Source organism: Clostridioides sp. ES-S-0108-01 (genome assembly GCF_020662285.1).
Lineage (GTDB): Bacteria > Bacillota > Clostridia > Peptostreptococcales > Peptostreptococcaceae > Clostridioides.
The window spans coordinates 1-115,343 of the sequence record NZ_JADGMN010000007.1; the positions used below are offsets into that span (position 1 = coordinate 1).

The 115,343-nt window shown below is 28.6% G+C and carries 95 protein-coding genes and 3 pseudogenes (1 of these 98 running past the window's edge); 18 read left to right on the forward strand and 80 right to left on the reverse strand.

Going from position 1 to position 115,343, the window contains the following annotated elements:
- Positions 1 to 157 precede the first annotated feature (157 nt).
- The 7 genes from IR152_RS08365 to IR152_RS08395 form a co-directional block, all read right to left on the reverse strand.
- Positions 158 to 625 carry a hypothetical protein gene (locus IR152_RS08365; protein WP_227451336.1) on the reverse strand — a complete coding sequence of 156 codons (468 nt, stop codon included), beginning with the start codon at positions 623 to 625 and terminating at the stop codon, positions 158 to 160.
- A gap of 53 nt (positions 626 to 678) precedes the next feature.
- The gene (locus tag IR152_RS08370) at positions 679 to 1,743 is read right to left on the reverse strand and encodes an aminopeptidase P family protein (protein WP_227451337.1); all 1,065 of its coding nucleotides are present in this window, start codon (positions 1,741 to 1,743) and stop codon (positions 679 to 681) included.
- A gap of 104 nt (positions 1,744 to 1,847) precedes the next feature.
- Positions 1,848 to 3,080, reverse strand: coding sequence for a PTS fructose transporter subunit IIC (locus tag IR152_RS08375; protein WP_227451338.1), 1,233 nt, complete (start codon positions 3,078 to 3,080; stop codon positions 1,848 to 1,850).
- 24 nt (positions 3,081 to 3,104) lie between these two features.
- Complete coding sequence (locus IR152_RS08380; RefSeq protein ID WP_003416512.1) at positions 3,105 to 3,422, reverse strand: PTS fructose transporter subunit IIB; 318 nt, start codon at positions 3,420 to 3,422, stop codon at positions 3,105 to 3,107.
- Between the two features lie 59 nt (positions 3,423 to 3,481).
- Positions 3,482 to 3,937: a PTS sugar transporter subunit IIA gene (locus IR152_RS08385; RefSeq protein ID WP_227451339.1), complete on the reverse strand. Its 456-nt coding sequence runs from the start codon at positions 3,935 to 3,937 to the stop codon at positions 3,482 to 3,484.
- A 14-nt stretch (positions 3,938 to 3,951) separates the two neighbouring features.
- Positions 3,952 to 5,841 carry a BglG family transcription antiterminator gene (locus IR152_RS08390; RefSeq protein WP_227451340.1) on the reverse strand — a complete coding sequence of 630 codons (1,890 nt, stop codon included), beginning with the start codon at positions 5,839 to 5,841 and terminating at the stop codon, positions 3,952 to 3,954.
- An 87-nt stretch (positions 5,842 to 5,928) separates the two neighbouring features.
- Positions 5,929 to 7,290, reverse strand: coding sequence for a Sapep family Mn(2+)-dependent dipeptidase (locus IR152_RS08395; protein WP_227451341.1), 1,362 nt, complete (start codon positions 7,288 to 7,290; stop codon positions 5,929 to 5,931).
- Positions 7,291 to 7,461: 171 nt separating this feature from the next.
- On the opposite strand from IR152_RS08395, the gene manA reads away from it, so the two are divergent.
- Positions 7,462 to 8,406, forward strand: a complete 945-nt coding sequence (manA, locus tag IR152_RS08400; RefSeq protein ID WP_227451342.1) for a mannose-6-phosphate isomerase, class I — start codon at positions 7,462 to 7,464, stop codon at positions 8,404 to 8,406.
- Positions 8,407 to 8,525: 119 nt separating this feature from the next.
- On the opposite strand, the gene IR152_RS08405 is transcribed toward manA, so the two are convergent.
- From IR152_RS08405 to IR152_RS08425, 5 genes are all read right to left on the reverse strand, one after another.
- Complete coding sequence (locus IR152_RS08405) at positions 8,526 to 11,264, reverse strand: PAS domain-containing sensor histidine kinase (RefSeq protein ID WP_227451343.1); 2,739 nt, start codon at positions 11,262 to 11,264, stop codon at positions 8,526 to 8,528.
- A gap of 104 nt (positions 11,265 to 11,368) precedes the next feature.
- Complete coding sequence (gene selB, locus IR152_RS08410; RefSeq protein ID WP_227451344.1) at positions 11,369 to 13,252, reverse strand: selenocysteine-specific translation elongation factor; 1,884 nt, start codon at positions 13,250 to 13,252, stop codon at positions 11,369 to 11,371.
- Positions 13,253 to 13,366: 114 nt separating this feature from the next.
- A complete protein-coding gene (gene selA, locus IR152_RS08415) occupies positions 13,367 to 14,746 on the reverse strand; it encodes an L-seryl-tRNA(Sec) selenium transferase (protein WP_227451537.1) in 1,380 nt (459 codons plus the stop codon).
- A gap of 50 nt (positions 14,747 to 14,796) precedes the next feature.
- On the reverse strand, positions 14,797 to 15,843 hold the full coding sequence (gene selD / locus IR152_RS08420) for a selenide, water dikinase SelD (RefSeq protein ID WP_227451345.1): 1,047 nt from the start codon (positions 15,841 to 15,843) through the stop codon (positions 14,797 to 14,799).
- Between the two features lie 81 nt (positions 15,844 to 15,924).
- The gene (locus IR152_RS08425; protein ID WP_227451347.1) at positions 15,925 to 16,629 is read right to left on the reverse strand and encodes a helix-hairpin-helix domain-containing protein; all 705 of its coding nucleotides are present in this window, start codon (positions 16,627 to 16,629) and stop codon (positions 15,925 to 15,927) included.
- A 79-nt stretch (positions 16,630 to 16,708) separates the two neighbouring features.
- Here IR152_RS08425 and IR152_RS08430 point away from each other — a divergent pair, with 79 nt between their 5' ends.
- On the forward strand, positions 16,709 to 17,998 hold the full coding sequence (locus tag IR152_RS08430) for a D-alanyl-D-alanine carboxypeptidase family protein (protein WP_227451348.1): 1,290 nt from the start codon (positions 16,709 to 16,711) through the stop codon (positions 17,996 to 17,998).
- A 192-nt stretch (positions 17,999 to 18,190) separates the two neighbouring features.
- Here the strand turns inward: IR152_RS08430 and IR152_RS08435 are convergent, their stop codons facing one another.
- The 10 genes from IR152_RS08435 to IR152_RS08480 form a co-directional block, all read right to left on the reverse strand.
- Positions 18,191 to 18,523 (reverse strand): DUF2325 domain-containing protein, encoded by a 333-nt coding sequence (locus IR152_RS08435; protein WP_227451349.1) that lies wholly within the window; start codon positions 18,521 to 18,523, stop codon positions 18,191 to 18,193.
- Positions 18,524 to 18,926: 403 nt separating this feature from the next.
- On the reverse strand, positions 18,927 to 19,874 hold the full coding sequence (locus tag IR152_RS08440; protein ID WP_227451350.1) for an MTP-1 family protein: 948 nt from the start codon (positions 19,872 to 19,874) through the stop codon (positions 18,927 to 18,929).
- A gap of 32 nt (positions 19,875 to 19,906) precedes the next feature.
- Positions 19,907 to 21,490 carry an alpha-glucosidase gene (locus IR152_RS08445; RefSeq protein ID WP_227451351.1) on the reverse strand — a complete coding sequence of 528 codons (1,584 nt, stop codon included), beginning with the start codon at positions 21,488 to 21,490 and terminating at the stop codon, positions 19,907 to 19,909.
- Between the two features lie 23 nt (positions 21,491 to 21,513).
- Positions 21,514 to 22,530, reverse strand: coding sequence for a LacI family DNA-binding transcriptional regulator (locus IR152_RS08450; protein ID WP_227451352.1), 1,017 nt, complete (start codon positions 22,528 to 22,530; stop codon positions 21,514 to 21,516).
- 70 nt (positions 22,531 to 22,600) lie between these two features.
- Entirely contained in the window at positions 22,601 to 23,686 is a 1,086-nt protein-coding gene (locus IR152_RS08455; RefSeq protein ID WP_227451353.1) for a glycoside hydrolase family 130 protein, read from the reverse strand.
- A 14-nt stretch (positions 23,687 to 23,700) separates the two neighbouring features.
- Complete coding sequence (locus tag IR152_RS08460; RefSeq protein WP_227451354.1) at positions 23,701 to 24,528, reverse strand: carbohydrate ABC transporter permease; 828 nt, start codon at positions 24,526 to 24,528, stop codon at positions 23,701 to 23,703.
- Positions 24,529 to 24,549: 21 nt separating this feature from the next.
- Positions 24,550 to 25,446, reverse strand: coding sequence for a carbohydrate ABC transporter permease (locus IR152_RS08465; RefSeq protein ID WP_227451355.1), 897 nt, complete (start codon positions 25,444 to 25,446; stop codon positions 24,550 to 24,552).
- A gap of 65 nt (positions 25,447 to 25,511) precedes the next feature.
- Positions 25,512 to 26,885, reverse strand: coding sequence for an ABC transporter substrate-binding protein (locus IR152_RS08470; protein ID WP_227451356.1), 1,374 nt, complete (start codon positions 26,883 to 26,885; stop codon positions 25,512 to 25,514).
- Positions 26,886 to 27,320: 435 nt separating this feature from the next.
- The gene (gene argH, locus IR152_RS08475; RefSeq protein ID WP_227451357.1) at positions 27,321 to 28,637 is read right to left on the reverse strand and encodes an argininosuccinate lyase; all 1,317 of its coding nucleotides are present in this window, start codon (positions 28,635 to 28,637) and stop codon (positions 27,321 to 27,323) included.
- Between the two features lie 255 nt (positions 28,638 to 28,892).
- Positions 28,893 to 29,714, reverse strand: a complete 822-nt coding sequence (locus IR152_RS08480) for a Cof-type HAD-IIB family hydrolase (RefSeq protein WP_227451359.1) — start codon at positions 29,712 to 29,714, stop codon at positions 28,893 to 28,895.
- Between the two features lie 360 nt (positions 29,715 to 30,074).
- Here IR152_RS08480 and IR152_RS08485 point away from each other — a divergent pair, with 360 nt between their 5' ends.
- Positions 30,075 to 31,178, forward strand: coding sequence for a pyridoxal phosphate-dependent aminotransferase (locus tag IR152_RS08485; protein ID WP_227451360.1), 1,104 nt, complete (start codon positions 30,075 to 30,077; stop codon positions 31,176 to 31,178).
- 58 nt (positions 31,179 to 31,236) lie between these two features.
- On the opposite strand, the gene IR152_RS08490 is transcribed toward IR152_RS08485, so the two are convergent.
- Both IR152_RS08490 and IR152_RS08495 read right to left on the reverse strand, forming a co-directional pair.
- Positions 31,237 to 33,876 (reverse strand): cation-translocating P-type ATPase, encoded by a 2,640-nt coding sequence (locus IR152_RS08490; RefSeq protein WP_227451361.1) that lies wholly within the window; start codon positions 33,874 to 33,876, stop codon positions 31,237 to 31,239.
- Between the two features lie 324 nt (positions 33,877 to 34,200).
- Positions 34,201 to 34,848 (reverse strand): D-alanyl-D-alanine carboxypeptidase family protein, encoded by a 648-nt coding sequence (locus tag IR152_RS08495; protein ID WP_227451362.1) that lies wholly within the window; start codon positions 34,846 to 34,848, stop codon positions 34,201 to 34,203.
- Positions 34,849 to 35,108: 260 nt separating this feature from the next.
- Between IR152_RS08495 and IR152_RS08500 the strand changes: the two genes are divergently transcribed.
- Both IR152_RS08500 and IR152_RS08505 read left to right on the forward strand, forming a co-directional pair.
- On the forward strand, positions 35,109 to 36,017 hold the full coding sequence (locus tag IR152_RS08500) for a TetR/AcrR family transcriptional regulator (RefSeq protein ID WP_227451363.1): 909 nt from the start codon (positions 35,109 to 35,111) through the stop codon (positions 36,015 to 36,017).
- A gap of 3 nt (positions 36,018 to 36,020) precedes the next feature.
- Entirely contained in the window at positions 36,021 to 37,421 is a 1,401-nt protein-coding gene (locus IR152_RS08505) for an MDR family MFS transporter (protein ID WP_227451365.1), read from the forward strand.
- Between the two features lie 242 nt (positions 37,422 to 37,663).
- Here IR152_RS08505 and IR152_RS08510 read toward each other — a convergent pair whose 3' ends face one another.
- The 6 genes from IR152_RS08510 to ilvA form a co-directional block, all read right to left on the reverse strand.
- Positions 37,664 to 39,016, reverse strand: coding sequence for a 6-phospho-alpha-glucosidase (locus IR152_RS08510; RefSeq protein ID WP_227451366.1), 1,353 nt, complete (start codon positions 39,014 to 39,016; stop codon positions 37,664 to 37,666).
- 46 nt (positions 39,017 to 39,062) lie between these two features.
- Positions 39,063 to 40,613 carry a PTS transporter subunit EIIC gene (locus IR152_RS08515; RefSeq protein ID WP_227451367.1) on the reverse strand — a complete coding sequence of 517 codons (1,551 nt, stop codon included), beginning with the start codon at positions 40,611 to 40,613 and terminating at the stop codon, positions 39,063 to 39,065.
- Between the two features lie 52 nt (positions 40,614 to 40,665).
- Complete coding sequence (locus IR152_RS08520) at positions 40,666 to 41,481, reverse strand: PRD domain-containing protein (RefSeq protein ID WP_227451368.1); 816 nt, start codon at positions 41,479 to 41,481, stop codon at positions 40,666 to 40,668.
- A 20-nt stretch (positions 41,482 to 41,501) separates the two neighbouring features.
- On the reverse strand, positions 41,502 to 41,984 hold the full coding sequence (locus tag IR152_RS08525) for a PTS glucose transporter subunit IIA (RefSeq protein WP_227451369.1): 483 nt from the start codon (positions 41,982 to 41,984) through the stop codon (positions 41,502 to 41,504).
- Between the two features lie 290 nt (positions 41,985 to 42,274).
- The gene (locus IR152_RS08530) at positions 42,275 to 42,655 is read right to left on the reverse strand and encodes a RidA family protein (protein ID WP_003416451.1); all 381 of its coding nucleotides are present in this window, start codon (positions 42,653 to 42,655) and stop codon (positions 42,275 to 42,277) included.
- Positions 42,656 to 42,749: 94 nt separating this feature from the next.
- Positions 42,750 to 43,967: a threonine ammonia-lyase gene (ilvA, locus tag IR152_RS08535; RefSeq protein ID WP_227451370.1), complete on the reverse strand. Its 1,218-nt coding sequence runs from the start codon at positions 43,965 to 43,967 to the stop codon at positions 42,750 to 42,752.
- A 657-nt stretch (positions 43,968 to 44,624) separates the two neighbouring features.
- Between ilvA and aspD the strand changes: the two genes are divergently transcribed.
- The gene (gene aspD, locus IR152_RS08540; protein WP_227451371.1) at positions 44,625 to 46,253 is read left to right on the forward strand and encodes an aspartate 4-decarboxylase; all 1,629 of its coding nucleotides are present in this window, start codon (positions 44,625 to 44,627) and stop codon (positions 46,251 to 46,253) included.
- A gap of 120 nt (positions 46,254 to 46,373) precedes the next feature.
- Positions 46,374 to 47,369 carry an asparaginase gene (locus IR152_RS08545; protein WP_227451373.1) on the forward strand — a complete coding sequence of 332 codons (996 nt, stop codon included), beginning with the start codon at positions 46,374 to 46,376 and terminating at the stop codon, positions 47,367 to 47,369.
- Positions 47,370 to 47,571: 202 nt separating this feature from the next.
- On the opposite strand, the pseudogene IR152_RS08550 reads toward IR152_RS08545, so the two are convergent.
- From IR152_RS08550 to nadD, 6 genes and pseudogenes are all read right to left on the reverse strand, one after another.
- A pseudogene (locus IR152_RS08550) lies at positions 47,572 to 47,652 on the reverse strand (VOC family protein); the annotation flags it as partial.
- 39 nt (positions 47,653 to 47,691) lie between these two features.
- The gene (locus IR152_RS08555; protein ID WP_227451374.1) at positions 47,692 to 48,360 is read right to left on the reverse strand and encodes a VanZ family protein; all 669 of its coding nucleotides are present in this window, start codon (positions 48,358 to 48,360) and stop codon (positions 47,692 to 47,694) included.
- A gap of 878 nt (positions 48,361 to 49,238) precedes the next feature.
- On the reverse strand, positions 49,239 to 51,659 hold the full coding sequence (leuS, locus tag IR152_RS08560) for a leucine--tRNA ligase (RefSeq protein ID WP_227451375.1): 2,421 nt from the start codon (positions 51,657 to 51,659) through the stop codon (positions 49,239 to 49,241).
- A 352-nt stretch (positions 51,660 to 52,011) separates the two neighbouring features.
- Positions 52,012 to 52,362, reverse strand: coding sequence for a ribosome silencing factor (gene rsfS, locus IR152_RS08565; protein WP_227451376.1), 351 nt, complete (start codon positions 52,360 to 52,362; stop codon positions 52,012 to 52,014).
- Positions 52,363 to 52,478: 116 nt separating this feature from the next.
- Positions 52,479 to 53,051 (reverse strand): bis(5'-nucleosyl)-tetraphosphatase (symmetrical) YqeK, encoded by a 573-nt coding sequence (gene yqeK, locus IR152_RS08570; RefSeq protein WP_227451378.1) that lies wholly within the window; start codon positions 53,049 to 53,051, stop codon positions 52,479 to 52,481.
- The gene (nadD, locus tag IR152_RS08575; RefSeq protein ID WP_003416411.1) at positions 53,052 to 53,741 is read right to left on the reverse strand and encodes a nicotinate-nucleotide adenylyltransferase; all 690 of its coding nucleotides are present in this window, start codon (positions 53,739 to 53,741) and stop codon (positions 53,052 to 53,054) included.
- Positions 53,742 to 54,016: 275 nt separating this feature from the next.
- Between nadD and recX the strand changes: the two genes are divergently transcribed.
- The gene (gene recX / locus IR152_RS08580; protein ID WP_227451380.1) at positions 54,017 to 54,655 is read left to right on the forward strand and encodes a recombination regulator RecX; all 639 of its coding nucleotides are present in this window, start codon (positions 54,017 to 54,019) and stop codon (positions 54,653 to 54,655) included.
- A 151-nt stretch (positions 54,656 to 54,806) separates the two neighbouring features.
- Positions 54,807 to 56,810, forward strand: coding sequence for an alpha-amylase family glycosyl hydrolase (locus IR152_RS08585; protein WP_227451381.1), 2,004 nt, complete (start codon positions 54,807 to 54,809; stop codon positions 56,808 to 56,810).
- A 302-nt stretch (positions 56,811 to 57,112) separates the two neighbouring features.
- Here the strand turns inward: IR152_RS08585 and IR152_RS08590 are convergent, their stop codons facing one another.
- From IR152_RS08590 to IR152_RS08605, 4 genes are all read right to left on the reverse strand, one after another.
- Entirely contained in the window at positions 57,113 to 57,424 is a 312-nt protein-coding gene (locus IR152_RS08590) for an antibiotic biosynthesis monooxygenase (protein ID WP_021408553.1), read from the reverse strand.
- Between the two features lie 77 nt (positions 57,425 to 57,501).
- Entirely contained in the window at positions 57,502 to 57,861 is a 360-nt protein-coding gene (locus IR152_RS20420; protein ID WP_413927483.1) for an ECF transporter S component, read from the reverse strand.
- An 18-nt stretch (positions 57,862 to 57,879) separates the two neighbouring features.
- Positions 57,880 to 59,022, reverse strand: a complete 1,143-nt coding sequence (locus tag IR152_RS08600; protein WP_227451382.1) for a pyridoxal-phosphate-dependent aminotransferase family protein — start codon at positions 59,020 to 59,022, stop codon at positions 57,880 to 57,882.
- A 355-nt stretch (positions 59,023 to 59,377) separates the two neighbouring features.
- Entirely contained in the window at positions 59,378 to 61,219 is a 1,842-nt protein-coding gene (locus IR152_RS08605) for a bifunctional metallophosphatase/5'-nucleotidase (RefSeq protein WP_227451385.1), read from the reverse strand.
- 405 nt (positions 61,220 to 61,624) lie between these two features.
- On the opposite strand from IR152_RS08605, the gene IR152_RS08610 reads away from it, so the two are divergent.
- Positions 61,625 to 62,542 (forward strand): ribonuclease Z, encoded by a 918-nt coding sequence (locus IR152_RS08610; RefSeq protein ID WP_227451386.1) that lies wholly within the window; start codon positions 61,625 to 61,627, stop codon positions 62,540 to 62,542.
- Positions 62,543 to 62,664: 122 nt separating this feature from the next.
- Here IR152_RS08610 and IR152_RS08615 read toward each other — a convergent pair whose 3' ends face one another.
- Positions 62,665 to 63,999 (reverse strand): CoA-disulfide reductase, encoded by a 1,335-nt coding sequence (locus IR152_RS08615; RefSeq protein WP_227451389.1) that lies wholly within the window; start codon positions 63,997 to 63,999, stop codon positions 62,665 to 62,667.
- A gap of 339 nt (positions 64,000 to 64,338) precedes the next feature.
- Between IR152_RS08615 and IR152_RS08620 the strand changes: the two genes are divergently transcribed.
- Positions 64,339 to 65,727, forward strand: coding sequence for a cation:dicarboxylate symporter family transporter (locus tag IR152_RS08620; RefSeq protein WP_227451391.1), 1,389 nt, complete (start codon positions 64,339 to 64,341; stop codon positions 65,725 to 65,727).
- Between the two features lie 80 nt (positions 65,728 to 65,807).
- Here IR152_RS08620 and IR152_RS08625 read toward each other — a convergent pair whose 3' ends face one another.
- From IR152_RS08625 to IR152_RS08720, 20 genes are all read right to left on the reverse strand, one after another.
- Positions 65,808 to 67,016, reverse strand: coding sequence for an alginate O-acetyltransferase AlgX-related protein (locus tag IR152_RS08625; RefSeq protein ID WP_227451392.1), 1,209 nt, complete (start codon positions 67,014 to 67,016; stop codon positions 65,808 to 65,810).
- 15 nt (positions 67,017 to 67,031) lie between these two features.
- Positions 67,032 to 68,450 (reverse strand): MBOAT family O-acyltransferase, encoded by a 1,419-nt coding sequence (locus IR152_RS08630; protein ID WP_227451394.1) that lies wholly within the window; start codon positions 68,448 to 68,450, stop codon positions 67,032 to 67,034.
- Positions 68,451 to 68,467: 17 nt separating this feature from the next.
- Complete coding sequence (locus tag IR152_RS08635; protein WP_227451396.1) at positions 68,468 to 69,544, reverse strand: hypothetical protein; 1,077 nt, start codon at positions 69,542 to 69,544, stop codon at positions 68,468 to 68,470.
- A 10-nt stretch (positions 69,545 to 69,554) separates the two neighbouring features.
- Complete coding sequence (locus IR152_RS08640) at positions 69,555 to 71,861, reverse strand: glycosyltransferase (protein WP_227451397.1); 2,307 nt, start codon at positions 71,859 to 71,861, stop codon at positions 69,555 to 69,557.
- 4 nt (positions 71,862 to 71,865) lie between these two features.
- Positions 71,866 to 72,846 (reverse strand): glycoside hydrolase family 5 protein, encoded by a 981-nt coding sequence (locus IR152_RS08645; protein WP_227451399.1) that lies wholly within the window; start codon positions 72,844 to 72,846, stop codon positions 71,866 to 71,868.
- Between the two features lie 304 nt (positions 72,847 to 73,150).
- Positions 73,151 to 74,899: a DUF4091 domain-containing protein gene (locus IR152_RS08650; protein ID WP_227451402.1), complete on the reverse strand. Its 1,749-nt coding sequence runs from the start codon at positions 74,897 to 74,899 to the stop codon at positions 73,151 to 73,153.
- A gap of 56 nt (positions 74,900 to 74,955) precedes the next feature.
- On the reverse strand, positions 74,956 to 75,765 hold the full coding sequence (locus IR152_RS08655; protein ID WP_227451403.1) for a carbohydrate ABC transporter permease: 810 nt from the start codon (positions 75,763 to 75,765) through the stop codon (positions 74,956 to 74,958).
- 15 nt (positions 75,766 to 75,780) lie between these two features.
- On the reverse strand, positions 75,781 to 76,698 hold the full coding sequence (locus IR152_RS08660; RefSeq protein WP_227451404.1) for a carbohydrate ABC transporter permease: 918 nt from the start codon (positions 76,696 to 76,698) through the stop codon (positions 75,781 to 75,783).
- 97 nt (positions 76,699 to 76,795) lie between these two features.
- A complete protein-coding gene (locus tag IR152_RS08665) occupies positions 76,796 to 78,106 on the reverse strand; it encodes an ABC transporter substrate-binding protein (RefSeq protein WP_236124703.1) in 1,311 nt (436 codons plus the stop codon).
- Between the two features lie 289 nt (positions 78,107 to 78,395).
- On the reverse strand, positions 78,396 to 79,136 hold the full coding sequence (locus IR152_RS08670) for an SIS domain-containing protein (protein ID WP_227451406.1): 741 nt from the start codon (positions 79,134 to 79,136) through the stop codon (positions 78,396 to 78,398).
- Positions 79,137 to 79,138: 2 nt separating this feature from the next.
- A complete protein-coding gene (locus IR152_RS08675) occupies positions 79,139 to 80,386 on the reverse strand; it encodes a PTS ascorbate transporter subunit IIC (RefSeq protein ID WP_032511173.1) in 1,248 nt (415 codons plus the stop codon).
- Positions 80,387 to 80,506: 120 nt separating this feature from the next.
- The gene (tnpB, locus tag IR152_RS08680; RefSeq protein ID WP_227451407.1) at positions 80,507 to 81,625 is read right to left on the reverse strand and encodes an IS200/IS605 family element RNA-guided endonuclease TnpB; all 1,119 of its coding nucleotides are present in this window, start codon (positions 81,623 to 81,625) and stop codon (positions 80,507 to 80,509) included.
- 789 nt (positions 81,626 to 82,414) lie between these two features.
- Positions 82,415 to 82,702, reverse strand: a complete 288-nt coding sequence (locus IR152_RS08685) for a PTS sugar transporter subunit IIB (RefSeq protein WP_004454867.1) — start codon at positions 82,700 to 82,702, stop codon at positions 82,415 to 82,417.
- 12 nt (positions 82,703 to 82,714) lie between these two features.
- Positions 82,715 to 84,634 carry a BglG family transcription antiterminator gene (locus IR152_RS08690; RefSeq protein ID WP_227451409.1) on the reverse strand — a complete coding sequence of 640 codons (1,920 nt, stop codon included), beginning with the start codon at positions 84,632 to 84,634 and terminating at the stop codon, positions 82,715 to 82,717.
- 349 nt (positions 84,635 to 84,983) lie between these two features.
- Positions 84,984 to 85,508 carry a hypothetical protein gene (locus tag IR152_RS08695; protein WP_227451410.1) on the reverse strand — a complete coding sequence of 175 codons (525 nt, stop codon included), beginning with the start codon at positions 85,506 to 85,508 and terminating at the stop codon, positions 84,984 to 84,986.
- 3 nt (positions 85,509 to 85,511) lie between these two features.
- Positions 85,512 to 86,009 carry a pantetheine-phosphate adenylyltransferase gene (gene coaD, locus IR152_RS08700; RefSeq protein WP_227451412.1) on the reverse strand — a complete coding sequence of 166 codons (498 nt, stop codon included), beginning with the start codon at positions 86,007 to 86,009 and terminating at the stop codon, positions 85,512 to 85,514.
- Between the two features lies 1 nt (position 86,010).
- Positions 86,011 to 86,565 carry a 16S rRNA (guanine(966)-N(2))-methyltransferase RsmD gene (rsmD, locus tag IR152_RS08705; RefSeq protein ID WP_227451414.1) on the reverse strand — a complete coding sequence of 185 codons (555 nt, stop codon included), beginning with the start codon at positions 86,563 to 86,565 and terminating at the stop codon, positions 86,011 to 86,013.
- A 58-nt stretch (positions 86,566 to 86,623) separates the two neighbouring features.
- Positions 86,624 to 88,681, reverse strand: coding sequence for an ATP-dependent DNA helicase RecG (gene recG, locus IR152_RS08710; protein WP_227451415.1), 2,058 nt, complete (start codon positions 88,679 to 88,681; stop codon positions 86,624 to 86,626).
- An 80-nt stretch (positions 88,682 to 88,761) separates the two neighbouring features.
- A complete protein-coding gene (locus IR152_RS08715; protein WP_227451417.1) occupies positions 88,762 to 90,405 on the reverse strand; it encodes a DAK2 domain-containing protein in 1,644 nt (547 codons plus the stop codon).
- Positions 90,406 to 90,423: 18 nt separating this feature from the next.
- Positions 90,424 to 90,774, reverse strand: coding sequence for an Asp23/Gls24 family envelope stress response protein (locus tag IR152_RS08720; protein ID WP_003416299.1), 351 nt, complete (start codon positions 90,772 to 90,774; stop codon positions 90,424 to 90,426).
- A gap of 360 nt (positions 90,775 to 91,134) precedes the next feature.
- On the opposite strand from IR152_RS08720, the gene rpmB reads away from it, so the two are divergent.
- Positions 91,135 to 91,323 carry a 50S ribosomal protein L28 gene (rpmB, locus tag IR152_RS08725; RefSeq protein WP_003416297.1) on the forward strand — a complete coding sequence of 63 codons (189 nt, stop codon included), beginning with the start codon at positions 91,135 to 91,137 and terminating at the stop codon, positions 91,321 to 91,323.
- A 159-nt stretch (positions 91,324 to 91,482) separates the two neighbouring features.
- Here the strand turns inward: rpmB and IR152_RS08730 are convergent, their stop codons facing one another.
- On the reverse strand, positions 91,483 to 91,635 hold the full coding sequence (locus IR152_RS08730) for a hypothetical protein (RefSeq protein WP_009893656.1): 153 nt from the start codon (positions 91,633 to 91,635) through the stop codon (positions 91,483 to 91,485).
- Between the two features lie 97 nt (positions 91,636 to 91,732).
- A complete protein-coding gene (locus IR152_RS08735; RefSeq protein WP_227451419.1) occupies positions 91,733 to 92,209 on the reverse strand; it encodes an Rpn family recombination-promoting nuclease/putative transposase in 477 nt (158 codons plus the stop codon).
- Positions 92,210 to 92,427: 218 nt separating this feature from the next.
- Here IR152_RS08735 and IR152_RS08740 point away from each other — a divergent pair.
- Positions 92,428 to 93,024 (forward strand): annotated as a pseudogene (locus IR152_RS08740) (MerR family transcriptional regulator).
- A 174-nt stretch (positions 93,025 to 93,198) separates the two neighbouring features.
- Here the strand turns inward: IR152_RS08740 and IR152_RS08745 are convergent.
- The 4 genes and pseudogenes from IR152_RS08745 to IR152_RS08760 form a co-directional block, all read right to left on the reverse strand.
- Positions 93,199 to 94,596 carry a PTS sugar transporter subunit IIA gene (locus IR152_RS08745; RefSeq protein ID WP_311315437.1) on the reverse strand — a complete coding sequence of 466 codons (1,398 nt, stop codon included), beginning with the start codon at positions 94,594 to 94,596 and terminating at the stop codon, positions 93,199 to 93,201.
- 129 nt (positions 94,597 to 94,725) lie between these two features.
- A pseudogene (locus IR152_RS08750) lies at positions 94,726 to 94,908 on the reverse strand (IS200/IS605 family element RNA-guided endonuclease TnpB); the annotation flags it as partial.
- A complete protein-coding gene (locus IR152_RS20425) occupies positions 94,889 to 94,978 on the reverse strand; it encodes a transposase (protein ID WP_227451540.1) in 90 nt (29 codons plus the stop codon). The pseudogene IR152_RS08750 and the gene IR152_RS20425, both read right to left, overlap by 20 nt.
- A 606-nt stretch (positions 94,979 to 95,584) precedes the next feature.
- The gene (locus IR152_RS08760; protein WP_227451421.1) at positions 95,585 to 96,112 is read right to left on the reverse strand and encodes an HTH domain-containing protein; all 528 of its coding nucleotides are present in this window, start codon (positions 96,110 to 96,112) and stop codon (positions 95,585 to 95,587) included.
- Between the two features lie 235 nt (positions 96,113 to 96,347).
- On the opposite strand from IR152_RS08760, the gene IR152_RS08765 reads away from it, so the two are divergent.
- The 5 genes from IR152_RS08765 to IR152_RS08785 all read left to right on the forward strand — a co-directional run bounded on the left by IR152_RS08765 (position 96,348) and on the right by IR152_RS08785 (position 101,810).
- The gene (locus IR152_RS08765) at positions 96,348 to 96,800 is read left to right on the forward strand and encodes a PTS sugar transporter subunit IIA (RefSeq protein WP_227451422.1); all 453 of its coding nucleotides are present in this window, start codon (positions 96,348 to 96,350) and stop codon (positions 96,798 to 96,800) included.
- Between the two features lie 2 nt (positions 96,801 to 96,802).
- Positions 96,803 to 97,111 (forward strand): PTS fructose transporter subunit IIB, encoded by a 309-nt coding sequence (locus tag IR152_RS08770; protein ID WP_227451423.1) that lies wholly within the window; start codon positions 96,803 to 96,805, stop codon positions 97,109 to 97,111.
- A gap of 112 nt (positions 97,112 to 97,223) precedes the next feature.
- Entirely contained in the window at positions 97,224 to 98,330 is a 1,107-nt protein-coding gene (locus IR152_RS08775; protein WP_227451424.1) for a PTS fructose transporter subunit IIC, read from the forward strand.
- Positions 98,331 to 98,403: 73 nt separating this feature from the next.
- Entirely contained in the window at positions 98,404 to 101,082 is a 2,679-nt protein-coding gene (mngB, locus tag IR152_RS08780) for a mannosylglycerate hydrolase (protein ID WP_227451425.1), read from the forward strand.
- 110 nt (positions 101,083 to 101,192) lie between these two features.
- Positions 101,193 to 101,810 (forward strand): ROK family protein, encoded by a 618-nt coding sequence (locus tag IR152_RS08785; RefSeq protein ID WP_227451427.1) that lies wholly within the window; start codon positions 101,193 to 101,195, stop codon positions 101,808 to 101,810.
- 166 nt (positions 101,811 to 101,976) lie between these two features.
- Here the strand turns inward: IR152_RS08785 and IR152_RS08790 are convergent, their stop codons facing one another.
- The 13 genes from IR152_RS08790 to IR152_RS08850 all read right to left on the reverse strand — a co-directional run.
- Positions 101,977 to 104,313 (reverse strand): sensor histidine kinase, encoded by a 2,337-nt coding sequence (locus IR152_RS08790; protein ID WP_227451428.1) that lies wholly within the window; start codon positions 104,311 to 104,313, stop codon positions 101,977 to 101,979.
- Positions 104,285 to 105,001, reverse strand: a complete 717-nt coding sequence (locus tag IR152_RS08795; RefSeq protein WP_227451430.1) for a response regulator transcription factor — start codon at positions 104,999 to 105,001, stop codon at positions 104,285 to 104,287. The genes IR152_RS08790 and IR152_RS08795 overlap by 29 nt, the downstream gene beginning before the upstream one ends.
- 388 nt (positions 105,002 to 105,389) lie before the next feature.
- The gene (locus tag IR152_RS08800) at positions 105,390 to 106,046 is read right to left on the reverse strand and encodes a nitroreductase family protein (RefSeq protein WP_227451431.1); all 657 of its coding nucleotides are present in this window, start codon (positions 106,044 to 106,046) and stop codon (positions 105,390 to 105,392) included.
- Between the two features lie 54 nt (positions 106,047 to 106,100).
- On the reverse strand, positions 106,101 to 106,730 hold the full coding sequence (locus IR152_RS08805) for an HAD family hydrolase (RefSeq protein WP_227451433.1): 630 nt from the start codon (positions 106,728 to 106,730) through the stop codon (positions 106,101 to 106,103).
- A gap of 130 nt (positions 106,731 to 106,860) precedes the next feature.
- Complete coding sequence (locus tag IR152_RS08810) at positions 106,861 to 107,502, reverse strand: thiamine diphosphokinase (protein ID WP_227451434.1); 642 nt, start codon at positions 107,500 to 107,502, stop codon at positions 106,861 to 106,863.
- Positions 107,503 to 107,504: 2 nt separating this feature from the next.
- Positions 107,505 to 108,176, reverse strand: coding sequence for a ribulose-phosphate 3-epimerase (gene rpe, locus IR152_RS08815; RefSeq protein ID WP_227451435.1), 672 nt, complete (start codon positions 108,174 to 108,176; stop codon positions 107,505 to 107,507).
- 4 nt (positions 108,177 to 108,180) lie between these two features.
- The gene (gene rsgA / locus IR152_RS08820) at positions 108,181 to 109,065 is read right to left on the reverse strand and encodes a ribosome small subunit-dependent GTPase A (protein ID WP_227451436.1); all 885 of its coding nucleotides are present in this window, start codon (positions 109,063 to 109,065) and stop codon (positions 108,181 to 108,183) included.
- Between the two features lie 97 nt (positions 109,066 to 109,162).
- On the reverse strand, positions 109,163 to 109,900 hold the full coding sequence (gene ymfI / locus IR152_RS08825) for an elongation factor P 5-aminopentanone reductase (protein WP_227451437.1): 738 nt from the start codon (positions 109,898 to 109,900) through the stop codon (positions 109,163 to 109,165).
- Positions 109,901 to 110,007: 107 nt separating this feature from the next.
- Positions 110,008 to 112,032, reverse strand: a complete 2,025-nt coding sequence (prkC, locus tag IR152_RS08830; protein ID WP_227451439.1) for a PASTA domain-containing Ser/Thr kinase PrkC — start codon at positions 112,030 to 112,032, stop codon at positions 110,008 to 110,010.
- A gap of 16 nt (positions 112,033 to 112,048) precedes the next feature.
- A complete protein-coding gene (locus IR152_RS08835) occupies positions 112,049 to 112,801 on the reverse strand; it encodes a Stp1/IreP family PP2C-type Ser/Thr phosphatase (protein WP_227451441.1) in 753 nt (250 codons plus the stop codon).
- A gap of 19 nt (positions 112,802 to 112,820) precedes the next feature.
- Positions 112,821 to 113,852 carry a 23S rRNA (adenine(2503)-C(2))-methyltransferase RlmN gene (rlmN, locus tag IR152_RS08840; protein WP_227451442.1) on the reverse strand — a complete coding sequence of 344 codons (1,032 nt, stop codon included), beginning with the start codon at positions 113,850 to 113,852 and terminating at the stop codon, positions 112,821 to 112,823.
- Between the two features lie 7 nt (positions 113,853 to 113,859).
- The gene (rsmB, locus tag IR152_RS08845; RefSeq protein WP_227451443.1) at positions 113,860 to 115,185 is read right to left on the reverse strand and encodes a 16S rRNA (cytosine(967)-C(5))-methyltransferase RsmB; all 1,326 of its coding nucleotides are present in this window, start codon (positions 115,183 to 115,185) and stop codon (positions 113,860 to 113,862) included.
- 62 nt (positions 115,186 to 115,247) lie between these two features.
- Positions 115,248 to 115,343 carry the final stretch of a zinc metallopeptidase gene (locus IR152_RS08850; protein WP_227451444.1) on the reverse strand. Its footprint extends 606 nt past the window's final position, so the window shows 96 of its 702 coding nt (coding positions 607-702); the start codon falls outside the window, past its right edge — the gene reads right to left on this strand; its stop codon occupies positions 115,248 to 115,250.

Below are 115,343 nucleotides of genomic sequence, written 5' to 3' on the forward strand. Positions count from 1 at the left end.
TCATCCTTATGTTTTAGTTTGATTAGCTTTAGGGTTTTCCAGCAATTCAAGTAGTATTGGATAGGTTCTATCCTATCTCTACATATAAGTTTCCCTATATGCTGACTATTTTAGCTACTAACTCATGACTAAAGTCACGAGTGTGCGTAGCTATTTTTTAATCAAAATTTATATAATATCTATCATTTATAACATCTAGTGTATTACAAACTACATTTACACCCTGTTTTTTTGCTGATGATTCAAAAGGGTCATAAACTGGTGTATTTAATATTATACTATCACCTTTTTTACAAAAAGCTTGTACTACGTAGTGAAGTGTTGATACAGTTCCATAAGTTAATGTAATCCATTCTTTTTCTACATTTACCTGATGCATATTTTTTTGCCACCCAATAACTGAATCATAAAACTCATCATAACAGTATGTATATCCAAACACACCTCTTTTTACAACTTCAATAAATTTGTTTTCTATTTCTGTTGGTATTTTAAAGTCCATATCAGCAATCCACATTGGTACAAAATCTTCTCTAATATCACCAAATTTATCTCTTATAATGTTTAAATCCCACTTTCTACACTTTTCACTTACTCTATCTGGTCTGTCATCAAAATTATACATTTAAATTTACCTCTTCTTTTCTTATTTTTATGAAATATTTATCTAGTTTATTTTTAACTTACAACTATTAAATCCTTAGTAGATGTAGTCAACCTCATGCATCCACCTTGTGTTATAAGTACATCATCTTCTATTCTTACACCTCCGAGACTTGGAATATATATACCCGGCTCTATAGTTACAATCATACCTTCTTTTAATATTTCATTTGATTCAGGAGCTAATGCAGGATATTCATGAACCATGATGCCTACACCATGACCTAGATTATGACCAAAATTATCAGCATATCCATATGAGCCAATTATATCTCTTGCAACTTTATCTATCTCTCCAGTAGTCATTCCTGGTCTTAAAACCTTTATACACTCTTCATTTGCTTCTCTTACTATATTATATATTTCTTCTAACTCTTTATTTATAGTACCCATACAAATGGTTCTAGTAATATCTGAACAATAATTATTATACTTAGCACCAAAATCAAAAGTAACAAAATCTCCATACTCTATAACTTTTTCACTTGCTTTTCCATGAGGCAATGCTCCTCTAATCCCAGATGCAACTATTGTGTCAAAAGATTCTTTTTGACCACCTAAATCTTTTATAACCCTAACAATTTCATTTTCAACTTGCTTTTCAGTCATACCAACTTTTATAAAATCAATTATATGATAAAATGTAGCATCGACTATTTCACAAGCCTTTTTTATATATTTTATTTCGTCTTCATTTTTTGTTTCCCTTAATGTAGATAAGTCAACTGATTTTAAGGTTGCAATTAACTTATTACTCATACTTTTATATGAATCAAAGGATACTTCATTTCCTTCAAATCCTATTTTTCTTATATTCTGCTCTCTACAAATATCATTAATTATATCGAAATGAGTTCTATTTTTGTCCATTAATACTACATCAAATAAACTCGATTTTCTTTTAATTTCTTCAAAATATCTAAAATCTACTATTATATATTGTGCTTCTTTTGTTATAAAAACATAACCTGAAGAACTAAATAGATTTCCGACATAAAACTTATTTGTAGGACTATTGATAAGAAATCCTTCAATATCATATTCTCTAAGATACTCTCTTACTTTTTCTAGCTTATCCATACCTTATCTCCACCGCCTTTAATTAATCATATAGGTAAGGCTGGTAATATTGATTAAAACCATATTACCAGCCAAGGTTATTTATAGATAGTAAAAATTAAATACTAGTCGATATAATCTACAACAAGTTTACCATCTTTTATTAATTTATTTCTATAGAATATATTTCCTACTGCTATGAATATAGCACCAACTGCTATACCTATTACATATCCAAATAAGTTATCTACTAGAGGCCATGCCCATACAGCTGACTCTGGGAACCATTGAATTGCTCCTAGAACTATACCTGTAATAGCTCCTATTACACTTCCTACTATATTTAAAGGTATAACAAAACCTGGTCTCTCAAGTGCAAATGGTATTGCTCCTTCAGATATACCCATAAATGATAAGAATATAGAAGTTTTTCCTGCTTGATAGAATTGTCTATCGTATACTCTTCTTCCTACTAGTCTTTTATCTAATAATGTTGTTAATCCTAATCCAATTGGAGGAACAACTATGGCTATTGTTCTTGCTGTTATTGGCAGTACATTCTCTGTAGTTAAACCAAGTGCAACAAATCCTGCTGCTTTATTTATTGGTCCTCCTAAGTCAAATGCTGTAGCTGCTGCTAAAGCTGTTGCATATACATATTCTCCTGCTGCTCCTGCTGCTGTTAAGAAGTTTTTCATACTTTCATTAATTAATCCACCAAATGGAGTTATTATAAATATCATCAATACCATACAAGCTAATGATGCTATTAATGGTATTAAAAATGTTGTTTTAAAAGCTAACCAGTTATGAGAAACTTTTATAGATTTATTTAACCATTTTACAAAATATCCTATTATGAATGCTATTAATATTGCACCTAAAAATCCTGATGCAACTGGAACAACTTCAGTCCATTGTCCATCCACAAATTGTGGAACACCTACAGGTTTATTGGCTATATATCCTCCTATAAATCCTGCAATTAAAGCTGTTTTTCCACCTATAGAGTTTGCACAAAATGCTGCAAATAGTGGTATTGCAAATCCAAATAAAGTAAATCCGAAATTTGACATTAATTGTGCCATATTTAAAAGACTAAGCTTGAATCCTGTAAATTCACCTGAGTTCATAGCATCAACTATACCTACAGATGGGTCAAGCCCTAATATAGCATATGGTATTAATTGAGATAAAGCTCCTATAAGTCCACCCATTACTAAAACTGGTATCATATATGATATACCCGTCATTATATGTTTACTTATTTCTTTCCATTTTCCATTTCCCTTTGATTGAGTTGGACTAGATGGAGTAGAAGCACCTGAACTATTTATAACCTTTTTCTTAATTGCCATTCTATTTCCTCCACAATAAATTTATTATATTCCTAAATCTTCTTCTATTTCTTTTATAACACCCTCTGCATTTTTTATAGCTTCTTGTAATTCAACTTCATAAACTTCACAACCATCGAATCTTTCCATACCTTCTGGTGTTATTGCCACTGCATGTATTATCATAGTTGCTCCTAATATATCATCTCTTGTCAACTCATTTTGTACACCATCTGCACCTTGAGTTTCAACTTTTGCTTCATAACCTAATGCCTTTGCTGCTTGCTCTATTGCTTCTGCTGCCATGAAAGTATGAGCTAATCCCATTGGACAAGCACATAATGCTACTAATTTTTTATTCATTTTAAATTCCTCCTATTTTTTTAATTGATTATTTGTTTTATTTTAACCTTAGTGTTTAATTATAAACCTAAAGCTTCATTTATTAAGTTAGATATTTCCTCAGCATTATCACTCTTTAAAAGAGAATCTTTAAAGTCTTTATTTATTAATTTTCTTGAAAGAGATGACAATAATTTAAGATGAATATTTTCTTTACTTTTTCCTGGCATAAGTAAGCTTATCGCCAATTTAACCTTATCTTCACCTTCATTCCAAATAACATCTTCATCAAACTTCAACACTACTACTGCTGGATTTTCAATTGCATCATTTTTAGTATGAGGTATTGCTATAGATTCTCCTAAATTTGTAGTAAATTGTTCTTCTCTAGCCATTAAACCTTCATATACTAAACTTTCATCTTCTGTTAAGTTTAATTCTTTAGCTTTTTTTGCTATAAATTTTAAAACCTCAATCTTTGATTTAGCATCAACATTTAAAAATACATATTCTTTGTTAAATATGTTTGTTCCCATTATTAATTTCCTCCTTAATTACCTATCAGTGCCATTAATTTATTAAAATCACATATTTTAATAATTCCTCTTACTCCACCTTCGTCTTTTATAAAATTATAAAGGTATTTAAATATCGAGAAATTATGTTTTTCTTTAGTATTAAAAAATACCATAAATACTAGTTGAACCTCCTGCTTATCCCAAATTATGGGATTTTCAAGTATTCCAACTCCTATTATAGATTTTTTATCTCCCTTCACTATTGTGTGAGGTATTGCTACTAGATTTCCTATTTCAGTTGATGAAATATTTTCTCTATCTATTATGCTTTTTATAGAACTTTCTTCTATAAAGCCTCTTTCTTTTAGTTTATTTGAAAGTGAAAGTATAACCTCTTCTTTAGTGCTAGCCTTTATGCTAAAAAAAGCTTTTTCATCAAACATGTTACTTATTATCTTTCTTCTTTCTTCCTTTTCATAAAAGGCTTTGTTTACGTTTTCAATTAAGCTATCATCAAATATGTTTTCTATATATAAGACAGGTTTTTCATATCCTTTTAATTCAACAGTAGACACTATTAAATCAACATCTTGACTTATAGCCATATCGAGATATCTAACTGGATAAACACCTACTACATTTAAATCACTTATATTCTGCTTTAACTTTTCAGATATAAGTTGTCCTGTTCCTATACCATAATGACAAACTATGCAAATTTTTTTACTAGTATTTTTTTTCATTCTTTCATTTGAAGCAGCAAAATGAATAGCTATATATCCAAGTTCATCCTCATCAAGTTTTAAATTAAATTCAGTTTCTAGTTTATTTGATAAAAACACAGCTAGATTAAAAGCTATTGGAAACTTCTCTTTTATTTGATGAAGTAAGGGATTATTTGATTTTATATTAGCTTTAGCTCTATTTAAAAATCTCTTTATATGGTCAGATATTGATACCATAAACTCCTCGTCTTTTGTATAATCACTACCTGAAATAAGTAATATATCCTGAAGTGCACTACTTATAACACTACTTATTCGCTCCTCTACTTCACTTGTGCTTTTTCTTCCTTGTGTACCTTTATATGCTATTACACCAGAATAATTTGAAATATAAATTACTTCATCTTCAACAAGTTTAAATCCAATCGTTTCAGAGATTTCTTTCATTAAGCTTTCTATAAAGTAATAATTATGAAACCTATAACTTGTATCCATTAAGTTTATGTGTTTGCTATGACCTCTCTTACTCCTAAATACAGAAACTATTATCTTTGAAATCAAAAGATTAAAATCTTTGTCTGAAATTATTGTATCGTTCTCTCTTAAATGTTTTTCTAAAATACTTTCTATACAGTATATATCGTTTTCACTGATATCATCTAAAAACACCTTGACTCTACTTTTTTCATCCAATTTTATTGCATAGTCAGTAATCAATTGTCTTATATTAATTTCTTCACCATGTATATAGCTTCCATAGTAAGGTTTAGATTTTATAACTAAGTCATACTTTTCAAGTTTTCTTTTAAGCTTACTAGACAATTTATTTATAGCGGCTATACTTAGATTTAATTCTTCTGCCATTGCTTCTATACTCATATAATTTCTATTAATAAGCATACATATTATATTTGACATTCTTGATTCTTCAGAGTCATCTAAAAAACCATCAATATATTTATTTGCTTCTTTAACAGCTCTTGCTATACTGCTTTTAGAGCCACTTAACTTATATCCTATACCTCTAGAAGAAGCTATTACCAAATCATACTTGCTTAAAATACTATTTAAATCTGCTATATATCTTTTAATAGTTTTAGTGGACACATCCAATTTGATAGCTAGTTCACTTGATGTCATATATCCGTCTTTATTGCTTAAACTTTTTACTATTAATGCATGTTTCTTAGTTATCATTGTATCACCTTCTCTTTGATTTCAATTATATATCAAGTAAAATTTTAATTGTATATATAATATGTCTGTATAAGGGACATTTTGTATTTATATTTTGTTACATAATGCAATTATTGCATCTGCATATATGGCTATTGCATTTATAAATCTATCTAAGCTAGCAAATTCATTAGCACTATGGACATTTCCAAAACTTCCATCAGGAAATTCACAACCAAATATTACTGAATTATTCATTTCAGAAGCATAACTTCCTGCACTAGTTACTCTAACATCATTTTTTAAATCACCAGAATACTTTATATATATATCGTGCAAACTTTTTACAAGTTTTGAATTTCTATCTATATAATTTGCTTGCTTTAAATTTTCCCCAATAATCCTAAATTTATTAATGTTATTTCTCTTCATATACAAATCAAATTTTTTTATTATATCTTCAATTGTTAATACTTCTGGATATCTAACACTTAAAACTATTTCTAGCTTTCCATCTACTATATTTATTATTGTTGGAACCATTGATAAAATTCCACATTTTCCTTCAATATTTAAATTAAATAATTTTCCATCTATATTATCTTCGTTTATTAATTTATACAAGTCTTTTGCCCACTCTTCATCAATAATCTCTGACATAAGTTTAATTGTACCTAATATAGGATTATTTGATTTTTCAGGTTTAGATGAATGTCCACCTTTTCCATGCACAATATAACTGCCATTATCAGAACTTATTGATTTATTGTTAACATCACAACAGATATTATCTTTACCCAATTTTTCTATATTATTTATATACACTTTATCTGGTATTGTATTAAACTCTATTCCACCACTTACGTATAAAGATTTATCATCTATATTTGAAACTAATTTTATTATTGCTCCACCTTTTTCTCCATTTAACACAGGAAATTTAGCATCTGGAGTAAATCCACATACACCATATGGTTCTTTGCTATAATAATGCTTTATACATTTAAATCCACTCTCTTCATTTCCTCCAACTATTAATCTAACCTTTCTTTTTAAATCAATCTCTAAATCCCTTATCATTTTTAGTGCTAAAAAATTCACTATCATAGGTCCTTTATTATCAGATACTCCTCTAGCAACTAATTTATCACCTATAATATTTAATTTAAATGGCTCACTGTCCCATCCTTCTCCTGGATTTACGACATCACAATGTCCAAATATATCTACATACTCTTTACCATGTCCATATTCAATTTGAACAGCATGATTATCTATATTTTTTACTTTAAAATTGTTTTTTCTACCTAAATTTTCAAACCAATTCAATGCATCATATACACCTTTTCCAAAAGGCATATCTTTAGATACAGTTTTTTTATCATAAAATGAAGGTATGCTTATCCACTCTTCCAACAATTTCAAAAATTCTTCTTCATATTTTTTGCTTTCTTCCTTAAATAATGCCATAATTATCACTCCAATTTAGAACTTTATATTATAATCATAGTTTATCTTATTTAATAACTCCTTATACTTTATGTCATTTCAAGGGACAAAACTTTTTTACTCTTGATTTTATAATCTATTTATATATAATTATTTGTAGGATAAATTTAATATTATAGGAGGAATAAGATTATGGAACCACTATTTTTAAAACCTATTTTTATGGATAGAATATGGGGCGGTACTGCACTTAAAGATAAATTTAATTATGAAATAGATTCACCAACAACTGGTGAATGTTGGGCTATAAGTTCTCATAAAAATGGAGATTGCTTAATAGAAAATGGAGAATATAAAGGTAAAAAACTGTCTGAATTATGGGATAAAAATAGAGAATTATTTGGAAATACACCTGGAGATAAATTTCCTTTGCTTACAAAAATATTGGATGCAAATGATAATTTATCAGTTCAAGTTCATCCAGATGATGAATATGCTAAGAAAAATGAAAATGGAGAGTTAGGTAAGACGGAGTGTTGGTATGTAATAGATTGTTCTGATGATGCAGAAATTATAATAGGTCATAATGCAAAATCTCGTAAAGAATTTGTAGATATGATAAATAATAATGAATGGGACAAACTACTTAGAAAAGTTAACATAAAAAAGGGAGATTTTTTCTATGTTCCAAGTGGAACTATACATGCTATATGTAAAGGAACATTAATTTTAGAAACTCAGCAAAATTCAGATACTACTTATAGAGTTTATGATTATGATAGAACTGACAATTCAGGTAATAAACGTGAACTTCATGTTCAAAAGTCAATAGATGTTACGAATGTTCCTCATATAAATTTTGATACTGATTATAAAACCGTATCAACACCACAATTTAAATGCACAACATTTGTATCAAATGAATTTTTTAGCGTTTATAAACTAGATGTTTTTGGAAAATGTAATTTTACACATAATACACCTTTTTCATTATATAGTGTACTAGATGGAAATGGAAAATTAATACACAATTCTGTTGAATATGATTTAAAAAAGGGAATGCACTTCATATTACCAAATAACTTTGGAGATTTTAGCTTTGAAGGTAGTTTAGAGATTATATGTTCTCATATATAGATATAAAATCAAACTAAAAATAGGCTATCATAATAATCACTTTATGATAGCCTATTTTTTATAAAAGATTTGACTATAAACATATAGTATTTTAATTTCATTTTAGTTTGTAATAACCTCTAATAATATATATCGGAAAATTCTATTTTTATTTTTTCTTGAATATTATATATTCTCTTATCTTCTGTATAATGTTCACTATTAAAACTTTTTATTGGAAGTGAAATCAAGAATTCCGTACCTTTATTCACTTCACTTACTACTTCTATATCTCCACCATGAAGATTTACTAAATTCTTAACTATAGCAAGTCCTATTCCACTTCCTTCAGTATTTCTAGATAGAGTCTTATCAACTTGTGAAAATTCTTCAAAAATCAATTCTAACTTATCTTTAGGTATTCCAACTCCAGTATCTTTTACACTTATGATTATCCTATCTATTTTATGATAGATATTTACGTATATCCATCCGCCATTATCAGTAAACTTAATGCAGTTTGACAATAGATTCAACATAATCCTCTCAATTTCAACTTTGTCTATATAAACATTAATTTCTTCAAGTTCTGTATCAAATAGAATTTTTATATCCTTTCTACTTGTATACTCTTCTATATTCATAAATAAGTCTTCTATTACAGATACAATATTGTATTTTGCAAGCTTTAGTGTATAAAACCCAGACTCCATCTTTGTTAAATCTATAATATTATTTATTAATCTTTGAAGCCTATAAGAACTTTGTCTTACTAAATCTACATGAGACTTAATATTATTATTGTAGTCTTTTATCTTTTCACTCCTATAGAAAGAATCTACTAGTTGATTTGAACTTGATATAACATTTAGTGGAGTTTTTAACTCGTGAGACATATTTGCAAAAAACTCAGTTTTGATTTTATCTGTTTTAAATCTTTCAAGCAGTTCTTTTTCTGCTTGTTCAGAATATTTCTTATGTACTAAATCTTTTATAATAAGCATTATGTATCTAGTGTTATATATAGCAAAAGGTAATGCACTTAATTCTACTTCTACTATATCATCATAACTATTTATCAACTCATACTCTAGTAAAAGTATACTTCTATTTTCATTTAGAACTTTAGCCATATTATCAGTAAATTTCATTTTTTCTTCAGTATTTGCATTCATTAATATCCTAATATTAGAGTCTTTTATATTATCTATATTTGTAAAAGATAGCATATCTAAAAACGATTTATTTGCATAGTTTATACTTAAATCTTCTTTTAGTAAGCATATGCCATCAGGTAATATATCTATAAATCTTGAATAGGATGATTGACTTTCCTCAAGTTTTATTTGAGATATTTTTCGAGACGTTGTATCACGTATCACAATAATAGTTTTATCAGTCCCAGCATTAGTATACTGAGAAAAACTCATCTCTACGTACTTTACTTCACCATCTATTACATATCTTTTTTCTATACTTTCTTCACTTTTACATACTGCTGAAAAATCAATACTTTCTAATTTATTTTTAAAAATTTCTCTACATGCATTATTAACGTATATTTTGTTATTACCTTCAAGTACTACTATGCCATCTCCAATACTTTCTAAAAAATCTCTGCTTCTCTTATTTGCTTCAATAAGTTTGCGTTCATATTCCTTTTTCTTGGTCTTATCTTCTAGTACACATAATACCCCTTCTGTTTGTAAAGCAATAATTAAAGGAGCAAATATAGCTTGATAAACTTTATTATTACTTGTATTAATAAGTTTTTCTACATTCTTCTCATGTACAAACACATAATGAATGCTTTCTATTAAATCGTTGAAGTTTTTTATTTTATCAGTCAATTTATCTTGTTCTTTATAATCTCCAAAAGTATTTCTAAAACTCTTATTTGCGTATGTAATATCTCCATCTTTGCTAAATACAACTATGCTATTTACTGCTACATCTAATGTAGATTGTAGTCTAGATTCTCTTCTTATAAGTATTCCCTTAAGTTCCTCTATCTTTTCTGTCTCATAGATTAATTTTTTGTTCTTTTCTTTTAAACTTTCCGTTTTTATTGTCAATTCTTCATTTGTATCATGTAATTCTAGCGCTGTTTTATTAATATTCTTAGATACTATGTAATTATATAAATAATATAAGGCTACATTTATTATTATCTGTGATAATATCCTCTCTACACTCCTATCAGCAATAACTATATGCAATAGATTTGGAGCCCTTGATAATATTATTATTACTATTATTCTGTTAAAAATCTTTTTTTCATTATATTCCCATTTACTTTCATTTAAACTTGAGTTTAATTCAATTACACTAATAATAGAAATAATTATTGTGAATATAGATATTATAACTCCTAAAGTATATTGTGATGTACCATTTCCTAGATAGTCACAAATTCCAGATATTATGAATAAAGATATTATTGTTAATGTAACAGTTGCTATAAATAAAATTATACTTGAATAAATTTGTTTATTATCCTTAACAAATTTAAAACTTAAGTATACACCCAGTATAGGAAATAAATCTGTTATTGCTGATATCGTGCTATTAATCTCCATTACAGACTTCGTTCTAATTCCTAAGGAATTAAATAAATATATACACTCAAATGCTCCAGTAGCTATAAAAATTAATCCTAAAAATGTAGAAAATGAATCCACTTTAAATTTTGTAGTATTAAATATAATTATTCCTGTGGCTACTAAGAATATAGTATATATGGCATGTAATAGAGTTTCATATTTATCTGTATCTTTTATAATAAATAATAAAAGTACTGAGCCCATTATTATAAATAAAAGGCTCATGTCTTCTCTTTCTTTTATATCTGGTTTTACATCAGGTATTATATTCTTCAATACTTTACACTTCCTCTTAATTAATATTTTATACTAATTAATTATACGATACTCGACATTATAACTCCTTCTTTATACCTTAAAGCAAAAACAGACATTTTCTGCTAAAACAAAATTCTTTTGTTTTCTACTCTTTTAGTTATTTTGTTTCTATCGAAGTTTTCCAATATAATCATGCAATTTTTTCTACTAGAATCAATCAAATCTCTGTATTCTCCTAATGTTATTTCTTTATTTTCTTTTATATAATTTATCAAAGTATTCTTTGCATTTTCATAAATACCTTTGTCCATTATATACAAATCATCTAATTTCTCTACTTTATTACCTATCATTGACTCCAATACTTCAGCATAGTTATGATTTCCTTCAGAAACTTCATCTATTGTCAGTATAGAAGAAACTCCACATGATTTTAATCTTTTTTCTATTTTTTTTGCTATTTCTTTTTGTTTCTCATTTAAAATAACCTCAAAATCTAATAGAGATACTATATTATTTTCTATTTTTATGGCGTTTTCTGTAGATAATTTTTCTAATAAAATATCCATCTCCCTAGTTTTGAAATTGCTCTCTATCTTAGACCTTACTTCTTCTTTTAATATTCCTTTTCTAAGTCTATATTTCTTATGATAATCACTTAAAAGCTTTATTGTATTTTCCTTTAATTTATTGTATTGATTTATATGCATATACATATTTCCTATAATAAATACTTTATCTTCTGATATAAGTGTTTCAAGTGCTCTTTTTACATCTTCTTCATGAGCACCACTATAGCTCATTATTTCTTTTATATTTGGATAATTTTTTAGATTCCTTTTTAAATACTCTTCTATTATATCTTTAAGTTCGCCTTTTTCTTTTATTTTTAATGCTTCTATAACTTTTTCATCAAATTTCTTATGTTTTTTAGGTGATGGGTCAATTATTACACCTCCACCGATAGTTTCCATTGGAGAATAACGTCTAACTACAAATGTATCGCCTTTTTTAGATACTATACTTTCTTCAAGTCTTAACTGAACATAGCCACTTTCTCCACTTTCAATCAATTCTTTATCTAGTGGAACTGCTCTACAAAGTATCTCTCTAGTTCCATGATACAACCTTAATCTGTCCCAATGTTTCAATCCTTTGTCTAAATGATTTACCAATGATAATTTTACATCTAACATCATTGATTCCTCTAATGAGTTTGGTGCAGCTAAAACATCTCCTCTTTTTATATCATCCACTTTTACATTTGATATATTGATTGCTGTTCTTTGTCCTGCATAAGCTGTATCTTTATTTTCTCCATGAACTTGTATACTTCTTATTTTTGTTTTTAATACTTGTGGATATATAACCAAATCATCTTCTATACTTATCTTTCCTTCTATTAAAGTACCTGTTATCACAGTACCAAACCCTTTTATTGAAAATACTCTGTCTATATTAAGTCTGGCTGGAGAGTTTTCATTTTTATCTTCTATATCATCACTCATTTTATCTATTTTTTCAATAAGGGTGTCTATACCTTTTTTAGATATAGAATCAACTTCAATTATTTCAGCATTTTCAAGAAAAGTTCCTTTTATTTTTTCACAAATATCTTCTTTTACTAGCTCTCTAAATTCATCATCTACAGTATCAGACTTAGTTAGAACCACTATTCCATTTTTGATATTTAAAAAGCTTAGAATATCTAAATGCTCAACTGTCTGTGGCATAACCCCTTCATCTGCTGCTACAACAAGTAAAACTATATCAATCCCGGATGCTCCAGCTAACATGTTTTTTATAAACTTTTCGTGTCCCGGTACATCTACAATTCCAGCTCTTCTATTGTTTGGTAAATCAAAATAAGTAAATCCTAAGTTTATTGAAATACCTCTCTTTTTTTCTTCATCTAATGTATCAGTTTCTCTTCCAGTCAATGCTTTTATAAGAGTAGTTTTCCCGTGGTCAATATGACCTGCTGTTCCAATTACTACATTTTTCATTTTTTGCCCCCTCTGAACCTCCCATGACTAAAGTCACAAGTGTGCGTAGCTATTTTTTAATCAAAAATTTAATACTTATACTTCTAAATTTAATATTTATTAAGTCAAATTTATTTAATTAAATGCTTTTCTCAATTCCTCAACTATTACATCAAATTCATCATCAAATATAGTTCTTACATCTAGTACATATTTATTATCATACACTCTAGCTATTATATGTGCTTCACTAAGTCTTAGTTTCTTTTCTAAAGATGAAACATTCATATGTTCAGGAGTTATTGTTATTACCTTTGTGCTTATAGTTTCAAGAGGCATAGACCCTCCTCCCACTTGAGAAAATCCATCTTCTATATTTATATTGGCATTTAAGTTCAAAGCAGTTATTTTTTCAAATAGTTTATTTGCTTTTACTTCTAATTCTTCAATTTTATACGTCAACATTTTTAAAGTAGGTATATTTTCTATAGCCTTTGTCTCATCCAAATACATTCTCAATGTTGCTTCAAGAGCGCATATTGTGAGTTTATCGACTCTAAGTGCTCTAGTAAGTTGATTTTTCTTCATTTTTTCTATATACTCTTTTTTCCCAACTATAATACCTGCTTGTGGACCTCCAAGCATCTTATCTCCACTAAAAGTTACTACATCTGCGCCTTGTCGAATAGAATCCAATACAGTTGGTTCATAAGATAAACCATATTTTGATAAATCTATAAAAACTCCACTTCCTAAGTCTTCTATTACAGGCAGTTTATATTTTTTACCTAAATTAACTAATTCTTCTATAGAAACACTCTCTGTGAATCCCATAATTCTATAGTTACTTGTATGAACCTTCATCAATACATTTGTATCTTCTGTAATGGCCTCCTTGTAATCTTTCAAATGAGTTTTATTAGTTGAACCAACTTCAACTAATTCTGCACCACTAAGAGCCATTATACTTGGAATCCTAAATGAACCACCTACTTCAACTAATTCTCCACGAGATACAATTGCTTCTCCTCCTTTAGCCATTGTGCTAAGTACAAGAAGTACTGCCGCTGCATTATTATTTACAACTAGTACATCTTCTGCTCCAGTAAGTCTTTTTATTGTACTAGTTAAATGAGAGTATCTTGAACCTCTTTCTCCATTATCCAAATCGTATTCTAAGTTTGAATACCTTGAAGCAGCACACCATAATTCATCTTTTATATCTTCACTAAGCAAAGACCTCCCCAAATTTGTATGAATAACTGTACCAGTTGCATTTATAACCTTTTTTAAGGATAATGAGTAATTTAACTTAACTCTCTCTATTGCAGATTCTATTATTTCACCAAACTCTATTGTTACAGAATTTGATACATCTTCTTTTAATCTTAATATAAATTGTCTTTTTAAATCTATTACTTCTCTCACAGATTCTAAAACTAAACTTCTAGGATATTCATTTATTATTTCTACAATTCTATTATCACTTAATACTTCATCAACTGAAGGCAACATTGCAAACAATTCTCTTTTGCTCAAAACAATCACTCTTTCTCTATAATATTTTATAAAACTGTAATATATTTTTCCCCTTTTGGAACTACAGAACCTATAATTTTAGCTTCTATTGCTCCATTTAATTTCATATCTTTTACAAGTTCCTCTGCAAGTTCTTCTTTTACTGAAATTAACAACCCTCCTGATGTTTGTGGGTCGTATAAAATATCTTGAACTGCAACTTCCACATCTCCTACAACTTCTACATCTTTAGATACATAATTCATATTTTTATACATACCAGAAGGTATAATTCCCATTTGTGCCATCTCTATTGCGCCTTCAATAATTGGTACATGTTTTGATTCAATTTCAATACTTACTTCAGAAGCTTTAGCCATTTCTAAAGTATGACCAAGTAAACCAAAACCAGTTATATCTGTAACTGAATTTACATCAAACTTATCAAAGCTCATTGCTGCATATTTATTTAAATGTATCATTATTTCTATTACTTTATCTGCTATATGTTGTTCTACCATACCTTCTTTCATGGCAGTATTTAATACACCCACTCCAATTGGTTTTGTTATAATTAATTTATCACCAGTCTTTGCAGTAGCATTTGACAAAACTTTATTTGGACTTACAATCCCAGAAACTGAAAGACCATATTTAGGCTCTTTATCATCTACAGTATGTCCTCCAACTAAAAGTGCTCCGCTTTCTTTCACTTTATCAAACCCACCTTTTAATATTTCTGCAAGCACATCCATATTATGACATGATGGAAAACAAACAATATTCATTGCAACCAAAGGTTTACCTCCCATAGCATATACATCTGATAGTGAATTTGATGCAGCAATTTGTCCAAATACATATGGGTCATCTACCATTGGTGTAAAGAAGTCTAATGTTTGAATAAGTGCCATATCATCATTTAATTTATAAACTGCAGCATCATCTGCTGTATCTAGTCCTACTAATAAATTTTCTATATTATCATTTTTAGGCAATTGAGATAAAACTGATGCCAGAACCTCTGGCCCTATTTTAGCGGCTCAACCACCTGCTGTTGTCATCTCTGTAAGTTTTTTTTGTTCTTTTTTCATAAAAGTGCCTCCTTTACTAAATTTCCACATATATACACATATTTATAATACCATATCTATAAGTAAGTTTTGTATTATATTTTAGTCTACACAAATTAAATCTTTTATATTTTCATATTTCTTATCTCCAATACCATTTACATTTTTTATCTCCTCAATTGAATTAAACTGTCCATTTTCTTCTCTGTGTTGTAAAATTTTATTGGCTGTAGCTTCTCCAACCCCAGGTAGAGAATCCAATTCTTCTATCGTTGCTACATTTATATTTACTTTTGATTCATTAGATATATTTTTATTATCTTTATTTTTAGACTCACTTCTTGACTCGTTTTTTTGATTTAATTTATTGGAATCATCATTGCTTGTCACAGATGTTGCTTCACCCATTTTAGGTATTATGTAATGTTGTTCGTCTTCTAACCTCACTGATAAATTGACTCCATTTAAATCAGCTTCTTTTGTTGTTCCTCCTAGTAATTCTACGGCATCATAAAGTCTCTTATCTGACTCTATAGTTACAATCCCTGGTCTATTTACCGCTCCACTTATGTATATAGTTATTTTATTATTTTGAAAATTTTTATCTATGTCTTTAACTACTTTATTTTGACTATTATCTTCATTTTTAATTTCTTTCTCTACAGCATGTGTTTTTTCATTAGGTGAATTTTTTTTACTTACGACATAAATATCATCTTTAAAAATATGTGATTTATAAATGATTACTGATGATATTATTAAAATAAATAAAACAAAAAACGAAATAAATTTTACCTTTTTTTTCATATATTAATCACTCCTTTCTTTTAATTATTGACAAATATGTGCTATACTAAAAGATGAATTTAAAATTTGGAGGCTCACAATGAAAAGAAATTTATCACTTTTATTAATCTGTTTATTGATATTTACTTCATTTTTAGGAAGCTCTAATATCTCTTTTGCAGATGATGAACCAGCTATAGTTGCGAAACATGCAGTTTTAATGGACTATGAATCTGGCAAAATACTATATAATAAAGATGGAAATTCTAAGCTTTATCCAGCTTCAACAACTAAAGCATGGACAGCTTGTCTAGTTCTAAAGGAGGTTAAAGATTTAAATCAAGTAATAGAAATTAAAAACTTACCTCAAATAGATGGTTCTAGTATGTATCTAAAAGAAGGAGAATCTTTTACTGTAAAGCAGTTACTAAATGCTCTTTTAGTTCATTCCGCTAATGATGCTGCTTTTGTATTAGCTAGATATGTTGGTGGTGGAGATGTACAAAAATTTATTGACCTTATGAACTCTGAAGCAAAGAAAATTGGAGCTAATAATACTCATTTTAATAATCCTCATGGATTACCAGACCCAAATCACTACACAACAGCTCATGATATGGCTCTTATAGCTAGAGAAGCTATGAATAATGATACTTTTAGACAAATTGTAAAAACTAAGTCACTTAAATTTGAAGCTACAAAAGCATATCCTTATGAGAGATACTTTATAAACACTAATAAGTTTTTAACATCACATGATAAGATTACATATAAAGGTCAACTTATAAATATAAAATATGATATAGTTGATGGTATAAAAACTGGATATACTGATGCTGCTGGTAAGTGTCTTTTATCTAGTGCTGTAAAAGATGGAAGAAGGGTTATCGCTGCTGTATTTAATTCAACTAATGCTGATTTATATTTAGACTCACGTATTTTGATTGATTATGGATTTGATAACTTTAAGTGTGCTACTATTGTTGATAAAGAAAAATATACTGATACTAAAAAAGTATTATTTACAAAACAGCATGAATTGATTTATGGACCCAAAAATAGTTATAAAATATTCTTAGAAAAAAACGAATCTCAAGGAAACTATGATACTAAAACAGAGCTAAATAAAATTGATTTACCTATAAAAAAAGGTGCTAAGATTGGTACTTTAAATATATATAATGATGGTAAACTAGAAAATAGTATAGATTTGATTGCAAAAAATAATCTTGATAGCAGTCTTCCATTTTTAACTGGAAATAACACTTTAACGACTTTTGTTAAGATTGTTGCAGGTATTTTAATCCTTTTAATTTTATTTATAATAGCTTCAAATATTAAGAAGAAAAGTAGAAAAAAGATTAGAAGTAAAAGAAATATGAAAAAGTAGCAATTATAATAAAAACTTTATAATATACTCATTCTTATAAATTTAGAGGTGTCTTAAAATGAACTTTTTAGTTCATGAGGCACTCTTTTTTGTATGAAATCAAATATATCTTCATCATTTCAGCAATGAAAAAGAAGCTTATCTCTATTTTGAGACAGCCCCTTTAATTTTATGTTTATGTATTTTTTATACTTATATATTTTTTTGTTTATCCTTAAGCTTACATTTTGAACAGTTTCCTAGACATTCATCGACCATGTCTAGACATTCATTAAATGCTACCTTACTACTATTTTTATGTCTTACGATTAATATATCTTGTTTTTTAGCTTGAGACTCAACCGTTCTAGACATCTTATGTGAAACTGTTGATGTAAGTATGACAACTGCATCTGGTCTTCCTATAGAATTATTTAATTTAGATGACATGGTAGTATATACCTTTGTCTTATAACCTTTTTTCTTGGCCATAACCATATAATCTTTTTCCATTCTTTCATGACCACCAATCACTAATAAGTTCATTAGATTTCCTCCCATTTATTTGATATTGATTTTCATTATTATTTATATTATATATAATAGTATCTAAAAATAATTTTGTCAATACTTATTGATATTAATCATCATTTTAATAATAATTTTTTTATTTATATATATTTTAAACATTACTCCTTTTAAATTTCTTGCTTTTATATAATAAATTTTTACACAAAAAATAAATCCCAAATTCAAAAGAACCTGGGATTCTTGTATAATAATTGTATGCACTAATCTGCTATCTACAGCATTTTGAGCGTTTTTCATTATAGCAGTTCCAGAAGATATTCTTTCTGAACAAAAACTCTGCCAACGTAGCAACATTTGCATCATTATTTAAGTAACTATCTTGAGTTCATCGCTTAAATACTTTCCAATATTAAAGTTTTCAAATGGAAGGTTTAGTGTCTATATATCCATTAAAAGGGTCTACAATTGTTATCAGTTGAGCATCAGCATCACTTATTCCAGCATATAAAGTTGCCGTTTTATCATTGTGCCTTACTAATCCTCCACTAAATACCACATCAACTAAGTCTGGTCTTTTTGAAGGTCCTTCTAAAAAATCTTTTCTAGTTGCTATTAATTGTATATCAGTAGTTTCATTAGTTACTGGGTTTAATATGAATACCATTGGATAATAATGTCTACCCCCATTGTCATCAAAGCAAGCAATATGTCCTAACACTCCAATTCTTCCATCTTTTAATAAATGTGCTTCATTCGCTCCACCCCACTCTAAATCAGTAAATTGATTTTCTAGTAACGGTGCATCTTCTATAACATCTACAGTCAAATCTTCTATTTTATTAACTATTGTAAATCCTATTTTACCTCTACCACCTTTGCTTCCTTGTGGTCTAGTCAAAACTCCTATTTTTTTATCCTTTAACTCGACGAGTCTTAAATCTTTCATTCCATCAGGACCCTTGAAACATTCTTCTAAAGAGTTTATATCTTTACCTTTATAAAATACGGTTCTCCATCCTAATGAATTTTCTATAGTTGGATGTGGGAATATTTCCACTCCACCTAATATCAATTCTCCATTTATAAAAGTAAAAAATGGGTCTTGTAAAGTAAATTTTTTAGTATTTTCTCTTTGTATCCATTTTCCATTTCTTTTAACAAAAAAGTGAATTTCTGAATGTTCACTATCTCTAAACTCTACTCTTCCTGCTATTACTAATTCATTTTCATCCATAAAGGGTGCACTTATATTATATACATCTTTTTCACCAACATTTTCGAATACTATTTTTTCTTTGACATAGAATTTTATATCTTTTGCATTATATTCATTTAATAATTGTTCGATTGTTTTTAAAGTAGACATACCTTACCTCTTAATCATTAGTTTATTATTTTTTATAATTTACTTATATATATTGAGAAATCATATGGCTTTAATATATTGTCTTCTGATGTGTTTAAAAGTTCTATTTTATCTATCTTGAGAGTATAGTCCTCATTGCTAAAGTTAATTACAACGTCTACAACTATATCATTATATTTTCTTTTAAAGCTTAATACACCATTTTCTAAGTTCAAATCCTCATAATCCCCATATAATAGTGCTGTTGTATTACATCTTATTTTTATTAATTCTTTGTATAAGTTTAATAAACTCTTATCGTCATTTATAGCTTTTTCAACTGTTGTTTTATCTTTCTTGTCTTCTATATTAATCCAAGATTTGGTTTTACTAAAACCATAATTACTATCACTATTCCACTGCATAGGGCTTCTGGACTTATCTCTAGAGCTTTTATTTGCTGATTTTAACGCTTCATATTCTGACTTACCTTTTGCTATTTCTAATTTATATTTAGTTATTCCTTGTATATCATTCATTTTATTAATATCATAACAAACCAAGTCTTCCATACCTATTTCTTCACCAAAATAAATAAATGGAACACCTTTAGTTGTCAAAAGTAAAACTGCAATAGCTTTTTCAATACCATTACAATTCCCCTTCGGATTAAATCTTGTTATACTTCTTCCCATATCATGACTATTAAAAAATATTGTAGGTATCTGATTTTCATCATATTCTTCATTCATACATCGTATTTCTTTATATACTTTCTCTATAGAAAATTCATCTATACTACCTAGGTTAAAGTTAAACACAACATCTAATAAATTTTCACCACAATATGGTTTTAATTCATTAAAATATTCTGAACCTACTTCTCCCACAAGAAAAGCATCTTCCTTAATGTTTCTAACATCTTTTACTAATCTCTTTATTATGTCTAATACACCATCTTGATCCTTATCATATTTATGTATTTGTTCACCATTTTCATCAAACGGATTATCAACCTTTAAATCATCTTGTATTGTTAAGAAATTTATAACATCAAACCTAAATCCATCAACTCCAAAGTTTAGCCAGTACTTCAATACATCTTTCATAGCTTCATAAATCTTTGGATTTGACCAATTCAAGTCTACTTGCTCTTTTGCAAATGCATGATAATAATACTCTTTTGTATTTTCATCATATTCCCATGCTTCTCCACCAAAAAAAGATTCCCAATTATTTGGAATACACTTTCTCCAAATATAAAAATCTCTCTTCTTACTATCTATCGATGATTTTGACTCTTTAAACCAGGGGTGTTCATTAGACGTGTGATTAAGAACTATGTCTATTATGACTTTTATATCTAAGTTATGAGCCCTGTTTAAAAATTCCTTAAAATCTTCTAAGGTTCCATAATCTTTATCTACATTATAATAATCCGATATATCATACCCATTATCTACTTTAGGAGATGGATAAAATGGTGTCAGCCAAATCCCCTTTATTCCTAAATCTTTTAAATAATCTAGTTTTGATGTTATTCCTTTGAAATCCCCTATACCATCACCATTTCCATCCTTAAAACTAGGCATATATATCTCATAAAATACAGATTTTCTCCACCATTTATTTTGCATATATTCTCCTTCCAAATTTCATTTTAACAGCTAGCTCGTTCTATCACATCGACACCCATAACTAAATTTTCGGTCATCTCTTTTTTATTGTTTAATCTCCAAAGTAATCGTTTAACAGCTTTTATTCCCATAAGTTCTTTATTTACTCTTACTGTAGTTAATTTTGGAACTAATAGTGAATTCATAGCTATATCATCAAATCCGACTACTGCGATATCTTTTGGAACGTTATATCCTAAATCTGTCAATGAAGTAATTAACATAATAGCTGCATTATCATTAGAGCATACAAATGCATCTGGTAATGCACTTACATTTTTTATAATTTCTTGAATTTTTTTATGTTCTCCATTTAATATATACTCTTCTATATCGCTTAAAATTGAATATTTATGTATAGTTTCTTTTACATTACTTTCTGTAGGTGCAAATTTTTTAATAACCTCTTTATATCCAAAATATCTTTCCTTAACACTCAAAGAGTATTCTAAGTCTCCAAAAAATCCTATTTTTTCATATCCTTTATCAAAAAGTAATTTCGTTATTTTAAAACTACCCATTTTATTATCAGTCAGTATGCTATCAGTATTATAAAGCAATGATGTATGGTCAACTAATACTACTGGAATATTGTATTGTTTTAGTTTGAATAAGTAATCATCATCTATAGTTCCTATTACTACTACCCCACAGACCTTCTTTGTTTCTACACAACTAGGAATATTTTTTGAATCATCTTTTATACAGGTTATAATATCATAGTTGTTTTTACTAGCTTCATCACTTATTCCTTTCATTACTTTAGAATAAAACGTATTATCTTCAAAGTAAATTTTTTTAATAATCACGCATATATTTTTTTGTGCATATGATTTTACAAATTTAGGAGATTTCTCTAAATATCCTAGTTCTTCCGCTACATTTAATACCATTTTTCTGGTCTCTTCACTCACACCCACCTTGTTGTTTAAAGCTAAAGATACTGCATTTATAGATATATCTAGTTTATTTGATATATCCTTCATTGTTACTCTTCTCATAAATTAACGCTCCAAATTCTATATAATTTAAGACACTGGTCAACAAATTAACCAACAACCTTAGATTTCATTAAACCTCTAACATTGCAAATATTTCTTCAATCCTTATATCCGCTCTACAAACCTTATCATCTGATGCACCATAATATATCTTTACAATTCCATCTTCAAATACACATCCACATGTAAATACTACGTTTGCAAAGAATCCTTCTCTTTCATAATCTGCATCAGGCTCTAATATAGGCTTATTTGTCTTCGCTAATATTTTACATGGTTCATTTTTATCAAGTAGAAATGCTCCTAAGCAATATCTATTATTCTTATCTGTCGCATGGTAAATTTTAACCCATCCTTTTTCTGTTAAAAATGGCACTGCTCCACCACCAACTCTTCCATTTTCCCAAGAGTCTTCATTTGTTACACCATAAAAGTATCTTTGCTTACCCCAGTGCATTAAATCTGGAGATTCTGCTATCCACATGTCAGGACCACCTATTGCACAAGGCACAGGTCTATTGTATGCTATATATTTTCCATTTATTTTTTCAGGGAAAATAGTTACATCTTTATTTTCAGGTGCAAATATTATACCATGTCTTTCATAACTAATAAAATCTTTAGTAGATACTAATGACGTTGCTGCTCCATTTCTTGTTACTGATGTATAGTTTATGTAGTAAATTCCATCTATTTCAGTTATTCTTGGATCTTCAATTCCCCACTCTTCTTCTGACGCTATTGGTTTTATAAATGGCTCATCATCTATTATAAAGTTTTCTCCATCTTTTGACCTTGCTACTCTAATGTGTGATAATGATGTTAAGTACGCTATTTTTTTAGCTCCTCTATTATCTATTGTCCATAAAGAACGTGAATCTGAATAGTCATATTGTGTATCTACATCTTTATTAAAAGATATTACTTCTATAACATCTTCTCCATCCTTATTAACTACTATAGGAATTTTTACTTCCTTATCTGAATCAACTTTAACTGATTCTGCTATTCTACAAAGTAATATATACTCATTGTTGTATTTACAAACCCCACAATTAAACACACCATCCACTTTAAAATCTTCCCTACTTGGTCTTACATCACTTGGTTTTATTAATGGATTATTTTTACTTCTTATTACATTTATATTATTCATTACTTTTCCCCCTACTATTTAAGCATAAAGTTTATTCCTTCTTTAAAGTGTTTAGAGAAACACAAAAACATAATTATTATCGGTAATGTTAATATTACTGAAGCTGCATACATTGTACCTGGTAAATTTCCCATTGGTTTAAATTGAGTAGATATTAAAACATTTAATGTTTGCATATCTACCTTTGGTGAAATTAACATATCCCACATAAGTTCTCCCCATCTACTCATAAATGTAGATAAGAATACTATTGTTGTAACTGATTTTGTTACAGGAAATGCAATGCTACCTAGTATTCTTAATTCTGAAGCACCGTCTATTCTAGCTGCTTCAAATACATCATTTGGCAAAGATTTAAAATAATTTATGTACATGAATATTCCCCAAATAGATACTGATAAAGGTATTATCATTCCTATATAAGTATTTGTTAATGGTTTTGTTAGCATGTATCTTGGCACTAATAGTATTATTACTGGGAAGAACATTTGAAATAAAAGTGTGTTCATTATAAATTTTTCACCTTTAAATCTTTTCATTTTAGATATAGAATATCCAACAAGTAATCCTACTACTACTGACATTATTGCCGTAGGCAAAGAGACTATAAATGAATTAACTAATGCTTTTATCCACATACTTACAGTTGCTCCACCAGCTCCACCTAGCAAGTATTTATAACTACTTAAATCAAAACTAGTTGGTATTATAACTTTATCAACTTGATTCCATGAAGCAAATGATTGAATTATCATATAGTAATATGGGAATAAAGACATCGCTAATATTATCAAGGTTGCTATTATAACTAAAATCTTAGTTACTTTCTTTTTATTACTCATATTTTTAACCTCCCCTTATTTTTATGCTCCATACTTAGCATTAATTTTATCCATAACTACATTTAATATCTTAATAGTTATAAATATATGAACCGCATTGGCTATTGCTATAGCAGCACCATATCCTGATTGGAAATTAGTGAATGATGTATTGTATATTTCTAGTTGCCAAGTTGTAGTTGCTAAGTTAGGGCCACCTCCAGTTAATAAATATGGCTCAGTAAATATCCCAAACGCTAAACCTGATGCTAAAACTAAAACTGTTGTTAAAGTAGGTAGTATCATTGGTAATATTACACATGTAAACTTTTTAAATCCATAAACTCCATCTATTTTACATGCATCATATACATCGTCTGGTATAGATTCTAATGCTGACAATATAAATAGTGCATAATAACCCGACATTTTCCAAACAATTATTCCTATAATTATGGCAAAAGCCCATCCAGAATCTCTAAACCAATCGATATTAATTCCATTATCCCTCAAAAATATACTTAAAGCGGAATTGTAACTAAAGAAATATCTTACCACTACTGATACTGCTACCCCTGAAGTTAAATACGGTATAAAAAATAATACTGCTGTAAAACCCTTTATCTTATCTGGTAAGTTATAAACTAATAATGCAATAATCATTGCAACAATAAATGATAATACAACAATTGGTACTAAATATTTAAATGAATTAAAAAAAACTGCCTTTATTTTTGAATCACTAAACAATCTAATAAAATTATCTATTCCTACAAAGTTTTTATTGATAGACATTAAATTCCAATCTGTAGCTGATAACCAAATAGCCCATCCTAGTGGGATTAAGAAATATATTAAAGAGTAAACCAAGTAAGGTATATTGAAAAGCCACCCCAAAACTCCACCTTTATTACTTAAACCTTGTATTTTTTCTTTCATCCATCATCCCTCCTTTATGATAAAGCGAAAATAAACTATTTTATTTTCGCTTTACCTTTTTGACTTTACTCTAATCCACCAGCTTGCTTCATAGCATCAAATGCTTTATCAACATATTTAGTTGCATCAGTAGGTTTTAAACTAGTTGACCCTAATGTGATTTCAATATATTCTGCTAAAGGTCCACCTAAGGCTTCTTGAATCTCAGCCATTTTTCCATGTGGCATACATGGAACTGCATTTGGTACTTCTTGTGCTAATACTTTTAATTCAACATTTTCATCTAAGTAAGTTTTGAATGTATCATTTTCTACTAAATCTCCTCTAACAGGTAACATCGTTGTTGCTTGAACCCACTCTAAATCAGTTTTTGAAGAATTTTCTTCACTGTATAACCACTTAACAAATTCCACTGCACCTTGATGTATTTCATCTGTAATATTTGCATCTTTGTATAAGACTAAGCCTTTTGAATCAGCGAAATTGTATGCTGTGTCACCTTCATTTTTCACTATCATTGGACCAAATACATAATCCTCACCATATATCTTACCGCCTTCTCTAAGAGCATTTATTTCCCATGGTGCTGCTATAGAACACAATGCTTGAGGTTTTTCTTCTGCCCATAAATTAGGTATTTCTTGAGTTAATAAAGTATCTCCCATTGTTCCAAAGAATTCGAATACTTCTTTTGTTACTTCTTTGTCTAGAACTAATTTATTACCTTCAACCCATGGTTTTCCTCCACTAAATGATAAGTAAATGTTTTGGAAATCATTCCATCTATCCCACCAGAAATCTGGTCTTATAAGTTGATTTCTATACATAACACTACTTACACCAACTTCTTTCATCTTGTCTTTATTTGCTCTAAATGTTGTTATTAATTCCTCAAATTCTGCTTTTGTTGTTGGAGGATTGTCATATCCTAATGCTTTTAATCCTTTTGAATTCCATTGTAATACCATTGGGTTAACATATTGAGGAATAACATATTGTTTTCCTTCTATTTGCCAACCTTCTATAACATCTTCGATATCTTTATTTTTTACTACATCTTTAAACCATTCTTCTTCATCTAAATTGTATATCGCATCAGAATCTGCTAATGTTGCTGCAAAACCTCTATTTACATTTTCTGATATTGCTGGAACAGTATCTGTTGCTAGAGCATTTTGTATTCCCGCTTCTGAGGATGGTGTCTCAGGCATTTGTTGTACTTCTACCTTTACAACCTTATCATTAATTCTTAATTCTTTACTATTAAATTCTTTTGCCTTACCTTCCCAAAAATCATATTGAACCTTTTGTGGAGATGACCAAAAACTTACTGTAATCTCATCTGATGAACTTGCATCATTTTTAGTGCAACCACTCAATGTTCCAATCATAATACTTGATAACGCTAATAAAGCAATTCCCTTTTTTACTTTTTTCATCATATAATCCTCCCTATTATAAATACCTACCTAGTGATATCTCACTTTAAAATCACTTTAATTTAAACTTTAAAACAGTACTTCTTGCAAACCTTTTCATATTTATTTTAAATCTAATTCACTTTAATTTCCATTTATTTTTACTTTAATTTTTATTTATTTTACACTTTAATTTAAACTTTATAAAATATTTTAAATTTTATATAACTGATTAAACATAAATGATTATATTTTAGATTATTTTGTAATTTGTATATATAGTAACAATAAGTAAGCTATAGGCGTTTAACTAAAGGCTCATATAATAATGTAAATATAAAAGGGGCTGCCACACTAGAAAATAGTGATACGTCCTTTTTTGTACAAAAAAATAAGAAGCTATCGCATGAGCAAATTAAATTTGTTCTGAGATAGCTCCTTTAGAAATCCAATATATTATTTTAAATTCTTTTTTATTCCTTTATTTAATATACTCTCATAATCAATAAAATCATAAATATCTTCCTTAAAGGCATCTGAGAACTTATGTAATTCTTCTAATGTTAAATCTTCTATTGCCTTTTTATTGTCTTCACAATATATAACAATACTTCCCACTATACCGTGTGCATCTCTAAAGGCAACATTATTTTTAACTAAATAATCAGCAACTTCTGTTGCATTTAAAAAACCATTTTTTACTGCTTGTTTCATTTTATCCTCATTTACCTTTAATGTAGCTATCATTCTATCCATTATTTGTATGCACATTTCAAGAGTATGTACACTATCAAAGAAACCTTCTTTATCTTCTTGCATGTCCTTATTATATGCTAATGGTATTCCTTTCATTACTGTAAAAAGACCAAATAAGTTTCCATATACTCTGCCAGTCTTACCTCTTATAAGTTCTGCACCATCAGGATTTTTCTTCTGAGGCATTATACTACTTCCAGTTGTATATAAATCATCTATCTCAACAAATCCAAATTCTTGGGAACTCCAAAGTATCAACTCTTCACTTAATCTACTTAAGTGCATCATTATAATTGAAAAGTCACTCATTAACTCTAATAAATAATCTCTATCACTTACTCCATCCATAAAGTTATCTACTACTTTTTTAAATCCTAATTGTTCACAAGTTATATTTCTATCTATATCATGCGTAGTTCCTGCTAAAGCCCCACAACCTAAAGGTGATTCATCCAATATTTCTATAGCATTTTTTATTCTTTTCTCATCTCTATCAAACATACTGTAATATGCCATTAAGTGATGCTTAAATGTCACTACTTGTGCTCTTTGAAGATGAGTATAACCTGGCATCATCACCGGGTTTTTGTCAGCAACATCTTTTATAGTAGCTTTAAACTCAGATATTAAATCCACCAAATCATTTGCCTTTTCTTTGGCATACAGTCTCATATCAACTGCAACTTGGTCATTTCTACTACGTGCTGTATGAAGCTTCTTGCCAACATCTCCAATTCTTTGAATTAAATTTATCTCAGTAAAACTATGTATATCTTCATACTCTCCATCCAATGCCAACTTTCCATTTTTTACATCTTCAAGTATCCCTTTTAATCCTTCAGTTATAGCCTTTCCTTCTTCCTCTGTTAAAAGACCACATTTTACCTGCATATGAACATGTGCTATACTTCCTTCAATATCTTTTTTGTACAGTACACAGTCATAACCAAAAGATTTATTAAATTCTTCCATAAGTTGATTTTCCGCTTTTCTAAAGCGTCCGCCCCATAATTTCATACCTTTCACCTCATACTTTAAATTTTTGTATTTTAATTATAATATTTATACTTTAACTAAAAAATCTCCTGGTCAAAAAGACCAAGAGACGAAATATTCCGTGTTATCATTAGGCTCACACCATTCCTAACTCGCTGAGATTTTCTTTATATCTACTCTCTTCTTCACTGAATCTAAGTTTTTATGTTTTATCTATTTGTATTATAATTACTATAGACAAAATAGTCAACCTATTTTTTCCTGTATATACCGTTCTTAAGAACTAAGGGATTCTTTTAACTCTAAGAATTTATAAATTGCCTTTGCAACTCCACTATCTTGATTGGTAGCTGTAACATAATCAGCTTCTTGTTTAATTAATTCTTCTGCATTTCCCATAGCTACTCCAAGACCAGCAAACTTTATCATTTCTATATCGTTATAATTATCTCCAAATGCAATTATATCTTCTCTATCTATGTTCAGTTTTTCAGCTAAAATTTTAACTGCATTACCTTTATCAACACCTTCATTCATAACTTCAATATTATTTGGCCATGAAGAAGTTATCTTTATTCCTTGAACTTTTCTTAATTCTTTTCTTATTTCATCCAAAGTAGATGGGTTTTTTTCTTCTATAATTACAAATTTTAGTATATCTTTTTTAAAGATTTCTTCTCTCAAATCATCTTTTACAATTACTTCTGTCTCAGAGCCTAAAAATACACTTAATCTCTCTTCAATTCCTTCTATTTTTTTTGAAAGCATAGAATCTATACTATTACATTGATAGTAAATATCGTATTTATCTAATACATCTAAGATATTTAAACATGTTGTTGTATCAATCTTATTTGAATATATTATATTTCCATTTTGCTCTCTTATTAATGAACCATTACAAGCTATTATTGGCATGTCTTCTTTAAGAAAATCTACATTGAATTTAGCTGAATCGAAGGCTCTTCCTGTTGCTAAAGTTACATTAACACCACTTTTTATAACTTTTTGTAGTGCAGTTTTATTTTCATCTGTAACTTTATGATTATTGCCTAATAAAGTTCCATCCATATCTGTTACAATTAATTTATATCCCATAATCCAACTCCATAACTTTTTATTGTATATTTATATTTCCTTAATATAATCTAAAGAATTACCCTTATTAGATTATATCATAACTTTATACTTAAACCATTTCAATTTACAAAATTAATAACATTCGTTTAACTTATTTTAAAAGCAAAATAAATCGTTTCTTGTAGTATTTTTCTGAATATTTTCAATTTATAGTCTTATAATGCTAGAAATTTTACAATATATGATATATAATCATATTAAATAAAGTGAGCTATTATAATATTTATATTCATTTTTTACTATTATATATTTTCATAATATTTTAAATCTAGCGACTTTTATAACATTTATTATTGACTAAATAGGGAGTGATGAAGTATGAAATTAAAAATTAACAAAGCCATTGAAATGCAGTTGAAAAAAAGTTATGCAATAGAATCCGGACATTCAGAAGATGTATTTGAGATAGACTGTGGAGAAGGTATAAATACAGTGTCTTACTCAAAAAAAGCTGTAGAAGCTTTTAATGCTTTAAAATTTGATATGATAAGAGGATATCCTCATTCAATTACTTTAAAAGACAATATAGTTGATTATTGGAAAGATTTCATAACATTAGATACGGATAGAATTTGTTTGGCAGATGGTTCTATACATGTTATTTACCTTTTAAATAGACTGTTTATTGAAAAAGGAGACAAGGTTTTAGGATATTCACCACAATTCTCAGAATATGAAACAGACATAAAGATGCACGGTGCTACTTATGATTATGTTCTTTTAAAGAAAGAAGATAATTTTAAATTTAATGAAAAAGAATTCATTGAAAAAATAAATCCAGAATATAAAGTAATTTACATTGATAATCCAAACAATCCTACAGGACAAATTATACCTTTATCATCAATTGAAAATATAGTAAAGGAAGCAGATAAATATGATATAGCAGTTATAGTAGATGAAGCTTATGGTGAATACATGCCAAAAGAAAATTCAGCTGTCAAGCTTCTAAATAATTATGATAATGTAATTGTTTTAAAAACATTTTCAAAAGGTTTTGGTTTAGCAGGACTAAGAGCAGGATATGCAGTTCTTCCAGAACAACTTGTTAGTCCTATTAAAAAGATTTCTACTCCTTATGAAGTGTCTGAAATATCTCGTAGTATTGCATCCAATTTATTGGATGATGTTCAATTTATAGAAGAATTAAAGGAAAAAACAAAAGATATAAAAAATCAATTATTAATTCCATGGAAAAACCTTAATATAGCTAAAACTAGTGATACTGTATCAATAATGACAGTTGAACATAAGAACAAGGAAATAGATTTACAACAAGAATTTGCAAAATTAAAAATAAGAGTTATATCTGGAAGTGATTTCACTGGACTTGATAAAAATTTCATAAGATTTAGAATGCCTGAAGAAAAAGAACTACCTGAAGTTATAAAAGCATTCCAAATAATTGATAATATAGAGTAAATTAGATTATCTATAAGGGACATATTATTAAAACTAATATGTCCCTTTAATTTTTTAATTATTTTATTTCACTTCTATTTATTAATTTGTTAAGTTCCATTAATATTGATGAAATCAACGCTAGACCTAAACAAATTCCCAATTGGTATAATCCAAATGTTGTTGGTATAGAGAATATTCCTCTTAATACTGGTATTAGTGTTAAAGAGTAAAGTCCAAGACAGACTAGAACTGCTCCTATAACGTATTTATTACTGAAAAAGCCTAATTTTATTACTGTTTGATTATTAGAACGTGCAGGCAATGTTTGCATTATTCTAGCTAATATCAATGTTGAAAATGCCATTGCTACTCCAAGTTCTGGAGATACTTGTAAACCTACATACTGTGCAATTATTGTAACTATACCTATTATACAACCTCTTATAACAACTGCCTTCATTGTTCCTCCTGCTAATATACTTTCATCTGGATGTCTAGGAGGTTTATTCATTATATTTTTTTCTGACTTTTCAAACCCTAGTGCAATTGCTGGTAAAGAGTCATTTACTAAGTTTATAAATAAAAGTTGTAAAGCTGTAAATGGATTTGACCAACCTGCAAATACTGCAAATAATATGGCCACTATAGCTCCTAAGTTTCCTGCAAATAGATACGTAATTGATTTTATTATATTACTGTATACTGTTCTACCAACTTCAACAGCCTTTACTATACTTGCAAAGTTATCATCAACCAATACCATAGAAGAAGCATCTTTTGCTACATCAGTACCACTTCCCATACCGATTCCTATGTCTGCTTGTTTCAAGGCAGGTGCATCATTAACGCCATCACCAGTCATTGCCGTTATATTATTTTTATGTTGCCATGCCTTTACTATACGAATTTTATTTTCTGGTGAGACTCTGGCATATACACTTATATTTTCTAATTTTTCATATAGTTCCTCTTCACTCAAAGCATCAAGCTCTTTTCCAGTAAGAGCTAAGTCTCCATCTTCCATTATACCAATATCTTTTGCAATTGCTGCTGCTGTTGTTTTGTGGTCACCAGTTATCATAACAGTTTTTATACCAGCACTCTTTGCCTCTTTTACAGCATCCATTACTTCTTCTCTTGGTGGGTCTATCATTGCCATTATTCCAACCAATATCATATCATGTTCATCATCAATTGAAGGTATAAAATCTTCTTCTGGGACATCTTTTATTGCAAAAGCTAATACTCTAAGTGCTCTGTTTGAAAACTCTTCATTTTTATGTTTATATTCTTCTATTATCTCATCTGTTATATCTACTTTTGAACCATTTTTCAAAGCATATTTACATCTGCTAAATACAATATCTGGAGCACCTTTTGTAAACATTATATAATCTCCATATATACTATTTACAGTAGACATAAGCTTTCTATCTGAGTCAAATGGTATTTCATTTATTCTGATATACTTACTTCTTAATTTATCATAATCTAAATCATTTTTACTTGAATAATTTATTAAAGCTACTTCTGTCGGGTCACCAACTTCTTTGCCGTCACTAGTTATATGAGAATCATTACACAGCGTAGAAACCATAGTCAATAATTTAGCATGATAAGAATAGTTTACCTTTTCTTTATTTAACTCATCATTATTAGTTCCATACATATAATAATCAACAACTGTCATTTTATTTTGTGTAAGAGTACCTGTTTTATCAGTACATATCACACTTGTTGAGCCTAAAGTTTCTACTGCTGGTAATTTTCTTATTATAGCTTGTTTTTTTGCCATACTATTTGTTCCAACAGCCAATACTATAGTAACTATTGATGATAAAGCTTCTGGTATAGCTGCCACTGCTACTGCTACAGAGAACATGAATGAATCTAAAATAATTTGTGTCATTTCTCCATTTCCAGCTATAAAATAATTTCTTGCTACTTGAATTATAAATATTAAAATAGCAAGTACTACAATACCTACACCAAGCTTTTTACTAAAATCCTCTATCTTTTGTTGTAACGGTGTAAGTTTATTTTCAGCACTTTCTAAAAGTCCAGCTATTTTACCCATTTCAGTATTCATACCTGTTCCAGTTACTACAAAAGAACCTCTACCATAAACAACTACAGCGCCACTAAATACCATATTTTTCTGGTCGCCTAAACTTACATCTTCACTTATTTTTTCTGTATGCTTTAAAACTGGTTCTGATTCTCCAGTCAACATACCTTCTACAACCTTGAGAGATTGTGCTTCTATAAGTCTTCCATCTGCTGGTATGTAATCGCCAGCTTCTAAGAATACAATATCTCCAACTACTAAATTTTTTGCTGGAATTGTCATTTTTTTATTGTCTCTTATTACCTTTGCGTTTGGTGCAGATAAATTTTTCAAACTTTCTAATGAACTTTCTGCTTTTTTTGTTTGTACAACACCTAGAACAGAGTTTATAATAATAACTGCAAAAATTATTATAGACTCCACGGTTTCACCTAAAAATATTTGTACTAAGGCAGCTATCAATAGAATTATTACTAATGGGTCTTTAAAACTTTCTAAGAAAAGCTTATAAGTAGGAATTTTATCTGCTTCTTTTAATTCATTAGCTCCATTTTTTTCTAACAGCTCTTCTGCTCTTTCTTTACTCAAACCAGATAAGCTTGAGTCTAAATTTTTAATTACTTCTTTATAAGTACTTTTGTAAGACATTTGTTGCCCTCCTCTTTAATAAATTTATTTTATGTTTGGGGACTCTTATGTATACTTGAAATTTAAATTTTTTTAAATAAAAATTCCTTGAATAAAAAAAGACCCCAAAACAAACATACCTAATGCTTATTTTGAAGGTCTTGCTATCAAGGAATTCCTCGCTAATTAACCGAGTATTTCTACTGTCTTGACGATTAATTACCACTTTCGTGTAAGCTACTCCCCTTCGAGTAGTTATCTTAAATTGTATTTACATTATATCACTTTACACAATTAATAGTCTAGTTTATTTTTTATTTTAACCTAATTTTAACAAACCATCTCTTAATTTATATGTAAGTATTCTTCTAAAGTCAAGTTATTCATTGCAAAGTTTTTGCTATGTTCAGTTCCAACATATCTATAGTGCCAAGATTCATACATATATCCTGTTATATGCTCTTTACCTTCTGGATATCTAAGTATAAAACCATATTTATATGCATTTTCATACAACCACTTAGCTTCTTTTGTATTGTTGAACTTTTTATTTGCCCAACAGGACTGGTCATCTCCTCCAATATCAAAAGCAAGTCCAGTTTGATGCTCACTCTCTCCAGGTTTAGCTGAAAATCTATTTGCTTCTTTTTCTCCATGTTCTTTTACATATGATTTAAATAATTTATTTTGATATTCATAACTTCTATATGTACTAAAAGCTTTTAAATTTAATCCTGATTTTTGAGCATTTTTATTCATTCTATAAAAAGCATCTTTCGCTTCACTATTTTCCTGAGGAGAATAGTTTTCAGGTAAACTGTATTTTTTATTTGCTACTATAATATTATTTATTGATAATACATTTACGCCTCTTCTGTATTTACTTAATTCATATGCCATAATTTTCATTCCTTCACTAGAACTATCAATAAACATTTTTACAAAAACTATAAATAGAGCAAAAATTATGGCTACACAAATTTTCTTTTTCATATACTACACCTCCATAATTGGAATTTTATACAGAAAAATTCTAAGACACTTTTTCTCACATTATAATCATACCACTAATTTATTGCAATTTCTTTAAACAATTCTTAAGAAACTCTTAAGTTTCTTCTTTATACGATTAAAAATAACAACAAATTTTTCAAAAATTTCATATTATAGTGCATATATTGATTTTTTTTCCAAATGATGTATAATATATCTATAGAAACTTATAGGTACTATATAGTACTTAATGTTTTTGTATGAAAGGAGATAATAAAGTGACAGACAAACAAAGACTTATTATAACTATTGCACAAAGAATTTTTGACCAAAAAGGTTTTCAAAATACTTCAATACTAGATATTGTAAAAGAGTGTAAAATGTCTAAAGCTACTTTTTATAAGCATTTTGAAACTAAGGAAAGTTTTATCTGCGAAATAATCAATTATTATGATGAAAAGTTTTTAGAAATTATACATTCTATCAATGAAAATAATGACATTCCATCATCTGAGAAGTTAAATAGAAAGATAATCGCTGTATGGGAAAATATTTTTTCTAGAACTACCATAAATACCTATATAAGAGAAAATTTTTCTGAAGTGCAACGTAAGGCTACAAGTAAACTGCAAAAAAAATCCCGAGCTAACTTATTGAATGAATACAAGCTCAGCTTATTCGATAACTATGGGGATAAAATAGAAAACATCATATTTGATTTAGTTTTCTTATTAGATGCTCTAATTCACCAGTTTATATACATTATTCATGTACAAAAAAGAGAAATAAATGTATACTTTATTGCTAAATTTACTATACAAATTCTAGATTTAGTTGTAGAAAATATGGATAATCTAAACCCTTTAATTAAAAAATCAATGTTTTTACATGAACAAGAAGATGAAGCTTACTTTTCCATTCATAATAAATCGCTATTTTTTAAAACGATACAAGATATAGAAGAGCTAATCAAGACGGACACTTATCTCCTTGAAAACCCTAAGTTACTACAAGCAACAAAAAAATTATATATCGAGGGCAAAAATCAGCAATATGATTCTTTAATTATGGATGCAATGATTACATACTTAGAAAAAGAAGACATTTTGAGACCAAAGGTACTTTTATTGAACAGCATTAAAAATCAATTAAAAAAGGAGACGTTATAAATTATGGAAACCCAAAGTAACAATAAAAAAGGAAATTTAATAATAGCAATCGTAATGACTGGTGCTTTTATAAGTTCTCTTAGTCAAACACTATTATCAACAGCATTACCTAATATAATGTCAGATTTTAAAATTACTGCTGATGTCGGTCAGTGGTTAACAACAATTTATCTACTTATTGCAGGTATTATTGTACCCACAACAGCTTATTTAATAAATAGATTTAGTACTAGAAAATTATTCATTACATCAATGACTATATTTTCTCTAGGATGTGTCATTGCACTTTTTTCTAATAGCTTTTCAACTATGCTAGTTGCTCGTGTATTACAAGCAGTAGGTTCTGGTTCTTTAATGCCACTGTTACAGGTCATTATACTCTATTTATGCCCTGTAGAAAAACGTGGTTCAGCTATGAGTTTAGTCGGTATTACAGTAGGATTTGCTCCAGCTATAGGACCAACTTTATCTGGATGGTTGGTAGATTCATTTGGTTGGCATAGTTTATTTTTACTTCTTTCACCTATTGCTATATTAGATGTTATACTTTCATTTATTCTACTAAAAAATGTTGGAGAAGCTCAAAAACTAAAATTAGATATACCTTCAATAATACTATCTTCTCTAGGTTTTGGTGGTTTGTTGATTGGATTTACTAATCAAGGTAATTATGGATGGACTAATATTGCCACATATTTACCAATAATTATAGGAATTATATCATTAATTTTATTTACATTACGTCAATTAAAATCTAAAGAACCATTTTTAGAACTGAGGGTTTTTAAAAACAAACCATTCCTAATTTCTACAGTATTAATTATGATTGTATATGCTTCAATGATGTCTGCTACATTAATGATTCCTCTATACGTTCAATCTGTAAGGGGATTTTCTGCATTATCTTCAGGTTCATTAATGTTACCTGGTGCTATATTGATGGTTGCATTAAATCCAGTTGCAGGTCGTCACTTAGATAAATACGGACCTCAAGCTTTATCAATATTAGGAACTGGCTGTTTATTTTTAGGAACTTTATCTTTTGCTTTTTTAGGTCAAGATACATCTTTAATTCATGTATCACTGATGTATTGTATACGTATGATTGGTATTTCACTAGTTCTAATGCCATTAACTACATGGGGACTTAAAACCCTAGACAGAGAGCTTATTTCTCATGCTACAGCAATCAATAGTACACTCAGACAAATATCCGGCGCTATAGGTTCTGCTGTACTTATTACTATAATGACTGCTGCCACTAAAAAAGCTCATATGAGTTCAGCTATTCTGTCTAACATACACGGAATGGATGTTGCATTTTCAACAGCTGCTACACTTGCATTTATTGGTTTAATTATCTCTATATGTTTTATAAAAGAACATCAAATGGTTAGAAACTAATATAAAAAAGGAGTTGTCATACGAACAATCTAAGTTTGCTCTGTGATAACTCCTTTTCACTTATTTTAACCAGTACATTTTTAATTATTCTATATTTTTCCTATATAGCACCTATATTAAACACTCATTTATCTTTACCATTCCAATCAATAGATATATTGTCATATGTTTGTGAATATATTTTGATAAAAGACTCGCAAAACATACCCAAATATTAAGTAAAAACCTTCTCTTCTACCCTTCTACCTTAGTTCTGGCCAATATTCCTTATTAACTTCTATCATTTCATCCAAAATTTCTTTAGCGACATTCATACTTGGAACAGTTTTATTTAATGTGAATGCTTGTAAAGCTTTTTCATAACTATTTTCAATATAAGCTTCTACTATCAATTTTTCACTGTTGAGTTGTTGCATCATTAATCCTTGTTGGAATAGAGGTATTGGACCTCGAGCAATAACTTCTGGACCATCTTTACCAATGTATGCTGGAATTTCTACCATTGCATCATATGGCATGTTTGGGATAGCTCCACGATTTTCAGTTATAACTAAAAAACGACTACGTGTATCATTTTTAATTGAAACTGCCAAATCACTAATCCAATCTCCATGTGAGCCTGCATAAAATGCTTTTTCAGAAATTTCTCCAGTTTCTAAGTAATGTCTCACACCTTCAAATAAATCTTTTTCACGGCTCTCCATAACTTCATTTGCACGAGTACGATTTATATTTGAATGTTCCACTGTTTCTTTACTTAAAAGATAGTATGTTAAATAAGTGTTTGGCAAATATTTTGGGAAACTTTCTAACATTGTATAAACAGATTCCCAAACATGTATCCAGCTACTTACAGCATGGCGATTTCCTGTACTACGACTTTTATTTAAGTTTTCTATATAAGATTTTGGTAGTAATATTTTATTTTCTTTTATGTATTCCTTAATCTCTTCCATTAAGTCTCTATGTTTATAATCTATTGAAGTAAACCATCCAAAATGATTTAGACCAAAATAATCATAGCGTATATTATGAACGTCATTGATATTTAATGACCCAGCTATCATATCTATAATAGCTATTGGCATATCACAGATATTTATAATCCTTGCCTTTGGTCTTAACTTACGACAAGCTTCAGAAACGATTGCAGCAGGATTAGAGTAATTTAATATCCAGTAATCTTTTTTAGCATATTTTTCTACATCGTCAATAACCTTTATCATTGGTTGTATTGTACGAAGTCCGTATGCCATCCCCCCACAACCACAAGTTTCTTGACCTACACAACCATATTTCAATGGAATTTTTTCATCCTGCTCACGCATTTCGTATTTACCAACACGCATTTGTGCAAATATAAATGTAGCATCTGTATAAGCTTCTTTTTCACAATTAGTTACAGTTAGTTTAATATCTGTTTTAACATCTTCTTTTAATATCCAGTCGACAACTACAGCTACTTTATCTTGACGTTCTTTATCAATATCAAATAAGCGAATTTCATCAAGCTCTAACTCTTTTTCTCTTAATGCAATCGACTTAACAATACCTGGAGTAAATGTACTTCCTCCACCAACAATAGTAATAATCATAATAATTATTCCTCCTCTATAAACTCTATATAAATTATATATATCTTTAATAAGCTTCTAAAAAATCTTCTACTGCACGTCTTACTTCATGCACATGAAGCCCAAAAATTATTTGTATATCTTTTCCTTTCCTTACAATTCCACTGTTTGGTGTTAAGTTAATTATATCTTCATTAATCTTACTTTCATCTTTTACATTAACACGTAATCTAGTGATACAATTTTCTACTGTATTAACATTTTCTTTTCCACCTAACCCATCAATTATATTTTCTATATCTGTATCTAAATTAAGTGGTTTTGATTGTTCTTTGTCTGTAGCTGTACTCTCATCTTCACGACCTGGTGTTTTGTAATTAAATTTCTTAATTAAGAAACTAAATACTACAAAGTATACAATAATTTGTACAAGCCCTAATATCATCATTACTGGCCAGTGTGTTTTTTCTATACCTACTGTAGTATTCATTATAATTGACACTAATAAGTTACCTCCACATAATGCAGTAACATCAAATATTTTTAATAAAGCTATAAAAAGCCCAGCTATAACTGCATGTACAAAGAATAAAAGTGGTGCACAGAATACAAACATAAAATCTAATGGTTCTGTTACAGAGGCTAATACTGCTGTAATTATTAGTGGAATAATCGTTGCCTTGACCTTCTTTTTATTTTGCTTATATGCAGTATAAATAAATGCAGCTCCTATACCTATATAGCCAAACATCTTTGTAAATCCAGTTGCCATGTAGTATATACTATCTGAAAAGCGTTCAACTGGTAAATTCATTTCTGTCATAACTATAGCATAAGCTCCTGAAACTGTATCTGCACCAACTTTAAGTACTCCTCCTAAATCAGAGAATTGAAACGGTGTATAGATTAAATGGTGAAGCCCAGTTGGTACTAATATTCTCTCTAAAAAGCCATATAAGAATAAACCAAATGTACCTGTATCTTTGATGACATTTGCAAGAGAGGCTATTCCTTGTTGGGCTAATGGCCATATGAAGTTACTCACAACGCCAATTAAAATAGATACAAAGAACATACATATAAAACTAAAATTTGCTCCAGAGTATATCTGTAAAGCTCCTTTAAATGTTTTGCTACTTGTACGATTAAATACATATCCAGCTATACACCCTAAAATAATTCCACCAAATACACTTGTGTCTACAACTTGAATACCTAAAATAGTAGCTTGTCCAGTCCCTATCAATCCAAGCATTTTGCTTTCTTTCGCTAGTTGACCTAGTGAGGTCAACATAGTATTAGAAGCTGTAAGGTATATTATATAGCTCATAAACCCTATTAATGCTGCTTTGTGCTTCTCTTTTTTTGCTAGTGCGGCTGGAATACCTATAGCAAATATAACAGCAAGATTATTAATAATAGCCATTATACAGTTATAAATTAAGTTTCCAAATATTTGAATTGGTTCCCATTTAAAAAACGGAAGTACTCCTAATAGCATATCGTTTGTAAGTAGTACCCCTACGACCATTAATATCCCTGCACTTGATAAATACATTAATGGTTGAACCATTGCTTTTGCAAATGTTTCCAATCCTCCAAGTAGTTTCTCTTTCAATCTTATACCCCCCTAAAATCATATATATCTCTATTATTAATTCATTTCATTCCTATAATATTTTTGTTAGGTGTAGTAGTAAATAAATTTTTTCAGGTTTATCTAATTTATATCTAAATTCTTTTTCAATATATACATTTAACTTTTCTAAATATTCTTTATTTTTAGGATGATTGTTAATTAAATAATCATACATCTCAAGCATTTTATCATCCTGACAAATTTCATTCTTAAAAATTCTTTGGGCAAGAAATTTAAGATGAGTTCTAAAACGTAATGTACTTAAACTAGATTCATCTAATTCTAATCCATAACATTCTTTAATCAAATCCACACTACCTTTTACAAATTTTAAAGTATCATATGCCAAATTATCATTTGATTGTAAATTAACAAAATGTAAAGCTATGTAACCTGCTTCATCTTCAGGCAAATGGATATGACATACTTTGTATATAATGTCTAAAGCTTTTACTCCCAATTCAAATTCTTTTGAATACATCATCTTTATATCCAAAAGCATTAAATTAGGTAAAAAAACATTGTTTTTCATCCTATCTATTGCAAAACTAATATGTTCTACTAAAGATAATATTCCTTTATTATTAAACTTCCCCTCATTTCCTGGTATAAGACTTATAATTTGTTGCGAAGCATCCATCACTTCTGGACTAACATTTTTTAACAATTCTAAGAATTTCGTCTGCATATGGTCTTGAACATAATAAATCTTTTCTATTTTATCTTCATTAACTTTATCTCCTGGACGTTTATTAAAACCTATACCAAGACCTAGTAAAATAGCATCTTTTCCGTCGTTAGTTACCGTAGATAGTGCATTATTATTAAAGATTTTTACTACTCTCATATTGAATTAATCCCTTCCTATTATTTCATAATTTCAATAACAGTATCTTGCCCAGCAACAACCTCATTCTCTACTATGCAATTTATTTTCGAGAATTCACTATGGTTTAACACAACCATTATTATTGTACAATCAATTCCCTTAGAATTTATTTTTTCTCTTTCAAAACTTATTATTGGATTACCTTTTTTAACAATATCTCCTTGAGACACTTCATTTTTAAATCCTTCACCCTGTAAATTAACTGTATCAATTCCTATATGGACTAATATTTCAACTCCCTCATCTGAAACCATACCAAATGCATGCTTTGACTCTGTAAGCACAGTTACTTTACCATCACAAGGAGCTACAACAACATCACTATTAGGAATAATTGCAATTCCATCTCCCATTAACTTTTTTGAAAACACGGAATCGTTTACTTTCTCAATATTAATGCTATTACCACTCACTACTGCATGTACTTTATAGTCTTTATTTTTCTTGAAAAAATTTAACACAGTATTTCCTCCTTATTAAATAAATTTTTTAACTTTCAATACAAAAAAGGCATGAATCCTAAAGATAAAAATATCCAAGAACTCATGCCTAATTTAATAGTTACACGTTTCAAATTATATATTCATTATAAAACCTTCTCAAAAATATTGCAATATTTATTTTAATTTTATTTTTTAACTCGACAATATTCATCATAGCTTTTTAAGCTTATGATTTATTTTTTATATAAAAAAAGCTGAATCACTAGAAGATAGTGCTTCAGCCTTTTTAAATTAAAAGTATTGTATTCTTATAATACAGCTATTACTTCTATTTCAACTTTAACGTCTTTTGGTAATCTAGCAACTTCTACACAAGCTCTTGCTGGTTTATTTTCTCCAAAATATTCAGCATAAACTTCGTTTATAGCTCCAAATTCATTCATATCTTTTATAAACACTGTAGTCTTAACTACATTTGAAAAATCAGCTCCGCTTTCAGCTAATATAGCTTTAAGATTTTTTAAAGATTGAGCAGTTTGAGCTTGTACATCTCCTTCAACTACTTCCATAGTCTCTGGTACAAGAGGAACTTGTCCAGATACAAATAATAAATTTCCAGCTTTTATAGCTTGAGAATATGGTCCTAAAGCTGCTGGTGCATCATTAGTATGTATTACTTCATGTTTCATTTTAAAATCCTCCTAATTCGTTAATCTAATACATATAAAATGTATCTTCATACACTATTATACTATTTTTCTTATATATTATATACACTTTTCATTATAATTCTATAATTTTAAAACCTTTTTCTTCTATAGCTTTCTTTATTCTAGCTATATGGTCATAATCTATTGTCTCTAATATAAATTCCGCACTTTGTTTTCCTAGAGCTTCCCCTGCTGATAATTTACCTTGATTAGCACTTAAAATGTTTCCACCATTCTCACTTATTATTCTAGTTAATTCAGCAAAGTTTCCTGGTTTATCTTCCATAATTGTACTAAATGAATATCTTCTTCCTTCTTTAGCTAAAGCAACACCTATTATTCTATATAATGTATTTATGTCTATATTACCACCAGATATTATACAAACTACATTTTCATCTTTTGCTGGTACATACTTACCACTTAATATAGCAGCCGTACATACAGCTCCAGCACCTTCTGAAACTATCTTTTGACTTTCCATCATAAATAATATTGATTCTGCAATTTCTGTCTCTTCAACCACTACTATTTCATCAACTAATTCATTTATTATCTCAAAAGTTAAATCTCCTGGAGTTTTAACAGCTATACCATCAGCTATTGTAGTATCATTAAATGCTGTTGTTACTTTTCCATTTTTTATTGACTCTTTCATTGAAGGTATATTTGCAGTTTGAACACCAACTATTTTTACATTAGGATTTAGAGCTTTTGCTGCAACAGCAACACCAGAGATGATACCTCCTCCACCAACTGGACATAATATAGTATCAACTTTATTGTCTAATTGTTCAAAAATCTCAAGAGATATAGTTCCTTGTCCTGCTATAACATACTTATCATTGAATGGATGTAAGAAAGTTGCTCCTGTTTCTTTTTGTATTTCAACAGCTTTTGCATATGCATCATCATAAACCGTACCATTTAAAACTACTTCTGCTCCATAACCTTTAGTTGCACTAACTTTTGCTAAAGGTGCAGTTGCTGGCATTACTATTGTAGATTTTATACCAGTCATTTTTGCCCCTAATGCAACACCTTGAGCATGATTTCCTGCACTTGAAGCTATAACTCCATTTGCCTTTTCTTCATCTGTTAAACTTGCTATTTTGTTGCAAGCTCCTCTTAATTTAAAAGAACCTGTTTTTTGAAGGTTTTCACATTTATAGAACACCTTCGCACCTGTTTTTTCGCTAAGTTTAACACTTTCAAGTAAATCAGTTTTTTTAACTATGTCTTTAATGGTCTCTCTAGCTTTTTTTACATCTGTTAAGGTAACATTTATCATTTTATTCCACTCCCGTAAATCCAATTTTTGTTTATTACTTTCTATATAATTCTATATCTTTTTTTTTGAAAAATCAACATGTAAACGATTTTTATAATTTTTTAATTAATCACAAAAAACCTAAAAATACAACAATTGAATACAATAAATATGTATCTTCAATTAATTTAAATTACATTAAATGATAATATAAAAATATTTTTTACATTTTTATCAAAATAACAATATATACTTTATTATTTTTATTAAAATTTGCATTTTATATTATTTTATTTATTCAAAATCTATTTTTTTAACTTTATTTAACATTATTAAGGTTAACAAAATAATAAAATATACGTCTTACTAAACAACTTCAATATAAAAGAAAGTTTTACTTTATTTTTATTCAAAATTAAAAAACTATACATATATAATAAAATACAATAAAAAACTAAGATGCTAATTAAATTGAAGATTTATTTTATATAGCAATCATTTTTTATTAAAAAGTATTTTTTATTTTAATACATATTTAATAAGGTTAAATACAGCTATTATTTTAATTTCATACTTTACTTTTTCTATAAACCTATTATAATTAAAGTATAATCATTTTGCCAACTTGTTTATTTTATTATAAAAATGTGAAACTTATTACATAAGGAGGAATTTAAAATGAAAAATCATACTTATAAAGAAATCAAAAACATATATGGAAAAATAAGCCCTTTTGAATTTAAGGACAAATTAATAGATATCGCAAAATACACCGCAAAAGAAAATAACAGGGAATTACTTGATGCAGGTCGTGGAAATCCAAACTGGACTTGTTCAACTGCTAGAGAAGCATTTTTTACTTTTGGTCACTTTGCCATTACTGAAACTCGTTCTAATTGGGATTTAGGTCACTTGGCTGGAATGCCTCAAAAAAAGGGTATTAAAGAAAGATTTTTTAAATTTATAAATGAAAATATAGATATGCCAGGAGCATATTTAGCTAGAGATATTATAAACTTTGGTATAAACGAACTTGGATTTGATGGAGATGAATTTGTTCATGAACTAGCTGATGGAATTATTGGTGATAATTATCCACTTCCAGATAGAATGTTACCTCATATGGAAAAAATAGTACACGATTACCTAGTTCAAGAAATGAAATACGATATATCAGGTAAATATGGTGATGTAGAGATTTTTGCTGTTGAAGGTGCTACAGCTGCTATGTGTTATATATTTGATTCATTAATGGCAAATGAACTTTTAAAAAAGGGTGATACCATAGCCTTAATGACTCCAATATTTACACCTTATCTTGAAATACCTAATCTTCCTCGTTATGACTTTAAAGTTGTAAATATAAATGCTAATGAAGTTGACGAAAAAGGTGCTCATACATGGCAGTATACTAAAAAAGAATTAGAGAAACTTCGTGACAAATCTATTAAAGCTTTATTCGTTGTTAACCCTAATAACCCTGCATCTATAGCTATGGATGAGACATCTTGTAATAATCTAATAGATGTAATTGAAAATTATAATAAGGATTTAATGATAATATCGGATGATGTCTATGGAACTTTTGTAGAAGATTTTTCATCATTGATGTCAAAACTACCTTACAACACTGTTGGAGTTTATTCTTATTCAAAATATTTTGGAGTTACAGGATGGAGACTTGGTACATTTGCACTTCATAAGAAAAATGTTTTTGATAAGAAAATAAATGATTTAACTGGAGAGCTAAAAAAATCTGTTGATAAGCGTTACAGTGATATGAGTCTTAATCCTTCTAGTCTTTCATTTATGGAAAGAGTTGTTGCTGATAGTAGACTTGTTGCTCTTAACCATACTGCTGGTCTTTCTACTCCACAGCAAGTACAAATGGCATTTTTCTCTGCCTTTGCATTGATTGACAAAGTTGATGCTTACAAAAAACTCAATATGAGTATCTGCCATAGACGTCAAAAACTATTATTTGAAGCTTTAGAACTTCCAATTAATGAAAATAAAAATAATGCTGCATATTATACTCAGTTTGATATTGAAGAATGGGCTAAATTAAACTACGGAGAAGATTTATTTAAATTTATAAGTAAGAATGCATCTCCTGTAGATGTCCTTTATAAATTAGCTAATGACTATTCAGTAGTTTTACTAAGTGGAAATGGATTCTATGGCCCTGAATGGTCAATTAGAATATCTCTAGCAAATTTATATGATGAAGCTTACACTAAGATAGGAAAAGCCATAAGAAAAATACTAAATGGTTATATTGTTGAATGGCAAAAAATTAAGAAATAATTATATTACACTGAAATATCTAAATTATATGAATAAAAGAGTTTAGGTAGACCTTAACTACTTTTTTTGATATAATCCTATCGGAATTATAAATTTTATTTATGAAAGGCAGAGAATAGTATGAGTATTAAGAAAAAAGTTGCCATAGTTTTTACTGGTGGAACTATATCTATGACAGTAGATGATAAAGTCGGAGCTGCTATACCAACTTTATCAGGTGAACAAATATTATCAATGGTTACCAACATTGATAAAGTTGCAGATGTTGAAGTTTTTAACTTTGATGAAATTCCAGGACCTCATATAACACCTTATAGAATGATGGAATTAAAAAATTATGTAAATGATTTATTAGCAAGAGAAGATATTACAGGAGTTGTAATAACACATGGTACAGATAGTTTAGAAGAAACAGCTTATTTTCTAGACCTTACAATTGACAATATCAAACCTGTAATAGTGACAGGTGCTATGAGAAGTAGCTCTGAACTTGGATATGATGGTTCAAGTAATTTATCTGCATCAGTTTGTACTGCAGTATCCAAAGATGCTATGGGCAAAGGTGTCCTTGTAGTTTTAAATAATGAAGTATTGTTAGCTTCTGAAGCTACTAAAACAAATACTCTTTCTCTAAATACATTTAAATCTCTAACTAGTGGCCCATTGGGAATAATTGACTGCAATGAACTTGTCCTTACAAGAGATATTGTAAATAGAACAATTATAGATACTGATAAGGTAGAATCTAAAGTTGCTTTATTTAAAGCATATGTAGGAGAAAATGCTGACTTTATAAGATTTGCTGTTGATAGTGGATATAAGGGTATAGTTATTGAGGCAATGGGTAGAGGTAATGTTCCTCCTCAAATGCTTTCTGGAGTTGAATATGCTAGAGAAAAAGGACTTCCTGTTGTTATCGTTTCTAGATGCCATTCAGGTAGAGTGTTCGATAGTTATGGTTACTTTGGTTCTGGTAGAGATTTAAAAAATCTTGGATGTATATTTGGTGGAGACCTTCCAGGTCAAAAAGCTAGAATAAAACTTATCTTAGCACTTGGAAAAACTGATAACCTTGATGAAATCAAAGACTTCTTTGAAAAAGGAATCTATTGTTAAACAAAATAGCTTCTATTTAATTATTTAGTTCAGTTTACAAGAAACTACACACAAACCATAAAATGGGATGTTGACAACATAACAGACAGTATGCTCCTGTAAAAGGTAACATACTGTCTGTTATATTGTCTGGATTTCTAAATGGTCACCCTTTGACACACGACTTTGCTATCTCCTTGGTAAACTGGAAGTTTGTAATCTAAAATCCTAATCCATCTCTATAAAATTTAATTGACTTCTCCATACTTTTTACGCCTAAATATATAAAAGTAATTTTATTCACTTAATGACCTCCATAATTCCCAAATTAGCTATTTGGAACTTAACTAAAAAATCCCAATATAAGGGCAACTATTATAATGGCAATCGGAATACATACTGTGTAATCCTGTTCCATAGAGTCATCATCTGAATGTAGTTTTACAATTCGCAATTTAGCAATCAGTTTGAAGCAGAAATAGCCTATTATTGTTCCAATTACATTCGTGAGTAAGTCGTCTATATCGGTTGCTCTGTGTAACGTAAAAAGCTGAATAGTTTCGATAAAGAGAGATAATCCAAAACCAATCAAGAATGTATTTCTCAAACGTTCAAAAGTTTTGCTGATAAGCGGACATAAAAAACCTAATGGGACAAAAAGTAAAATATTCAAAATAAAGCTCAAACTAAATCCATCACTAAAAGGAATAAGATTTATGTTTGGATTAAAGAACGTTTCTCCTAACTGTGAAAGTCTTATACATTCACTGAGTGTAGGGATACCAACAATATGCGATAGTGCTACACATAAGTAATAATACATTGCCAGTGATAAAATAGATGTTTTGACCTTTGGAATATCACTATTTTTCTTGAATATTACAACTAAGGAAATACCAATCAAGATAGTTCCCAACAAGAAAATAGGATTAATTAACAATAAATCTTTGATAGCTTCAAACAGACTGAGTTGAATTTCTACACCTGATTGATTATTTGATACAATCTCCATTTGTACATACCTCCTCATAACATTTCAATTATTTCTAAAAAACAAAATAGCAGATAAATCTTAAAATCATTCTATCAAAATTTTTAAAATTACCTTTAGCATTTTATACCATCAGTTAATTCCTGTCTTACTTCTGTATGGTATTCTGGGGATTCTTTCATCAAATTAGAAAAAAATGGTCACCATATCAATAAACTGGTTACGCTCCATATCTCCCAAAGCAACCATATTCTGAGAATAAATCCGTATCAGATTTATCAGGCGTTGGAAGTTTTTATGCTCCATAAGACGGTTGAGAATCTCCACATCTACTGCACCTATCACAAGTTCTTTGATAACATTCTCAGACAATCCCAACTTGGATATATCAAGACACCCATTAGAATAACGCTGCTGACCATCCTTGTTTTCCTGCTGATAATTTTAATCAACTGGGAAGTGGAAACGCCTATCTTTTTTGCAAGTTCCTTTTTAGAAATATGGTAGCTATTATATGAATCTGAATTTCGTTGTCTGGGTGTTTCAGATAAAGCCATAGATACGCACCTTTTTTGTCTATTTTTATTATATAAAAAAACTTTCAAAAATACAATAATTATATTTTTTCGTCTAAACTTAGAGTAGTTCCTCTATGAACAACACTTTAGAAACTGAATGATTTACATACCACTTAATACATTAACGCGATTTAATATTAATTATAATAATGTTTAAAACAACAATTAAGGTGTATAAGAATGAACTTTTTAGTTCTTTAATCATTTTTTGTATAAAATCAAATCTATTTTCATGATTTCAACAATGAAAAAAAGGCTTATCTCTATTTTGAGACAGCCTCATTTATTTTATAAATTTATATTTTTGTTTATATTTTTGAGTTATTTAACAACTACATTTACTAATTTTTTAGGTACAGCTATAACTTTAACTATAGTTTTACCTTCAACTAATCCTTTTATTTTTTCATCTTCTAAAGCTACTTTTTCCATCTCTTCTTTAGATATATTTGAGTTAACAGTTAATTTTCCTCTAACTTTTCCATTGACTTGTACAACAACCTCTATTTCATCTTTTACTAAAGCTTTTTCATCATATTTAGGCCAGTCTATATCAAATACACTTCCCTCTTTACCTATCATAGTCCATAATTCTTCACCTAAATGAGGTGCAAATGGTGCAATTATAGTTACTATAGTTTGTACACCTTCTTTTATAACTGCTTCGTTTATATTATCCAACTCTTTATATTTATACATATCATTTATTAATTCCATAAGAGCTGATATAGCAGTATTAAATCCGAATTTTTCACTCAAATCAGCAGTAACTTTTTTAAGTGTAGAATGTATAGTATATCTCATATCTTTATCTTGAGAATTTAATTCTCCAAACTCTACATCCTTTTTAACCACATCTGCTAACTCATCAACCAATCTATAAACTCTATTTAAGAATCTAAAACATCCATCGACACCTTGCTCTGACCAGTCTAAATCTCTTTCTGGTGGTGCTGCAAATAATACGAAAAGTCTTGCAGTATCTGCTCCATACTCATCTATTATATCTATAGGAGATACTGTGTTACCTTTAGACTTACTCATTTTAGAACCATCCATAAGAACCATTCCTTGAGTAAGTAAGTTTTTAAATGGCTCATCGAAGTCTACCATACCCATGCTCTTAAATGCTTTTACAAACCATCTTGCATAAAGTAAGTGCATTATAGCATGTTCTACTCCACCTATATACTGGTCTACTGGATGCCATCTATTAACTAATTCTTTACTAAATGGTTCATTTTCATTATTACTATCCACATATCTTAAGAAATACCAAGAAGAATCAACAAATGTATCCATAGTATCAACTTCTCTTCTAGCTGGTTTTCCACAATGAGGACAAGTTGTTGACATAAATTTTTTTGAAGTAGTAAGTGGAGATTCTCCTTTTCCAGTAAATTCAACATCTGTTGGTAAAAGAACTGGTAAATCTTCCTTCTTAACTGGAACTATTCCACATTCATCACAATAAACTACAGGTATAGGACAACCCCAGTATCTTTGTCTTGAAACTAACCAGTCTCTTAATCTATAATTAATTGTTCTCTTTCCTCTACCTTCTTTTTCTAACTTATTTATTATTCCTTCAAATCCTTCTGAAGCATCTAATCCATTAAACTCTTCTGAGTTTATCATTTTGTTATCTTCTGTTATTACATCAATTATGTCTAAGTTGTATTTTTCAGCAAAATCTCTATCTCTTTCATCATGTGCAGGAACTGCCATTATAGCACCTGTTCCATACTCAACTAATACATAGTTAGCTATCCATAAAGGAACTTTCTTTCCATTTAAAGGATTTATAACATATCTACCTATAAACATTCCTTCTTTTTCTACATCAGCTGCTGTTCTTTCTATTTCTGTCATAGTGTGCATTTTTTGAACAAAAGCTTCAACATCTGCTTCATATTCAGTACCTGAAACCAATTCTTTAACTAGTTCATGCTCTGGAGCAAGTACCATATAAGTAACTCCATAAGTTGTATCTGGTCTAGTTGTAAATACTGTCATAGATTTATCAGTTCCATCTATATCAAAAACTAAATCTGCTCCTGTACTTTTACCTATCCAATTTTTTTGCATTATTTTAACTTTTTCTGGCCATCCATCTAATGTATCTAAATCATTAAGTAATTCTTCTGCAAATTCAGTAGTCTTAAAATACCATTGTTCTAAGTCTTTCTTTAGTACTGTTGCTTTACATCTTTCACATGCTCCTTGAACAACTTGCTCATTTGCAAGAACAGTTTCACAAGAAGGACACCAGTTAACATAAGATTTCTTCTTGTATGCAAGTCCATGCTCTAAAAACTTCAAAAATATTTCTTGAGTGAATCTATAGTACTCTGGAGTTGAAGTTGCAACTTCCTTATCCCAATCATAACTAAGCCCTAATAAATTTAATTGCTCTTTCATTTCTTCTATATTTTCCATTGTCCATTTATGTGGATGTATTCCATGTTTTATAGCTGCATTTTCAGCTGGTAAACCAAAAGAATCCCATCCCATTGGATGAAGTACATTATACCCTTCCATTTTTTTGAATCTTGCAACAACATCACCTATAGAATAATTTCTAACATGTCCCATATGTATCTTTCCAGATGGATAAGGGAACATTTCTAGTGTATAATAATTAGGTTTTTCAGTTTGTGCAGTATCCATTTTATATTGGTTATTGTCTTTCCAAATTTTTTGCCATTTCGACTCTACTTCTTTAAAATTATATACGCTCATATTTTACCTCCTATTTTTAGTTGTGTATAATTACCTTATTTAGTATTATTTACTTATAATTTCCAAATAATTCTTTGAAAATAAAAAATCCTCGTCACTAAACTTGCGTTTAGGGACGAGGATAAATCTTCGCGGTACCACCCTAATTAGCCTACATTAATATAGACCCTCTTAGATAGCTTTTAATCCAGCTATGGAGAATAGATTTTAATCTAGTAAGTTCAAAGTTATATAATATTAGTTCTCACCTACCACTAACTCTCTGAAAAAATATAATCTTTTACTGCTCTAGTCTATTCAATTTAATATAATTTTTTAAATTTTCTAATTATAATAACATATATTATCATGTTTATGCTAATGTGTCAACATCTATATAAGGAGCATCTTTCCATAATTTTTCTAAATTATAAAACCCTCTATTTTCCTCATTAAATACATGAACCATTATGTCTCCATAATCAAGAAGCACCCAAGTTTGAGTTCCATGTCCTTCTTTGCCTCTTGGCTCTAATCCTAGTTTTGCTAATTCATCTTCCACATTATCAGCAATAGCTTTTACCTGTCTCTGAGAAGATGCTGTAGTAATAATAAAATAATCACACAAACTAGAAACTTTTCCTATATTTATTATAACTGTATCTTGACCCAATTTATCTTCTATGGCATCATATGCTATTTTTGTCATTTGTTCCACTGTCATATAAAAATTCCTCACTTTCCTAATTAAAGTACACTTAGTTATTGTAACATATTAATACGATTTTGTAACATAGTCAACTTTAAATTTATTAATATGTTTACCTTTATATAGGTTTTTTATAATAACTTTTCTTTAAGTAGATAGTTTCTTGCCATAACTGTTCTTGGATGTATCTCTTCTTTTTTATTGATGACAAATATTAAAGTATTATTAAAAGAAGTTAAAAGTGCTTCATCAAGCTTACCTCCATATGCTAATTCTCTTAATGTATCTACAACCGGGAATTTTCTCCCTTCTTCAATTAAATCAGCTATGTAAATTATTTTTTCTAAAAGAGACATATCCTCTCTTCCTGTTGTATGATATTTGATTGCATTTATAATATCTTCATCTTCTACTTCAAACTCATACTCGCATATGTACGCCCCAATTACACTATGAGACAATGAACGGTTTCCATCCTCTATTGGGTCTAAATATATTTCATACTTATTGACATAATCCTCTATTTCCTTGTCACTTAAATACTTTGCACAATCATGAATCATTCCTGCTAAGTAAGCTTTTTCTTTGTCACATCCATAAATCTCACATAATTTTTCAGCACATTTTGCAACATTTTTTGAGTGGCTAAGCCTCCCCATTGGTAGCATTTGATTTAGTCTCTGGTTAATGTTCTCTAAGTTCATTTAATCATCTCCATATTGATATAGTTTATTTTCATATAAATAATTTTCTACATTTTCGGGTACTAAGTAACGTATTGACTTGCCTTCATTTAGCTGTTCCCTTATATATGTGGACGATATATCCAGTGATGGAACATAAACTGTTATAATGTCAGCATTATACTTTTTAGTTAGTTTTTCTATAGTCTCTTGTGACCTTAACAAACTAATTCCTGGTCTAGTTGCAGCTATAAAAGTAGCTAACTCAAAGTTTTTCTTTACATCTTTCCACTCTTCAACACTACAAATCGCATCTGCGCCTGTTATAAAATAAATGTCTGCATTTTTGTATTTCTTCTTTAAGTATTTTAATGTATCTATTGTATAAGTCCTTTTTTTTCTTTCGATTTCTACTTTTGAAACTAAAAAATCTTCGTTGCTTTCAGTTGCTAGAAGTGTCATATTATATCTATCATACTTGTCTGTAGTGATACATAATTTATGTGGTGGATTTCCTGATGGTATAAAGATAATTTTGTCAATGTCATACTTGTCTCTAATAAATTCTGCTGTTGCTAAATGAGCATAGTGTATAGGGTCAAAAGTACCTCCCAATATACCTATTTTAATTTTGCCTTTATGGCGATTAAATTTCTCTAGTTTTTCAGTATTTTTCAACTCTGCCATCTTAACTAGATTTTCACTTCTCATATTTTGTCTCCTTTTAATGTTATAATACTATTGTACCATTATTTTTTATTTCTTAAAGCTTATAATTTGTTTTTTGGGGTATATAATTATATTTATATGCTAAAAAATACTTTAAAAAATAATTATTTAACATGACTTTACTTTACTTTTTAATAAAAATAACTTTTTACTATTTTGTCTTAATTTTGATAAAATATAACATATAAATATAAGTTTTTTGTTAAATTTGATTAGTTACTTTTGTTAATATAATTACACATAAAAAAGGAGGATTTATGAGTATAATTACAAAAATAGAACAACAAAAAAGAAAGGATGATAGAGTTAATATTTATGTAGATGATAAATTTTTTATTGCTATATTTAAAGAACTTGTTTATACATTTAATTTAAAAAAAGGGGATGAAATAAATGAGGAGGAATTAAAAACCATTTTAGATGATGAAATGTATATAAAAGCTAAAAATAAAGCACTAAATATTTTATCCCATGCCGACCAATCTGAAAAAAAAATAAAAGAAAAGCTATCATCAGAATTTGATGAAAACATAATCGAGAGGGTTATAGATTTTCTTAAAAGTTATAATCTAGTAAATGATAGTGTCCTAGCCCAAAAAATAGTTAACACAAATGTTAACTTAAATAAATGTGGCAAAAATAGAATTAAGCAAAACCTATATAATAAAGGTATAAATAAAAGTACAATCAATGAAGCAGTGTCTGAATTAGATAAGGATACTGAATTTGAAAATGCTATGTATCTAGCAAAAAAAAGATTTGAAAGGGTAAAGAAAGAAGATAAAAAGAAAATATATCAAAAAATTTCTCAACATCTTTCCTATAAAGGCTTTGATTATGATATTATTAAAAGAGTTTTAAACAAACTTTTAAATTTTGATGAATACGATATATAAGTATAAATACTAAGGAGGTAAATTATGAAAATAATCATTGGTAGCTTAAGCTTTTTATTAGGATTATATAATATATATCAGTTATACAGAGAAGATAGTATGAGATAAATATTATTTTTAGATATAATATTTATTATGGAGGAGAAATACAATGAAAAGTCAAAAAAAATTTAAAATTTTAGATATTGATGTATACCTACAACCATTTGAATCTGATATAAAAAAGCGAATGAAACATTATGAAGATATGAAATCAAAAATATTGACAAACTATAAGAATTTTAGTTCTTTTGCAAATGCTCATCTTTACTATGGATTTCATCAAACAAATGATGGATGGTTCTATAGAGAATGGGCTCCAAATGCAGATAGTTTATCATTAATTGGTGACTTTAATAATTGGAATAGAAAATCTCATCTTCTAAAAAAAATTGGTTCTGGTAATTGGGAAATATTTATTCCTGGTCAAAATAGCTTACCTCACAAATCAGAGGTAAAGCTACAAGTTACTGCAAACGGAAAAACATTTGACCGTATACCATTATATATAAAAAGAGTAATTCAAAAAGATTTTGGTGGATTTAATGGACAAATATGGCAACCAAAGACTCCATTTATCTGGACTGACAATGATTTTGACTTAAAAAACATAACTTCTCCACTAATCTATGAATGTCATATAGGTATGTCTACTGAAAGCGAATCTATTGGAACTTATAATGAATTTACTGAAAAAATACTTCCTAAGATAAAAAAAGCTGGCTACAATACCATTCAGCTTATGGCTATTATGGAGCATCCATATTATGCATCTTTTGGATACCAAGTTTCAAACTTTTATGCAATATCCTCTAGGTTTGGTACTCCTGAGGACTTAAAAAATCTCATAAATACTGCTCATTCTATGGGGATTGCTGTTTTATTAGATTTAGTTCATTCTCATGCTGTAAAGAATACTTTAGAGGGAATAAATGAGTTTGATGGAAGTGAACATCAATTCTTCCATTCAGGTTCAAAGGGAAATCATCCTGCTTGGGGTACAAAGCTCTTTAACTATGGTAAACCTGAGGTAATACATTTTTTGCTTTCAAATATAAAATTTTGGTTACATGAGTACCATTTTGATGGTTTTAGGTTTGATGGTGTAACTTCAATGTTATATCATAACCACGGTCTTGGAGTTTCATTTGATAGTTATGAAAAATATTTTAGTATGAATACAGATATTGAAGCTATAACATATCTCCAATTTGCAAATGAATTGATAAAAGAAATTAAACCTAATTCAATAAGTATCGCAGAAGATATGAGCGGAATGCCCGGTATGTGTATACCTATAAAAGATGGCGGAATTGGATTTGACTATAGACTTGCAATGGGAGTGCCTGATTTTTGGATAAAAACTATTTCTAACTTATCTGATGAAAACTGGGATTTGGGTAAAATGTGGTATGAGCTTACAACTAGACGTCCTGGTGAAAAAAATATAGGTTATTGTGAATCTCATGACCAAGCGTTAGTTGGTGACAAAACAATTATTTTTTGGTTAGCTGACAAGGAAATGTACTGGAACATGGAAATAAACTCAAATAATCATGTTATAAATAGAGCTATCTCTCTAGTTAAACTAATTAAATTAATAACTTTTTCTCTAGCAGGTGAAGGGTATCTAAATTTTATGGGAAATGAATTTGGGCATCCTGAGTGGATTGATTTTCCACGAGAAGGCAATAATTGGAGCTATAAGTATGCCAGAAGACAATGGAGCCTTTCAGAAGATAATAATTTAAAATATAAACAATTATTAAATTTTGATAAATCTATGCTTGAACTTACAAAATACAGTGATATTTTTATCCAAAATAGTCATGAACTTATACATATGGATAATGATAAAAAGATTTTGGTGTACAGTAAGGGCAAATATTTATTTATATTTAATTTCCACCCTAATCTAATACAATCAGTTGATATTTCAAAGTTTCAAAATACAAACTACAAAACGATATTAAATACTGATATGGTAGAGTTTGGAGGAAAAACAAAAAAAGAAAACTTAAGAGATTATGATGTATACTTTAGCTCAACTCCTCCTTCTTCTAAAATGCCTATTGCCTCTCGTACAGCAATAGTACTTTTAGATAATGGCATTTAAATATGAGCCAAATATATTAGGAAACTGCAAATGTAGTCCAGTATAAGGCAAAAAAATAAAATAATGAAAGCATGGCAATATACCTGTTCAACATGCTAAAAAGACACATTGACAAATCAGTATTAAGCCTTTTAGCTCCCGAATATGACATTATGATAATCCACACTCTAACAGTTTGTTGGTTTTTCTAGTATATAACACTCATATTAAAATAAACACTAAAAGCCAAATAACAATTTAAATACAAAATGTTATTTGGCTAATTTGGTTTAATACTATTTAACTATCTTTTACATTCAGTTCTATAATTTCCAACTTTTAATTTGTGGTATTATATTCATCTTAACAGTTTGATTCTTTAAAGCTTTTCTAAATTTCTCAGTTGAAGAATCTTTAAACATCTTACTAGAAGCACTCTTGAGGTTTTCTATAGATTTCCAATGCTGTATCATAATCCACTTTTGAGACTTTTCATCATACAGAAGCTCAGTATCAATAAAACCAGATTGAATAGAATGAAATTTTAATTCTAAGTCATTTACAATTTCTATAAACTCTTCTTTTGATAAATTTTCTTCCACATTAAACTCAACTATTTCTGTAATAATTTTCATATGTAAAACCTCCAATTTATTTTCCTATATCATATCAAAAAATAAATTGGAGGTATTGTAAAAAATCGACAGTATAATTATAAATAGCTGTACTTTATATTTTCTTTAATCGTCTTATTCTCACCAATAAATTTAATTGGTGACGTCCCTGAAAATTTTTTAAATTCTTTTATAAAGTGTGCTTGGTCATAGTACTCATTTTCATAAATAAAATCAAAAAGTGACATACCAATAGCTCCTGATAAAGCACCTTTTTTACTTCCAAATACTATTGCTGATATGAACAACATTGCTGTTCCTAAATGCACAAGCCCACCATTTATAGATATTGGTAATCTTATATTTATAAATTTAGTTGCAATAAATACTAATGCTATTAATAGGGAAGTTTCCAGCATGTCTTTCGTTGTAAATTTTTGCTTAGTTGTAACTTCCATGCTATATACCCCTATCTATTAAAAATAATACTTATTAAATAAGTTTAACAAATTTCCATTTCCTTTAAATCCTAATGCATTTAAACTTTTATCCAAAACATTTAATACATGCTCTATTTTATTTAAATTTGCATTTTCTCCCATATGACCTATTCTTAAAATAGTATCCATATATTGATTTAGTGATGTTGCAACAAGTGTATTATAATTTTTAAGCATGTAATCAGTAAGCTTTAAAGCTCCTATACTTTCAGGAATTTTTATAGCTGTAACTGTGTTAGAATACCCTTCTTCTAAAAATAATTCTAGACCATATTCCTCAATAGCTTTTCTAACACTATAAGCTATTTTTTCATGTCTATTTAATACATTTTCTATTCCTTCTTCTAATATATTATCAAGTGCTTTATCAAGCCCCATTATGTCACTTATTGGCATTGTGTAAGGGAAGTATTTTTTTTCATAATAGCCTTCCCATATATTTAAATTACAATAAAAACCTATTACATCAGTTTTTCTATTTTTTATACAATTTTTTGCATCCTGACTTATTCCAATTATAGTAAGTCCTGCTGGTGCAGAAATAGCTTTTTGCGAACCTCCTAATATTATGTCTATTTTAGATTCATCTACACTTAATCTTTCTCCTACCATACCTGCTACAGAATCAACTACAGTTAATATGCCATATTCCTTAAGTAATGGACATATTTTACTTACATCATTTAATACACCAGTTGGAGTATCACAATGCACTACTGTTGCATATTTAAAATTACTATCCTTATCTAAAAATACTTTTAATTCATCAACATCTACACTTTTTGTATATTTACTTGAAAAAAGTACATACTCTCCACCATACATTTTTACAAAATCTTTAAAACCTTCTCCATATATACCATTATCAATTACAAGGACTCTATCTCCCTTTTCTGTAAGTGATGCACAAGCTGCTTCAAGTCCTAATATACCTTCACCACTCAATATGTAAACATCATTTTTTGTACCAACTATATTACCAAACTTTTCACATGTCTTTTTATAAAATTCAACAAAATCAACATCTATATCTGGATTTGTTGTCTTCTCTGCTCTTGCCAATCTTACATTTTCCCTAGTTTCTGTTGGTCCCGGTGCATAATTAATCTTATTGTTCATATATATCAGCTCCTCTTTATTTTCTATACAATTATTATACAAAATTTTCATTTTATATAGTACAATTTTATATTTTTCTATAATTGTACCGATACATTTTCTAATATATTTAATACAATTATTTTTTATAAAATACAATTTTACTCAAAACTAATCATACTTAAGTACAAAAATCAAAGGCTCTGTCTCAAAATAGAGATAAGTTTCTTTTTCATTGTTGGAATAATGAAAGCATATTTGATTTCACACAAAAAGAGTGCCTCATGAACTAAAAAGTTCATTTTGAGACACCGCCTTTGCTTTTTACTATTATCTAAGATTAAATTACTATCTACTAACTTTTGCTTATTAATTTTTATTTTGACTTTTTATCCTTTAAATCTTTTTGATTAAAATTTAATAAATATATTAATGTACTTGAAACTATAAATACAATCATACTATTTGAAAAACCTAAGTCTCCTGTTTTAGGAGATTTTTCTTTAGCTTCTCTTTTAGATATTCCTAGATTAGAACTTTCTCTAGCCCTTGTTTTATCTAAGCTTTTATTTTTATCACTATCAGAGCTTTTTATATTATTAGATAGATTCTCTTCATCATCATTGATATTTTCTTTATTTTCACTTAATATCAAATCACCCTCATCATTCTTACTTATTAACTCATCTTTAGATTTAATACTAATTCTTCCATCTACACTTTTTGATATTTCTTTTTTGTACTCTATATATTCAATAACTGCACTCTCTAAATTTCCAAACTCCTTTAGTATAGGTTCTTTTGAAAAACAAGGAAATTCATCTCCACCTGAGGCTATATAATCATTCGTTGCAACTACATACTTTTTATTTAAATCTAATACCTCTCCTTCTTTTCGAATACCTGTTATTCTCTCGCCTTCTTTTTGTTTAGGATTAAAGTAATATGAAATTCCTCCTACTTGTAAAAAGGCTGAACTTTTTTCTGGATAAAGTTTTACTCCATGCTCCAATACATCTTTAATCTGTACTCCTGTAAGCTCTTTGGTAACTATTGTATTACTAAAAGGAAATACATCTACAATATCTCTTCTTGTTATATTGCCTTTTTCTATCGTATCTCGAATATTCCCTCCATTAAATAAAGAAATATCAGCATTAGTTTTATCTAGTAAAATGTCACTTATTAAATTACCTAAATTAGTTTCTTTTATTCTTACATTTTCATATGAACCATCCAGAGTATTTGTAGTTACACCTATAACTTTATCTAATATTTTTTCCTGTTGTTCTTTTATTTTATCAACCTTTTTACTTACATCAAAGTCAAGCTTATATCTTAATGCTTCTTCTTTTCCGATTAATCTAGCTGATTTATTTTCTATTTTTATATTTTCTATATCATTAGTATCCAAAGTTAATTTTACCTCACCAATGTTCTCTAAATATTGTCCCGTACTTACAATCAATGTATCACCCACCTGTTTACCATTTTCAAACTTAGTGCGGCTGTGCCCATCAATAATTAAATCAATACCTTGAACCTCATTTGCTATATCTATACTATTTGGCTTACTCAAACTATTAGTACCAATATGGCATATTGCAACTATTACATCTACATCTTTTCTCTCCAACTCACTTACTTGCTCTTTTGCATTTTCTATAGGATTTGCAAACTCTAATCCTTCCACATTTTTAAATCCAGTTTTGCTCTTTGTTTCCTGGGTTGAGAGTCCAAAAAATCCTATTTTTATTCCATCTATTTCTTTTATATCATTACTATCAAAAACTTTTTTTCCATTTTCAAAAATATTTGATGACAAAAATTTTAAAGTATTCTCTCCTAAATTAGCACTTTTAGATAACTCAAACAGTCTATCTTTTCCATAATTAAAGTCATGATTTCCAGGAGTAATATAGTCATATCCAGCACACTTAATTAATTCAATTGCACTTTTCCCTCTATCCATATTTACTATTGAAAGTCCATGCAAACAGTCTCCTGCATCTACTAAAATTGAGTTTGGAGTTTCTTTTTTCAATGTGGCTAGATTTCCTATTTGTATATAGTCATCACCTTCAGCATATCTTCCATGTATATCATTAGTGTGAAAAATAGTTATTTCTTCAAATCGCTCTAGTCCATAAGAAATAAAACTCTGACTTGTTGTAATTAGAATTATAATTACCAAAATTAAATACCTTCTAATCTTCAATATAAATTAGCCTCCTCAAATTAGTTTTGGCTTTAGTATAAAACTTATATTTTACATAAAGCTTTCAGATAAATATTAAATATACATAAGATTAATTAGTATATTTAATATTTATCTATCAATTTAATTTTGTCCATATCCAATTAGTTTTAATCTAATTACATTTTTTCACATCTATATTTTTATTTTATTTTATATAAAATTATTTTAGAATCTTTTCAACTGGTCTCTTTTAAAAGTCCATTGAGGTACTTTTAAATCACCTTGTTATATAAAAACTCTATTTGGTAATATTTCTTGACTCAAATACACATTTATTGTTATATTTAATGTTAAAATAATTATAATAGGATATCATAATAAAAACAAACAGCAGACTTGTGTTAATTTTAGAAAGGGGAAAAAATGATAGATTTAACTTTACTTGGATGTGGTGGAAATGTACCTACGCCAAACAGATTTCTATCCTCTGTATTTATAAACTATAAAGGTAGAAAAATACTAATTGACTGTGGAGAAGGTACTCAGGTATCTATGAAGCTAAAAAAATGTGGCTTTAAAGATATAGACTTAATTTGTATAACCCATTTACATGGTGACCATATATTTGGACTTTTAGGACTTTTGTCAACGATTGGAAATAGCGGTCGTACAAATGATTTAATTATAATTGGCCCAGTTGGAATAGTCGATTGTATTCGTTCTATGAGAAATTTAGTAGAATATATACCATATACTTTAAAAATTATAGAAAATCCTCAAGGCAATTTTTCTTTAGATAATAAATTTTTAAGAAATTTAGAAATTTCAACAATCAATTTAGAACACTCCATAGAGTGTTTAGGATACAGTTTTAATTTTAGAAGAAACCCTAAATTTGATATAGATAAGGCAACTAAAAATGAAGTTCCTAAAATATTATGGAATAAGCTCCAAGAAGGTCAAAGTATAGTTTTAGATTCAAAAAAATACACTCCAGATATGGTCTTAGGAGAATCGAGAAAGGGAGTTAAGATAAGTCTTACAACCGATACAAGACCTATAGAATCAATACCAGACTTTATAAAAGACAGTGATTTATTTATATGTGAAGCCATGTATGGTGATGATTTAGATATATCAAAAGCTGTTAGAAACAAACATATGACTTTTAGAGAAGCTGCGAATCTTGCAAAGCTAGGAAATGTTAAACAACTTTTATTGACACATTTTAGTCCATCTCTAGATATACCTAGTATGTATTTAGAAAATGCTACTAATGTTTTTGAAAATACCATTCTTGGAGAAGATAGATTAAGCCTACATTTAAATTTTGATGAATAATTTAATGTAATCTTTATTATCAAAAATTTACAATAAAAATTTAGGAATGAATTTTACCTTGATAAAAATATTTTAGGTAAATTCATTCCTTTAATTGCTTATTAACTATAATCTAAATACTATTATTTAGATACATTTCCAGCTACATTTAAAACATCCCATGTTCTTGCAAATGGTGGAGCATAACACAAATCTAACATTCCAAGTTGCTTTGTAGTCATTTTTCCAAAGATAGCAGCTACCAATACATTTGTTCTTTGTACAGCATCCTTAAAACCTGCCACTTGTCCACCTAAAATAACTTTTGTATCTGCATCATAAATAAGCTTTACATATATTTTATTTCTTCCTGGGTAATAATGAGTTTGATTATAGTCAGAAATAAATTTAGATTTGACATTTATGCCTAAATCTTTAGCTTGTCTTTCTGTAATTCCAGTTGAAGCAGCTTCCATATCCATAATCTTTATACAACTTGAAGATAGTGAACCTTGATAAGAAACTTCTCTTCCTGCTAGGTTTTCTCCTACTATCCTACCCAATTTATTAGCTCCAGTAGCTAAAGGCACATATACATTTTCATTACTTACTATATTTTTTATAGTTGCACAATCTCCAGCAGAGTATATATCCTCTACAGAAGTTCTTCCATACTCATCAACTACTATAGCCCCATTTTTTAGCATTTTTATATTAGTATTTGACAAAAACTCTGTATTAGGTCTTACACCAGTAGCAATTATTACTACATCTGTATCTATTTCGCCTTTATTTGTTATAACTTTTTGTACTTTATCTTCTCCATACAGTTCTACAACCATTTCATCCAAGTGCAGTTTAACATTATGTCTATTTATTTCTTCTTCTAATACATCTGTAATTTCCTTATCAAATACTTGTGGTAATATTCTATCTTCCAACTGAATTACATGTACATCTTTACCTAATTTCTTACATGCCTCAACTGCTTCTAATCCTATAAAACCAGCACCTATTATTGTCACTCTTTTATTTTCTTCATTGCTTAAAAGTTTTTTTAAATATTCTCCATCATATAAACTTTTTAATGTAGAAACATTCTTCAATTCTAAATTTTTTATAGGAGGCATAATACTTCTTGCTCCTGTTGCTATCATCAATTTATCATAGTAATCTTCATATATTTCACCTGTTTTTATATTTTTTACTTTTATTTTCTTAGATTCACTATCAACCTCAATAACCTCTCTAAATATATTTAAATCAATCCCAGACTCTCTAAGTTTTTCAGGTGTTCTTGCTAATAAGTCATTAGCATCATCAAAAAATCCTCCAACAAAGTATGGTAATCCACAGGCACCAAAAGATACTATCTCTGTTTTTTCATAAACAACCACTTCATACTCAGGTTTTATTCTTTTTAATTTTGCTGCAGCACTCATACCAGCTGCAACACCACCAATTATTATTACTCTCATTTTATCTCTCCTTTGATGTCTAATTAATTTCTTTACTTATTTTGAGCTTTTCATTTGATATATATTCTATGTACACATCTTTATAATAAATCAAAGTTATTTTTTTAACATTTTTTTATTTGAAATCAAATTTTATAAAAGCTGTTTTATCTTTTCTTACCCTAAATTAAATTCTTTGACCATATATTATACCCTATTTTTCTGTATTTAATCACATTTCTGTAAATTAAATTAATTTATCCTATTTCAGTAAATTATGATATAATATTGACATTTTTTTAATATATTGATATTATTTAAGCTTAGAAAAATTTATTTTTAGATAAAGGAGAAAAAATATTGGAAAGTTCATTCTTATCACAATTTCTTATGATTACAGATTTTAAAACAATTTTTTTCATAATCTTGCTTCTAGGTACATTCTTTATTGTTAGACAATTTGAAAAGAAAAAAATTAAATTTTCATTGAGAACAATATATGCTACAATACTAGGACTTATATTAGGAATTATAATTCAAGCTTTTGCTGGTTTTCCTAATGATACAACTCAAGTCACTTGGCTACAAGAAGTAAGTAAATGGTATAGCCTATTTGGCTCTGGATTTATGGACTTATTAAAAATGTTAGTAGTACCTTTAGTTTTCTTATCTATCATAAAAGTAATTATTAATATGAAAGATAACAATCTTAAAACTCTGACATTTAAGTCTTTAGGTATGCTTCTTACTACTACTGCTATAGCTGCAATTGTTGGAATTGTCGTTGCAAATATAATGAAGTTAGGTGTAGGAGTCAATCTTCCTACTTTAGAAGTAAATCAAGAGCTTAAAGAAATAAATTCTCTTGTCGATACTTTAAGAGGATTACTACCATCTAATCCTGTAATGGCCATGGCAAATGGAAATATTGTAGCTACAATAATATTTGCTACATTTATAGCTACATCAATAAAGAGATTAAGTAAAAAACATTTTGAAACAATAAAACCATTTATAGATTTTATAGAAGCATCTTATAAAATAATTGTAAGTGTATCTATGACTGTTATTAAATTTATGCCCTATGCTGTTGTTGCTCTACTTGCAAACACAATAACTTCACAAGGTATTAACTCAATAGTATCTGTTTTACATTTTATATTGGCTCTTTATATATCAGTTGCAATATTGTTTGTTATACATTTAATTTTTATAACTTTAAATGGTTTAAATCCCATTAATTATATAAAAAATTCAACTGAAGCTCTACTTCTAGCATTTACTTCTCGTTCTAGTTTAGGAACATTGCCTGTGACTATAGAAAGTCTAGTACAAAATCACGGAGTTGATGAGGGTGTATCAAGCTTTACAGCAAGTTTAGGTGCAAATATGGGTATGAATGGTTGTGCAGGTATATATCCCGCTTTAATGGCTGTAACACTTGCTAATATGGCTGGTGTAAACATGGATATGAGCTTTTATGTTATGTTGTTAATAGTTATAACAATTAGTTCTTTTGGAATAGCAGGGCTTCCAGGAACTGCTACAATGGCAGTTTCAGTTGTTATATCTGGAGTGGGTCTTGGCTCTTATTTCCCATTAGTTGGTGGTATACTTGCAATAGACCCTATACTAGATATGGGACGTACAATGATAAATGTTAATGGTGCTATGATATCGTCAATCACTGTAGGAAAATCACTTGGAAAAGTCGATAAAGAAGTGTTTAACAAGAAAAATATTTCTTAAAATAAGTATAAAAATAAATGGCTAATTTTTAATCAGTTAGCCATTTATTTTTTATTTTATTAGAAAATTTATTGACACGTTTATTCACAAAATGGAAAAAATTCTTTTACAAGATTTTGAGGATATACAGATATAAAAACAAAGTCGTAGTCTTGAGACTTTGCATATTCTAATATATCTCCATCATAATATCTAGGGTCTATCATATCTATATTTGAACAAACAGAGGAAAAGAATGCTGCTGTTGGTACGATTAAAGAGTCTTTAACAAATAGCACTTTTAATCCTTCTGGATTTTCTGTATTTTTTATTTTAACTAATGGTCTATTTCCCAATAAATATGTAAAATACTTGTCTGATTGAGCATTCATTAAATTAAGGTCTGCATTAAAAGGATATGATAATATCAAACTCTCTTCAAATCTTCCTTTTAATTCAAATTTCTGTGATTTAGAATCTGTATAATATGTATAATTGGTCTTAAATTTAGGATAAATTAATGTAAAATCATCTATACCGCCATATAAAATACCAGTCTTCCTTCCCATAGAACCAAGAAATGACTTAGGGTATAGAATTGAATTATAATTTTCCTTATCTCTATAATAATGATTTTCATCTAAATTCATACTGTATTTTTTATTGAGTTGCTCAACTAACTCTCCAAAAGCCCAAAAAGAAGTTTCTACTTTCCAGTGATGGTCTGTTTTAAAAAATAAATCATCTTTTGGAATACCACTTTTTAAAATATTTTCCCTAAAATCAATATAGTCAACATTGTACTTTTTTAGTTGATTTAAAAAATTGTCTGCTGTCTCATTACTATAAGAATACGGTATGCCTTTTGGAAATTTTGTCACTCCTTTTATGTACTTATCTGGAGTCATTAAGTAAACTAATTTCGTGTTTTGTTTCTCCATTTCCTCAGAAAATTTTCTTACCCTATCTGCTAGTACACCAACTTGATTTGGAGATTTAGCAAAATACGTATAATGCATCTTACCAGAAGTATCCTTTACAACGCTAAACTTTGAAAATTCATTTTTACCCATTAGTTTTTGTAAATATCCATAAGTTTCAATAAATGTATTTTTATATATTACTTTATCATTTACGGTATTATCAATAGATGATATTGTCTCTTTTAAACTACTTCTCTCAGAAACTGAATTTTTTATTTCCTGTATCATATCTTTTCCAGAATACCAAATATTAAAGATAGAGAAAGCGAATAAAACAATTAAGAACATAATTGCAGTTATTAATCTTACTTTGAAAAATCTACTCATACTTTTCCTCCTCCATTAAAAATTAAAATAAATAAATGGATTATAGCTTCCAGTTACTAAATATGTCACAGAAATAAAGAATAATAAAATAGCTGAGATTGGATAAAATACATTGAATATCATACTACATCTAGCTTGTTCAACAACAAATTTATTGATTTTCTTCGCAATAGGTATACTAAAAATAAATGCAAACATAAAGAAAATCCAGTATTCTTTTAAAAACATATATGTATAATCACTCCATATAATTCCATTTCCTCCAAACATAGCTTTAAAATAATTATGTGCTTCTTTTAAATTGGGGGCTCTAAATAATACCCATCCAAAATTAACTGCTAATAAAGTATAAATATGTTTTATAAAATTGTGATTTTCAATCTTTTCAAACATTATAAAACGCTCTATAATTAAGAAAACAAAATTTAAAATTCCCCAAATTACAAATGTCCATTCTGCTCCATGCCATATTCCAGTAAATAACCATACTATGAACATGTTTCTAATCATAATATCTTTATTTGCTACTCTAGAACCTCCAAGTGGAAAGTATATATAGCTCTTAAACCACATTCCCAAAGAAATATGCCATCTTCTCCAAAACTCAGTGATTGATTTTGATATATATGGATAATTAAAGTTTTCTTCAAATTTAAAACCAAACATAAGACCTAATCCTATAGCCATATCTGAATAAGCAGAGAAATCAAAGAATATTTGCAGAGTATAAGCTATAGAACCAAGCCATGCAAGCGATACAGCTATTTCTCCTTGACTATTCATAGTATAAATATAATCCGCTACTATAGCCATGTTATTTGAAATTAATACTTTTTTGCCTAGACCTGTTATAAACCTACAAGTTCCAATAGAAAATTTATCCCACGTTTCTTTTCTATTAAGAATTTGCTCTGCCACACTTTCATATCTAACTATAGGACCTGCTATTAATTGTGGGAAAAAGGCTATATATAGTCCCACATAAAAAGGATTCTTTTGAACTTCTCCATGTCTACGATATACATCTATAACATAAGACATTCCTTGAAATGTAAAGAATGAAATTCCTATAGGTAGAACAATATTAGGTATAGTCAATTCAGTACTAATAAGTTCGCTAATATTTCTTAGTGCAAAAGCTAGGTATTTAAATATAAATAAAACTCCTATATTATATGCACACATTAAAACCAAAAAAATTTTTACTTTTATTTTACTTTCTCTATATCTATCTACTAGTAAACCAAATATATAGTTCATTATTATAGAAGCTATCATAATAACAACAAACTTTGGTTCTCCCCAAGCATAAAAAAATAAACTAACAACAAGCAATATCATATTCTGTATCGTTCGATTAAACCTAAATACATAATATAATACCAAAGTTATTGGTAAAAAATAAAATAAAAAAATTAAGCTTGAAAATAACAAAATATAACCTCCTCTCTTTACTTAGTCTTTGATTTTTTTTTCCAATATAGGTATATTCCTAAAAACATTGCTACTAAAGACATAAATAAAATTCGAATAAGTGTTATAATATTATTCATAAAATTTATTTTTTTCATGTCTTGTACTGTCGGTGATTGCTCAGGAGATACTAATGTATATGGAACACCATCCTTATCCTTTTTATTAATACTCCAAGATTGAGTCAATGTTATTTTCTTTCCAATTTTAAACTTATCACCAACATTAACTTGTAAAATAATTTGTCCAGGTTTAGCTTTACTGTTTAATGTTAATTTACCTTTTTGAGATATAGTTATATTATCTTGTTTTTCCATAAGTGAATACTTGACATCTGAATTATTTTCAATCCCTAATACTTTGTACTGACTTATGCTCTGACCCAATACAGGTATTTGTACTTCTTCATCACCAGTTATTTTAGTATTATGTAAAGATTCTAATTGCTCTTCAGACAATAAGGATAACTTTCTTACAATAACAATATTATGTTCTTCATTAGATGGAATAAATGTAATCCCCCAACTAACAATATCTGAAAGTCTATTAAAATCCAATAACATATTATTTTTATCATTTATAAAACTATTAAAATTCACATAAATTTTTCCTTCAAATTCTCCTGGTACTTCTATACATCCATCTTTTATTTTATCTAAATAGATTATATTTTTATCTTCAAGAAAAACTTCACTACCTTCTTTTAACCTAAATTCAGTCATACTTTTACTTTGTATACTTAAATTTATTCGTTGAGAGCTTTTATTTTTATTTTGAATCTCAATATAAAAATTATGGTACATACTCCAATTTTCTTTTATATTTTGGTAAACATATAAATAACGTTCTTTATCATTTTTAGAACTATCTGTTTCTATTTTTATACTTTTATCTTCATGCGTAATTTTAGAACTTAAATTATTCTCTATCTTTTTAAAATATAAATCTAAATTTTTGTTACTTATTGCTGAACTTACAAAAGTGGCATTTATAAAAAAAATAAACACCAAAATAAAATATTTTAAGGAACAAAAAAATACTTTTAAAGTTTTCATTTCATCTCTCCTAAATATATTCCATGGGTTCAAACTCATCTGTACTTTTTTCTTTCTTTTTACTAGGTTTTGAAATAACAATTGTCTTATTTTGTAATATCCAATCCATCATCTCATCTCTTAAAAAGAAATTTTGCATTACACTATCAATGTTATTCACTTTATATAAAATACCTCTTTCATCAGTTTTACCCTCACATAAATTACATTCTAGGGCAATATTTTCATTAATTTCTAATTCTATTTCTTTAGGATAAATATTTCTATTTTCAAAATTTAATAATACATATTGATAATTAAAATTTACTATTCTTAATTTACCTATATTTTTTATATCCATCTGAAAATTCATATTGATTCTTGGACTTCTTCGTGATAATGTTCTAATTTTCTCGATACGTTTTTTTACATTAATTTGCAAATCATCAAAGAAACCTAGTTGATTGGATATTGTCATTGGCAAAGTAGGTATTCTATCATGAACAATACACATCCAGTTATCTATTTCACTATCTTCAATATGTGTAATATAAGCTGCATATTTCCATTTTGAATCCACTTCAACAACATTAACAATCTTTGCCTTCATATTAGCTATATACATTTCATTTCCTGATTTTTCTCTAAACTCTACCTCAAATTCTTCTTCTGGAGAAATATATTCTGGATTTTCCAACAAAAATGCAAATCCACTTTCTGATATATCAATTGTTTTTGAAGAAAGAACATAAGAGTTTTTCTTTAACTTAAAATCAATTTCAGCAATATAACGCTCAGACTTTCTTAATTGTTGTCTTCCTGATATAAATAATGTAGCCATAACAAGATTGAAAAAATTTCCAATTAACCAAAATAGTACAACTGAATATGTCATTGAACTCATTTCAAATATTGCTATAAACATTTTTAAAATTCCTATTATAGATAACACTATATAAATAAAATAAGGTATTCCCTGTAAAAATTTATACATTTTACTTTCTTCTAATTTACTCTTATTTGTTACTGAAAATTTATTTTTGGATATTGCGAACGTTTCAAGTATTACTGCTGGCATCAAAGACTGAAACATTATAGTTTCATATATATTGCTCCATCTAGTATTTCTTATATTTTGAGAAAATATTTTAAGAGATAAACTACTTAAAATATACATTGGTAACCAAAACACCAATACTTGAAGTAATGTACATTTTACTACAATCACATTGAACACAGAAAATAAAATAGGTGCCATTATATATACAAAGCGTTTTATACTTGCATACCAATAAGTAATTGAAGAAATATAACTTATTTTCTGCCAAAATCCTAAACCTCTCCTAAACAAAATATTTAGACGTCTACCAGTTTGTATGCATCCACGTGCCCATCTTTCACGTTGCTTAATAAGACTTTTTAAATCAGTAGGAGATAAACCCGATGCATGTACTTCTGGAATAGCATAGCATCTATACCCCTTACTTTGAATTAAGATACCTGTTGCAAAATCTTCCGTAATAGAATAAGTGTAAAATCCATCAACTTCTTCCAGAGCTTCCCTTGAAATAACTGTATTACTACCACCATAAATTACAGAATTTGTCCTATTTCTAGCCAATTGAATATCTCTGTAAAAATAATCTTGCTCATTTGGAATTCTACCCTCAGAGTGCAGATTAAATTGAAACAAATCTGGATTATAAAAGCTCTGTGGGGTTTGTACAAAACCAACCTTTTCATACTCCTCTTTTTCTCCATCTTTCTTAGCCTGCTCATTTTTCAAAAAGTATGGTACTGTAGCAATCAAAAAATCATGCATTGGTATCATATCTGCATCAAATGTAGCAATCAAAGGGGAGTTTGTATGTTGCATTGCATTATTCAAATTTCCAGCTTTTGCTCCTTCTCTTTCTGTTCTAGTTATATAATTTACACCCATTTTTTCTGCTAGAATACGCATTTCTTCACGATTTCCATCATCACATAGGTATATATGTACCTTTTTCTTATCTGGATATTGCATATGTATACATCCATTTATGGTTTTTCTCACCAAATCAACAGACTCATTATATGTTGCAATAAATACATCTACATGTGGATAAAGCTCTTCACTTATAATTGGTTTTTCAGGATACTCAATATTTGACATACCATAATAATGTACAAACATTTCCATCATGCCTATTATCTCTACAAAAAGCAGTATTATAGCACATATTAAGGCAAACATACCTTCTTCTTTAGGTACTGTATAAAAAATCCTCCAAAAAATATATATGATATTCGTAATAATAGTTAAAATTATAAGTATCTTTTTTGAATTTTTCTTCATAAAATCACCTCTTTTCTATTAATGCGTTTAATGTATCTCTATCCCAAGTACCTTCAATTTGATTGTATATCCCAAATCCAGAAGCAAGTTCCCAATAAGCCCATGAAAAGTTTCGTTTTTCAGCTTCTTCTCTTACAGCTTTTATCCAAGCTTTTCTTGAAGCTTCTGGTGCCTCTTTTGTTATTCCAAATTCACCCAAGAAGACTTTTACTTTATTTTTATTTGCCCATTTTTCCACGGTATCAAACCTTTTCTTTAAATAATCCATTTGTTCATTTGTTCCTTCCCAAGTAATATCACTCAAGTGCTCAAATCCCTTATGATAGATATTTCCTTGAAATGCAAAATCATTTGGTTCATAATAGTGAAAAGAAACTATTATATTGGAATCTTTAGGAATATTTAATTCATTTAAATAATCAATTTGATAGAAATTATATGGTCCCACTATAAGTGTTCTTTTAGGATTAGTTTTTCTAATTATATTTATTGCTTCTTCAAGGTATTCATTTAGTAACTGTGAAGATAGATTTTCTTTAGGTTCATTTAATAATTCAAATACCAGTTTTTTATCATATTTTTGATACCTATTAGCTATCTGTTGCCATATTTTTAAAAACTCTTCTTTATGAACTCCTGGTTCTTTCATAATTTCCTCAAAATGATGTAAATCCAACACAACTATTAAGTCTTTATCCAATGCATAATTTACATATTCATCAATCTTTTTAAAAAATTCTTCGTCAATTTTAAAATCATTAGAATCTGACGTATAATCAGAAAACCTTACTGGTATACGTACTGTGTCAAAACCTGCATCTTTTATATCATCAAAAAACTTATTTGACATTTTTACATCCCAGGTAAAATCCTTAGGTGATTCTAGTGCATTACCTATATTTATCCCTCGTTGCATTTTAACTGTATCGCTGTTTCCTCTTATTACAAGATAAAATCCAATAAAAGCTATACTTAAAAAAAACATTATAATAATACCTATTCTTTTTATCTTACTCCCCTCCCAATAATGTTATCTTCCATATAATATTATTCAACCCCTATTATAACAAATTAAAGTACATCATGTTATATATAATTATTGTCATTTATAAACTTTATAGTGTTTATAGTTGTTTTAAAACATTAAATACAACTAAAAAAACAAAAGGATGTCTCAGAATAGGGATAAGCCTATTTTTCATTATTGAAATGATGAAAATATATTTTATTTCATACAAAAAGAGTGCCTCATGAACTAAAAAGTTCATTTTGAGACACTCTTATATTTTTTATAATCTATCTAACAACTCTAATACATATTTTTTAACTTTATCATATGCACAATTATCTAGTGAGTATCCTAGTTCTATATCTCCAAAACCTTTAATCTCAGCATTTTCTTTTTTATTTAATAATTCTTGCATAATCTCAACTTCTATATACTCTCTTCCCTTTTCTTTTTCTAACATGGTAAATAACTCAAAATCCTGTATACCAAATCTTAAATTCTCCATTCTAACACTTCTAACTGGCTTTAAATCTTTTCCAGGATAAACAAAAAACATATCTCCAGCTTTCCAAATAGGGAATTTGTAACTTGAATCTTTCCAAGGGTCTTCTGTCCATAAATTATAGTCCCATCTTAAAAATCCATCAAGACCAAAGTAATAAGTATACCACCCTATTATTCTATTTTCTACAAAAGGAGAACTTATAAAACTATTTGGTTTCTCTGGAAAACAGCATACAAACCAAGTCAATATTCCACCTTTGTCGTTGATTTTTTTCTTTAGATTTTCTATATCTTTATAATTTTGGATAGTAAGTTTTAAATTTATTGACATATCATCAATTTCATCTTTAGCTCTATCTAAAAAATTTTGGTCGTGAGTTGCTGATTTATATTTAACTCGATGAGTGCTTACAGTAGAATTTATAAATTCTATACACTCTTTGACTACTTCTGGATTATTTGGTTCATCAGCTATAATCCTTACTCTATCCCATAATCCACATTCTATTAAATGATTTAACACTAATCCTATATATTCTTTTAAATCATTTGTATTATTTATAAATTTAAATACTTTATCACTTTCATCAAAATATCTTACTCTTATAGGGTCCTTATATCCTTCTACAGGGTTTCCAAACTCACCAGCACACCAATTACCTAATAGACCAAATAAATCTATCTCCTGAGCCATTTTATACTTATCAGCTATACTTATATACTTATCCATACTATCAAAGTTACATTTAATCTTTCCATCTAAACCTTTTGATACACTTACCATGTTATATTCATATAAGTTCGATGGATTTTTATAAACTTTATAACAACTTTGTCCTGCCCATGGATAATCTGAAACTATAACTGTTGCAACTTTTTCTCCTAAATAAGCCAGTTCTTTTAAATAGTTGTCGATTATTTCAAAATGGATATCAGACCATAACTCAACTTTATACATTCTAGCTAAACAACTTGGATGTTGCCATAAATCTAAAAAGAATTTACTTTCATCCAAAGGCTTTAATACAACATTTTTTACCTCTACAGGAATATCAATTGTACAAACTTTTTCTTCATCTTCATATCCAAAGCTTTTAAATATATCAATACCTATATTAAAGTTATTTTCTTCAAAATCTTCTGGTACTTTACCTTCAATCCAAAATGTTTGAGGTAAATATTGCTCTACTAATATATCTTTATCCCTTAAGATAGCATCATTTACAAATGCTTTTGTGTCATCTTGAACATATCCTAATATATTTATACTAAAATTATTTTCTAAGCTATTAGACACATTTAATGCTAATCTTACTCTATTTCCCAGACCTTTCCATGATATAGCATTGCTTTTATCAATTGTACAATTAAATTCTTCTGTTGCTTTTAGCATAATTTGAAATGCAAATTTTTCACCTTTAGCTACTACAATATCTAAATCCTTAGCTTCCCAAGTTTCAGACTCCATAACAGAATATTTATTGTGTTTGAATGTGCAATCTTTCAGTACATATGAAATTTCCATAGTTTAAATTCCTCCATATTTATACAATTTTATTCTATATTTTAAAATCGAACTATTTAACCTTTTATACCAGATAAAGACACTCCTTCAACAAATTTACTTTGTAAAATCAAATAGAAAATAAATGGAGGTAAAAATGTTATTGTCGCTCCTGCCATCATTTGTCCATAATTAGTTATCTGGAATGTTTTAAGAGTAGATAATCCAACTGTTAATGTCCTCATTGCATCTTTAGTTGTTGCTATAAGAGGCCACATAAACTCATTCCAAGCTCCCATAAAAGTAAATATTGCTAGTGTAATTAATGCCGGCTTAATTAGAGGTAATACTATTTGTATTAAAATCCTAAAGTCTGAACAACCATCTATTTTTGCTGATTCTAATAGCTCTTTTGGTACTCCTAAAATAGCTTGCCTCATTATAAATACACCAAATGCAGTTGGTATTGGCATAATAAGTGCAAGATAACTATTTATCCATCCTAAGTGCTTCATTATTATATAAAGTGGTATCATTGTAACTTGAGATGGTATAATTAAAGTCATTATCATAAATAAGAATAACTTATCACTACCTTTAAAATCCATCTTCGCAAAAGAATATCCTGCTAATGTACTAAATACTAAATTTAATAATACACCTGAAAAAGATACTATCGCTGTATTTAAAAAATATTGTACAAATCCTTTTTTAGTAAAGATATCTATATAGTTTTGAAGAGTTACTGTTGAAAAAGATATATCCAAACTATATGAGTTGTATGTTATCTTTAATGATATTATCAACATGTATATAAAAGGTACTAAACTTGCACATGCTATAAATAAAAGTAAACCATCACTCAATAATCTTCTTGTTGTTTTCATATTATACCTACCTTTCTAAAAATCTGAATTGTCTCGTTTTACAAGCTTGTTTTGTAAAATCGAAACTACTGCTATTAACAAAAACAATACGTTTGCTACAGTCATTGCATATCCAGAATTAAAGTTTTTAAAGTTTAAGTTAAATGCATGCATAACTATACTCATAGTAGATATACCTGGACCTCCACCTGTCACAGTATAAACTAGGTCAAATACTTGTAATGACCATATCGAACCTAAAAATACAACCATTATTGTAGTTGGTTTCAATAAAGGTACAGTTATTTTTATAAATTCTTGAAATTTTGTAGCTCCGTCAACCTTAGCCACTTCATAACAGTGCTTTGGTAAATTCATTATAGCTGAAATATAAATTACCATAAAATATCCTATATTTTTCCACATGGATATAAACATAAGCGTAGGTAATGCTGTCTTACTATCTCCTAAAAGTTTAGATGACTCTATTCCAAAAGTACCCAATATCTGATATATAATGGAACCTTCCCCATTCAATAAAGCCCTCCATACCATACCTATCAAAACCATAGATGATAATACTGGTATAAATATAGCACCTTTAGCAAATGAAGCTATTTTGCTACTTCCTTTTCCTGTAATCCAAACTGCCAAAATCAATGATAAGATAGTTTGGCAAGGTACTACAACAACAGTAAATTTAATAGTATTCATAATGGATACTTTTAATATTTCATCTGTAAATAATTTCTTATAGTTTTCTAAACCTATAAAGGTAGCTGGGCTAATAATATTATACTTTGTAAAACTAAAGTATATTGACATTATTATTGGTAGCACATAAAATGACACCAAAATTATTCCTAATGGCAATATATACATATACGGTTTAATATTTAATTTTATTTTTTTCCTTTTTGAATTCTCTTCAAAATCTCTAACTAAGTTTTCCATTTTATCCTCTCCAATATAAATATTAGCATTGTATTTATAAATACAATGCTAACTTTAATCTGTAAACTACTTTACAACATATTACAGCTTTAAACTTTTATTGTGCTAATAAATCGTTTGAATATTTTGCAGCATCATCTAATGCTTGCTTTGGAGTTTTATCTCCCGAAATCATAGTTTGAAGCTCTTTCCATAAATATTCATATATTTCAACTCCATGAGGACCTACTACCAGTGGTCTATATACATCTTTGTCATTTTCTACCATTTCCTTGAATCTTTCATCACCTTGGTACGGTTCACCTTTTGTTATTGGTGCTCTTGGTATTGATTTATGAAACTCTGTCATTGATTCAACACTCAACATATGTTGTATTAACTTGTATGCAAGTTCTTTATTTTTCGCTGTTGACATTAAAGATAAATGGTCTACTGCTCCAAAAGTTGCTGCTTTTTTATCTTCTAGCCCAGTTACAAATCCCCAATTTAAGTCTGGGAATGATTCATCAAATACGCTTGTTGCAGCAGAAGATAGCATTACTGTAAATGCTGCTTTTCCTGGTCCAAATACACTTTCTATCATTTCATTACTATCTTTGGATAAAGAATCTTCAGGCACATATGCTTGTAATTCTTTTAAGAAATTAGCTGCTTTTAAACCACTCTTATCATTAAACTTAACTGATTTTAAATCATCATTAAATATATCTCCACCAGCTTGCCATAAATAAGGATACCAGTTCCAGTTTAAATTACCAAAAGTTTTAGCTCCCCATCCTTGAGCCAATCCCCATTGGTCTACCTTTCCGTCACCATCAGTATCCTGTGTTGCTTTTTTACAAATTCTTTTAAAGTCTTCCCATGTTTTAGGAGGTTTTTCTCCTATTTTATCTAAAATATCCTTGTTATAGTATAATACACCTGGATTTGCTGCTTGGAATGGCATACCATACATTCCACCCATCATTTCAGATGTTTTTATATAAATAGACTGTTCTTTATCTTCTTTAGTTGCATAGTTAGTTAAATCTTCTACTGCTCCATTTTCTATAAACTGTGGATACATTTCTGCATACATATATCCTACATCTGGACCTTCACCAGCACTTATGGCTGTTGCAAATTTTTCTGAATAATTATCCCAAGGAATTATCTGTAAATCTACTTCACAGTTATTTTTTTCCTCAAATTTATCTAAAATAGGGTCCCAAACTTCCTTCATATTATTTTCTACTGGTGGCATCCAAAGAACTAGCTTTTCTTTTTTGCCATCCTTTTTTGAATCTTTTCCATTTCCACTTGAACACCCTGTTATAAGTGTTGTAGTCATAATTGCCACCATAGCTAGTGAACATAACTTTTTTAATATACCCACTTTTATTCCCTCCATTTTATTTTCTTTTTTCATTATAATTCTACATATTTTTATTCCATTTAAAATATTATCAAAGCATGTATTTATTGTCTAATCAGTTTTTTCTATTTACTTTTTTTTAATATAGTTTTTTTCTATGACAACGTTTACAATATTTCTAACGGATATTTTCCAATCTATTTTCACATATTTTAAAATTAATTACTCATATTTTTCAATACACAACAATAAAAGCTGTAGATTCTTACCTACAGCTTTTAAGTGATAGTACTTATTTATATTATTAATATGTTTTAAAATTTATTAAAATACTTTCCTTGCCTTAGTATTCATAGTGAATTACACCTTTATATTCATTAAAAATATCCTTATTTAACTCATCTCCGCCATCTATATTGGCACTATAGAAAATTGGTGGATTCTTTAATCCTCTATTAACTAATTCCTGAGTAACTTGAGCTATAATAGAATTCATCACAGTAGTTGCTATTACAGTAGAAGTTGGACTAACTCTTTGATTTAATCCATCTATTTCTACACAGGCATCTCCCTTTTGACCATGATTATCAATTACTAAATCGCATACTTCATAAAGATTTTTTCCTGAAGAATGTCTTGAAGATACGCTTTTTGAGTAACTTAAATTAGTTATACATATTACTATTGCCTTATTTTTTTTAGCTTCCATAGCAAACTCTATACTTACTGGATTTCTACCAGATACTGAATGAACTATAACTACATCTCCTTTTTTAATTGGAGTCTTATCAGCCAAAGCTATACCATATCCTTCGAGTCTTTCCATCTTGCTGGTATGAGTTATAGGTGCTGTATCTAACATTAGAGATTTTGCAAATACTGGATTTATAAGGACACATCCACCTGCTCTATAGAATAATTCTTCTGTTAGTATTCCTGCATGTGAAGCACCAAATGAAAATATAGCCTTTTTGTTTTCTATTGCTTCAACAAGGATTTGTACTGCTTTTTCCATATTGACTCTTTCTTCATTTTCTATTACATCAATTAATCTTCTTATCTCATCTATGTATTTAAATTTCATATCTATAATATTCCTCCAAATAATGAACCTATAAACTTACTGATTATACCAAATAATGAAAGGTCATTACCTCCAAATATTAGTATCCAATTTTGAATAGTTCCTGAGTAAATTACAGCAGATATTCCTACTAAAACTACCATAAATATTGCAGCTATAGCTGTACCTATTATAGCTCCACGTATACCACCTTGTGATTCTCCTATTACTGCTGCTGCTCCACACTCAAAGAAGGAAGTTATAACAAGTGGTATAAGTAACAAATTAAATACATTAAAGTAGTTACATATTAAAATCATAGCTGTAGATGTTAGCATAGCAACTAAGAATCCTATTAATACAGCATTTGGCTTATAGTTAAATAATATTGGACAGTCAAAAGCGGGTAGTGCATTCGGTACAACTTTTTCTGATATTCCTTGGAAGGCTGGCATTATTTGATTTATTAACATTCTTACCCCATGAAGCATTATTATAAGACCTGCTCCAAAAGAAAGACCTTGCTTTATTGCATACGTTCCAATAAACTCATTACTATCTTTAAACGCACCTGGTATTACTATCCCAACAACTATAAACATTAAAAACACTGCCATTCCACCACTTATAGATATTTCTCTAAAAAATGATAAACTTTGAGGTATGTTTATATCTTCTGTAGATTTTTCTTTATTTCCTACTAATTTAGCAACAAATCCTGATATAAGTGCTAAACAACCAGATGGATGACCTAATGTAAAAGAATCATCTCCTATAACATCAAACACGTATTTTCTTAATAACCAAGGCATTATTGACCAATAGAGTGCTGATAATACTGCTGCAAAAGCTATTAATACTCCACCATTTAATCCAGCTTCAACTCCTGAAGCTACAAATATGAATGGGAACCAATAAAGCATGTGACCTGTTAAGAAGATTGTCTTAATAGGAGTAAATCTTGCTATCATTAGGTGAATAGCTAAACCCGCAAACATTGCTAAACCTATAATTCCACCATAACTTGCAGTAAAAGTAACATCACTTAAACCTTTTGTTACTGCACCACCACTTATACTTTGGAAAGCTCCATTAATTGGTGCTATTGAACTAACTAACATACCTGTTCCAGTCTCCATAATTATAATTCCGAAAGCTGCAAGTAGTGACCCCTTTATAACATCAGATGCTTTCTTCTTCTGTAGTACAAGACCAAATGCTGCTATTAATCCAATTAACATAGATGGATTACGTAAAATATTATTTGAAATAAACTGAACCTCCCATGACTAAAGTCACAGGGTTCCTGCTTCATAGAATTTTGCATACTAAAATATGTCCTACTAATTCTCCACAGGCTATCCCCGTAGTTCCTACGGTTCTTACATAAGTTATTTATTTTGAATTGTTATTAGTCTTAATCCTTCTTTTAATATATTTATACTTGCATTTATATCTCTATCGTGAGTTTCATTACAACTAGGACAAATCCATTCTCTTATATTTAAGTTCTTCACTTCCTCGTTTTTATACCCACATTTATTGCATATTTGTGAACTTGCAAAGAATTTACCTACCTTTACAATTTGTCTACCATGCCAATTAGCTTTGTATTCTAATTGACGAATAAACTCTGACCATGACACATCAGAAATTAAGCGAGATAGTTTATGATTTTTAATCATATTCTTTACTTGTAAATCTTCTATGCAAATAATATCATTCTCTTTTATTAATTTAGTAGATAGTTTTTGTAGAAAATCCTTTCTTTGATTGGCTATATGTTCTTGAAGTCCTGCAACTTTTAATCTTGCTTTATTTCTATTTAAACTATCGATTGTTTTTCTCGATAATTCTCTTTGTAATTTAGCAAGTTTGTTTAATGACTTCTTAAGATACTTAGGATTTTCTATAAATTCTCCACAACTTGAGATACAAAATTCTTTAATTCCTAAATCTAAACCTATCTGATTATTAGTATTTTCAAATACTTCAATATCTACATCAGTACAGCATAATGATACATAATATCTACCACTTGGTTCTTTAGATATAGTAGCATTAAGTATTCTCCCTTGAGGTACTTGTTTATCCCTTATCTTAACCATACCAAGTTTAGGTAGTTTTATATGTTGACCACAATACATAATGTTTCCATTTGTAAAGTTAGTTTTATATGAAAATCTATTAATTTTCTTTGATTTAAATTTAGGAAATCCTGCTTTTTCTTTAAAGAATTTTTTATATGCATTATCTAAATCTTTTAAGGCGTTTTGTAGTGAAAATTTGTCAGGTTCCTTAAGCCATTTTAATTCTTTTTTTAAATTGGTCAAATCAGAACTACACTGTTTATAAGTAAAAGTTTCTTTATCGTTTTTATAAACTTCTATTCTTTTAGCAAGATATTTATTATATACAAATCTACAACATCCAAAAGTTTTGTTAATTAACTCTTGTTGTTTTTTATTTGGATACATTCTAAACTTATAAGCTTTTTCCACTGCTATCACCTCACTTTAATTGTTTTTTGATACACTTTTTAATGATTTTATCATATTTAATATATTATATAATGCTGTAGTGAATAATTTATTAATCACCTATAATAATGTTAACAAATGTAATTATTTAAAACAATTATTTAGAAGGTTTTATATTTAATTTTAAATAACATATTTAAGAACCGTAAGTCTTAACTTTTATCATTTTTGAGGTTGTCGTTCACATAAGTTCGCTACTACCTATGCAGTTCTCTTATGAACTTCTTACACTTTCACATAAGCACAGACTATATCTTATCCTTCGGCATTATCCGTTAAGGTCTACCCACTTCCACTACCAATAGCTTGTAGTGTACTTCCCTCAAGAGGAATAGTCGTTGAAGTTTCTCCTATTCGGAGTTTACCTGCTGATTGCCCATTTTAAAGTACTTAGGGTTTAACCTTATACCATCTAACCAATTTTTTCTACTTTCGTAACTTTCACACTTAGGTTTATTTCATCCTTATGTTTTAGTTTGATTAGCTTTAGGGGTTTCCAGCAATTCAAGTAGTATTGGATAGGTTCTATCCTATCTCTACATATAGGTTTCCCTATATGCTGACTATTTTAGCTACTAACTCATGACTAAAGTCACGAGTGTGCGTAGCTATTTTTTAATCAAGCATTATATTTTTTAGTGATAGGTCAACTGTTTAAGTTTTCTACCACTAAATCCCTCCTCTCTTTCTTACTATTTTTGAATTTAGTAAGTTTTTATTTTATTCTGATTAACTTAAATTTACTTTTTAAAACTTATACTATTTCTTATCATTTTTATCACTTAAAAAAGTTTGAACAACTTCTGTGACTTCTGCTAAATCCATGTACTTTTTAACTGGATATACATCTACATTACAAGTTCCTTTTAATTCATTTAACAATTCTTGACTTGTGAATATACAGTCACAATCAGCACCTCTAGCTGAATTTATATCTGTATTTTCTACTTCACATTCTATACCTAACTGCTTTAGAGCCTTTTGTATTGTCATTTTTAATACCATTGATGAACCTACACCAAAACCACATACTGCTAATATCTTCATTTTTCATTCCTCCTAATTTTGCTTATTTATAAGTTCTAGTATTGAACTTTTATCACCATTAATTATTAGTTTTACATTTTCTTCCTCGTACATCATCTCTGATAGTGATGCTAATGCTCTAATGTGAGTAGTGTTATCTACAGCAGCTAATACCATAAATATATTTACTGGTTTTCCTAATAAATCAATTTCATCTTCTACTATAAGTAAAGACATAGCAAGCTTGTTTACGCCCTCTTTAGAACTTGCATGTGGTAGAGCAAATCTATCAGCCAAAACAATATAAGGTCCATATTTCTCAACTGACTTTATCATATTTTCTATATATAACTCTTCTATAGAATTATCTTCTAACAATGGCTTTGAAGCTATTTTTATTGCTTCTTTCCAATCTTTAACATTTCTTATTATGTTGACCCTTTCTGCATTAATTAATTCCTTTAACATCGGTTGATACATCTCTCCTTCATCTATCTTATGTATTATGTTTAATAAATCAGCTTTTAGTGCTTCTTCATTATTAATAACTCCATTTTTTCTTATTGCTTGCATTATTAGTTCAAGATTGAAATACTTCTCATTTTCTTTTACACTTATGAGTTTGTTCATAAGTAATTGAATATCTGATGCTGTTAAAAGAGGATTTACAACTATTACATTACTTATGTTTTGTATGTTTATAGTCGTAATTATGTAATCATAGTATACATTTACATCTTTTAGTTGCTTAATAGATACTATACCGACTATTTCTATAGTTGGTATGTATTTGTATAGTTGTATTTCCAAACTCTTTGATACCATAAGACCATTAGGGCAAACCAGTAATACTTTATTTCTTCTTAGGCCATTGTCCCTAGACCCTCTTAAGTATCCTCCAAAATACGCTGCTATAAATCCTATCTCTTCTTCCCTTATTCCCTCAAATACAGGAAACTCTTCTTCATTTTCTATAATTGATTTTATAATTTTATAAAGTGACTTATGTTTATACTTAGTCTCATCTAACATAGGGTTGCTAATAGGGAACTTAAATCTTATCCTATTATAAGAAGAATTTAGATGCCTTAAAATATTTTTCTTAAACTCATGTTTACTTTCTAATTTTATTGCTGTATTCACTTCAAACTTGTCTATAAGTTTATCTACATATTCTTCAACAACATCTTCCTTAACTTCACTATTTAAGCTGGGAAGTGAACTTATGTAAGTGCATATATAGGCTTGTTCATTTTCATTAGCTTCTTCACATAAAAGTTCTTTACAATTACTAAAGTAACTAATTTTTTTAGCTTCATTTAGATATTTATATGAGTATAATGTTTTCCCATCCCTTATCCTTTTATTTAGAAATTCCACAAACTTAGTTAGATTTAATAAAGAATAATCAGTAAGTTTTATATGTCCTTTTGTGTCGAAACTACTTACTTCCTTACTTATAGAATTAATTTCCAGTACATTTTCTTGAACAATTATCAGAAACAGCTCTCTAATAACGTATTCATCACCTATAATTTTGTACTTTCCCTTATACTCTAATCTTAATCCCATTGTTTGAAGGTATTTTTTTACATCAGTTATTGTTTGTACTACTGTGTTTTTTGAAAGCAACATTTCATTTGTTAGCTTTTCTATTGATATTTTTTCACCAAGTAATATTTTGTTTAATATAAAAGTTTTTCTATAGTCACTATCTAAAAATTTATCTTCTTCAGCTGAAATTATTTTTCTTGCATTACCTAAGTTACCTTCAAATATAAATTTGTGTTTTACATTTTTTATATTACCACTTTTTCCTAGTTGTTTATTTATAGCTAGGATATCGTAATAAATAGTTCTTTTTGATACGTCAAACTTTTCTTGTAGTTCTTGTGATGTTACATTGTTATTTTTAATAATAAAATCTAATATTTTTTTAGCCCTCTCCTTCATACTACCTCCTTAATTTTATTATCTACATTTTACATATATAATGCCATACCAAATAATTGCACATGATTTAATATTATTTTATAAATTTGCACAATTTAACTCTAATCTAAAAGATATATAATTCTAAAGGTATTTAAAAATGTGAAAATGACCCATATCATTTATACAAAGAAATAAGCTAATTTTAACAAATAAAAAATTAAACTCTCTTAACCAGTATCAAAAAACAAGATATAATTAATATAAAAAAACAAGATTAATTAGCAAATAATTTCTATAATAAAAGAGAGCTCTCACACATCAATTTAGAATTTTTTGTGCAACAGCTCCGTTTTTATTCATTTAAAATTTATTTTTTAGGTCTAAGCTCATCCTTATCTCTTTTTACTTCTTCTAATATTTCTTTCAAATTGTACTCAACACTAGAAAGCACATCTTCCGCATACTCAATCGACCCAATTCTTATCTCATTGGCTATTCTCTCGGCTCTATCAACTATATCCTTAGCTCTTTGGTCTGCTTGAACAACAGGTTCACTAGATTCTACATATGCCTTTACTACATCTTCGGAATTTTTCTTTAATTCTTCTATATTTTCTTGATATTCTTGTTGTATTCTCTCAGCTTCTTTTTTCGCTTGTTCAACTATATTTGTAGCATCTTGCTTAGCTTGACTTATTATTTTATTTCTTTCTTTATTAATCCATACTGCCTGTGTTACTTCTTCTGGTATTAAAGTTCTTATATCATTAATTATTGCCAAAACTTCGTCTTTATCTACTGTGCATTTATGTGAGAAAGGAATTGTAGAAGCACTTCTAAATATCTCCTCTAACTGCTCAAATAGTTCAACCATTTCTAAATCTATCTTCATGTATCAATTACCTCCACTAGTTTTTTTCTTTAATTCTTCCAAAACAATCTTTGGAACCAAATTTTTTATATCAGCATCAAAGAGCAAAACCTCTTTTATTAAAGATGAACTTATAAATGAATATTTTGTACAACTTGGTAAAATTATAGTCTCTATATCTGGATTAAGCTCTCTATTCATATGCGCCATTTGAAGTTCATAGTCAACATCAGCACCACTTCTCACACCTCTAACTAGTGCTCCAATCCCATTTTCTTGACAGTAATTTATTAACAAACCATCAAAAGTCACAACTTTTATATTATTTAAATGGCTTGTACTTTTTTCTATAAGCTTTACTCTTTCATCAAAGCTAAATAGACCCTTTTTATTAGGATTATTTAATACTCCTATTTGTAATTCGTCAAATAACTTCGAAGCCCTGCAAATAATATCTAAATGTCCATTAGTAATTGGGTCAAAGCTTCCTGCAAATATAGCTTTTCTAAGTTTATTTTCCATATTACTCCTCCATCTTGTAAAAAGTTAATGTAGTATTTCCATATTTCTTATCTCTAGTTTTCTCTAATTTACATATTTTATCTGGAAATAAATCATTAGTATCATGTTCTACAACTATTATTCCATCTTCGTTCAATAGATTGGAATTATCAATTTTTTTAATAGCTTCTATAAACATATTTTTATAATATGGAGGGTCCATAAAAATTATGTCAAACTTACTATTTTGCAATTTAAGTTTATCTATGGCAGTTTTAAAATCAAGGTTTAAAATAATACTTTCATTTTCAACTCTTGCCTTTTTTATATTAGACTTAACAATATTTATACTTTCCTTACTGATATCTACAAAAGTACATGCCTTGGCACCTCTAGATAAGCACTCTATTCCTAAAGAGCCAGTCCCAGCAAATAAATCCAGAACTTCACTTTCCATTATATATGAATTTATCATATTAAATAGAGACTCTTTTACCCTATCTGTAGTTGGTCTTACATCTTCATTTTTTGGAGTATTTAGTTTCAATCCTCTCGCTTTTCCTGAAATTACTCTCAATATGACAATCTCCCTTCAGCACATTATTACATTAGTAATATTTTAACATAATTTAAAATTAATTTAATGAAATTTCTTTCAATGTATCTTTGAATTTATCTATAATTTCTTTTTTGAGTGCCATGTTTTCTTTTAATTGTAGATTATTATCTTCACCCAATATATAGCGAGCTTCTTGCTGTGCTAACTTCAATATTTTTATATGCTTAAACAGGTTTGCTACCTTAAGTTCTGGAAGACCATGTTGCCTTGTCCCAAAAAATTCTCCAGGACCTCTTATTTCTAAATCTTTCTCTGAAATCTTAAAACCATCATTGGTCTCTTCCATTATAGCCATTCGTTGCCTACATACATCTGTTTTAGAATCATAAATTAGTACACAATACGATTTATAACTACCTCTTCCAACCCGACCTCTAAGTTGATGTAATTGTGCAAGTCCAAATCTCTCTGCATTTTCTATTATCATTAATGTCGCATTTGGCACATTGACACCGACTTCTATAACCGTTGTTGAAACTAAAATATCTATTTCTTTATTTTTAAAACGTCCCATTACTTCGTCTTTTTCACTTGACTTCATTTTACCATGAAGCAACCCAAGCCTTAAGTCATGGAAATATTCAGCTCTTAATTCCTCAACAAGTTCAACAGCTGATTTAGCTTCTATAGCTTCACTTTCTTCTACCAAAGGACATACAATATACACCTGTCTTCCTGATTCAACCTCTCTTCTTACAAGGTTGTTATATGCTCTATCTCTCTTACTTTTTTCAATAGCAAGCGTTTCTATTGGCTGTCTTCCTGGAGGAAGTTCATCTATAATAGAAATATCTAAATCTCCATAAAGTATAAGTGCTAAGGTTCTCGGTATTGGCGTTGCTGTCATTACCAGTATATCTGGATTTGCACCTTTCAATGAAAGTTTACTTCTTTGCATAACACCAAATCTATGCTGTTCATCCGTTATAACTAAACCAATTTTATTAAATTCAACCTTATCTTCAATTAGTGCATGTGTACCTATCAATATATCAATTTCATTATTTTTTATTTGTTCTAATACTGTATCCTTTTGCTTTTTTGTAAGACTACCTATTAGTAGACCTACATTTATTCCAAAATCTTTTAGAGACTCAGTAAGCGAAATGTAATGTTGCCCTGCTAATATCTCTGTAGGAGCCATCAAAGCACCTTGATAACCATTTAAAACACAATTTGCAAGTGCTAAGAGAGCTACTACTGTCTTACCACTCCCTACATCACCTTGAACCAATCTATTCATTATTTTCTCTGAATTCATATCTTGTATAATTTCATCTAATGCTCTATTTTGAGCTTTAGTCAGTTTAAATGGTAAAGCACTCATTATTTTTTTTAAATCTTTACTTGTTTCAAATTTTATTCCATTTTCTTTATTTCTTCCACTTTTAAATACAAACAACCCTAGTTGTAGTATAAGTAACTCTTCAAATACAATTCTATATAAAGCTATCTTTAATGATTCTTTATTAATTGGTGAATGTATATTTCTAACAGCAAAATCTATACTACATAACCTATATTTCTCTATAATTCTCTGTGGCATATATTCTTGTATAATTAAGTTTTTATCTTCAAGCACTGTTCTAATTATACTCATAATTTCTTTATTTGTAACACCATATGTAAGCTGGTACACAGGCATAAATCTACATGTATTCTTAGGTGAATTAGTAAGATATTCTAATTCACATGATGTAAGTTCTAAATAATTAAATTTTTTCTTAACCTTCCCAAAAACTAATATTGAATCTCCTGGACGAAATGTATTTTTTATATAGCTCTTATTAAAAAATACTAATTTAGCTAAGCCTGTCTCATCTTTTACATCAATTTTTGTTAAAGTCATACCTTCTTTTGGACTAAATGTATTTATACTTGATATTACTGCTTTTATTGTAACTTTCTCATTATCCTCTAATTGTGCTATTTTCTTTAGATTGTTTCTATCTTCAAATTGTCTTGGAAAATAATACAATAGGTCTTTTAATGTAAATATACCCAATTTATTTAGCTTATCTGCTTTTTTAGGTCCTATTCCTTTAACATATTGAACATCTTTATATAAATCCAACAAATATATCACCTACTACACAAAAATCCTGTACAACCAATTTTATAAAAGCTACTTGGTCATACAGGTTCTTATAATCATTATTCAACTGAAATTAAGTAATAATAAAGAGGTTGTCCTCCATAATATAACTCTACATCTACATCTTCAAATTTTTCTTCTAAAGAAGTACGTAGTTCATTTGCTTGAGATTCTGTAACATCTTCACCAAAGAATAATGTTATTATAGCAGTATCTTCATCAACCAGCTTTTCAATAAGGTTTGATGTTACCTCATCCACATAATCTCCTGCTGATAATAAATTCCCTTCTGCAATTCCAATTATATTACCTTCTTTAACATCAATTTCATTCATCACTGTATCCCTAACAGCAAAAGTTACTTGACCTGACTTAACTGAGTTTAAAGCGTTCATCATAGCTTCTTTATTTTCATCTTCGCTTAATTCTCCATTAAAGGTTACTAATGCAGCAAATCCTTGAGGTGTGTTTTTTGTAGGTACAACTATTATATTTTTATCGCTCAATTCTTTAGCCTGATTAGCGGCCATTATTATATTGCTGTTATTTGGGAAAATAAATATGTTTCTAGCATTTATATTCTTTATGGCATTCATAAAGTCTTCAGTACTTGGATTCATAGTTTGACCACCTTCTATTATATGGTCAACTCCAAAATCTTTAAATATATTTGCCAATCCTTCACCCATAGAAGTAGCTATAAATCCAAACTCTTTTTCTTCCTCTAAATTTTCACTACCATTTTCTTTCTTTTCTTCTACATCTAATAATGTATTTTCATGTTGTAACTTCATATTTTCTATTTTTATAGTTAATAACTGACCGTACTTTAGAGCTTCTTGAAGTACATTTCCTGGGTCATTAGTGTGTACATGTACCTTTATGACTCCATCATCTCCAACTACTGCTAGGCTATCACCATAAGCCATCATTATATCTCTTATTTTAGTATCTTCTATTTTAGAACTTTCTAGTATAAATTCTGTACAGTAGCAATATTTTATATCATCCGTGCTAGTAGTACTTTTTGCAAAGTCCATGCTTGCTGAAATATTAGTATCTAAGTCAGCATTTTTTATTTCTATATTATCGCCTTTTATAGAAGCTAACATTCCTTCATATATAAGTACAAGACCCTTTCCACCAGAATCAACTACACCAGCTTCTTTTAAATTTTTTAGAAGGTCTGGAGTTCTTTCTAGTGAAGAATTAGATTCCTTCACAAGCATACTTAAAAACCTTACTATATCTTTCTCTTTTTTTGCAGTTTTTATTGCAAACTCTCCACTCTCTCTAACTACAGTAAGTATAGTTCCTTCAATTGGTTTTATTACAGCTTTATATGCTGTATCTGAACCATTTTTAAAAGCTTTTGCTAAATCTTCTGTTGATAATTTACTTTTTCCTTCTATAGATTTAGCTATACCTCTGATTATTTGTGAAAGTATAACTCCTGAGTTTCCTCTAGCTCCCATTAAAGAACCTTTAGACAATGCTTTTCCGATATCTGATATATTATCATTTTCCACTTTTGCTAATTCTTTTAAGGCATAAGATATTGTTAATGACATATTAGTTCCTGTATCTCCATCTGGTACAGGGAATACATTTAACTTGTCAACTAAATCTTTATTGTTTTGGAGATTGTTTGCACCTGAAATAAACATCTCTCTTAACCTTTTACCATCTATATACTGAATCATTTGTTTCCTCCTATGAAATTACTTAACTCTTATTCCTTGTACATTAATATCAATTCTAGTAACTCTTACGCCAGTCATTTTTTCAACTACATATTTTACCCTATCTATTATATTATTGGCAACAGTAGATATATTTGTACCATATTGTATTATAACATAAAGTTCTATTGCTATGGCATCTTCTTCTACTTCCTCAACTCTAACACCTTTAGTGGCATTCTCACCTTTTAATAACTCTACTATTCCTTTAGACTTATATGCTAAACCTACTAAGCCATAACTTTCCATTGCAGCTCTATATACGACTTGAGCTATTACTTGATTATCTATTTCTATACTTCCATATTGATTCGTTACCTTTGCACTCATGGTTGACCCCCTTAAGCTTATTTTTATTAAAAACATTTCTTAATTTATTTTTTACTATTTTTACTTATTTATTATATAAAATTATAATCATATCATACTATAAATATGGTATAATTTAAACCTAGAAAAGTTTTTGGATAAAATTTCTTCTATAGTATATATATTCAAAGAAAAATAACAATTATTTTCCAAATATATTTACTTTATATAAAATTATATATATAATTTTATATGATAATAAGAAATTCTTCAATATGTGTAAGGCAAATATATATTTCTATTGCAAATTTTTGTTATTTATGATAATATAAATATGTTTTTAGTCTTTAAATAGTTATCATTTTAAGGAGGTGTGCGTAGATGGCAAAAGTATGTAGCGTATGTGGTAAAGGTAAAGTTTCTGGAAACCAAGTATCACACTCAAATAAACATAATAAAAGAACATGGTCAGCTAACTTAAGAAGCGTAAGAGCAATTATAGATGGAGCTCCTAAGAGAGTAAAAGTTTGTACTAGATGTTTACGTTCTGGTAAAATTGAAAGAGCTTAGTAACCACGTTTAAAAGCCTACTTCCGTAAGTAGGCTTTTTAATTTAATCATTTTTGCTCTTTCTCATGAATTTTAGGATTATATTTGAAATCCATTTTGGCAATTTTATTGTTACTACTTTCATCAATACTCACCCCACACTTTATAGTTAAAACTATTTTAACAAAAAAATAATAATGCTCCACATCCAATAAGTATTAATGCGGTAAGTGCTGACCAAATCCAGCCAGGAAGCAACATTGACAGAATTACAGCCATTCCTGTTGCCAAACATAGTATTCCTAGCAATACCTTAGACTTGTTATTTCTCATGGAACACCTCCACATAGAACCTGTATCTACAAATATTTTCATATTCAAGTTTATGCGACAGTTTCCCATTTTAGACCAATAAACATATTATGTAATTTTAATTTTTCATACTAGAATTATTACTGCACTCTGATATAGATTCTACAATATCCAAAATTCCTTTTTTTCTACTTAACCTTTCAGGTCCACTATATAAAACCACTGGTATAACTTTAGGAAGTTTAAAATTTTTATCTTCTATTTCTTCAAGACTCTTTTTCATAATGAAGCTTTTCCAAATTTGTTCTCTATACGATTTCAATCTTGGGACAATATCAGTATCCATTTCTGTTTGAAATTCTAACACTATATAATGTGATACTTTACCTTTTTTAGAAAATACCTTATAAATTATATCAACTTCCTTTCCTTTATATTCACATATAAAAGATGTTTCTAACTCTATATTTTTAAGAGTTAATTCTTTTGCTATTGAGATACTTGTAAAATTTTGAATCAAACTTAAAAAACTTTCTTTATCTGAATACATTCTTCTATACTCTTCTCGTTTTTCGTTGCTTCTTTTTAAATTCATACATTTCCTCCCAGATTATAGACTTTCTATATTTTAATAAAGACAATCTATAAATTTTATTTTTTAATTTTCACTAGTGATTATTGACACTTGTGTGTAAAATATCCAGTAAAGATATTTTTTTATATTTTTATTAAAAGATATAAATTTTTATATTTTAATATATTGATATTGACGTTACGTAAAAGTGTATATTTAATTTATAGGAGGTATTACTAATGGAATATACAGTTCAAAAATTAAGCAATATAGCTGGTATAAGTACCAGAACACTTAGATATAACTAGCCAACCTTTGACAGCCTAAGTGCATTAAAAGAACACCATAATAAATTACCAGCTAAAAGAAAACAAATTGATTTACTTATAGAAAATGTAACTAAAACTATAGCTCTAAAGGAGGGAAAATACGTTATGACAGATATAGAGAAATTTGAAGGTTTTAAAAAAAAGATGATTGATGAAAACGAAAAAAATTATGGAGCTGAAATTAGAGAGAAATATGGTAAAGATACAATAAATACATCAAATAAAAAACTTAAAAATATATCTAAACAAGATTATGAAGATTGGCAAAATCTAAGTGTCGAAATAATTAGTAAACTTAAAAAAGCTTTTAAAACTGGTGATGCCTCTAGTGAACTAGCTCAGGAAGTTGCAAGATTACATCATAAATGGTTGAGTTACACTTGGAACACATATTCTAAGAAAGCTCATGTCTCTTTAGCACAGATGTATGTATGTGATGAACGCTTTACATCATATTATGATAAAGAACAGCCCGTACTAGATATATTTTCATCATTTCAACAATGAAAAAGAGACTTGTCTCTGTTTTGAGACAGTCCCTTGTATAATTATATAATCGACATACAATAATAACAAATAATATAAAAATTACTTATACTATTTATGTTGCAAATAAAAAATTGTTTTATTGAATTTTTATAAAACTATTGAATTTTTATAAAACTTATGTAATATAAAAGTCTATATTATAGACTTGATTATGGAAAGAAAACTATCAAAATCATTACAATTAGATATACTATCTCTAATATCATTGTCATTAATTATCTTTAAAAAGATATCATAAATGGAGTTTATTTTTGTATAATCATCTTTATTTATAGCTAACATCATAATCAGTTTAACAGTAGAATCTTTGTTCCAATATATTGGTTCATTTAATATAGAAATACAAATCTTAGTTTTTATAGAGCTTAATTCCATAGGATGGGGTATAGCTAAAAAATCATCTATATTGGTAGAAGATAAACTTTCTCTATAAAATACAGATTCAGTAAATGATGGAAACACAATTTCATTTTGAGTTAATTTGTTACACATCAAATTTATAAGCTCATCCTTATTTTTAATTTTAGGATTAACAATAAATAAATTTTTATCAAAAAAATTGTCCAAAAGATTACTATAAGTATGAGAATCATTAATTATTGATTTAGATATATTCTCAATATCTTTTTTTAATAGTTTTAAATCTACTAGTACAACAGGTATACTATCATGGTTTAAGGGAATCGTTGATATTATTATATCTACATCTGACAATTTACTAGCTAAAAATTGATTAAATGATAGACATTGAAGTATATTTATTTTATCATGAAAAACTTTATTTAATTGAACCTCTAATAATCTACTTGAACCATACCCTGAACCACATACTAATACTACGTTTTTGCACTTAATATTATTTTGAAAAAATCTCTCAATTCCAGCACCTATATGAAGAGATACATATCCAATTTCATCTTCTGTGAAAGAGTAAATACTTTTTTTAAAAACTTTTTCTATAGCATTTAAAGTTATTTCAAATGCTAAAGGATAATTACTCTTTATTGTATTTATAAGAGGATTCACCTTGTTTAAATTATAAGATTTAGAGTTAAGAATTGATTTAAAGTGGAGTACTAAATCATTAAATAATACGCTATCACCCCTAAGGTCAAAAGTATATTGATTGTTGATTACTTCTAAAATTTCTTCAACATACTCCATAATTTTAGTATCCACTCCATTGGAAACGTTATCCAAAAGAGAGCTTTTAGTTATAAAATGATTGTATAGATAAATTCTGTCTGCTTTTGAAATAATTACAGTATATTTGCTCTCAATATAATCAAATATATTTTCAACAGCAGTATTCAATTCAAAATTTGTTAAAACAATATCTAAGGCATTATCTAAGCAGTAATCATCAAGTATTCTACTTATAGTGATAGCTAGATGGATAATGAAGTTTTTTAGATTAAAATCCAAGAAATTGATATTAAATTTATTAATTTCACTTAGTACTATCTTTTGAAGTTCTATTAAATCTACATTATTAAATAATTCTATTTCTTTATCTGTAATTCCAATTATATAATTCTGAACCTCCCATGACTAAAGTCACAGGGTTCCTGCTTCATAGAATTTCGCATACTAAAATATGTCTTCTCCACAGGCTATCCCCGCAGTTCCTACGGTTCTTACATAAGTTATTTATTTTTAACTTTTATTAGTCTTAATCCTTCTTTTAATAAATTGTCCACAACTTGAGATACAAAATTCTTTAATTCCTAAATCTAGACCTATCTGATTATTAGTATTTTCAAATGCTTCAATATCTACATCAGTACAGCATAATGATACATAATATTTACCACTTGGTTCTTTAGATACAGTAGCAACTAAATATATTAATTAAATCTTCTTCAATTTCATTTGTTAATACTGGAGGTCTATATTTTACACACCATGCTATATGGTATTGTACTAAATATACATATCTGGGTCACTTCAATTTTTCATCACCCATCCTAATATTAACAAGTGCAATTTTTTTAAACAAGTATTTTAAAGAATTTTATATTTATTTTTAAATAACATATACAAGAACCGTAAATCTTAAATTTTATCATTTTTGAGGTTGTCGTTCACATAAGTTCGCTACTACCTATGCAGTTCTCTTATGAACTTCTTACACTTTCATGTAAGCACAGACTATATCTTATCCTTCGGCATTATCCGTTAAGGTCTACCCACTTCCACTACCAATAGCTTGTAGTGTACTTCCCTCAAGAGGAATAGTCGTTGAAGTTTCTCCTATTCGGAGCTTACCTGCTGATTGCCCATTTTAAAGTACTTAGGGTTTAACCTTATACCATCTAACCAATTTTTTCTACTTTCGTAACTTTCACACTTAGGTTTATTTCATCCTTATGTTTTAGTTTGGTTAGCTTTAGGGGTTTTTAGCAATTCAAGTAGTATTGGATAGGTTCTATCCTATCTCTACATATAAGTTTCCCTATATGCTGACTATTTTAGCTACTAACTCATGACCAAAGTCACAAGTGTGCGTAGCTATTTTTTAATCAAAATTCCTATTTATCATGTTATTAGAAATACATCTTCGAATATCTATTTCTTTCCCTTCAACTTTCACTCCATAATATGGCTTAGAAACTAATATTAAATTATACTTTGACAGAATAGACTTTATTCTTTTTATATCATTTAGTATTGTAACCTTGCTTACGTACAAGCTATTAGCTAAATCTTCTAGTTTTATATATGTATTGTTATAAAGAATATATTTTAATATATATTGATTTCTTTCCATAGGAGAATCTGGTATTTCACTTGAATCCATAATATCATCAGATATTAATGCTAGATACTGTTGGTATAATGCTAAATTAAGAATCTCTATATAATACCCTTCCCCTTTTTTTATTTTAATAATAGCACCATTTTTCTCTAAAGTTTTATTTATAGAAGTAATATCAGTTCTTATAGTTCTCTCACTCACTTTTAAATAGTTACTTAAAGTTTTACAAGTAATTTTATCATCACTTTCATTTAATAGTTTAAACAAAGCGAGTAATCTCTTATGCATAAATATCCCCCCTTATAGAATTTCTTCTAAATTATACTATTTTCATTCCTATAATACAATTAATCTAATAAAATTGTATTATAATAATTTATTTCCAGTTTAAAGTGGAAATTAGTTATTATCATAATATAAATTTCCATGTCGAAGTGGAAATTAGTTATATTTAATTTAATTGGGATAACGATTACAATAGAAATATAAGTTAAGACATTAAGAAATGGAGTGGAAAAAATATATGATACTACAAGAAAAGAATATATTTATAGATAAAGACCTAAAAAGCAAAGAAGAAGTGCTAAATTTTATTGCAGATAGAGCTTATATACTGGGCATTACAACTAATAAAGATGCTCTTCTAAAAGATCTTTTAAAAAGAGAAAATGAATTTCCAACAGGAATACGAGATGGATTTGCAATACCTCACACAAAAAGTGCAAATGTAGAAGAACCCTCTATACTCTATATTAAAACAACTCATGAGTTAGAATGGAAAACTTTAGATGATAGCAAAGTTAGATATATATTTAGTTTATTAGCTCCACATGAAAATGAAGGAAATATACATTTAAAAACTTTGTCTAAATTAGCCACATGTTTAATGGAAGATGATTTTATAAGTGAAGTTAAAAATGCTAGTGATGCAAATCATTTAGTAAAATATATAACTAATAAAATGAAGGAGGAATAATTATGAAAATAGTAGCAGTAACATCATGTATAGCAGGATTAGCACACACACCTATGGCAGCAAAAGCTTTAGAACAAGCTGCATCAAAAATGGGTCATGAAATCAAAGTAGAACAACAAGGTGCTATGGGACAAGTAAATGCTATAACAAAAGAAGAAGCTCAAAGTGCAGATTTTGTGCTTATAGCATCTGACCAAACTATATCCGGAATGGAAAGATTTGATGGTAAAAAAGTACTAAAAGTTAAGATAGGCGTTGCGTTAAAAAAACCAGAAGCCGTCTTAACAAAGTGTATAGAAGCTATCTCTTAATAAAAAAATCTCACCCTAATATAGAATGAGAAAATAAAAAAAAATAAAATTGTCTAATGTAATTATAACATATTATCAAAAATATAACAAACTTATATAGGAGGAATTAAAAATGAGTAAAAAAAATAAATCTCTTTTAAGTGAACTTAAAAGTCACTTGATGACAGGAATTTCATATATATTACCACTTATAATAGGCTCATCTTTAGTTGTAGCTATACCAAAGCTTACAGCTCTAGCAATGGGAATAACAAGTTTAGATGTTTATGAAAATGTATCAGGTTTTTATCACATTCTTTACTTGATGGAACAGGTAGGTTGGACTGGTATAGGTCTATTAAATACTGTATTAGCAGGGTTTATAGCATTTTCAATAGGTGAAAAACCAGCTATGGGTGCAGGTTTCATTGGTGGACTCATAGCAAGTAATACTAACGCAGGATTCTTAGGAGCAGTAATAGCAGGTTTCTTTGCTGGATATATCTGCAAATTTTTAAAGGAAAAAATTAAAATATCTGGTTCAGCAGCAGGAATGATGCCACTTATAATAATGCCACTTATAACAGTTGGTTTAACTGGTTTTTTAATGAGTGTCATATTGGCAGGACCTTTAGGAAACATAAATACTTCATTAAATGCTTGGGTAGCTGAAATGTGTCAAAATGGAACAAATTCGGTAGTATTAGCTTTAATTTTAGGTGCAATGATAGGATTCGATTTAGGTGGACCAGTAAATAAAGCAGCTTGGATGGCAGGAAATGCATTGATGTTAGAAGGCATCTATCTACCAGCTATATTAGTAAACTGTGCAATAGTTATACCTCCATTAGGATATGGTTTAGCTACATTCATAAGAAAATCAAAATTCTCTAAGACATTAGCTGAAACAGGAAAAGGTAATATAGTTATGGGTATAATTGGAATAACAGAAGGTGCAATTCCCTTCACTTTAACAAATCCATTAAAATTAGTTCCTGTTAATATGATAGGATGTGCTTTGGGCGTAGGACTATCAGCTTTATTAGGTGTACACGCTATAATGCCTCCAGTTGGTGGATTATATGGATTTATATCAGTAGGTTCTGGATGGGCTTACTTAGTAGGTGCAATATTCGGAGCTTTAGTAATAGCAATATTATCAACAATTTTAGTAGACTTTAAGGAAGATGACACTACTGAAGATGCAAAATTTGATGAAATAGAATTAGATATAATGTAAATTAAAAACTTAATTTTGAGTAATTGAGAATTGAGATTACCCTCAATTCTCAATTAAATTTTGGGAGGGTTTTATGAAGAAGACAAAAGTACATGTAGTTCCACACAGTCATTGGGATAGAGAATGGTATTTTACAACATCAAGGTCAAAAATATATCTAATGAAAGATTTTCAAGATATACTAGACACATTAGAAGAAAAAGAAGACTTTAAATACTTTACTATGGATGCACAAGCTTCTCTATTAGATGATTATTTAAAATGGAAACCTCAGGATAAAGATAGAATAAGAGATTTAGTTCAAAGAAAAAAATTAGTTGTAGGACCTTGGTACACTCAAACAGACCAATTAGTTATATCAGGAGAATCTATAGTTAGAAACCTTTACTATGGAATAGATAGATGCAATGAATTTGGTGAACCTATGAAGGTTGGATATGTACCAGATTCTTTTGGGCAATCAGCTCAAATGCCACAAATATATAAAGGCTTTGGAATAGATAGTTCATTGTTTTGGCGTGGAGTTTCTGATGATATGGTAGACACGACAGAATTTATATGGAAAGGTTCAGATGGTTCAAAAGTATTAGCAGTTCAAATACCATTTGGTTATTACTATGGAGGTAATATACCAGAAGATGATTCAGATTTAAAAGAATATCTAGAAGATACAATTGGAAAACTTAAAAGTAAGGCCTCTACTAACAATGTATATTTTCCAAATGGATTTGACCAGGCACCGATAAGAAAAAATCTTCCTGATATATTAAAAAAAGCTAACGAAATAGATAACGAAAATGAATACGAAATAAGCAGTATAGAAAACTATATAGATTCAGTAAGAAATGAAAGAAATGAATTTTCAGAGCTTAAAGGAGAGCTTGTAAATGCTAAACATATGAGAATACACAAATCAATATTCTCCTCAAGGTCAGACCTTAAGATAATGAATAACAAGTTAGAAAACTATATTACAAATGTACTTGAACCATTATTAACATTAAGTTATTCACTTGGAAATGAATACCCTCACCTAGTTATAAAGGATATATGGAAGCTTATGTTTGAAAATGCAGCTCATGACAGTATAGGTTCTTGTAATAGTGACACGACAAATGAAGATGTATATACAAGATACAAACAAGCTAGAGATTTAAGTATAAATTTATTAGATTTGCATATGAGACTTATAAGTACTCAAATCAAAAATAATAATGAAGAAATAACATTAACAGTATTCAATGGATTACCAGAAGTTAGAAATGAAGTTGTTGAATTTGATACTTATATTCCAGGTCAAGATTTTGTGATAAAGAATAAAAACGGAGAAACTCTTAATTATATAGTAAAAGAAAAAGAAGATATTACAGATTACGTATTGACTCAAACAATAAGATTAAACCCAAGTAAAAAAATATATATACCAGAAACTGTATATAGAGCAAAAATTGCACTTTCAATAAAAGATATACCACCAATGGGATATACTCAACTAGTGTTTGAGTTGGATACTAAGAATACATGTGAAGTAAAAACAAGTAATTGCAAAGAAATAGAAAACGAATATTACAAAATAACGGCTAATGAAAATGGTTCCGTAGAAATATTAGACAAAGAATCTAATAAAACTTATAAAAACCAAGCTGTAATTGAAGACAATGGAGATGATGGAGATTCATACAACTATTCTCCACCAAGAGAAGATATTTATGTATCATCCTTAGATTCTATATCTTTAGTAGAAGTACTAAAATCAGATGTTCAAGAAGAAATGATACTTAAGTATTCGTTAACCATACCAGCTTCACTAAAAGAAAGGGCTAGAGGTAAAGTTTCTGTGAAAATGCCAGTAACAATGAAAATTACATTAGAGCCTAAAGAGCAAATAATTAAGTTTAATGTTAATATAAAAAATGACCAAGCATTATCTCATAGAGTAAGATTTTTATTTAATACTGAAATAGCATCTAAGTTTTCTATAGCAGACCAACAATTTGGAATAATACAAAGACCAACAGTATTAGAAAAAGATATTGCATTATGGGAAAGAGATAATCAATCTTGGCAAGAAAAACCTATAACGATTGAACCAATGCAAAGTTTTGTTACTCTAGAGGATGGACAAAGAGGTATAGCATTGATGACTGATTGTGTAAGAGAATATCAAATAGTCGGTACTAATCTAGACACAATCGCATTAACACTATTCAGGTCATTTGGATATATGGGAAGAGAAAATTTACTTTATAGACCAGGAAGAGCTTCTGGAGAAAAGATAATAGCAACACCAGATGCACAATTGCTTAAAGAGTTAAACTTTGACTTTGGTCTTTACATCTACAATAGTAAATTTGATGAAGCAAATGTAACTAATACAGCTAAGAGATTCTTAACACCTATACAAATATATGAATACGCTGATTTTTTAAATGGTAGACTTATATTTGCATTTAGAGATGAAGAACAAACATATGAAAATGAATACAGTTTAATGAATGTAAATAATTCAAATTTTACTGTAAGTGCAATAAAGAAAGAGGAAAAAGGAGACGGAATTGTAATTAGAATCTTCAATGGTATGAAAAATAAATATACTAAAGGAGGTTTTAGTATTAATAAGAATATTACTAGTGCTTATAGTGCAATGCTGGATGAAAGCTATGATAACGCTAACCAGTATGAAATAAATGTAAAAACTGTAGAAATAAATTCTTTATCACATTGTAAAGTACAAACAATCGTAATTAAATAATATAAAAAGGCTTATATAGGATTTTATTCTTTATAAGCCTTTTTATAGATTATATAAAATACTAATAGTTATTGATATAATATATACAATAAAATCCGAAAATTTATATTATGAAAAATATGAGTACTACACAAAACATAGGAGGAAAAATTTTAAACCCTCCTAATTTACTAGGCTGGGAAAATTTTGAGATAAAGAAATTTATAGAAACTGAGTTTGGTGTTCCTGTAGCTGTTAACAATGATGCTAATGTAGCAGGATATGGTGAAGCTAAAGTAGGTTCAGGAAAAGATTCAGAAAGTGTGTATTATATTACTCTATCAACTGGTATTGGAGGTGGATATATATATAAAGGAGCCCTTGAGGGTCAATGTAGTGGAATTAATATATCTAGAATTGACACTGAAAAATTAAACAAACATATTTCTACAAAGGAAGTTTTTGAACAGGCTCAATTAAAAAATCCATATTGCAAGGAAATTATAAATAACTGGGTAATAAATATCTCAAAAGCAATAGCCAATATCATAGTAATAGTAGACCCAGAGGTTATAGTACTTGGAGGCTCTATAATACTACATAATATCACTTACTTAAAAGATATTGTGTCCCAAGTTAAAAAAATGATTTTTGAAACTGTTAATGTTAATATAAAGTTAGCAGAAATAGGAGATGATGCAGGATTAATAGGAAGTTCCATATTAGCAACTTCATTGATTAATGAATAAAGTATTAAAGTGATATACATAATATGTTTTATAAACTGAAAAAGGTGAACCCAGTATATCAGGATTCACCTTTTTATTTGTACAAATTAACATTATATTTCAAGACAACTTTTACAAAATTTTATTTTATAGATTTTACAGTTGTAACCTGTTATAGAAGTCTAGTCTATTTTTTATTAAAAGTAATTGTAACTTTAAATAAATCACCATCCACACTTATATTCATCTTACCACCCTGTAACTCTACAAAACTTTTTGCTATTGCTAGACCAAGCCCAGAACCTTCTGTATTACGTGACTTATCTCCTCTTACAAATCTCTCCATTATATCATCTACACTAAAATAAATCTCAGTTGCAGACATGTTTTTAAGCATGATAATTACTTCATTATCTGTTTCTAAAATATCAATATACACTCTTGAATTTGGCATTGCATACTTACTTATATTTATTATAAGATTTTCAAATACTCTAAATGTACGCTGACTATCTAATGGTAATATTATTTTTTCACTAGAAAAATTATTTTTTAATATTAGAGATGAGTCTGAAAGTTTGTCATCTAATTCTAAAAGAGTCTGTTTCATTAGAGATACAATATCCACATTTACTATATTCAAATGAACATCTCCACTATTCGCCTTACTTACTTCGAACAAGTCTTCTATTAAATGCTGCAATCTTTGTGACTTTCTATCTAATGTATCAATATACAACTTACGATTTTCATCTGTTATACTTTCATCTTTTAATAAATCTATATAAGTGATTATAGATGTTAAAGGTGTTTTTAAGTCATGTGATACATTCGATATAAGCTCTGTTTTCATCTTTTGACTCTTAACTTCTTCATCAACAGCTTTTTTAAATCCAGTTTGAATATTTCCTAGTTCATCCTTTATAGGATTAAAAAATCCTAAATCTTTTTCCATATTTACTTCTAAATTTCCATCTGAAATTTTCTTTGTAACATCTAAAAGTTGATTATATTCACAGACTGTCTTTTTAGAGTAATCTGATAGTATTTTAAATAAAACTATTGAGTAAATTAATGCAAGTATTATTCCGAAGAACCACATACTACACATTATAACTATAATTAATAAGTTTATTCCCAGAATTATAACTATAGTTTTATTTGGTTTTTCTTTTAAATCTATTGTTCTAATATGATTAATAACTTTTTTTCCTGCTTTTTTAAACCATACAAAAAACATTCCTGTTACAGTATTCTTTATAAAATACTCTCTTATTCCAACATTTAAAATATGTTTTAAAAGTGTTATAAATACAAATATTATTGAGAAGATTACAAACCAATAAGTTAAATTCATTAAACTTACCAATATACTAGCCGTCTTATCACTTATGTCATTGTTTATTAGATACTCCACATAATTTCCATTCAAGGTATCACTTATTATACCAGTCGGATATAAATCTACAATCCCCTGTACAATAGAAATAGCAATAAAAAGTATCTCTAATGGTATTCTTGATAATGTATCAAATCCTAGTAACTCCTTAGATTTTCTATATGGGAATACTAAAGATACAATCACAACTATAGCTAATATAATTTTTAAAATCATTTCAGAAATTTTATAGTAAGAAGTATTTTCTACGTTATTTATATATGAACTTATATTATCATTATTATAAATACTTCCATAACTATACTCTCCACTATCACCCTTACTTATTACTTTAGGTACAGCATATACTAGTGTCATGTTTTTTATTGGAGATAGCTTATATGAAATCGAATTTTCACCTAAATTTGTATCCATTAAATCTTCTCTTGCTTTAGATAACAACATTTGATTAATAACTTTTTGATTTACTCCATAAGAATCCACAACATTTACTTTTCCATCTTTATCAAAATTCATTACAATATAGAATCTATAGTTTTCTTTTATATCCGTAATCTTTTTTTGTCTTTCCTCATCATTTATTTCTGTGTTTTTTAAATGATTTCCATCAGAATTTTCTTTTGAGGCATCATTCTTTGTTGTATCAAGTGCTCCTAATTCTTTATTATCATTAAAAAATTCAAAATTACTTCCTTTATCAACTAAATAATATTTTAAATTTTTTCCTGACTCTTTAATGAAAGACTCCCAGCTTTCAAAGTTTTCATTAAAATCTGCGTTAATACTATCATCCGTATAATAAACCTCTGAACCACCATAAGAATCTTTTTCTTTACTTACATTTTTTATATAGTTCATAGTTTCTTCACTTATAAAAAGTTTTGATGGTTGTATCATCTTACCTTCTTGTTCTTCTTTCATATTATGATATAAAACATAACTTCCTTTATATATATTATCTACAAAACGTTCTTGTTCAAATGGGTTTTTTGCTCCACCCTTAGCACCTGCTTGTATAGTAGAATATTGACTAATCATACCTAATGATGCTGATAACATAAGTATAAAAACTATAATAGTAACTATATATTTATCTTTAAATTTTTTCAATTTTGTATCCAACACCCCACACCACCTTTAAATATTTAGGATTTTTGGGGTCAATTTCTATTTTTTCCCTTATATTCCTAACATGTACCATAACTGTATCTGTATTCACAGCATTTTCATTCCAAACTCTTTCATATATTTCATCAGCAGAAAAAACTCTTCCTGCATTTCTCATAAGTAAGCTTAGTATTTTAAATTCTATAGGAGTTGTTTTTATATACTTTCCATCAATACTAACTTCTTTTGTATTTTCATTTAATTCTAATCCACCTATTGCAAAGATACTATCGTTAGTTTCTACATTTTGCTCTTTATTTCCAATCAGATTTAGGTACTTAGTGTATCTTCTAAGTTGTGAATTAACTCTAGCCAATAACTCTAATGGCTTAAAAGGTTTTGTTACATAGTCGTCTGCTCCTATATTAAGCCCCATTATTTTGTCAACTTCTTCTGATTTTGCAGATAGCATTATTACTGGGAAATTATGATTTTCTCTAAGCTTCATTGTAAGTGTTATTCCATCCATTTTAGGCATCATTATATCAACTATTGCTAAATGTATTTCTTGGTTTTCTATAACCTTAAGACCTTCCAGTCCATTATATCCTTTAAAAACATTATACCCTTGATTTAATAAGTATATTTCTATAGCATCTGCTATTTCCTTTTCATCTTCTACCACCAAAATATTATATGAATTCATTTTAATCTCCTTTATATCAATTAATTTATAAATTTTCTTTACATATATGATTATACAATATGATAGAAGTTTTTCCATTTTCTTATATATTTATATATTTTTATTTTAGTTATTTGTGCTTAATTCCCATTTTGAAGACCTCCTTCTAGTATACGTTTAGTATTGTTTCATTTTGTTTATATACTTAATATTAAAGTTAAAAACTTAAGATATTATATATACTTTTCTAAAGATTTTCTAAAGATTTAAATATATTCAAAATTAATATGCACAAAAAAAGTAGCTCTTATTGTATCAATTAAATCAATGATTTGAAATATAATATTAATATCAATAAAATCTACTTTTTAATTTTTAATTTATTTTGTTTTTAGAATGTTATTACTTTTTATTTTATAAATGTACATATTTCTTCTACTGGTTTTTTAGATGGGCTCTTTAGGTTATCCTCTGGTACTCCAAGAGCTAACATTGCTCCTAAAAAATACTCTCCCTTTTCAAATCCAGTTTCTGCTTCTAAAACAGCCTCTATCTCATCTGCTGCATAGTTTTGACTTGTTAACCAACAAGAACCATATCCAAGTTCAATTGCTGATAGTGTAAAGTTTTCAATTGCAGCACCTAAACTCTGCATACCTGGATTTCTTATGAATAATTTATCTATAGTCTCCTTAGGTGCATCTATAAGCTCTAATTCATAATATCCTGATGGATTATATACCTTTGTAAAAACTAATACTAAAACTGGAGCTTTTAAATAAAATAATGTAAAGTTTGGCACAAATTTTCTAAATCTATTAGCCTTTTCTTCTGAAACTTTATCCATTTCTACAAGTATTTCTTCTTGTTTTTTAGTTATCACATCTGCTATCTTTTCCATCAAATCACGGCGTTTTATAACTACAAAATGCCAGTTTTGAATATTCTTTCCTGATGGAGCTGCCCCTGCTGCTTTTATCATTTTTAAAATATCTTCATCTAAGACATCTTGATTTTTAAACTTTCTTACACTTTGTCTTTTAAAAATAGTATCTTGTAATTCCATTTTTAAATCCCCCTATAGCTTTTTATTTATTTTAATATAATTTTTAAACTCATCTTATTTTAATATATCATGTTCTAATAAATCTTTAAATGAGTCTATAAAATAATCATATACATCCACATTCCCAAATCCATATTTCGCATATATAAAAGGTATACCTACAAACTTAGCACTATTTGCATCACCTTGCGTATCTCCAACATAGATTGGGTTTATTAATTTATTTCTTTCAATTATAAGTTTATTATTTTCCCCTTTGTGTAAACCAGTATTTCCTGGACATTCAAAGTCTATAAAATACTGTTCTAGCTTATGTGCTTTTAAAAAAGATTCTATATATCCAGCTTGACAATTACTTACTATAAATAATTTATACTTTTTAGAGAGTAACTTAAGAGTATCTTCTATATCATCAAACAATTTAGCTCCATTTTCAGATAAATAGTCACATTCTTTTAAAGAACATTCATTCAATAAATTCATTCTTTCCTCTTCATTTAAATTTGGAAATAAACGATTTGCTATTTCATCAAAAGAAAGCCCCATAACACTTCTAAATAAATCTTTTGTGACATTTAAATCGATTTCTTTATGTTTACTTAAAACATCCTGCCAGACCTTGCATACTTCTTCAGTTGAATCCCATAACGTTCCGTCTAAATCAAAAATAATACTATCTACCACAAAAAATCCCCCTTATGTCAAAATTTATTATCTATCTATAATTATATACTAAAAAGCAGATACAATCATAAATATATTTTACTTGATTGTATCTGCTCTGTAATATAAAATCAATTGTCAAAAGCAACTTTTATAAATTTCTAACTACAAGTACACAACCTTGCTCTACTTTAATCTTACAAGAATTACTCAACATAACATTTGATATTCCAATAGGTATAGAGTATTTCATATAATAGTTGTCTAGAGGGTATTCTAAACCAGTAAGTGTTACACTTTTAGCGTCACCTTTTATAGCTATTACAGAAATAGTGTCACCTGAATTTCCATACAATGTAATTTCCTCATTTTCAACTATATACATCTCTTCTTTATCAGAAAGTATCCTAGAATATATACCATCTTCTTTTAAATAATATAATAGCTTTATATTTGCAAGAGTATGGTCAATCCTTCCACCTAAGGCACCAAAAAAATCAATATGATTTGCTTTAAGGGTCTTAGCTAAAAAAAGACAAAGTTCTGTATCAGTCTCATCTTTCTTAGATGGAAATTTTTCAAATTTAACACCTTTATTTTTATAGAAGTTTATCTTATCTTCTTCTACTGAATCTAAATCTCCTAATATATAATCTGGCATTATTTCCATTTTATAAGTGTGATTTGCCCCTCCATCTGCACATATTATGCAGTCATAACATTCTTTAATTATAATATCTCTTGTAACTTCATAATTTTCAATTTCACCATTTAAGACAATACAGATTTTCATTCTTAAACTAATTCTTCAAGGGAAGAATTCTTTCTAAATAAATTAACTGTTTCTTGAATGTCATCACTTCCAAATATTGCAGAACCTGCTACTATCACATTAGCTCCTGCTTGTACAACTTCAGCTACATTTTTAGGGCTTATACCGCCATCGACTTCTATATCGATATTTAACCCTTGACTATCTATAATAGCTTTTAACTCTTTAATCTTATCTAAAACACAAGGTATAAATGATTGCCCTCCAAATCCAGGGTTAACAGACATCAATAATACCATATCTAAATCAGGTAGTACATGTTTAATAGTATCTATTGGTGTAGCTGGATTAAGTACTACACCTGCTTTTATTCCATGTGATTTTATATTTTGTATAGTTCTATGTAGATGAACACAAGCCTCTTGGTGAACAGTTATTATGTCACATCCTGCTTTTACAAACTCCTCAATATACTGGTCTGGATTTTCTATCATAAGATGAGCATCAAATACCATATTTATATTTTCTTTCTTTAAACTTTTAACTACAAGTGGTCCTAATGTAATGTTTGGTACAAAGTGTCCATCCATTACATCGATATGAAGATATTCACATCCTGCACTTTCTACCTTTCTTATATCCTCTAATAATTTTGCAAAATCTGCTGATAATATTGATGGTGCTAATTTAATCATGTTTCTAATACCTCCTACTGTTATTTTGTCTTATTTCATTTAGTAGCTGTATATAACTATCATATCTTTCTTTAGATATTTCTCCATTTGCGACAGCTTCTTTTATAGCACAATTAGGTTCATTTTCATGAATACATTTTGAACCAAACTTACAATCATTAAATTTATCAAATTCTATAAAGTAATCTTTAAGTTCTACTTCCTCTATATCTTCAAGTGCAAGTGAACTAAAACCTGGCGTATCTGCAACCATTCCACCAAATTCCAATTTTAAAAGTTCAGCATGACGAGTAGTGTGTTTTCCCCTTTTTATTTTATCACTTACCACTCCTGTTTGAAGTTTAAAATTTTCATCTATTTCATTTAGCAAGCTTGATTTTCCAACTCCAGATGGACCTGCAAATACTACGACATTTTCTTTTAGTTCGTCTTTTACTTTATCTATATTTAACTTAGTAATATTGCTTACAGGTATTACCTTATATCCACTAAGTTCATATATATTTTTAACAGTTTCTAATATATCATTATCATCTAAATCTGCTTTTGTAAGGATTATTACAGTTTCTAAATTTTCTTTTTCTGCCAAAACTATAAATCTATCTAAAAGAGATAAGTTTGGTTTAGGATTTTTTATTGCAAATACTATTAATGCCTTATCTACATTTGCTATAGGAGGTCTTATAAGTTCTGTATCTCTACTATCTATTTCTTCTAAGATACCTTTTTTTCCATCTTCATCAACAATACTTATTTTGACTCTATCGCCAACTAGAGGTGTTATTTTCTGCTTTCTAAATATTCCTCTAGCCTTACATTCATAAATACCATTATCTGTATCTACATAATAAAATCCACTAATCCCCTTTATAATTTTTCCTTCTAGCATCAAATGCCTCCCTTTATAAAATTTGTACAAACATATACTATTTATGAGTAGTATATCGTGTTATTCTCTCCTATTTTTATATAATACCATATTTTTTTTAAATAACAAATCCTCCGTTTGGACTAATTACTTGACCAGTGATAAAATTTGATTTATCTGATGCCAAGAAAATAGCACAATTTGCTATATCTTCTGAAGTTCCTAGCCTCATTAGAGGAGTTTCTTCTACAAGAAAATTTATATCTTCTTCATTATATCCAGACAACATGTCAGTATTAATAACACCTGGAGCTATACTATTTACTCTAATATTTGATGGACCTACTTCTTTAGCTAATGCCTTTGTCATTCCTATCATACCTGCTTTTGTTATAGAATAATGCACTTCACAAGAAGCACCTGATATACCCCAAATTGAAGATATATTAATTATATTTCCTTTTTTTTCTGATATCATGTATTTTAAAGCAACTTGTGAACAATAAAAGCTTCCTTTTAAATTAATATTCATCATATTATCCCAGTCTTCGTCAGTTATATCTGTAAACAACTTATCTTGACTTATACCAGCATTGTTCACAAGTACATCCAAACCTCCAAATTCCTTTACACAATAATCTATCATATTCTCTACATCTTCTCTATTTGAAACATCAGCCTTAAAAAGTTTTACAGAAAAATTTTTTTCATTTAATATAGTAAACAACTCTTTAGCTTCACTTTCTGACTTATTAAAATTTATTAATACATTGTAACCTTCTTTTGCAAAAGCTTTAGACATAGCTTTACCAATACCTCTAGAGCCTCCTGTAATTAAAACTGTTTTATTTTTCATAGATATTTTTCTCCTTATATTATAACCAATTCAATATTTTATACAAAACAAACTGCCCTTTAAAGAAAATATTTTCTATAAAAGGACAGCTCTTATTTTACTAACATTTATTCTGTTTTACCAGTATTTCCACCAGTGCCTGATGGAGTTTCTCCGTTACCTCCTGAACTTGAACCTCCTGAGTTTCCTCCATTATCTCCTGAGTTTGAGCCTCCTGAACTTGAGCCTCCTGAATTATCCCCATTATCTCCTGAATTTGAACCTCCTGAGTTTCCTCCATTATCTCCTGAGTTTGAGCCTCCTGAGTTTCCTCCACTATTTCCTGAGTTTGAACCTCCTGAGTTGCTTCCATTATTTCCTGAGTTTCCTCCACTATTTCCTGAATTCGAACCTCCTGAATTTCCTCCACTGTTTCCTGAGTTTGAACCAGATTCTGTCGTTGTATCATTATCTGGCTTTGTTGGTGTTTTATCTGGTACTGTTGGAGTCTGTGTATTGGACTTTTGTGAACCTTTACTTACATATAAGTTTATCTCATCACCTTCTTGTACTCTTGATGAGCTAGCTCCTGGACTCTGGTTTAGAACCGTACCTTCTTTATATATTGAACTATATTCATACTTAACAGTTCCCACTTTTAAATTATTTTCTTCAATGAGTTGTTTTGCATTACTTAAAGTAAGTCCCACTACGTTAGGAACAGAAGCCTGATTTGAACCTTTACTTACAACAACATTTATAGTATCACCCTCTTTGACATTTGTACTTCCACCTTCAGGTGTCTGTGATATTATACAATTTTCATCAACTTCACTACTATACTCTTCACTTTTTACACTTAAGGATAATCCTTCTTTTTCAACAGCACTTTGAGCTTCTTCTAATGTCATATTTACAAGATTAGGGACAGTCAAAGATTTACTGCCAAATCCTCCAGCAAATAAAAACTTATATGCTAAGAATACTTGAGCACATAATATCAATATTAAAACAGCTGCAATTACTTTTAATCTTCTTCTAGATTTTGGGCTTTCCTGTTTTTTCTTCTTTTTCTTAGTTCTCTTACTTGGAGTATTCTTAGGTCTTTGATTCTTTTTAGCTCTCATTATCTCTTCCTCTTCTTCATCTTCATCTTCTTCATAAAAATCATCATAGTAATCTTCATCATCATCCAAATCAGCTACTTCAACAGGCTTAACCACTCTTTCAGGAGCTGGTTTTGCAAATGTTGGATTTACAACCTTATTAATTTCCTTTTCATCAATTTTTTTAGTTGCAAAATCATCATATTCTTTTATAAAATCTAAATCAATGTTTTTTTCTATATACTCTATATCTTCTATCAACTCTTCAGCAGTTTGATATCTATCTGCACTAGATTTTTCTGTAAGCTTTTTTATTGTAGTTCTTACACTTTGAGGAATTCTAACTTTTTCTTCTGATGTAAAGTCTATATCATCATTAATATGTTGAAGGGCTATAGAAATTGGGCTATCTCCCCTAAACGGAACTTTTCCTATCAACATTTCATATAAAACTATACCTAAAGAATACAGGTCAGCATTATTAGTTACAAATTTACCTTTAGCTTGTTCTGGCGAAAAATAGTGCACTGAACCTATTATACTACCAATATTTGTGATTGTTGAATTTGAAACAGCTTTGGCTATACCAAAGTCAGCTACTTTTACTACTCTTCCTTCATTAGATATGAGAATATTATGAGGTTTTATATCTCTATGTATAATCCCCTTTTTATGTGCAGCACTAAGTGCCATAGCTATTTGTTTTGTTATATCTAATGCAGTATATTCATCTAATATACCTTCATCTTGTATAATCTCTTTTAAATTCTTCCCATCTACAAATTCCATTACAATGTAGTGAACTTTTCCATCTTCACCAACATCATAAACATTTACTATATTTGGATGGGAAAGACTTGCTACTGCCTCTGCCTCTCTTTTAAACTTTGTTAAAAATTCATCGTCATCTACAAATTCAGGTCTAAGTACCTTAAGTGCAACAGTCCTGTTTAATAACCTGTCTTTAGCCTCATATACAAAGGCCATTCCTCCATCACCAATCTTCCTGATGATTTCATATCGATTTCCTAAAATTGTATCTCCCACAATATCACCGTCCTAATTATACTTTTATCACTATAACCGAAACATTATCTTTACCAGAAACATCATTGGCCATACTTATCAATTCTTCACTTATATTACTAATTCTCTCATATTCATAATCTAATATTAAATCTCTTATATCTTCATCATTAATAAACCCAGTTAATCCATCTGTCGCAAGAAGTATTATATCACTTTTTTTGATTTCTTTCTTAAAAATATCTACAACAACCATATCATCTGTTCCAATTGCTCTAGTTATTCTATTCCTCTGTGGATGTCTTCTCGCCTCTTCTTCTGTAATAACGTGAGCCATCATAAGTTCTTCAACCACGGAATGGTCTATAGTTATTTTATCAAATTTTTCATCTGTTAACAAATAACATCTGCTATCTCCAACATTTGCCACATATAAGACATTATTATACACTATAGCTGTAACTAATGTAGTTCCCATTCCTTCAAATTCTATATCTTCCATAGATTTTTTGTGCACAATTGAGTTTACACTATTATAAGCCTGTTTTAATATATCATCTATATAGTCTATTTTTACATTATCATGTTGTAATAAGTTTTCTTTTAGAAAATCAATTATATTTTCTACTGCTAATTTACTGGCGACTTCACCTTTTTTATGTCCACCCATTCCATCAGCTATGGCAAATATTCCTATTGGACCATGTTCTGTATCTATAACTTCTCCCTCACAATAATCTTCATTGTTTTTTCTTATTTTTCCTATATGGGAGGCACAACTATAAACCATACGACTTCCTCCTTACAAATTACTTGTATTTTCTTCTCAATTGCCCACAAGCTCCACTAATATCAGAACCCATAGACATCCTAACTGTGGCAGGTATATTATTTTTCTCCAAACTATCCCTAAACTTATAAATAAATGTTTTATCTGGCTTTTCGTATTCTCTTTCTTCAACTTTATTTATTGGTATTAAATTTACATGACACAGCATACCTTTTAAGAGTTTAGCTAATGCCTTTGCTTCTTTTTCTGAGTCATTTACTCCTTTTATAAGAGAATATTCAAATGTAACCCTTCTATTTGTCTTTTTTATATAATATCTGCATGCATCTAATATTTCTTTAATAGAATAGGCATTTGCTACAGGCATAATTTTTCTTCTTTCTTCATCATAGGGTGAATGAAGTGATAAAGCTAAATTTATAGCTATTTCTAAATCTGCCAACTCATACATTTTAGGTACTATTCCACAAGTTGAAAGAGTTATATGTCTATACCCTATATTAAGACCATTTTTTTCGTTAATTATTTTTAAAAATTGTTTTGTATTTTCAAAATTATCAAGTGGTTCACCACTTCCCATCAAGACAAGATTTGATACCCTCTTGCCAGTATCTTCTTGAATTTTAATAACTTGGTCTAAAATCTCCCATGGCTCTAGGTTTCTAATCAATCCATCCATTGTAGATGCACAAAAATTGCACCCCATCCTACAACCTACTTGATTAGAAACACAGACAGTAACTCTACTATCATAATCCATCATCACAGTTTCTATTATATTTCCATCATCTAATAAAAACAAATATTTTTTTGTACTATCTACCTTAGATTCTAACTTTAATTCTATATCTATATGCCCTATACATGAAACCTCTTCTAATTTATTTCTCAAACTTTTTGGTATATTATTCATATCATCAAAAGTTTTTGCACCCTTATATATCCAAGAGAATATTTGGCTTCCTCTAAAGGGCTTTTCATCTATAGTTTTCATAAATTCTTTAAGTTCAACTTCAGTAAAATTCTTTAATACTACCTTTTTATTTTCCATTTTCTCACTACCTTATTCTTTTTAATTTTGCTATGAAAAAACCATCTATACCATGAATATTAGGGTATATTTTTAAGTATCCTTTATCCTGATTGTCTAAATCTACATTTACTGTATCAATTGGAGTAAATTCAAAATTGTTATTTTCTTCAACAAAAGAATTAACTATATTTATATTCTCCACATCTTGAATTGTACATGTACTATATACTAAAGTTCCACCAATTTTGACATACTTAGATGCATTTTCTAGAATTTTCTTTTGTATAGAAGTGATGTCTTTTAACTCTTCTTCTTTCTTATATTTAATCTCTGGTTTACGTCTTATTATACCAAAACCAGAGCAAGGAACGTCTGCTAAAACATAATCAAATTTACTTATACTATTTTCATCAATCTCAGAAGCATCAAATCTTTCTATACATACATTTTTAAGTCCCAATCTGTTTATAGTAGACTTTATAAGCTTTAGTTTATGCTCAAAAATATCTCTAGCTACTACTTGACCAGTATTGTTCATTAAAGTGGCTAAGTGGGTAGATTTTCCTCCAGGAGCACTACATACGTCCAAAACGAATGAACCTTCTCTTGGATTAATTACTTTCCCTACTATCATAGAACTTATATCTTGAATTGTAAATAAACCAGCCTTAAATAATTTATTTTTTTCTATATTTTTCATTTTTTCGACTTTAATAGCTTCTTCTACCATAGGAATTTTTAAACATAAAATGCCCATTTCACTTAATTTTTTAATAAGTTCTTCTCTACTTATTTTAAGTGTATTTGTTCTTATATAGATACTAGGCTTTTCATTGTTCGCTTCCAACAAATCTTCAGTAAATTCTTGTCCAAATTTCTCTATCCAATTTTTTATAATCCAAGAGTTATAAGAATACTTTATAGATAAGTATTTTACACTATCTTCCTCAGCTATGTCCATTATAGTATCCTTACTTCTTATTTCATTTCTAAGAATGGCATTTATGAAACCAGAAGACTTTTTATCATATTTCTTAGATAGTTTTACAGTTTCATTAACTGCTGCATAATCAGATATACTATCTAAAAACAAAATCTGATATGTTCCCATTCTTAAAAAGATTTTAACATAAGTTGACATTTTTTTTACTTTTATTTTTGAAAGTTTATTGATTATATAATCTAAATAATACTTATTTTCTACTACTCCATATATTAATTCTGTGGCAAGCCCTCTATCCATGTCACTCATTTCTAAGTTTTTAAAATGTTTATTTATTGCAATATTTGAGTAATTATCATTTTTTTCTATATCACATAATACTTTAAATCCAATTTCTCTTGCATCCATATAAATTTCTCCCTTATTATTAAACATAAAAAAGGGTTGTTTCTAAACAACCCACTTTACTTTTAGTCATTTCTTCTTTGAGCTATTAGTAACAATCTAAGTAATTGAAGTATTGAAACCAATGCTGCTGCAACATATGTTAAAGCTGCTGCTGAAAG

Coding starts and splice junctions, on each gene's coding strand:
- rpe (WP_227451435.1), bottom strand. CDS start 108,176: ATGATTAAATTAGCACCATCAATATTATCAGCAGATTTTGCAAAATTA.
- IR152_RS08730 (WP_009893656.1), bottom strand. CDS start 91,635: ATGAGAAATAACAAGTCTAAGGTATTGCTAGGAATACTATGTTTGGCA.
- IR152_RS08510 (WP_227451366.1), bottom strand. CDS start 39,016: ATGATTATTACTATTGTTGGTGGAGGAAGTACATTTACTCCAGGTATT.
- aspD (WP_227451371.1), top strand. CDS start 44,625: ATGAAAAATCATACTTATAAAGAAATCAAAAACATATATGGAAAAATA.
- coaD (WP_227451412.1), bottom strand. CDS start 86,009: ATGGAAAATAAACTTAGAAAAGCTATATTTGCAGGAAGCTTTGACCCA.
- IR152_RS08645 (WP_227451399.1), bottom strand. CDS start 72,846: ATGTTTTTTTTAAGTATAGCTTTTATTGGATTTTATCTTGTAATAAGA.
- IR152_RS08690 (WP_227451409.1), bottom strand. CDS start 84,634: ATGAAGGAGAGGGCTAAAAAAATATTAGATTTTATTATTAAAAATAAC.
- IR152_RS08380 (WP_003416512.1), bottom strand. CDS start 3,422: ATGAATAAAAAATTAGTAGCATTATGTGCTTGTCCAATGGGATTAGCT.
- IR152_RS08640 (WP_227451397.1), bottom strand. CDS start 71,861: ATGAAGAAAAATTCAAAAAAGATACTTATAATTTTAACTATTATTACG.
- IR152_RS08665 (WP_236124703.1), bottom strand. CDS start 78,106: ATGAAAAAAGAAAATAAAATGGAGGGAATAAAAGTGGGTATATTAAAA.
- IR152_RS08765 (WP_227451422.1), top strand. CDS start 96,348: ATGATACTACAAGAAAAGAATATATTTATAGATAAAGACCTAAAAAGC.
- IR152_RS08445 (WP_227451351.1), bottom strand. CDS start 21,490: ATGCAAAATAAATGGTGGAGAAAATCTGTATTTTATGAGATATATATG.
- IR152_RS08460 (WP_227451354.1), bottom strand. CDS start 24,528: ATGAGTAATAAAAAGAAAGTAACTAAGATTTTAGTTATAATAGCAACC.
- IR152_RS08490 (WP_227451361.1), bottom strand. CDS start 33,876: ATGTCTTACAAAAGTACTTATAAAGAAGTAATTAAAAATTTAGACTCA.
- IR152_RS08495 (WP_227451362.1), bottom strand. CDS start 34,848: ATGAAAAAGAAAATTTGTGTAGCCATAATTTTTGCTCTATTTATAGTT.
- IR152_RS08800 (WP_227451431.1), bottom strand. CDS start 106,046: ATGGAATTACAAGATACTATTTTTAAAAGACAAAGTGTAAGAAAGTTT.
- IR152_RS08485 (WP_227451360.1), top strand. CDS start 30,075: ATGAAATTAAAAATTAACAAAGCCATTGAAATGCAGTTGAAAAAAAGT.
- IR152_RS08465 (WP_227451355.1), bottom strand. CDS start 25,446: ATGAAAGAAAAAATACAAGGTTTAAGTAATAAAGGTGGAGTTTTGGGG.
- ymfI (WP_227451437.1), bottom strand. CDS start 109,900: ATGAAAAATAAAACAGTTTTAATTACAGGAGGCTCTAGAGGTATTGGT.
- IR152_RS08435 (WP_227451349.1), bottom strand. CDS start 18,523: ATGAACTTATTAGTGATTGGTGGTCATGAAAGAATGGAAAAAGATTAT.
- IR152_RS08395 (WP_227451341.1), bottom strand. CDS start 7,290: ATGGCATTATTTAAGGAAGAAAGCAAAAAATATGAAGAAGAATTTTTG.
- IR152_RS08635 (WP_227451396.1), bottom strand. CDS start 69,544: ATGAAAACTTTAAAAGTATTTTTTTGTTCCTTAAAATATTTTATTTTG.
- IR152_RS08670 (WP_227451406.1), bottom strand. CDS start 79,136: ATGAAATTTAAATACATAGATGAGATAAGAAGATTAATTGATGTAATA.
- ilvA (WP_227451370.1), bottom strand. CDS start 43,967: ATGATAAATGTTACCTTAACAGATGTAAAAAAAGCTAGAGAGACCATT.
- IR152_RS08625 (WP_227451392.1), bottom strand. CDS start 67,016: ATGAGTAGATTTTTCAAAGTAAGATTAATAACTGCAATTATGTTCTTA.
- IR152_RS08430 (WP_227451348.1), top strand. CDS start 16,709: ATGAAAAGAAATTTATCACTTTTATTAATCTGTTTATTGATATTTACT.
- IR152_RS08615 (WP_227451389.1), bottom strand. CDS start 63,999: ATGAGAGTAATAATAATTGGTGGTGTTGCAGCTGGTATGAGTGCTGCA.
- IR152_RS08375 (WP_227451338.1), bottom strand. CDS start 3,080: ATGGCAATTAAGAAAAAGGTTATAAATAGTTCAGGTGCTTCTACTCCA.
- manA (WP_227451342.1), top strand. CDS start 7,462: ATGGAACCACTATTTTTAAAACCTATTTTTATGGATAGAATATGGGGC.
- nadD (WP_003416411.1), bottom strand. CDS start 53,741: ATGAGAAGTGAAAATCTAGTTAAGATGGCAGAGTTGAAAAATACTGAA.
- yqeK (WP_227451378.1), bottom strand. CDS start 53,051: ATGAACTTAGAGAACATTAACCAGAGACTAAATCAAATGCTACCAATG.
- IR152_RS08500 (WP_227451363.1), top strand. CDS start 35,109: ATGAAAGGAGATAATAAAGTGACAGACAAACAAAGACTTATTATAACT.
- IR152_RS08440 (WP_227451350.1), bottom strand. CDS start 19,874: ATGTCTACTTTAAAAACAATCGAACAATTATTAAATGAATATAATGCA.
- recX (WP_227451380.1), top strand. CDS start 54,017: ATGAGTATAATTACAAAAATAGAACAACAAAAAAGAAAGGATGATAGA.
- argH (WP_227451357.1), bottom strand. CDS start 28,637: ATGAAATTATGGGGCGGACGCTTTAGAAAAGCGGAAAATCAACTTATG.
- rsgA (WP_227451436.1), bottom strand. CDS start 109,065: ATGCTAGAAGGAAAAATTATAAAGGGGATTAGTGGATTTTATTATGTA.
- IR152_RS20420 (WP_413927483.1), bottom strand. CDS start 57,861: ATGGAAGTTACAACTAAGCAAAAATTTACAACGAAAGACATGCTGGAA.
- rsfS (WP_227451376.1), bottom strand. CDS start 52,362: ATGACAGTGGAACAAATGACAAAAATAGCATATGATGCCATAGAAGAT.
- IR152_RS08385 (WP_227451339.1), bottom strand. CDS start 3,937: ATGGGAACAAACATATTTAACAAAGAATATGTATTTTTAAATGTTGAT.
- IR152_RS08600 (WP_227451382.1), bottom strand. CDS start 59,022: ATGAACAATAAGATTAATTATGCACCGGGACCAACAGAAACTAGGGAA.
- IR152_RS08770 (WP_227451423.1), top strand. CDS start 96,803: ATGAAAATAGTAGCAGTAACATCATGTATAGCAGGATTAGCACACACA.
- IR152_RS08455 (WP_227451353.1), bottom strand. CDS start 23,686: ATGAATAATATAAATGTAATAAGAAGTAAAAATAATCCATTAATAAAA.
- IR152_RS08365 (WP_227451336.1), bottom strand. CDS start 625: ATGTATAATTTTGATGACAGACCAGATAGAGTAAGTGAAAAGTGTAGA.
- IR152_RS08695 (WP_227451410.1), bottom strand. CDS start 85,508: ATGAAGATAGATTTAGAAATGGTTGAACTATTTGAGCAGTTAGAGGAG.
- IR152_RS08835 (WP_227451441.1), bottom strand. CDS start 112,801: ATGGTTTATAGTTGTGCCTCCCATATAGGAAAAATAAGAAAAAACAAT.
- IR152_RS08650 (WP_227451402.1), bottom strand. CDS start 74,899: ATGGAAATTTCATATGTACTGAAAGATTGCACATTCAAACACAATAAA.
- leuS (WP_227451375.1), bottom strand. CDS start 51,659: ATGAGCGTATATAATTTTAAAGAAGTAGAGTCGAAATGGCAAAAAATT.
- selA (WP_227451537.1), bottom strand. CDS start 14,746: ATGTTGCCTTCAGTTGATGAAGTATTAAGTGATAATAGAATTGTAGAA.
- IR152_RS08685 (WP_004454867.1), bottom strand. CDS start 82,702: ATGAAGATATTAGCAGTATGTGGTTTTGGTGTAGGTTCATCAATGGTA.
- mngB (WP_227451425.1), top strand. CDS start 98,404: ATGAAGAAGACAAAAGTACATGTAGTTCCACACAGTCATTGGGATAGA.
- IR152_RS08775 (WP_227451424.1), top strand. CDS start 97,224: ATGAGTAAAAAAAATAAATCTCTTTTAAGTGAACTTAAAAGTCACTTG.
- IR152_RS08785 (WP_227451427.1), top strand. CDS start 101,193: ATGAAAAATATGAGTACTACACAAAACATAGGAGGAAAAATTTTAAAC.
- IR152_RS08735 (WP_227451419.1), bottom strand. CDS start 92,209: ATGAATTTAAAAAGAAGCAACGAAAAACGAGAAGAGTATAGAAGAATG.
- IR152_RS08555 (WP_227451374.1), bottom strand. CDS start 48,360: ATGGAGATTGTATCAAATAATCAATCAGGTGTAGAAATTCAACTCAGT.
- IR152_RS08610 (WP_227451386.1), top strand. CDS start 61,625: ATGATAGATTTAACTTTACTTGGATGTGGTGGAAATGTACCTACGCCA.
- IR152_RS08795 (WP_227451430.1), bottom strand. CDS start 105,001: ATGAATTCATATAATATTTTGGTGGTAGAAGATGAAAAGGAAATAGCA.
- IR152_RS08660 (WP_227451404.1), bottom strand. CDS start 76,698: ATGGAAAACTTAGTTAGAGATTTTGAAGAGAATTCAAAAAGGAAAAAA.
- IR152_RS08655 (WP_227451403.1), bottom strand. CDS start 75,765: ATGAAAACAACAAGAAGATTATTGAGTGATGGTTTACTTTTATTTATA.
- IR152_RS08545 (WP_227451373.1), top strand. CDS start 46,374: ATGAGTATTAAGAAAAAAGTTGCCATAGTTTTTACTGGTGGAACTATA.
- rlmN (WP_227451442.1), bottom strand. CDS start 113,852: ATGGAAAATAAAAAGGTAGTATTAAAGAATTTTACTGAAGTTGAACTT.
- IR152_RS08470 (WP_227451356.1), bottom strand. CDS start 26,885: ATGAAAAAAGTAAAAAAGGGAATTGCTTTATTAGCGTTATCAAGTATT.
- IR152_RS08810 (WP_227451434.1), bottom strand. CDS start 107,502: ATGAAAATCTGTATTGTCTTAAATGGTGAAATTGAAAATTATGAAGTT.
- IR152_RS08720 (WP_003416299.1), bottom strand. CDS start 90,774: ATGAGTGCAAAGGTAACGAATCAATATGGAAGTATAGAAATAGATAAT.
- IR152_RS08715 (WP_227451417.1), bottom strand. CDS start 90,405: ATGATTCAGTATATAGATGGTAAAAGGTTAAGAGAGATGTTTATTTCA.
- IR152_RS08425 (WP_227451347.1), bottom strand. CDS start 16,629: ATGAAAAAAAAGGTAAAATTTATTTCGTTTTTTGTTTTATTTATTTTA.
- IR152_RS08370 (WP_227451337.1), bottom strand. CDS start 1,743: ATGGATAAGCTAGAAAAAGTAAGAGAGTATCTTAGAGAATATGATATT.
- IR152_RS08450 (WP_227451352.1), bottom strand. CDS start 22,530: ATGAGAAGAGTAACAATGAAGGATATATCAAATAAACTAGATATATCT.
- IR152_RS08760 (WP_227451421.1), bottom strand. CDS start 96,112: ATGCATAAGAGATTACTCGCTTTGTTTAAACTATTAAATGAAAGTGAT.
- IR152_RS08505 (WP_227451365.1), top strand. CDS start 36,021: ATGGAAACCCAAAGTAACAATAAAAAAGGAAATTTAATAATAGCAATC.
- selB (WP_227451344.1), bottom strand. CDS start 13,252: ATGAAAAATGTAGTAATTGGAACAGCAGGTCATATTGACCACGGGAAA.
- IR152_RS08390 (WP_227451340.1), bottom strand. CDS start 5,841: ATGATAACTAAGAAACATGCATTAATAGTAAAAAGTTTAAGCAATAAA.
- IR152_RS08530 (WP_003416451.1), bottom strand. CDS start 42,655: ATGAAACATGAAGTAATACATACTAATGATGCACCAGCAGCTTTAGGA.
- IR152_RS08480 (WP_227451359.1), bottom strand. CDS start 29,714: ATGGGATATAAATTAATTGTAACAGATATGGATGGAACTTTATTAGGC.
- IR152_RS08590 (WP_021408553.1), bottom strand. CDS start 57,424: ATGAAAATTATTACAGAAATAGTTGAGTTTAATGTGGAAGAAAATTTA.
- IR152_RS08520 (WP_227451368.1), bottom strand. CDS start 41,481: ATGAGAGTAGTAAAAATCTTTAATAATAATGCACTATCTACGGTAACT.
- rpmB (WP_003416297.1), top strand. CDS start 91,135: ATGGCAAAAGTATGTAGCGTATGTGGTAAAGGTAAAGTTTCTGGAAAC.
- rsmB (WP_227451443.1), bottom strand. CDS start 115,185: ATGGATGCAAGAGAAATTGGATTTAAAGTATTATGTGATATAGAAAAA.
- IR152_RS08585 (WP_227451381.1), top strand. CDS start 54,807: ATGAAAAGTCAAAAAAAATTTAAAATTTTAGATATTGATGTATACCTA.